The organism is Streptomyces cavernicola (assembly GCF_029968035.1).
In the GTDB taxonomy this organism is placed as follows: domain Bacteria; phylum Actinomycetota; class Actinomycetes; order Streptomycetales; family Streptomycetaceae; genus Streptomyces; species Streptomyces cavernicola.
Genome location: NZ_JASCIQ010000003.1, coordinates 57553 through 172142 on the forward strand (window position 1 = coordinate 57553; position 114590 = coordinate 172142).

Annotated in this window: 104 protein-coding genes and 1 riboswitch (2 of these 105 only partly in view); of the genes, 39 read left to right on the forward strand and 65 right to left on the reverse strand. The window is 71.6% G+C overall.

From position 1 onward, the window contains the following. Together gltB and QIS96_RS03840 are read right to left on the reverse strand one after the other, a co-directional pair. Positions 1 to 4474: the 5' portion of a glutamate synthase large subunit gene (gene gltB, locus QIS96_RS03835; RefSeq protein WP_282540908.1), read on the reverse strand. The gene continues 113 nt to the left of window position 1, outside the view; 4474 of the gene's 4587 nt are visible here — the first part of the coding sequence; it begins with the start codon at positions 4472 to 4474; its stop codon lies beyond the left edge, outside the window. A 324-nt stretch (positions 4475 to 4798) separates the two neighbouring features. Then, positions 4799 to 5530, reverse strand: coding sequence for a VIT1/CCC1 transporter family protein (locus tag QIS96_RS03840; protein ID WP_282540909.1), 732 nt, complete (start codon positions 5528 to 5530; stop codon positions 4799 to 4801). Between the two features lie 250 nt (positions 5531 to 5780). Between QIS96_RS03840 and QIS96_RS03845 the strand changes: the two genes are divergently transcribed. From QIS96_RS03845 to QIS96_RS03870, 6 genes are read left to right on the forward strand one after another with little or no spacing between them, the layout of a single operon-like run. After that, on the forward strand, positions 5781 to 6785 hold the full coding sequence (locus tag QIS96_RS03845) for an ADP-ribosylglycohydrolase family protein (protein ID WP_282540910.1): 1005 nt from the start codon (positions 5781 to 5783) through the stop codon (positions 6783 to 6785). Further along, the gene (locus tag QIS96_RS03850; RefSeq protein ID WP_408907122.1) at positions 6713 to 7930 is read left to right on the forward strand and encodes an ADP-ribosylglycohydrolase family protein; all 1218 of its coding nucleotides are present in this window, start codon (positions 6713 to 6715) and stop codon (positions 7928 to 7930) included. Before QIS96_RS03845 ends, QIS96_RS03850 begins: the two co-directional genes overlap by 73 nt. A 25-nt stretch (positions 7931 to 7955) precedes the next feature. After that, complete coding sequence (locus QIS96_RS03855; protein ID WP_282540912.1) at positions 7956 to 9134, forward strand: ADP-ribosylglycohydrolase family protein; 1179 nt, start codon at positions 7956 to 7958, stop codon at positions 9132 to 9134. Continuing rightward, the gene (locus tag QIS96_RS03860; RefSeq protein WP_282540913.1) at positions 9131 to 10642 is read left to right on the forward strand and encodes an ADP-ribosylglycohydrolase family protein; all 1512 of its coding nucleotides are present in this window, start codon (positions 9131 to 9133) and stop codon (positions 10640 to 10642) included. The genes QIS96_RS03855 and QIS96_RS03860 overlap by 4 nt, the downstream gene beginning before the upstream one ends. Next, entirely contained in the window at positions 10618 to 11814 is a 1197-nt protein-coding gene (locus tag QIS96_RS03865) for a CaiB/BaiF CoA transferase family protein (protein WP_282540914.1), read from the forward strand. The genes QIS96_RS03860 and QIS96_RS03865 overlap by 25 nt, the downstream gene beginning before the upstream one ends. Further along, positions 11811 to 12635 carry an HpcH/HpaI aldolase/citrate lyase family protein gene (locus tag QIS96_RS03870; protein WP_282540915.1) on the forward strand — a complete coding sequence of 275 codons (825 nt, stop codon included), beginning with the start codon at positions 11811 to 11813 and terminating at the stop codon, positions 12633 to 12635. The genes QIS96_RS03865 and QIS96_RS03870 overlap by 4 nt, the downstream gene beginning before the upstream one ends. 133 nt (positions 12636 to 12768) lie before the next feature. Here QIS96_RS03870 and lgt read toward each other — a convergent pair whose 3' ends face one another. The 11 genes from lgt to hisI all read right to left on the reverse strand — a co-directional run bounded on the left by lgt (position 12769) and on the right by hisI (position 21879). After that, complete coding sequence (gene lgt / locus QIS96_RS03875; RefSeq protein ID WP_282540916.1) at positions 12769 to 13707, reverse strand: prolipoprotein diacylglyceryl transferase; 939 nt, start codon at positions 13705 to 13707, stop codon at positions 12769 to 12771. 108 nt (positions 13708 to 13815) lie between these two features. Further along, entirely contained in the window at positions 13816 to 14592 is a 777-nt protein-coding gene (locus tag QIS96_RS03880; protein ID WP_282540917.1) for a DsbA family protein, read from the reverse strand. Positions 14593 to 14710: 118 nt separating this feature from the next. Beyond that, entirely contained in the window at positions 14711 to 15535 is an 825-nt protein-coding gene (gene trpA, locus QIS96_RS03885; protein WP_282540918.1) for a tryptophan synthase subunit alpha, read from the reverse strand. Then, the gene (gene trpB, locus QIS96_RS03890) at positions 15532 to 16821 is read right to left on the reverse strand and encodes a tryptophan synthase subunit beta (protein WP_282540919.1); all 1290 of its coding nucleotides are present in this window, start codon (positions 16819 to 16821) and stop codon (positions 15532 to 15534) included. The genes trpA and trpB overlap by 4 nt, the downstream gene beginning before the upstream one ends. A gap of 96 nt (positions 16822 to 16917) precedes the next feature. Further along, positions 16918 to 17094 carry a tryptophan biosynthesis modulator TrpM gene (gene trpM, locus QIS96_RS37795; protein ID WP_408907117.1) on the reverse strand — a complete coding sequence of 59 codons (177 nt, stop codon included), beginning with the start codon at positions 17092 to 17094 and terminating at the stop codon, positions 16918 to 16920. 10 nt (positions 17095 to 17104) lie between these two features. Further along, positions 17105 to 17914, reverse strand: a complete 810-nt coding sequence (trpC, locus tag QIS96_RS03895) for an indole-3-glycerol phosphate synthase TrpC (protein ID WP_282540920.1) — start codon at positions 17912 to 17914, stop codon at positions 17105 to 17107. 214 nt (positions 17915 to 18128) lie between these two features. After that, positions 18129 to 18536 (reverse strand): DUF2752 domain-containing protein, encoded by a 408-nt coding sequence (locus QIS96_RS03900; protein WP_282541099.1) that lies wholly within the window; start codon positions 18534 to 18536, stop codon positions 18129 to 18131. 403 nt (positions 18537 to 18939) lie between these two features. Continuing rightward, positions 18940 to 19209: an HGxxPAAW family protein gene (locus tag QIS96_RS03905; RefSeq protein WP_282540921.1), complete on the reverse strand. Its 270-nt coding sequence runs from the start codon at positions 19207 to 19209 to the stop codon at positions 18940 to 18942. Between the two features lie 125 nt (positions 19210 to 19334). Then, a complete protein-coding gene (locus tag QIS96_RS03910) occupies positions 19335 to 19973 on the reverse strand; it encodes a TIGR02234 family membrane protein (RefSeq protein ID WP_282540922.1) in 639 nt (212 codons plus the stop codon). After that, the gene (locus QIS96_RS03915) at positions 19973 to 21478 is read right to left on the reverse strand and encodes an anthranilate synthase component I (protein WP_282541100.1); all 1506 of its coding nucleotides are present in this window, start codon (positions 21476 to 21478) and stop codon (positions 19973 to 19975) included. The genes QIS96_RS03910 and QIS96_RS03915 overlap by 1 nt, the downstream gene beginning before the upstream one ends. Positions 21479 to 21498: 20 nt before the next feature. Further along, on the reverse strand, positions 21499 to 21879 hold the full coding sequence (hisI, locus tag QIS96_RS03920) for a phosphoribosyl-AMP cyclohydrolase (protein WP_282540923.1): 381 nt from the start codon (positions 21877 to 21879) through the stop codon (positions 21499 to 21501). 131 nt (positions 21880 to 22010) lie between these two features. On the opposite strand from hisI, the gene QIS96_RS03925 reads away from it, so the two are divergent. Next, entirely contained in the window at positions 22011 to 22646 is a 636-nt protein-coding gene (locus QIS96_RS03925; protein ID WP_282540924.1) for a TIGR03085 family metal-binding protein, read from the forward strand. Between the two features lie 13 nt (positions 22647 to 22659). On the opposite strand, the gene QIS96_RS03930 is transcribed toward QIS96_RS03925, so the two are convergent. Further along, positions 22660 to 23877, reverse strand: a complete 1218-nt coding sequence (locus QIS96_RS03930; RefSeq protein WP_282540925.1) for a cytochrome P450 family protein — start codon at positions 23875 to 23877, stop codon at positions 22660 to 22662. A gap of 191 nt (positions 23878 to 24068) precedes the next feature. Between QIS96_RS03930 and QIS96_RS03935 the strand changes: the two genes are divergently transcribed. Further along, positions 24069 to 24977, forward strand: coding sequence for a ketopantoate reductase family protein (locus tag QIS96_RS03935; RefSeq protein WP_282541101.1), 909 nt, complete (start codon positions 24069 to 24071; stop codon positions 24975 to 24977). A gap of 152 nt (positions 24978 to 25129) precedes the next feature. Here the strand turns inward: QIS96_RS03935 and hisF are convergent, their stop codons facing one another. Genes hisF through hisD form a run of 8 tightly spaced genes read right to left on the reverse strand, consistent with a single transcriptional unit; the run spans position 25130 to position 30931 of the window. Further along, the gene (hisF, locus tag QIS96_RS03940; RefSeq protein WP_282540926.1) at positions 25130 to 25885 is read right to left on the reverse strand and encodes an imidazole glycerol phosphate synthase subunit HisF; all 756 of its coding nucleotides are present in this window, start codon (positions 25883 to 25885) and stop codon (positions 25130 to 25132) included. Further along, positions 25882 to 26304 (reverse strand): RidA family protein, encoded by a 423-nt coding sequence (locus QIS96_RS03945; RefSeq protein WP_282540927.1) that lies wholly within the window; start codon positions 26302 to 26304, stop codon positions 25882 to 25884. The genes hisF and QIS96_RS03945 overlap by 4 nt, the downstream gene beginning before the upstream one ends. Further along, a complete protein-coding gene (gene priA, locus QIS96_RS03950) occupies positions 26301 to 27029 on the reverse strand; it encodes a bifunctional 1-(5-phosphoribosyl)-5-((5-phosphoribosylamino)methylideneamino)imidazole-4-carboxamide isomerase/phosphoribosylanthranilate isomerase PriA (RefSeq protein WP_282540928.1) in 729 nt (242 codons plus the stop codon). The genes QIS96_RS03945 and priA overlap by 4 nt, the downstream gene beginning before the upstream one ends. Next, the gene (hisH, locus tag QIS96_RS03955) at positions 27029 to 27709 is read right to left on the reverse strand and encodes an imidazole glycerol phosphate synthase subunit HisH (protein WP_282540929.1); all 681 of its coding nucleotides are present in this window, start codon (positions 27707 to 27709) and stop codon (positions 27029 to 27031) included. Before hisH ends, priA begins: the two co-directional genes overlap by 1 nt. Then, complete coding sequence (locus QIS96_RS03960; protein WP_282540930.1) at positions 27706 to 27870, reverse strand: hypothetical protein; 165 nt, start codon at positions 27868 to 27870, stop codon at positions 27706 to 27708. The genes hisH and QIS96_RS03960 overlap by 4 nt, the downstream gene beginning before the upstream one ends. Positions 27871 to 27873: 3 nt before the next feature. Then, positions 27874 to 28467, reverse strand: a complete 594-nt coding sequence (gene hisB / locus QIS96_RS03965) for an imidazoleglycerol-phosphate dehydratase HisB (RefSeq protein WP_282540931.1) — start codon at positions 28465 to 28467, stop codon at positions 27874 to 27876. Then, positions 28464 to 29585 (reverse strand): histidinol-phosphate transaminase, encoded by a 1122-nt coding sequence (locus tag QIS96_RS03970; RefSeq protein ID WP_282540932.1) that lies wholly within the window; start codon positions 29583 to 29585, stop codon positions 28464 to 28466. Before QIS96_RS03970 ends, hisB begins: the two co-directional genes overlap by 4 nt. Continuing rightward, entirely contained in the window at positions 29582 to 30931 is a 1350-nt protein-coding gene (hisD, locus tag QIS96_RS03975) for a histidinol dehydrogenase (protein ID WP_282540933.1), read from the reverse strand. The genes QIS96_RS03970 and hisD overlap by 4 nt, the downstream gene beginning before the upstream one ends. Positions 30932 to 31222: 291 nt before the next feature. Between hisD and QIS96_RS03980 the strand changes: the two genes are divergently transcribed. The 4 genes from QIS96_RS03980 (at position 31223) to ybaK (ending at position 35216) form a co-directional block, all read left to right on the forward strand. Further along, positions 31223 to 32770 carry an oxidoreductase gene (locus tag QIS96_RS03980; RefSeq protein ID WP_282541102.1) on the forward strand — a complete coding sequence of 516 codons (1548 nt, stop codon included), beginning with the start codon at positions 31223 to 31225 and terminating at the stop codon, positions 32768 to 32770. Positions 32771 to 32898: 128 nt separating this feature from the next. Continuing rightward, the gene (locus QIS96_RS03985) at positions 32899 to 33909 is read left to right on the forward strand and encodes a hypothetical protein (RefSeq protein ID WP_282540934.1); all 1011 of its coding nucleotides are present in this window, start codon (positions 32899 to 32901) and stop codon (positions 33907 to 33909) included. A 22-nt stretch (positions 33910 to 33931) separates the two neighbouring features. Further along, entirely contained in the window at positions 33932 to 34681 is a 750-nt protein-coding gene (locus QIS96_RS03990) for an LON peptidase substrate-binding domain-containing protein (protein ID WP_282540935.1), read from the forward strand. A gap of 25 nt (positions 34682 to 34706) precedes the next feature. Continuing rightward, complete coding sequence (gene ybaK, locus QIS96_RS03995) at positions 34707 to 35216, forward strand: Cys-tRNA(Pro) deacylase (protein ID WP_282540936.1); 510 nt, start codon at positions 34707 to 34709, stop codon at positions 35214 to 35216. Between the two features lie 23 nt (positions 35217 to 35239). Here the strand turns inward: ybaK and QIS96_RS04000 are convergent, their stop codons facing one another. The 4 genes from QIS96_RS04000 to QIS96_RS04015 all read right to left on the reverse strand — a co-directional run bounded on the left by QIS96_RS04000 (position 35240) and on the right by QIS96_RS04015 (position 39287). Continuing rightward, positions 35240 to 35923: a hypothetical protein gene (locus QIS96_RS04000; RefSeq protein ID WP_282540937.1), complete on the reverse strand. Its 684-nt coding sequence runs from the start codon at positions 35921 to 35923 to the stop codon at positions 35240 to 35242. Between the two features lie 81 nt (positions 35924 to 36004). After that, positions 36005 to 36823 carry an ABC transporter permease gene (locus tag QIS96_RS04005; RefSeq protein ID WP_349017362.1) on the reverse strand — a complete coding sequence of 273 codons (819 nt, stop codon included), beginning with the start codon at positions 36821 to 36823 and terminating at the stop codon, positions 36005 to 36007. 2 nt (positions 36824 to 36825) lie between these two features. Then, positions 36826 to 37797: an ABC transporter ATP-binding protein gene (locus QIS96_RS04010; protein WP_282541103.1), complete on the reverse strand. Its 972-nt coding sequence runs from the start codon at positions 37795 to 37797 to the stop codon at positions 36826 to 36828. 218 nt (positions 37798 to 38015) lie between these two features. Next, positions 38016 to 39287 (reverse strand): NYN domain-containing protein, encoded by a 1272-nt coding sequence (locus QIS96_RS04015; protein ID WP_282541104.1) that lies wholly within the window; start codon positions 39285 to 39287, stop codon positions 38016 to 38018. A gap of 274 nt (positions 39288 to 39561) precedes the next feature. Here QIS96_RS04015 and QIS96_RS04020 point away from each other — a divergent pair, with 274 nt between their 5' ends. Continuing rightward, positions 39562 to 39732 carry a hypothetical protein gene (locus QIS96_RS04020; protein ID WP_282540939.1) on the forward strand — a complete coding sequence of 57 codons (171 nt, stop codon included), beginning with the start codon at positions 39562 to 39564 and terminating at the stop codon, positions 39730 to 39732. A gap of 99 nt (positions 39733 to 39831) precedes the next feature. Here the strand turns inward: QIS96_RS04020 and dnaE are convergent, their stop codons facing one another. Further along, positions 39832 to 43383: a DNA polymerase III subunit alpha gene (dnaE, locus tag QIS96_RS04025; protein WP_282540940.1), complete on the reverse strand. Its 3552-nt coding sequence runs from the start codon at positions 43381 to 43383 to the stop codon at positions 39832 to 39834. Between the two features lie 161 nt (positions 43384 to 43544). On the opposite strand from dnaE, the gene QIS96_RS04030 reads away from it, so the two are divergent. The 5 genes from QIS96_RS04030 to QIS96_RS04050 all read left to right on the forward strand — a co-directional run bounded on the left by QIS96_RS04030 (position 43545) and on the right by QIS96_RS04050 (position 49970). Further along, positions 43545 to 44903: a DUF2252 domain-containing protein gene (locus QIS96_RS04030; protein WP_282540941.1), complete on the forward strand. Its 1359-nt coding sequence runs from the start codon at positions 43545 to 43547 to the stop codon at positions 44901 to 44903. 81 nt (positions 44904 to 44984) lie between these two features. Continuing rightward, a complete protein-coding gene (locus tag QIS96_RS04035; RefSeq protein ID WP_282541105.1) occupies positions 44985 to 45674 on the forward strand; it encodes a hypothetical protein in 690 nt (229 codons plus the stop codon). Positions 45675 to 45726: 52 nt separating this feature from the next. Further along, a complete protein-coding gene (locus QIS96_RS04040; protein WP_282540942.1) occupies positions 45727 to 46548 on the forward strand; it encodes a DsbA family protein in 822 nt (273 codons plus the stop codon). Positions 46549 to 46680: 132 nt separating this feature from the next. Next, positions 46681 to 48366 (forward strand): alkaline phosphatase D family protein, encoded by a 1686-nt coding sequence (locus QIS96_RS04045; protein WP_282540943.1) that lies wholly within the window; start codon positions 46681 to 46683, stop codon positions 48364 to 48366. A 5-nt stretch (positions 48367 to 48371) separates the two neighbouring features. Further along, positions 48372 to 49970, forward strand: coding sequence for a serine/threonine-protein kinase (locus QIS96_RS04050; RefSeq protein WP_282540944.1), 1599 nt, complete (start codon positions 48372 to 48374; stop codon positions 49968 to 49970). Between the two features lie 30 nt (positions 49971 to 50000). Here QIS96_RS04050 and QIS96_RS04055 read toward each other — a convergent pair whose 3' ends face one another. Then, complete coding sequence (locus tag QIS96_RS04055) at positions 50001 to 50570, reverse strand: dienelactone hydrolase family protein (RefSeq protein ID WP_282540945.1); 570 nt, start codon at positions 50568 to 50570, stop codon at positions 50001 to 50003. 36 nt (positions 50571 to 50606) lie between these two features. Between QIS96_RS04055 and QIS96_RS04060 the strand changes: the two genes are divergently transcribed. Next, positions 50607 to 51689: a mechanosensitive ion channel family protein gene (locus tag QIS96_RS04060; protein WP_282540946.1), complete on the forward strand. Its 1083-nt coding sequence runs from the start codon at positions 50607 to 50609 to the stop codon at positions 51687 to 51689. A gap of 105 nt (positions 51690 to 51794) precedes the next feature. Here the strand turns inward: QIS96_RS04060 and QIS96_RS04065 are convergent, their stop codons facing one another. The 6 genes from QIS96_RS04065 to QIS96_RS04090 all read right to left on the reverse strand — a co-directional run bounded on the left by QIS96_RS04065 (position 51795) and on the right by QIS96_RS04090 (position 57590). Beyond that, entirely contained in the window at positions 51795 to 53381 is a 1587-nt protein-coding gene (locus QIS96_RS04065; RefSeq protein ID WP_282540947.1) for a Na+/H+ antiporter, read from the reverse strand. Positions 53382 to 53533: 152 nt separating this feature from the next. Further along, positions 53534 to 54358: a heparin lyase I family protein gene (locus QIS96_RS04070; protein ID WP_282540948.1), complete on the reverse strand. Its 825-nt coding sequence runs from the start codon at positions 54356 to 54358 to the stop codon at positions 53534 to 53536. A 123-nt stretch (positions 54359 to 54481) separates the two neighbouring features. After that, positions 54482 to 54946 (reverse strand): GNAT family N-acetyltransferase, encoded by a 465-nt coding sequence (locus QIS96_RS04075; protein WP_282541106.1) that lies wholly within the window; start codon positions 54944 to 54946, stop codon positions 54482 to 54484. A 2-nt stretch (positions 54947 to 54948) separates the two neighbouring features. Further along, positions 54949 to 55890, reverse strand: coding sequence for an RluA family pseudouridine synthase (locus QIS96_RS04080; RefSeq protein ID WP_282540949.1), 942 nt, complete (start codon positions 55888 to 55890; stop codon positions 54949 to 54951). 59 nt (positions 55891 to 55949) lie between these two features. Further along, complete coding sequence (gene lspA, locus QIS96_RS04085; protein WP_282540950.1) at positions 55950 to 56651, reverse strand: signal peptidase II; 702 nt, start codon at positions 56649 to 56651, stop codon at positions 55950 to 55952. 66 nt (positions 56652 to 56717) lie between these two features. Continuing rightward, positions 56718 to 57590 (reverse strand): TraR/DksA family transcriptional regulator, encoded by an 873-nt coding sequence (locus QIS96_RS04090; protein WP_282540951.1) that lies wholly within the window; start codon positions 57588 to 57590, stop codon positions 56718 to 56720. Between the two features lie 328 nt (positions 57591 to 57918). Between QIS96_RS04090 and QIS96_RS04095 the strand changes: the two genes are divergently transcribed. Together QIS96_RS04095 and ileS are read left to right on the forward strand one after the other, a co-directional pair. Next, positions 57919 to 58110 carry a DUF1059 domain-containing protein gene (locus QIS96_RS04095; RefSeq protein ID WP_282540952.1) on the forward strand — a complete coding sequence of 64 codons (192 nt, stop codon included), beginning with the start codon at positions 57919 to 57921 and terminating at the stop codon, positions 58108 to 58110. A gap of 408 nt (positions 58111 to 58518) precedes the next feature. Next, positions 58519 to 61671: an isoleucine--tRNA ligase gene (gene ileS / locus QIS96_RS04100; RefSeq protein WP_282540953.1), complete on the forward strand. Its 3153-nt coding sequence runs from the start codon at positions 58519 to 58521 to the stop codon at positions 61669 to 61671. A gap of 271 nt (positions 61672 to 61942) precedes the next feature. Here ileS and QIS96_RS04105 read toward each other — a convergent pair whose 3' ends face one another. The 16 genes from QIS96_RS04105 to rsmH all read right to left on the reverse strand — a co-directional run bounded on the left by QIS96_RS04105 (position 61943) and on the right by rsmH (position 79717). Further along, entirely contained in the window at positions 61943 to 63043 is a 1101-nt protein-coding gene (locus tag QIS96_RS04105) for a DivIVA domain-containing protein (protein ID WP_282540954.1), read from the reverse strand. Positions 63044 to 63089: 46 nt separating this feature from the next. Continuing rightward, positions 63090 to 63383 carry a YggT family protein gene (locus QIS96_RS04110; protein ID WP_282540955.1) on the reverse strand — a complete coding sequence of 98 codons (294 nt, stop codon included), beginning with the start codon at positions 63381 to 63383 and terminating at the stop codon, positions 63090 to 63092. Between the two features lie 53 nt (positions 63384 to 63436). After that, positions 63437 to 64060: a cell division protein SepF gene (locus tag QIS96_RS04115; protein WP_282540956.1), complete on the reverse strand. Its 624-nt coding sequence runs from the start codon at positions 64058 to 64060 to the stop codon at positions 63437 to 63439. Positions 64061 to 64185: 125 nt separating this feature from the next. Then, complete coding sequence (locus QIS96_RS04120) at positions 64186 to 64905, reverse strand: YggS family pyridoxal phosphate-dependent enzyme (protein ID WP_282540957.1); 720 nt, start codon at positions 64903 to 64905, stop codon at positions 64186 to 64188. 6 nt (positions 64906 to 64911) lie between these two features. Continuing rightward, complete coding sequence (pgeF, locus tag QIS96_RS04125; protein WP_408907123.1) at positions 64912 to 65622, reverse strand: peptidoglycan editing factor PgeF; 711 nt, start codon at positions 65620 to 65622, stop codon at positions 64912 to 64914. A gap of 31 nt (positions 65623 to 65653) precedes the next feature. After that, on the reverse strand, positions 65654 to 66886 hold the full coding sequence (gene ftsZ / locus QIS96_RS04130; RefSeq protein WP_282540959.1) for a cell division protein FtsZ: 1233 nt from the start codon (positions 66884 to 66886) through the stop codon (positions 65654 to 65656). Positions 66887 to 67163: 277 nt separating this feature from the next. Further along, a complete protein-coding gene (locus tag QIS96_RS04135) occupies positions 67164 to 67964 on the reverse strand; it encodes a cell division protein FtsQ/DivIB (protein WP_282540960.1) in 801 nt (266 codons plus the stop codon). Between the two features lie 14 nt (positions 67965 to 67978). Then, positions 67979 to 69073, reverse strand: coding sequence for an undecaprenyldiphospho-muramoylpentapeptide beta-N-acetylglucosaminyltransferase (gene murG, locus QIS96_RS04140; protein WP_282540961.1), 1095 nt, complete (start codon positions 69071 to 69073; stop codon positions 67979 to 67981). Between the two features lie 6 nt (positions 69074 to 69079). Continuing rightward, positions 69080 to 70441, reverse strand: coding sequence for a putative lipid II flippase FtsW (gene ftsW / locus QIS96_RS04145; protein WP_282540962.1), 1362 nt, complete (start codon positions 70439 to 70441; stop codon positions 69080 to 69082). A 59-nt stretch (positions 70442 to 70500) separates the two neighbouring features. Beyond that, positions 70501 to 71928, reverse strand: a complete 1428-nt coding sequence (gene murD / locus QIS96_RS04150; protein WP_282540963.1) for a UDP-N-acetylmuramoyl-L-alanine--D-glutamate ligase — start codon at positions 71926 to 71928, stop codon at positions 70501 to 70503. Continuing rightward, positions 71910 to 72980 carry a phospho-N-acetylmuramoyl-pentapeptide-transferase gene (mraY, locus tag QIS96_RS04155; protein ID WP_282540964.1) on the reverse strand — a complete coding sequence of 357 codons (1071 nt, stop codon included), beginning with the start codon at positions 72978 to 72980 and terminating at the stop codon, positions 71910 to 71912. The genes murD and mraY overlap by 19 nt, the downstream gene beginning before the upstream one ends. Continuing rightward, positions 72977 to 74371, reverse strand: a complete 1395-nt coding sequence (locus tag QIS96_RS04160) for a UDP-N-acetylmuramoyl-tripeptide--D-alanyl-D-alanine ligase (protein ID WP_282540965.1) — start codon at positions 74369 to 74371, stop codon at positions 72977 to 72979. Before QIS96_RS04160 ends, mraY begins: the two co-directional genes overlap by 4 nt. Before the next feature lie 4 nt (positions 74372 to 74375). Continuing rightward, a complete protein-coding gene (locus QIS96_RS04165; RefSeq protein ID WP_282540966.1) occupies positions 74376 to 76067 on the reverse strand; it encodes a UDP-N-acetylmuramoyl-L-alanyl-D-glutamate--2,6-diaminopimelate ligase in 1692 nt (563 codons plus the stop codon). 51 nt (positions 76068 to 76118) lie between these two features. Beyond that, the gene (locus QIS96_RS04170) at positions 76119 to 78125 is read right to left on the reverse strand and encodes a peptidoglycan D,D-transpeptidase FtsI family protein (protein WP_282540967.1); all 2007 of its coding nucleotides are present in this window, start codon (positions 78123 to 78125) and stop codon (positions 76119 to 76121) included. A 4-nt stretch (positions 78126 to 78129) separates the two neighbouring features. Continuing rightward, complete coding sequence (locus QIS96_RS04175) at positions 78130 to 78735, reverse strand: FtsB/FtsL family cell division protein (RefSeq protein WP_282540968.1); 606 nt, start codon at positions 78733 to 78735, stop codon at positions 78130 to 78132. 25 nt (positions 78736 to 78760) lie between these two features. Next, positions 78761 to 79717, reverse strand: a complete 957-nt coding sequence (gene rsmH, locus QIS96_RS04180) for a 16S rRNA (cytosine(1402)-N(4))-methyltransferase RsmH (protein WP_282540969.1) — start codon at positions 79715 to 79717, stop codon at positions 78761 to 78763. A gap of 353 nt (positions 79718 to 80070) precedes the next feature. Between rsmH and QIS96_RS04185 the strand changes: the two genes are divergently transcribed. The 4 genes from QIS96_RS04185 to QIS96_RS04200 all read left to right on the forward strand — a co-directional run bounded on the left by QIS96_RS04185 (position 80071) and on the right by QIS96_RS04200 (position 85817). After that, a complete protein-coding gene (locus tag QIS96_RS04185; RefSeq protein ID WP_282540970.1) occupies positions 80071 to 80688 on the forward strand; it encodes a beta-class carbonic anhydrase in 618 nt (205 codons plus the stop codon). Positions 80689 to 80965: 277 nt separating this feature from the next. Further along, positions 80966 to 82012 (forward strand): AAA family ATPase, encoded by a 1047-nt coding sequence (locus tag QIS96_RS04190; RefSeq protein ID WP_282540971.1) that lies wholly within the window; start codon positions 80966 to 80968, stop codon positions 82010 to 82012. Next, positions 82012 to 83385 (forward strand): DUF58 domain-containing protein, encoded by a 1374-nt coding sequence (locus QIS96_RS04195; RefSeq protein WP_282540972.1) that lies wholly within the window; start codon positions 82012 to 82014, stop codon positions 83383 to 83385. The genes QIS96_RS04190 and QIS96_RS04195 overlap by 1 nt, the downstream gene beginning before the upstream one ends. Beyond that, complete coding sequence (locus tag QIS96_RS04200; RefSeq protein ID WP_282540973.1) at positions 83382 to 85817, forward strand: transglutaminase TgpA family protein; 2436 nt, start codon at positions 83382 to 83384, stop codon at positions 85815 to 85817. Before QIS96_RS04195 ends, QIS96_RS04200 begins: the two co-directional genes overlap by 4 nt. 211 nt (positions 85818 to 86028) lie before the next feature. Here the strand turns inward: QIS96_RS04200 and QIS96_RS04205 are convergent, their stop codons facing one another. The 3 genes from QIS96_RS04205 to QIS96_RS04215 all read right to left on the reverse strand — a co-directional run bounded on the left by QIS96_RS04205 (position 86029) and on the right by QIS96_RS04215 (position 88244). Then, entirely contained in the window at positions 86029 to 86430 is a 402-nt protein-coding gene (locus tag QIS96_RS04205; RefSeq protein WP_282540974.1) for a DUF3040 domain-containing protein, read from the reverse strand. 332 nt (positions 86431 to 86762) lie between these two features. After that, positions 86763 to 87524, reverse strand: a complete 762-nt coding sequence (locus tag QIS96_RS04210) for a methyltransferase (RefSeq protein WP_282540975.1) — start codon at positions 87522 to 87524, stop codon at positions 86763 to 86765. 192 nt (positions 87525 to 87716) lie between these two features. Continuing rightward, positions 87717 to 88244: an SAV_6107 family HEPN domain-containing protein gene (locus QIS96_RS04215; RefSeq protein WP_282540976.1), complete on the reverse strand. Its 528-nt coding sequence runs from the start codon at positions 88242 to 88244 to the stop codon at positions 87717 to 87719. Between the two features lie 200 nt (positions 88245 to 88444). Between QIS96_RS04215 and QIS96_RS04220 the strand changes: the two genes are divergently transcribed. The 5 genes from QIS96_RS04220 to QIS96_RS04240 all read left to right on the forward strand — a co-directional run bounded on the left by QIS96_RS04220 (position 88445) and on the right by QIS96_RS04240 (position 94594). Then, positions 88445 to 89284, forward strand: coding sequence for an ATP-binding cassette domain-containing protein (locus QIS96_RS04220; protein WP_282540977.1), 840 nt, complete (start codon positions 88445 to 88447; stop codon positions 89282 to 89284). Further along, on the forward strand, positions 89256 to 91340 hold the full coding sequence (locus QIS96_RS04225; RefSeq protein WP_282540978.1) for a YhgE/Pip domain-containing protein: 2085 nt from the start codon (positions 89256 to 89258) through the stop codon (positions 91338 to 91340). The genes QIS96_RS04220 and QIS96_RS04225 overlap by 29 nt, the downstream gene beginning before the upstream one ends. Positions 91341 to 91411: 71 nt before the next feature. Then, positions 91412 to 92026, forward strand: a complete 615-nt coding sequence (locus tag QIS96_RS04230; protein ID WP_282540979.1) for a TetR/AcrR family transcriptional regulator — start codon at positions 91412 to 91414, stop codon at positions 92024 to 92026. A 406-nt stretch (positions 92027 to 92432) separates the two neighbouring features. Further along, on the forward strand, positions 92433 to 93047 hold the full coding sequence (locus QIS96_RS04235) for a DUF4126 domain-containing protein (protein ID WP_282540980.1): 615 nt from the start codon (positions 92433 to 92435) through the stop codon (positions 93045 to 93047). Positions 93048 to 93112: 65 nt separating this feature from the next. After that, positions 93113 to 94594, forward strand: coding sequence for a phytoene desaturase family protein (locus QIS96_RS04240; RefSeq protein ID WP_282540981.1), 1482 nt, complete (start codon positions 93113 to 93115; stop codon positions 94592 to 94594). A gap of 83 nt (positions 94595 to 94677) precedes the next feature. Here the strand turns inward: QIS96_RS04240 and QIS96_RS04245 are convergent, their stop codons facing one another. The 5 genes from QIS96_RS04245 to QIS96_RS04265 form a co-directional block, all read right to left on the reverse strand. Next, a complete protein-coding gene (locus tag QIS96_RS04245; protein WP_282540982.1) occupies positions 94678 to 95676 on the reverse strand; it encodes a hypothetical protein in 999 nt (332 codons plus the stop codon). 65 nt (positions 95677 to 95741) lie between these two features. Further along, on the reverse strand, positions 95742 to 96665 hold the full coding sequence (gene metF / locus QIS96_RS04250; protein ID WP_282540983.1) for a methylenetetrahydrofolate reductase [NAD(P)H]: 924 nt from the start codon (positions 96663 to 96665) through the stop codon (positions 95742 to 95744). Positions 96666 to 96828: 163 nt separating this feature from the next. Further along, positions 96829 to 97482 carry a thiamine phosphate synthase gene (gene thiE / locus QIS96_RS04255; protein WP_282540984.1) on the reverse strand — a complete coding sequence of 218 codons (654 nt, stop codon included), beginning with the start codon at positions 97480 to 97482 and terminating at the stop codon, positions 96829 to 96831. Between the two features lie 161 nt (positions 97483 to 97643). Then, a complete protein-coding gene (locus QIS96_RS04260) occupies positions 97644 to 98009 on the reverse strand; it encodes an Rv2175c family DNA-binding protein (protein WP_282540985.1) in 366 nt (121 codons plus the stop codon). A 186-nt stretch (positions 98010 to 98195) separates the two neighbouring features. Continuing rightward, positions 98196 to 99380, reverse strand: a complete 1185-nt coding sequence (locus tag QIS96_RS04265; protein WP_408907124.1) for an NAD(P)/FAD-dependent oxidoreductase — start codon at positions 99378 to 99380, stop codon at positions 98196 to 98198. Positions 99381 to 99606: 226 nt separating this feature from the next. Beyond that, a riboswitch (TPP riboswitch) is annotated at positions 99607 to 99718 on the forward strand. On the opposite strand from QIS96_RS04265, the gene thiO reads away from it, so the two are divergent. From thiO to QIS96_RS04295, 6 genes are all read left to right on the forward strand, one after another. Next, positions 99716 to 100879, forward strand: a complete 1164-nt coding sequence (gene thiO, locus QIS96_RS04270) for a glycine oxidase ThiO (RefSeq protein ID WP_282540986.1) — start codon at positions 99716 to 99718, stop codon at positions 100877 to 100879. Its footprint overlaps the riboswitch before it by 3 nt. After that, a complete protein-coding gene (gene thiS, locus QIS96_RS04275; RefSeq protein ID WP_282540987.1) occupies positions 100876 to 101088 on the forward strand; it encodes a sulfur carrier protein ThiS in 213 nt (70 codons plus the stop codon). The genes thiO and thiS overlap by 4 nt, the downstream gene beginning before the upstream one ends. Before the next feature lie 3 nt (positions 101089 to 101091). Then, complete coding sequence (locus QIS96_RS04280) at positions 101092 to 101886, forward strand: thiazole synthase (protein WP_282540988.1); 795 nt, start codon at positions 101092 to 101094, stop codon at positions 101884 to 101886. 130 nt (positions 101887 to 102016) lie between these two features. After that, a complete protein-coding gene (gene pknB, locus QIS96_RS04285) occupies positions 102017 to 103975 on the forward strand; it encodes a Stk1 family PASTA domain-containing Ser/Thr kinase (protein WP_282540989.1) in 1959 nt (652 codons plus the stop codon). Positions 103976 to 104010: 35 nt separating this feature from the next. Beyond that, a complete protein-coding gene (locus QIS96_RS04290; RefSeq protein ID WP_349017363.1) occupies positions 104011 to 104892 on the forward strand; it encodes a deoxyribonuclease IV in 882 nt (293 codons plus the stop codon). 89 nt (positions 104893 to 104981) lie between these two features. After that, positions 104982 to 105566: a DUF4396 domain-containing protein gene (locus QIS96_RS04295; protein WP_282540990.1), complete on the forward strand. Its 585-nt coding sequence runs from the start codon at positions 104982 to 104984 to the stop codon at positions 105564 to 105566. 49 nt (positions 105567 to 105615) lie between these two features. Here the strand turns inward: QIS96_RS04295 and QIS96_RS04300 are convergent, their stop codons facing one another. Next, the gene (locus tag QIS96_RS04300) at positions 105616 to 106239 is read right to left on the reverse strand and encodes a sulfite oxidase-like oxidoreductase (protein ID WP_282540991.1); all 624 of its coding nucleotides are present in this window, start codon (positions 106237 to 106239) and stop codon (positions 105616 to 105618) included. A 155-nt stretch (positions 106240 to 106394) separates the two neighbouring features. On the opposite strand from QIS96_RS04300, the gene bfr reads away from it, so the two are divergent. Further along, on the forward strand, positions 106395 to 106874 hold the full coding sequence (gene bfr / locus QIS96_RS04305) for a bacterioferritin (RefSeq protein WP_282540992.1): 480 nt from the start codon (positions 106395 to 106397) through the stop codon (positions 106872 to 106874). A 19-nt stretch (positions 106875 to 106893) separates the two neighbouring features. Here the strand turns inward: bfr and QIS96_RS04310 are convergent, their stop codons facing one another. Together QIS96_RS04310 and QIS96_RS04315 are read right to left on the reverse strand one after the other, a co-directional pair. Next, positions 106894 to 107148, reverse strand: coding sequence for a (2Fe-2S)-binding protein (locus QIS96_RS04310; protein ID WP_282540993.1), 255 nt, complete (start codon positions 107146 to 107148; stop codon positions 106894 to 106896). 153 nt (positions 107149 to 107301) lie between these two features. Then, positions 107302 to 108654, reverse strand: coding sequence for a class II 3-deoxy-7-phosphoheptulonate synthase (locus QIS96_RS04315; RefSeq protein WP_282540994.1), 1353 nt, complete (start codon positions 108652 to 108654; stop codon positions 107302 to 107304). A 109-nt stretch (positions 108655 to 108763) separates the two neighbouring features. On the opposite strand from QIS96_RS04315, the gene QIS96_RS37800 reads away from it, so the two are divergent. Both QIS96_RS37800 and QIS96_RS04320 read left to right on the forward strand, forming a co-directional pair. Next, a complete protein-coding gene (locus QIS96_RS37800) occupies positions 108764 to 108820 on the forward strand; it encodes a trp operon leader peptide (RefSeq protein WP_408907125.1) in 57 nt (18 codons plus the stop codon). 94 nt (positions 108821 to 108914) lie between these two features. Then, entirely contained in the window at positions 108915 to 110828 is a 1914-nt protein-coding gene (locus tag QIS96_RS04320) for an anthranilate synthase family protein (RefSeq protein ID WP_282540995.1), read from the forward strand. On the opposite strand, the gene QIS96_RS04325 is transcribed toward QIS96_RS04320, so the two are convergent. The 4 genes from QIS96_RS04325 to macS all read right to left on the reverse strand — a co-directional run. Then, a complete protein-coding gene (locus QIS96_RS04325) occupies positions 110768 to 111775 on the reverse strand; it encodes a 2-hydroxyacid dehydrogenase (RefSeq protein WP_282540996.1) in 1008 nt (335 codons plus the stop codon). The two genes, QIS96_RS04320 and QIS96_RS04325, sit on opposite strands and share 61 nt — an antisense overlap. Positions 111776 to 111855: 80 nt before the next feature. Further along, positions 111856 to 112893, reverse strand: coding sequence for a 6-phosphofructokinase (locus tag QIS96_RS04330; RefSeq protein ID WP_282540997.1), 1038 nt, complete (start codon positions 112891 to 112893; stop codon positions 111856 to 111858). A 149-nt stretch (positions 112894 to 113042) separates the two neighbouring features. After that, entirely contained in the window at positions 113043 to 113687 is a 645-nt protein-coding gene (locus QIS96_RS04335; protein WP_282541109.1) for a response regulator, read from the reverse strand. Between the two features lie 58 nt (positions 113688 to 113745). After that, a protein-coding gene (gene macS / locus QIS96_RS04340; RefSeq protein ID WP_282540998.1) for a MacS family sensor histidine kinase crosses the window boundary here: on the reverse strand, positions 113746 to 114590 show its 3' portion. It continues 355 nt past the right edge of the window; 845 of the gene's 1200 nt are visible here — the last part of the coding sequence; its start codon lies beyond the right edge, outside the window; the stop codon is at positions 113746 to 113748.

Sequence of the window (114590 nt, forward strand, 5' to 3'; positions counted from 1 at the left end):
TCTTGCTGAAGCGTTCCACCGCGACGGACCACTCGGCGAGCAGCTTCTCGGCGACCGTCGAGCCGGTCTCCTCCTGGTGGCGGCGCACGACCTCGTGCAGCCACTGCTTGTCGGTCGCGTCGAGGGCTTCGACGGCCGCGGCGTTGCCGGCGTTGACGTTGTCGGTGTCCAGGTCGATGACGTACGCGACACCGCCGGACATGCCCGCCGCGAAGTTGCGGCCGGTCTCGCCGAGGACGACGGCCTGGCCGCCGGTCATGTACTCGCAGCCGTGGTCACCCACGCCCTCGGAGACCACCGTGGCACCGGAGTTGCGGACGCAGAAGCGCTCGCCGACCCGGCCGCGGAGGTAGATCTCGCCGCCGGTCGCGCCGTAGCCGATGGTGTTGCCGGCGATGGTCGAGTACTCGGCGAGGTGGTCGGCGCCGCGGTCCGGGCGGACCACGAGGCGGCCACCGGAGAGGCCCTTGCCGACGTAGTCGTTGGCGTCGCCCTCCAGGCGCAGCGTCACACCGCGCGGCACGAACGCGCCGAAGGACTGGCCCGCGGAGCCGGTGAAGGTGATGTCGACGGTGTCGTCGGGCAGGCCCGCGCCGCCGAACTTCTTCGTCACCTCGTGGCCGAGCATGGTGCCGACCGTGCGGTTGATGTTGCGGATGGCGACCTGGGCGCGGACCGCCTGGGCCTCCTGCGCGCTGTCCGCGGCGAGGGCGTCGGCGGCGAGCTTGATCAGCTCGTTGTCGAGCGCCTTCTCCAGGCCGTGGTCCTGCTCGACCAGCTGGTGGCGTACGGCGCCCGCGGGCAGCTCGGGCACGTGGAACAGCGGCTCCAGGTCGAGGCCCTGGGCCTTCCAGTGGTTCACGGCCCGCTCGGTGTCGAGGAGTTCGGCGTGGCCGACGGCCTCCTCGATGGTGCGGAAGCCCAGCTCGGCGAGGAGCTCGCGGACCTCCTCGGCGATGAACTCGAAGAAGTTCACGACGTACTCGGCCTTGCCGGAGAACCGGTCGCGGAGCGTCGGGTTCTGCGTGGCGATGCCGACCGGGCAGGTGTCCAGGTGGCAGACGCGCATCATGACGCAGCCGGAGACGACGAGCGGCGCGGTCGCGAAACCGAACTCCTCGGCGCCGAGCAGCGCGGCGATGATCACGTCACGGCCGGTCTTCAGCTGGCCGTCGGTCTGCACGACGATGCGGTCGCGCAGGCCGTTGAGCAGCAGGGTCTGCTGGGTCTCGGCGAGACCGAGCTCCCAGGGGCCGCCCGCGTGCTTCAAAGACGTAAGGGGAGAAGCACCCGTACCGCCGTCGTGGCCGGAGATCAGGACCACGTCCGCGTGGGCCTTGGAGACACCCGCGGCGACCGTGCCGACGCCGACCTCGGAGACCAGCTTCACGTGGATGCGGGCCGCCGGGTTGGCGTTCTTGAGGTCGTGGATCAGCTGAGCCAGGTCCTCGATGGAGTAGATGTCGTGGTGCGGCGGCGGCGAGATCAGGCCGACGCCCGGCGTGGAGTGCCGCGTCTTGGCGACCCACGGGTAGACCTTGTGGCCGGGCAGCTGGCCGCCCTCGCCGGGCTTGGCGCCCTGGGCCATCTTGATCTGGATGTCGTCGGCGTTGACCAGGTACTCCGAGGTCACACCGAAGCGGCCGGAGGCGACCTGCTTGATGGACGAGCGGCGCGCCGGGTCGTACAGGCGCTCCGGGTCCTCGCCGCCCTCACCGGTGTTGGACTTGCCGCCCAGCTGGTTCATGGCGATGGCGAGGGTCTCGTGCGCCTCGCGGGAGATCGAGCCGTACGACATGGCGCCGGTGGAGAAGCGCTTGACGATCTCGGAAGCCGGCTCTACCTCGTCGATGGAGATCGACGGGCGGTCCGACTTGAAGCCGAACAGGCCGCGGAGCGTCATCAGGCGCTCGGACTGCTCGTTGACGCGGTCCGTGTACTGCTTGAACACGTCGTACTTGCGCTGCCGCGTGGAGTGCTGGAGGCGGAACACCGTCTCCGGGTCGAACAGGTGCGGCTCGCCCTCGCGGCGCCACTGGTACTCGCCGCCGATCTCCAGGGCGCGGTGCGCCGAGGGGACGCCGGAGGCCGGGTAGGCCTTGGCGTGGCGGGCGGCGACCTCGTCGGCGATGACGTCGATGCCGACGCCGCCGATCTTGGTGGTGGTGCCGTTGAAGTACTTCTCGACGAAGGCCTGGTCGAGGCCGACGCCCTCGAAGACCTGGGCGCCGCGGTAGGAGGCGACGGTCGAGATGCCCATCTTCGACATGACCTTGAGGACGCCCTTGCCGAGGGCGTAGATCAGGTTCCGGATGGCCTGCTCGGCCTCGATGCCCGGCAGGAACGTGCCGGCGCGGACCAGGTCCTCGACGGACTCCATCGCCAGGTACGGGTTCACGGCGGCGGCGCCGTAGCCGATCAGCAGGGCGACGTGGTGGACCTCGCGGACGTCACCGGCCTCGACGAGCAGGCCCACCTGGGTGCGCTGCTTCGTACGGATGAGGTGGTGGTGGACGGCGGCGGTGAGCAGCAGCGACGGGATCGGGGCGTGCTCGGCGTCCGAGTGGCGGTCGGAGAGGACGATCAGGCGGGCGCCGGACTCGATGGCCGCGTCGGCCTCCGCGCAGATCTCCTCGATGCGGGCGGCGAGGGTCTCGCCGCCGCCGGAGACGCGGTACAGGCCGGACAGCGTCACGGCCGTCATGCCCGGCATGTCGCCGTCGGCGTTGATGTGGATGAGCTTGGCCAGCTCGTCGTTGTCGATCACCGGGAAGGGCAGGGTGACCGAGCGGCACGAGGCGGCGGTCGGCTCGAGCAGGTTGCCCTGCGGGCCGAGCGAGCTGTGCAGCGAGGTGACGAGCTCCTCGCGGATGGCGTCGAGCGGCGGGTTGGTGACCTGCGCGAACAGCTGCGTGAAGTAGTCGAAGATCAGCCGGGGGCGCTCGGACAGGGCCGCGATCGGGGTGTCCGTGCCCATCGAACCGATCGGCTCCGCACCGGACTTGGCCATCGGCGTGAGCAGGACGCGCAGCTCCTCCTCGGTGTAGCCGAAGGTCTGCTGGCGGCGGGTGACCGAGGCGTGCGTGTGCACGATGTGCTCGCGCTCGGGCAGGTCGGAGAGCTCGATCTCGCCGGCCTCCAGCCACTCCTCGTACGGCTGCTCGGCGGCGAGGGCGGCCTTGATCTCGTCGTCCTCGATGATGCGGTGCTCGGCGGTGTCCACGAGGAACATGCGGCCGGGCTGCAGACGGCCCTTCTTGACGACCTTCGCCGGGTCGATGTCGAGGACGCCGACCTCGGAGCCGAGGACGACGAGGCCGTCGTCGGTGACCCAGTAGCGGCCGGGGCGCAGGCCGTTGCGGTCGAGGACCGCGCCGACCTGGGTGCCGTCGGTGAAGGTGACACAGGCCGGGCCGTCCCAGGGCTCCATCATCGTGGAGTGGAACTGGTAGAAGGCGCGGCGGGCCGGGTCCATCGAGGCGTGGTTCTCCCAGGCCTCGGGGATCATCATGAGCACGGAGTGCGGCAGCGAACGGCCGCCCAGGTGCAGGAGCTCGAGCACCTCGTCGAAGGACGCGGAGTCGGAGGCGTCCGGGGTGCAGACGGGGAAGATCCGGTCCAGCTTCTCGTTACCGAAGAGGTCCGAGACGAGCTGGGACTCGCGGGCCCGCATCCAGTTCCGGTTGCCCTTGACGGTGTTGATCTCACCGTTGTGCGCGACGAAGCGGTACGGGTGCGCGAGCGGCCACGACGGGAACGTGTTCGTGGAGAAGCGGGAGTGGACGAGCGCGACGGCCGAGGCGAGCCGGCGGTCGGACAGGTCCGGGAAGAAGGGCTCCAGCTGGCCGGTGGTCAGCATGCCCTTGTAGACGATCGTGCGGGCGGACAGCGACGGGAAGTACGTCGCGGCCTCGCGCTCGGCGCGCTTACGCAGGACGAAGGCCTTGCGGTCCAGCGCGATGTCCTTCGAGGCGCCTCCCCCAGACTCCGTCCGGGAGGTGCCCCCACCGACGAAGAGCTGGCGGAAGACCGGCATCGTGGAGCGGGCGGAGGCGCCGAGCAGCTCGGGCGCGACCGGCACGTCACGCCAGCCGAGGACGTTCAGGCCCTCTTCGGCGGCGATGGCCTCGATGCGCGCGGCGGTCTCGTCCGCGCTGTCCACGGGCAGGAAGGCGATGCCGACGGCGTACGCGCCCGCCTCGGGCAGCTCGAAGCCGGCGGCCTCGCGCAGGAAGGCGTCGGGAACCTGGAAGAGGATGCCGGCGCCGTCACCCGAGTCGGGCTCGGAGCCGGTGGCGCCTCGGTGTTCCAGATTGCGCAGTACGGTGAGCGCCTGCTCGACCAGCTCGTGGCTGGCAACACCAGTGAGGGTGGCCACGAACCCGACACCGCAGGCGTCGTGTTCGTTACGGGGGTCGTACATGCCCTGCGGGGCGGGGCGACCGTCCATGGGCGACCAGGCGTCGGAACGCATCGGCACTCCCGTCGTCGTATTGGCAAATGTGCAATGTGTGCATGTGCCGAGGGACGACGTTGGCCCTCGCGGTGCGCAAAATTTCGTGCAGATTACATGATGGCGGCCTTCTCGAAAACCGGATACTTCGTTCCATCATGCGGACACCGGCGAGCTTCGCTCGCGCGATGAAAAGGGCTCCGTTGCGGACAGATCAACGACCGTGGGCCCGATGCGACGGGGCCTCGTTGCCCGCAGCGCTTACGGCTCATGCCCCGCGGTCAAGCAGCTGAAACCGCCGAGTAACGATTGGTTATGCGGTTCGTTGCATATACCTTCGCGCGCTCATCCTAGAGCCGCACCGAAGAACGTGCCCAGGGCGTACGTCACACCGGCCGCCGCTCCACCCAGTGCGAGCTGCCTGAGACCGCTGAACCACCAGGACCGAGCGGTCACCCGGGCCACCACCGCACCGCAGGCGAAGAGCCCGAGCAGCGCGAGGACGACGGCCGGCCAGAGCGCGCTCGCGCCCAGCAGATACGGCAGTACGGGAAGCAGCGCGCCGAGCGCGAACGCGCCGAACGAGGACGCCGCGGCCGTCACCGGCGAGGGCAGGTCGCCGGGGTCGATGCCGAGCTCCTCGCGGGCGTGGATCTCCAGGGCCTGTTCCGGATCGTGAGACAGCTGCCGGGCCACCTCGCGCGCGAGGGCGGGCTCGACACCGCGCGCCTCGTACAGCTCGGCGAGCTCCTGCTCCTCGTCCTTCGGGTGCTTGCGCAGCTGATGCCGCTCCACGGCCAACTCGGCCTGGACCAGCTCGCGTTGGGAGGCGACGGAGGTGTACTCGCCGGCGGCCATGGAGAACGCGCCGGCCGCGAGACCGGCGAGTCCTGTGATGACGATGGTCTGCTGCGAGACGGAGCCGCCCGCGACGCCGGTCATCAGCGCCAGGTTGGACACGAGCCCGTCCATCGCGCCGAACACCGCGGGCCGCAGCCAGCCGCCGTTGACGTCGCGGTGGGTGTGGTTGTCGCGGTGCGCCACGTGCAACGTGGCCTCGTTGTCGATGATCGCCATCGCCGGTGGTGCCCCTTCCTCCGGAGCCGGGTCCTCAAGCGTGCCCCGCTCCCCCTCCAGGGCCCTCCCGGACCCCCTTCTCGCACTCGAAAATACGCCCGAAAAAAATCCCTCGCCAGCAAGGAAGGCCGTACTTACCAGGGCTTTCGTCCCTTCTCAGAGGTGCCGTACGGCCCCTTCCCGAAGCGTCGATGGGGTGACGTAAGCCGTCGTGCGGGCCCGGCGCGCGCTCGCGTGGAACGCATCTGCCATGGCGTCGATTGCATGCGATTTCCCGGTACCCGCACCCGGCGGCGCGGCGGAGCTCCGGGCCCGCGCACGGGGTGCGCTGCTCGGCCTCGCGGTCGGCGACGCGCTCGGTGCCCCCGTCGAGAACATGAAGCCCTCGGAGATCCGGGCCCGTTGGGGCCGCGTCGAGGGTTTCCTCACGGACGACCCGGCGGGCACGGACGACACCGAGTACGCGATCTTCTCCGGCCTGCTGCTCGCGCGGCACGGCTCGGCCCTGACCGTGGCGCACGCCGAGAAGGCCTGGCACCGGTGGATCGCGGACGTCGACGAAGGCCCCTTCCGCGGCGCGGGGTTCAGCGAACGCGGCACCCTGGAGAACCTCCGCCGCGGCCTCGCCGCCCCCGTCACCGCCCAGCACCGGCACGCCTGGAGCGACGGCCTCGCGATGCGCGCGGCCCCCTTCGGCGTCTTCGCCGCGGGCGACCCGGCCGAGGCGGCCCGCCTGGTCGCCATCGACGGCACGGTCAGCCACGACGGCGAGGGCATCTACGGCGGGCAGGCGGTCGCGGCGGGCGTCGCGGCGGCGATGGTCGGCGAGGGCCCGGCGGCCGTCATCGGCGCGGCGCTCTCGGTGATCCCCATGGACTCCTGGACCTCCCGCTCGCTGCGCCGCGCGGTGGTGGCCGCGCCGGACGGGGAACGCGCGGTCCGCAAGGCGGTGGTGATCGGCGGCTACCCGTGGACGGACCTCGCCCCGGAGGCGGTCGGCCTCGCGTTCGGCGCGTTCGCCGCGGCCCGCGGGGACTTCCGCGAGGCGGTCCTGAGCGCGGTCAACATGGGCCGTGACGCGGACACGACGGCGGCCCTCGCGGGCGCGCTCGCGGGCGCGGTCCGCACGGTCACCGCGATCCCCCCGGACTGGGCGGCGACCATCGGCCAGGTCCGCGGCACCTGCCTCCCGTCGATGGCGGGCTACCACGTCCTGGACATCGCGGACTTGCTCACGCCGGAGGAGACCTCATGACCACGGACCCCGCCATCACCCCTGTGGGCAGTAACTCCGCCCCCACCCGCACCCAACTCCAAGGCCTGCTCCTCGGCCTCGCCGCAGGCGACGCAGCCGGCTGGCCCGCGGCCAGACACCGCGCCGCCCGCATGCCGGAGTGGACGAGAAGACTCACCCGAGAGCTGGACACCTTCGCCGAGCAGAACGCCACCACCACCCTCCCCGTCCCCATCGCCCTCAACCAGCCCCCCGAACCCCTCCGCCTCGGCCCCTCCGACGACGCCGAGTGGGCCGCGTACACCGCAACCGCCGTACTGGCAGCGGCAGCTGACGTACCGACCGACGTGCGCGCCGCCATCGACCACCACTGGCAGATCCTCGCCGCGCAGATCGCCGCCGCCGCGGACCGCGCCCCCGAGGTCGAGTCGGCGCGGATCCCGCTGCGCGCCCGGATCTCCGTACGGGCCGGGCTCGGCAATCTCGCCACCGGGCTTCGCCCGCCCGCGACCGGGCACGACAATCCGCACTTCTTCGACGACGCGGCCTGCGTACGGGCCGCCGTGCTCGCGGCCGTACACCCCGGCGATCCCCAAACGGCCGCCGAACTGGCCGAGTTCGACGCCCGCTACACCCAGGACGGCGACGGCGTGCACGGCGCCCGCGCGATCGCCGCCGCCGTCTCCGTGGCCCTCGCGCAGCCGAACGTGGACGCCGCCGTGGACGCCGCGCTCGACCAGCTGCCGCACGAGACGGAGATCGGCCGCAACGCCCGTCTCGCCGTGCACCTCGCCCGGCACACCGACGAGAACGGCACCTTCGCGCTCGTACCGCTCCTGGAGCACCAGATCGTCGACCACGTCTACAGCTATGGGATCGCCGCCGCCGAGACCGTGCCCGTCGCCCTCGCCCTGGTCACCGCTGCGCGCGGCAGTCTCGCCGAGGCCGTGCCCGCCGCCGCCTGCCTCTCGCGGGTCGCGGACTCGGCGCCGGCGCTCGCGGGCGCGCTGACCGGCGCGCTCGGCGGCGCGGAGAGCGTGCCGAAGAGCTGGCGGGACGCCTGCCGCAGCCTGTCGGGGTGCGCGCTGCCGCGGCTCGCGGGGACCGATCTGGTGGAGCTGGGCACCGAACTGGCCGACCTCCTGTCGCGCCCTCGCCACAACTGACCGCCGCGGGTGGACACTCCGCCCCATGACGGACACGACAGACACCGCACCCCAGGCCCGCAGGCCCACCCTCGACGAGCGCATCACCGCGAGCCTCGTCGGCGCGGCCGTCGGCGACGCGCTCGGCGGCCCCGTCGAGGGCTGGACGCCCGAGCAGATCAGCGAGCGGCACGGCGGCCGGATCAACGGCATCGTCGGCCCCTGGCACGGCGACGACTGGCGTACGGCCAGGCCGATCGCCCCCTACCACAAGGGCGACGGGCACGTCACCGACGACACCTTGATGACGCACGCACTGGTCCGCGTGTACGCCACGGTCCGCGACCACCTGGACGCGTACGCGGTCGCCGACCACCTGGTCCCCGACCTGATGGGCACGCCCCGCTGGATCCCCGAGCTGGAGGCCGAGGCGCTTCCGCTGCAGCGGATCTTCCTCGCCGAGAAGTGGCTCGTGGCCCGGCTGCACTACGGCCACGTCGACCCACGCGAGGCCGGCGCGGGGAACATCGTCAACTGCGGCGCCGCGATGTACATGGCGCCCGTCGGCCTGGTCAACGCGGCCGACCCGCGCGCCGCCTACGCCGAGGCCCTCGACGTCGCGGGCGCCCACCAGTCCTCGTACGGCAGGGAGGCGGCCGGGGTGTTCGCGGCGGCGGTCGCTGCGGCCTGCGCGCCGGACGCGAGCCCCGCGTCGGTGGTGGACGCCTGCCTGCGTCTGGCCAGGGACGGTACGCGCTCGGCGATCGAGGCGGTCTGCGAAGTCGCCGTGCGCCACCAGGACTTCGAGTCCGCGCTCCGCCCGCTGCGCGAGGCCGTCGCGCCCTTCGACACGGTCGGCCCCGACTACCGCGCCCCCTCGCTCGGCGCCCGCCGCCCGTCCCGGCTGCACTCCATCGAGGAACTCCCCATCGCCCTCGGCATGCTGCTGGTCGGCGCGGGCGACTACCGCCGTACGGTCCTCGGCTCCGTCAACTACGGCCGGGACTGCGACTCGATCGCCACGATGGGCGGCGCGATCGCGGGCGCACTGGGCTCCGGTCCGCCCGAGGACTGGGCGAAGCAGGTCGCCGAGGCCAGCCGGCTCGACCTGCACGCACCGGCGCAGCTGCTCGCGGCGGTGGCGCGCGAGGTGTTCGCCCGCGACCAGGAGCGCAGGGCGGCGCACGCGGACGCCTTCGAGCTGCTCGCGGGCGACCCGGCATGAGCCCCGCCCCTGCCGTCCCCCCTGTCGGCTCTCCCGCGCTGCGGCTGACCTGGGTGCAGCCCGAGGACCTGCTCGGTCACGAACTGCGCCAGGCCGCCGAGGACCGCCGGGACGCCGGGGCCGTCGCCCGCGTCGCCGACCGCTGGCGTACGGCGGGCGGCGCCCCGGCCCCCGTACGCGCGGGCGCGGCCACCACCCCGGCCACCCCCGAGCTGCGCGCCCTAGCGACCGAACTCATCGACGAACTGGCCGAGTTGACGCCGTCGGAGGCGGACGAGGAACCCACCGAGCTGCCCGCGATCAAAGCCCTGTGCGGCGCCTCCTGGCCCTCCCCCGGCCCCACTGCCGAGGCCGGCCTCGACCGGCTGCACGCCGCCTGGCTGGGCCGCGCCGTCGGCTGCCTGCTCGGCAAGCCCGTCGAGAAGCTGCCTCTGACCGGCATCCGCGCCCTCGCCCGCGCCACCGGCAACTGGCCGCTCACCGGCTACTTCACCGCCCGCGGCCTGTCCCCGGTGCTCTCCGCCGCGTACCCGTGGAACCGGCGCAGCGCCGCCACCTCGCTCGCCGAGAACATCGACGGCATGCCGGAGGACGACGACCTCAACTACCCGCTCCTCAACCTGGAGTTGCTGCGCCGCTACGGTCCGGACTTCACCACCCGCGACGTGGCGGCGCTCTGGCTGGACGAACTCCCGGCCGGCCGTACGTTCACCGCCGAGCGGGTCGCGTACCGCAACCTCCTCGACGGGGTCGAGCCGCCGCGCACCGCCCGGCGCCGCAACCCGTTCCGGGAGTGGATCGGCGCCCTCATCCGCGCCGACGTGCACGGCCTGACCCACCCCGGCGACCCCGGCGCCGCCGCCGAACAGGCCCACCGGGACGCGGTCCTCACCCACACCGCCAACGGCGTGTACGGGGCGATGTTCGCGGCCGCCACGATCGCCTCGGCCGCGTCCGGCACCGCCGACGTGCACCGTGCGCTGCGCGCCGGGCTCGCCGTCGTCCCGCCCGGCTCCCGGCTCGCACGGGCCGTGCGGCACGGCATCCGGCTCGCCCGCACGCACACCGCGTTCGACACGGTCGTCGACACCCTGCACGCCGCTTACGGCGAGCACCACTGGGTGCACGTCGTGCCCAACGCCGCGCTGCTCGCCGCCGCGCTCACCCACGCCGACGGCGACTTCGACGGCTCGGTGACACGGGCGGTGTCCGGCGGCTGGGACACCGACTCGGTCGGCGCGACAGCGGGCGCGGTCGCGGGCCTCCTCGCGGGCTCCGCCGACGCGATCGACGAACGCTGGACGGCCCCGCTGAAGAACCAACTCACCACATCCGTATGCGACTTCAACGGCATCGGCTTCGACGAGCTGGCCCGCCTCACCGCGTTGTGGGCAGGCGTTCCGCAGGGCGGAACGGGTGGGCACAACGCCAACGCGCCGAGTGCGCTGAACGACAAGCCCGGCCCGCACCCCCAAGGACCCGCATGCACAACGCACCCGCACCCCTGAACAACCTCCGCGTACTGGACCTGGCCACCCTCTTCGCCGGCCCCCTCGCCGCCACCATGCTCGGCGACTTCGGCGCAGAAGTGATCAAGGTCGAGCACCCCCGCCGCCCCGACCCCTCCCGCGGCCACGGCCCCGCCAAGGACGGCGTCGGCCTGTGGTGGAAGCTCCTCGGCCGCAACAAGCGCACCGTCACCCTCGACCTCTCCACCGAAGGCGGCCGCGCCACGCTCCTGCGCCTCGCCGCCACCGCAGACGTCGTGATCGAGAACTTCCGCCCCGGCACCCTGGAGCGCTGGGGCCTCGGCTGGGACGAACTGAGCGCCGCCAACGAGCGGTTGGTGCTCGCCCGCGTCACCGGCTTCGGCCAGTTCGGCCCGTACTCGCACCGCCCCGGCTTCGGCACGCTCGCCGAGGCGATGAGCGGCTTCGCGGCGATCACGGGCGAACCGGAAGGCCCGCCGACGCTGCCGCCGTTCGGCCTCGCCGACTCCATCGCCGGTCTCGCCACCGCGTACGCGATCATGACCGCGCTCGCCGCCCGTACCGCCACCGGCCGTGGCCAGGTCGTCGACATGGCGATCATCGAGCCGATCCTCACCGTGCTCGGCCCGCAGCCGCTCTGGTACGACCAGCTCGGCTTCGTGCAGCCGCGCACGGGCAACCGCTCCACCAACAACGCGCCCCGCAACACCTACCGCACCGCCGACGACCGCTGGGTGGCCGTCTCCACCTCCGCGCAGTCCATCGCGGAACGCGTCCTGCATCTCGTCGGCCGGCCCGATCTGATCGACGAGCCCTGGTTCGCGACCGGCGTGGACCGGGCCGCGCACGCCGACGTCCTGGACGCGGCCGTCGGCGACTGGATCGCCGAGCGCACCCGCGACGAGGTCATCGCCGCCTTCGAGAAGGCCGAGGCGGCGATCGCCCCCATCCACGACGTACGGGACGTCCTCGCCGATCCGCAGTACGCGGCCCTCGACACGGTCACCACCGTCGACGACCCCGAACTCGGCGCGATCCGGATGCAGAACGTGCTGTTCCGCCTCTCGTCCACACCGGGCGCGATCCGCTGGGCCGGCCGCGCGCACGGCGCGGACACGGACACCGTCCTGACCGAACTCGGCCTCGGCGACGAGGAGATCGCCGACCTGCGCAAGGCCGGCGCCGTATGACCCCCGCGCCGATCCTCACCTGGCTGTACGTCCCGGGCGACCGCCCGGCCACGGTCGCCAAGGCCCTCGCCTCGCGCGCGGACGCGGTCGTCGTCGACCTGGAGGACGCGGTGGCGCCCGACCGCAAGGAGTACGCGCGCACCGCCACCGCCGAGCTGCTCACCGGCCGCCACCAGGTCCCGGTGCACGTCCGCGTCAACGCCCTGGACAGCCCGTACGCCGGGGCCGACCTGCTCGCCCTCACCGGCCTGCCGGGCCTCGCGGGCCTGCGTCTGCCCAAGGTCACGGACCCCGGCCAGGTGGTCCGGGTCGCCGAACTCACCGACTCCCTGCCGCTGTTCGCGCTGCTCGAATCGGCCCTCGGCATCGAGCGCGCGTACGCCGTGGCCACCGCCCACGCCGCGCTGCGCGGCCTCGGCGTCGGTGAGGCGGACCTCCGGGCGGACCTGGGCGCGAGCGACTCGGGCCTCGACTGGGCCCGCTCCCGGGTGGTCTGCGCGAGCCGCGCGGCGGGGCTCGCTCCCCCGGCCCAGTCGGTCCACCCGGACATCCTGGACCTGGACGGCCTGGCCGCGTCCTGCGCCCGCGGCCGCGCCCTCGGCTTCCTCGGCCGCGCCGCGATCCACCCGCGCCAACTGCCGGTGATCGAGCGGGCCTACCTGCCGGATCCGGCGGAGGTGGCCGCGGCGGAGGAGATCGTCAAGGCGGCGGATTCGGAGTCCGGCGCCCTGGCCCTCCCGGACGGCCGCTTCGTCGACGCGGCGGTGGTGACGGGGGCGCGGCGCGTATTGGCCCTGCGGGACCGGGAACTGCGTACGTAGTCCTGCCGCACGCATCAATCGCCGGAGGGGCTCAAAATTGAGCCCCTCCGGCGATTGAGGAGCGGGGGTCCGGGGGCTTGGCCCCCGAAGCTCCGCAGGATTTCGGGAAGGGGCGGGGTGGGGAAAGGAAACGTCAGACCTTCTTGGCGATCCCGGGCCCAGCGGCGCCATCGGAGCCCTTGTCCGAAGGATTGTCATCGGAAGCCTCACCGTCGGAAGCCGACGACGACGGCTCGTCGTCATCCGGATCCCCCGGCTCCACGATCTCCTCCCGCCCCGGCCGCAGCTTCGCCGAAACCACCATGTACGCCACCGCAAGCAGGAAGACCAGGATCGACGTCCAGACGTTCAGCCGAAGCCCGAGCACGTCGTCCATCTGCACGTCGTCCACGCGCATGTACTCGATCCAGCCGCGCCCCGCGCAGTACGCCGCGACGTACAGGGCGAACGCCCGGCCGTGGCCCAGCTTGAAGCGACGGTCGGCCCAGATGACGAGGACCGCGACGCCGACGCACCACAGCGACTCGTACAGGAACGTCGGGTGGTACGTGCCCGGCACCCGGCCGCCGTCGACGCGGGTGATCTCCAGGGCCCACGGCAGGTCCGTGGCGCGGCCGTACAGCTCCTGGTTGAACCAGTTGCCCCAGCGGCCGATGGCCTGGGCGAAGGCGATGCCGGGGGCGACGGCGTCCGCGTACGCGGGGAGCGGGATGCCGCGGCGGCGGCAGCCGATCCAGGCGCCGAGCGCACCGAGCGCGATGGCGCCCCAGATGCCGAGGCCGCCCTCCCAGATCTTGAGGGCGTCGACCGGGTTGCGGCCCTCGCTGAAGTACAGCTCGTAGTCGGTGATGACGTGGTAGAGCCGTCCGCCGACGAGGCCGAAGGGCACCGCCCACACGGCGATGTCCGCGACCGTCCCGGCACGGCCGCCGCGGGCGATCCACCGGCGGCCGCCGAGCCAGACGGCCACGAAGACGCCGATGATGATGCAGAACGCGTAGCCGCGCAGGGGGATGCCGAAGGGGTCGATCTCACCCTTGGCCGGGCTGGGGATGAAGGCAAGGAGTTCCATGGCGGGGTCGACGCTACCGTGCCGGGCTTGCCGTACGGCAATCCACCCGGTCTAACGGCTGCATAACAAGCGACGCCGAGGGTCCGGAGCGCCGACCCCGCGCGGCGGCTACTGCGCCTTCGCCTCGACCATCTGCTTGAGCTTGGCGGGCGTCAGCGGGTTCTTCTGGTCGCTGAAGATGTCCTTGCCGTCGAGCTGTACCGTCGGCGTGCCGCGGAAGCCGCCCTTCTGGAAGGCCTCGTTGGAGCGGGCCACCCAGCTGTCGTGCGCCCCGTCGTTCACGCACTTCTCGAACGTGGGGGTGTTGAGGCCTTCGACCTTGCCGGCGAGCTCCAGGAGCTTGTCGTTCTTGGCGAAGGCGTCGTCGGGCTCCGGCGGCTGGTTCTGGAAGAGCACGTCGTGGTACGGCGTGAACTTCCCGGCGTCCTGGGCGCAGGCCGCGGCGTTGGCGGCGCGGACGGAGCCCTCGCCGCCCATGTTCCCGTCGATGATCGTGGCGAGGTGGTACTCGACCTTCAGCTGGCCCTTGTCGACGAGCTGGTGGATCGTCTGCCGGTACATGTTCTCGAACTGGGCGCACGCCGGGCAGCGGAAGTCCTCCCAGATCGTGAGGGTCGACTTGGCGCTCTCCTTGCCGACCGGGATCGCGAGGCCGTCCTTGCCCATCGCCCCCTTCGGGGCCACGACCGGGCCCGCGGCGTCCTTCTCGTCCTTGCCCGCATTGGCGGCGATCACGCCGATGACGGCGGCCAGGCCGAGGACCCCCACCACGGCGGCGGCCACGATCAGTGTGCGGCGGCGCCGCTCCTGCGCCTTCTGCTTCTCGCGCTCGATCGCCAGCCGTTCGCGGGCGGCGCGCTTTCCCTCACGGTTCTTCTCGCTCACAACCCGCAAACGAACCGGGGAGGCATGAGCATGCCTCCCCGGTCCCAGGTCCACCCGTACGAGCGATGAGCCCGCCGGGCCGTTCTATGCGGGCCCTGTCGCTGCCCGCTGCGCCTCGCTACGCCTCCAGGCCGGCGCTGCGCACGCCCTGCGCCAGGTCGGCGGCGAGGATGCGGACCGCGTCGAGGCCCTCGGCCTCGTCCGGGGCGTCGAGCATGGCCTTGACGAAGGCCGAGCCGACGATGACGCCGTCCGCGAAGCCCGCGACCTCGGCGGCCTGCCGGGCGTTGGAGACGCCGAGGCCGACGCAGACCGGCAGGTCGGTGGTGGCGCGGGTGCGCCGCACCAGGTCGGCGGCCTGGCTGCCGACCGACTCGCGGGTGCCGGTGACGCCCATCAGGGACGCCGCGTACACGAAGCCCGAGCCGGCCGCCGTGATGGTGGCGAGGCGGGCGTCCTTGCTGCTGGGCGCGACGACGAACACGGTGCCGAGACCGTGCTTGTCCGCGTGCTCCCGCCACAGGCCGGACTCCTCGACGGGTAGGTCGGGCAGGATGCACCCGGCGCCGCCCGCCTCGGCGAGCTCGGCGGCGAACCGCTCGACGCCGTAGCGGTCGACGGGGTTCCAGTACGTCATGACGAGGATCGGCTTGCCGGTCGCGGCGTGCGCCTCGCGGACCGTGCGGAGCACGTCCTTGATCTTGACGCCGCCGCGCAGCGCGATGTCGTCGGCGGTCTGGATGACCGGGCCGTCGAGCACCGGGTCGCTGTGCGGCAGGCCGATCTCCACGACGTCGGCCCCGGACTCCAGGACCGCCTTGGCCGCCGCGATGCCACCGTCGACGGTCGGGAAGCCGGCCGGCAGGTACGCGACGAGCGCGGCCCGGCCCTCGGCCTTGGCGCCGGCGAGGGTCTCGCTCAACAGCCGTACGTTCCCGCTCACTTGGCGTCCCCCTCGATCTCAGCGGTGTCGGCGGCGTCGGCGGCCACCTCGGCGTCGGCGCCCTCTTCGTAAAGGCCGAAGTAGCGCGCGGCGGTGTCCATGTCCTTGTCGCCGCGGCCCGACAGGTTGACGACGATCAGGCCGTCCTTGCCCAGCTCCTTGCCGACCTCGATCGCGCCGGCCAGGGCGTGCGCGCTCTCGATCGCCGGAATGATGCCCTCCGTACGGGAGAGCAGGCGCAGCGCCTGCATCGCGGCGTCGTCGGTCACGGCCCGGTACTCGCCGCGCCCGCTGTCCTTGAGGTACGCGTGCTCAGGGCCGATGCCCGGGTAGTCGAGCCCGGCCGAGATCGAGTACGGCTCGGTGATCTGGCCCTCCTCGTCCTGCAGGACGTACGAGCGCGAACCGTGCAGGATGCCCGGCTCGCCCGCGGTCAGGGTGGCGGCGTGCTCACCGGTCTCGACGCCGTGCCCGGCGGGCTCGCAGCCGATCAGGCGTACGTCCGCGTCCGGGATGAAGGCGTGGAACAGGCCGATGGCGTTGGAGCCGCCGCCGACACAGGCCACGGCGGCGTCGGGCAGCCGTCCCGCCTGCTCCAGGATCTGCCGGCGGGCCTCGACGCCGATGACGCGGTGGAAGTCGCGGACCATGGCGGGGAAGGGGTGCGGACCGGCCACGGTTCCGAACAGGTAGTGGGTCCTGTCCACGTTGGCGACCCAGTCGCGGAACGCCTCGTTGATGGCGTCCTTGAGGGTGCGGCTGCCGGACTTCACGGCGACGACCTCGGCGCCCAGCATGCGCATCCGGGCCACGTTGAGGGCCTGGCGCTGGGTGTCGATCTCGCCCATGTAGATGGTGCAGTCGAGGCCGAAGAGCGCGCAGGCGGTGGCCGTGGCGACGCCGTGCTGGCCGGCGCCGGTCTCGGCGATGACGCGGGTCTTGCCCATCCGCTTGGTGAGCAGGGCCTGCCCGAGCACGTTGTTGATCTTGTGCGAGCCGGTGTGGTTGAGGTCCTCGCGCTTGAGGAACACCCGGGCGCCACCGGCGTGTTCGGCGAACCGCGGCACCTCGGTGAGCGAGCTGGGCCGCCCGGTGTAGTTGACCAGGAGGTCGTCGAGCTCACGCGCGAACTCGGGGTCGTTCTTGGCCTTCTCGTACTCGACGGCGACCTCGTCGACGGCGGCGACGAGCGCCTCCGGGATGAACTTCCCGCCGAATGCGCCGAAGTAGCCCTGCGCGGTGGGGACTTGACCGTCCGGATCGGGGATGAAGAACTGACTGGACATGTGCGACATGCTCCTAGTGGGTACGCAAATCAGCCTGTCCGGCGCTTGAGGACGAGCCGTTCAGGCGATCAAGGGGGTCCGGGGGCTTGCCCCCGGTTACGGGAAGGGGCGGGGCTGGGGAAGAGACCCCGTCGCCCCGCGCCATCGCATCCCGTTGACCTGGCCCGGCTCATCGCCGATCACGTACCGCACCCGGCGCCCGTGCACACGCCGCGCCGGCGCCCGGCAGCCGCGAGGGCGGCAACCGGGTCCGAGGCGGGCGGCGATGGGCATGGCGGTGGGTTCAGCTCCGCCCGTGCCGCAGCGCGGGGTGCTCGCCCGCGGCCACCAGGTCGACGACGGCGGCCTTCGGGTCCTTGCCCGTCACGAGGGACTCGCCCACGAGCACCGCGTCCGCGCCGTCGTTGGCGTACGCGATCAGGTCGTGCGGGCCGCGCACTCCGGACTCGGCGATCCGCACGATGTGCGGCGGGATCTCCGGGGCCACGCGGGTGAAGGTCGAGCGGTGGACCTTCAGCGTCTTGAGGTCACGGGCGTTCACACCGATGATCTTCGCGCCCGCGGCCACCGCCCGCTCGACCTCCTCCTCGTCGTGCACCTCGACGAGCGGCGTGAGCCCGATGGACTCGGCGCGCTCGATGAGGGAGACGAGCGCCTCCTGGTCGAGGGCGGCGACGATCAGCAGGACGAGGTCGGCGCCGTACGCCCGCGCCTCCCACAGCTGGTACGCCGTGACGATGAAGTCCTTGCGCAGGACGGGGATGTCGACCTTGGCGCGGACGGCCTCCAGGTCGGCGAGCGAGCCGCCGAAGCGGCGCTGCTCGGTGAGGACGGAGATGACGGCGGCGCCGCCCGCCTCGTAGTCGGCGGCGAGGCCGGCCGGGTCGGCGATCGCGGCGAGCGCGCCCTTGGACGGGCTGGAGCGCTTGACCTCGCAGATCACCTTGACGCCGTCGCCGCGCAGGGCGGCCACTCCGTCCTTGGCCTGCGGTGCCTTCGCCGCTCGCTCCTTGAGCTCGTCGAGGCTGACGCGCGCCTGCCGCTCGGCGAGGTCCTCTCGCACGCCTTCGATGATCTCGTCGAGCACACTCACGCGAGCGGCCCCCTTCCCTGACGGCTAAGCGAGCTGACTGCACCGGGTCCTGCGGATCCGGTGGGGCACTGCCCTGCCGGAGTGGTCGCGCCGGGGGCGCAATCCGGTAGGCACTGCGATGGTATCCGGACAGTGGCCGCGGCTCCGCATCGGCGGGACCGCGGTCCCACTACCTGGACGTGCGCCGCGGAGCGCGGCCTGTTCCGGAGGGTGTTCACGGCGCGAGCCAGGCGCCGAAGGGCAGGTTGCGGACCACGCTGAACACGGCGAGTACCGCGCCGATCGTCCACAGCTGCGCGCCGCTCGGATTCAGCCGCCAGGCGCGGCCGCGGGCCGAGGCGACGGTCCACGCGACCCAGCCGATGCCGAAGACCACGTACCCGACGACGGCCGCCGCGTTGGCGCCGATCGCGGTGAGCAGGTCGCCGTGGATGAACGCATGCGCACTGCGGAGCCCGCCGCAGCCGGGACAGAGGATCCCGGTGAGCGCGAGCAGCGGGCAGGTCGGGTAGTGACCGGGCTCGTTGGGATCGACCGAGCCGACGTACGCGAAGGCCGCGGCGACCGAGCCGAGCACGCCGACCGGCACGAGCAGCCGCTTGGCCACGGCCCGCGGACGCATGTCGGGCGCCGACTGCCCGGGGGCGTGCGGCTGCGACTGCCGGGAGGCGTGCGACTCCTGGGGTCCGTGCGACTGCCGGGGGGTGTGCGGGTCCGACTCCTGGGGGGCGTGCGGGGCTGCGGTGGGTTCTGCGGTCACCCCCGCATTCTGCCTTGCCGCCGAGGACCGCGCCCGAGGACGTCCTTACCTGGCACGGGACTTGTGGCGGGACTTGTGGCCGGCCGGCTCGGGGCCTTCGGCCCGGCCGCGGTCGGCGGTACGGGGCAATGGTGGAGGTGCGTCCGTACGGGCGCACTGCGCGGATGCCCGGGGACGGACGGGTTCGCGGGCGGAAGGCGAGAAGGGGCGGAACCGGTTTTCCCGGTTCCGCCCCTTCTCGTGGGGTCCTGCGCTTCGAGGAGGCTCAGCCCTCGGCGCTCGCCACCGCCTCGGCGCGCGGCGTCACGTCGGCGCGCGGCGACACCACCACGTGGTGTGCCGTCTTCGGCTGGCCCAGGCCCGCGGCGCGCATGGCCATGCCGACCACACCGCCCAGGGCGACGACGACCATGCCGCCCCAGAAGCCGAGCGGCTGGTTCATCACCATGAAGGCACCGCTGATGCAGAAGCCGATGAACGCGATGATGACGCCGGTCCAGGCGGCCGGGGTGTGTCCGTGGCTGCTGCCCGCCATGACTTGCTCCTCGTTTGCTGAAAGTCGAACGCTCTGACCCATTGTATGGACCGCCGCGCGGCTGCTTCTCCCAGGCTCCTGAACCGTGGGCAACCTCACCCGCCGCTGGCCCGGCCGAGGCCCTGCTAGTTCGTGGGGTCCTCGCCCCGGTCGAGCGCCTTCCACAGGTCCTCGGGCCGGTCCGGGTCGGTCTTGGCGGCCTTGCCGTGGCCCGCGCCCCGCTCGTACCTGCCGGACATCGCGGGCCAGCTCCCGCCGAAGCGCAGCGCGAGCGCGCCCGCGAGCAGCAGCAGGAGGCCGCCGGCCGCGGCCACGAACGGCCAGGGCGTGAACGTGACGGCGTCGATCGTGGCGCCGGCCTGGCCGCTGGCCGTGGCCGCCTTCTCGTCGAGGGCGGCGGAGTCCTGCGCGCCGAGCAGTGCCGCGGCGATGGTGCCCGCGCCGCTGAGGGCGAGCAGCGCCGAGACCAGGACCCGGCCGGTGCGGCGGACCGCGAAGACGGCGACGAGCGCGGCGAGGCCGACGATGGCGAGCGCGGCGGGCACGCCCGTCACATCGCTGCCCTTGGCGACCTGGTGCAGGGCGCCGCCCGCCGTGGCGGCGTCACCCTCGGCCCAGGTCTGCCGGGAGGCGAGCAGGGCGACCGCTGCGCCGAGCGCGCCGAGCAGCAGGGCTGCGGCGAGGCTGCGCCGGGCGGCGGGAGCCTTGGTCCGCCGGGATTCTGCGCGGGGCTGGGGTACGGCTGCGGAAGTCACGTCTTCCACTATCCCTCACGGCCTCCGCGATCACTCAGGCGGTTGGCGCTGTGCACCGCGCGCAGTACGGCAGCCGCCTTGTTCCGGCATTCGGTGTCCTCGGCGACCGGGTCGGAGTCAGCGACGACGCCCGCTCCCGCCTGCACGTACGCCGTGCCGTCGCGGAGCAGTGCCGTACGGATCGCGATGGCGGTGTCGGAGTCGCCCGCGAAGTCGAGGTATCCCACGCAGCCGCCGTAGAGGCCGCGGCGGGAGGGCTCCAGCTCATCGATGATCTGCATGGCGCGCGGCTTGGGGGCGCCGGAGAGCGTGCCCGCGGGGAAGCAGGCGGTGAGGACGTCGAACGCGGTGCGGCCGTCGGCGACCTGGCCGGTGACCGTGGAGACGATGTGCATCACGTGGGAGTACTTCTCGATCGACATGAAGTCGACGACCTCCACGGAGCCGGGGGCGCAGACCCGCCCCAGGTCGTTGCGCCCGAGGTCGACCAGCATCAGGTGCTCGGCGCGCTCCTTGGGGTCGGCGAGGAGCTCGTCGGCGAGGGCCTGGTCCTGCTGCGGGGTGGCGCCGCGCGGCCGGGTGCCGGCGATGGGGTGCAGCATGGCCCGGCCGTCCTCGACCTTGACGAGGGCCTCGGGCGAGGAGCCCACGACGTCGAAGCCGTCGAACCGGAAGAGGTACATGTACGGCGAGGGGTTGGTGGCGCGCAGGACGCGGTAGACGTCCAACGCGCTTGCCGTGCAAGGGGTTTCGAAGCGCTGCGAGGGCACGACCTGGAAGGCCTCGCCGGCCCGGATGCGCTCCTTGATGTCCTCGACGGCGTCCTGGTAGTCGGCGCCGCCCCACAGGGCCGTGAACTCGGGCAGCGCGGCGTCGGGCAGCGCGGAGGGGTGCTGCGCGACGGGCCGGGCGAGGTCGGCCTCCATGGCGTCGAGGCGGGCGACCGCGTCGGCGTAGGCCTCGTCGACGCCGGTGTCCAGGTCGTTGTGGTTGACGGCGTTGGCGATGAGCAGGACCGAGCCGTCCCAGTGGTCGAGCACGGCGAGGTCGCTGGTGAGCAGCATCGTCAGCTCGGGCAGCTTCAGGTCGTCCCGCTCGCCGGGGCCGATCTTCTCCAGGCGGCGCACGATGTCGTACCCGAGATAGCCGACCATGCCGCCGGTGAACGGGGGCATCCCGTCGTCGGGCAGGTCGCGCGGGGTGTGCAGGGCCTCGACGGTGGCGCGCAGCGCCTTCAGCGGGTCGCCCTCGGTGGGGACGCCGACGGGGGCGCCGCCCAGCCAGTGCGCCTGGCCGTCCCGCTCGGTGAGGGTGGCGGAGCTGCGGACGCCGACGAAGGAGTACCGGGACCAGGATCTGCCGTTCTCCGCGGACTCCAGGAGGAACGTGCCGGGGCGCTCGGCGGCCAGTTTGCGGTACAGGCCGACCGGGGTGTCGCCGTCGGCCAGGAGTTTGCGGCTGACGGGGATGACGCGGCGGTCGGCCGCGAGCTTGCGGAAGGTGTCGAGATCCATGCGATCCATGTCGGCCGACCCTACTGACCGGCGGTGCCGGGCTGTTCCACCGGCGTGCTGACCAGCAGCACATCGGCGTCGAAGCAGGTGCGCGCGCCGGTGTGGCAGGCGGCGCCGACCTGGTCGACCTGGACGAGGACGGTGTCGGCGTCGCAGTCGAGGGCGACGGACTTGACGTGCTGGAAGTGGCCGGAGGTGTCGCCCTTCACCCAGTACTCCTGACGGCTGCGGGACCAGTACGTGCAGCGGCCGGTGGTGAGGGTGCGATGCAGCGCCTCGTCGTCCATCCAGCCGAGCATCAGCACTTCGCCGGTGTCGTACTGCTGGGCGATGGCGGGGACGAGTCCGTCGGCGCTGCGCTTGAGGCGGGCGGCGATGGCGGGGTCGAGGTTGCTGCTCATGGGCCCATTGTGCCGGGTTGCACGGAGGGTGCGGCACGTTGTCCACAGGGTGAGCGCTGCGGTCGTACTAATGCCGGGTCGCTGTGGAGAACCGGTGGGCAGGGTCCCGGACGCGGGCTTAGCCTTGCCGTATGTCGACCCATGCCAAGCGTGAACGGCTGCTCCTGGCGGACCTGTTGGAGGCGGCGGGCCCCGAGGCGCCCACTCTGTGCGAGGGCTGGACGGCCCGGGATCTGGCCGCCCATGTGGTGGTGCGCGAGCGGCGTCCGGACGCCGCGGGCGGCATCCTCGTCAAGGCTCTGGCCGACCGCCTGGAGCGGGTGATGGCGGAGTTCACGGAGAAGCCGTACGAGGAGCTGATCCAGCTGCTCCGCACGGGCCCGCCGCGGTTCTCGCCATATGCGTTGAAGCAGTTGGACGAGGCGGCGAACGCGGTGGAGTTCTATGTGCACGCCGAGGACGTGCGCCGGGCGCAGGAGGACTGGAGTCCGCGGGAGCTCGACCCGGTGTTCGCGGACGGGCTGTGGACGCGTCTGGAGCGGATGGCCCGGGTGCTCGGCCGCAACGCGCCGACGGGTCTGGTGCTGCGCCGCCCCGACGGCCGGACGGTGGTGGCGCACCGCGGCACCCCGGTGGTGACGGTCACCGGGGAGCCTGGCGAGCTGACGATGTTCCTGTTCGGCCGGCAGGACCACGCGCGCGTGGAGCTGGAGGGCGACAAGGAGGCCATCGAACTCCTCCACGGCGCCAAGCAGTTGGGCCTCTGAGAGGCAGGGGGTCTTACCGCGCCCAGCGCACGGGCAGGGTGCGGACGCCGCGGATCAGGAGGCCCGGCACCCAGGGCAGCTGGGCCTCGTCCGCGTCGAGGGCGAGGCCGGGGCAGCGTTCGAGGAGGGTACGGACGGCGATGCGGCCTTCGAGGCGGGCGAGCGGGGCGCCGAGGCAGTAGTGCAGGCCGTGGCCGAAGGCGATGTGGCCGCGGGCGTCGCGGCGGATCGTGAACCGGTCGGGTTCGGTGAAGCGCGCGGGGTCGCGGTCGGCGTCGGCGAGGGCGACGAGGACGACGGCTCCGGCGGGGATCCGGGTGTCGCCGATGGTGACGGGTTCGGTGGTCCAGCGGGGCAGGGCGGTCTCGACGGGGCCGTCGTAGCGGAGCATCTCCTCGACGGCGCCGTCGATCAGCCCTTCGGGGTCGGTGCGCAGCAGTTCCAGCTGGTCGGGGTGGGCGAAGAGGGCGCGCAGGCCGTTGCCGATGAGGTTGACGGTGGTCTCGTGGCCGGCGATGAGCAGGAGCAGGGCCATGCCGATCAGTTCGTCGCCGGAGAGCCGGTCGCCCTCTTCGTCGACGGTGTGGACGAGCCCGCTGAGCAGGTCTTCCTCGGGGTGTTCGCGTTTGGCGGCGATGAGTCGGCGCAGGTAGTCGACCACGTTGCGGTAGGCACCGGCGAGGAGGTTCTCGTCGGTGGGTGCGACGATCTCGTTGGTCCAGGCGTGGAAGGCGTCCCGGTCGGCGGCGGGGACGCCGAGGAGTTCGCAGATGACGGTCATGGGCAGCGGGAAGCAGAGGGCTGCGACGAGGTCGGCCCGCTCGGCGCCGTCGGCGAGCATCGCGTCGAGGAGTTCGTCGGTGATGCGTTGGATGCGCGGGGCGAGGGCCGCGATCCGGCGGGGGCTGAACTCGCGGGCGACGAGCCGCCGTAGCCGGGTGTGGTCGGGGGCGTCGCGCAGCAGCATGTGGGTGAGGGCGGGGCTTTCGGCATCCTCGGCGCCGAGGGGGTGCAGGGCCGGGTCGACCTTGCGGAGGTCCCGGGTGAGTCTCGGGTCGACGAGCGCGGACCGACAGGCTTCGTGTCCGACGATCAGCCACAGCTCCTCGCCCTTCGGGGTGCGCACGTGGTGCACGGGGCCTTCGGCGCGCAGCGCGGCGTACACGGGGTAGGGGTCGCGGACGAAGTCGGGGCCGAGGTCCTTCAGGTCGAGGGTCGGGGCGGGTGACATGACGCTCCTCACGCTGCATACGGCTCGTCTCACCGGGACGCTACTCGCGGGACCGCCCGTATGCCGCTGTCTTTCGGCCGGGTCCGAAGTTTTCCGGCGGGCACAACTGGCTGGTTCTGCCGGGGAGTTGGTGCGTGTCGTACGGGACGGGGCGCGGCGTTCACGTCCTCGGCTCTGCCAAGCTGCACGGCATGACGACTACTTCAACACCGTGGACCGTGGCCGTACTGGGACCGGGCGGGGTCGGTGGGCTCTGTGCCGGGCTGCTCGCGCGGGCCGGGCACCGGGTGATCTGTCTGGCCCGCAAGGAGACCGCCGATGTGCTGGCCGAGCAGGGCGTGACCGTGCGCAGCGGGGCGTTCGGGGACTTCACCGCGCGCGTGGCGGCGGACACCGAACTGCGGGAGCCCGTGGACGCGTTGATCGTCACGCCGAAGGAGACGGGCCTGCTCTCCGCCCTGGAGCGGGTGCCGCGCGAGGCGCTGGGCGCGGGCCTCGTCGTGCCGCTGCTCAACGGCGTCGAGCATGTGGACGTGTTGCGGGAGCGCTACCCCGCCGAGCAGGTCGTGCCGGGCACGATCCGGGTCGAGTCGACGCGGGTGGCGCCCGGCGTCATCGAGCACGGCGGGCTCAACGCGCGGATCGAGCTGGCCAGTTCGACCGCTCCGCACGCGCGCGTGGAGGCGTTCGCGGAGGTCCTGCGCGGGGCCGGGCAGCAGGTGGACGTGGCCGCGGACGAGACGGCGATGCTCTGGGGCAAGCTGTCGTTCCTGCTGCCGATGGCACTGCTCTCGACGCGGTACGGGGTGCCGGTCGGGGATGTGCGTACGGCGCACCGGGAACGGATGCTGGCCGTCATCGGGGAGTTCGCCGAGGTGGCGGGGGCGCAGGGCGCGCCGCTCGACGTACCGGCGCTGCTCTCGTTCGTGGATGCGGTGCCGGGGGCGACGCGGTCGTCGATGCAGCGGGATGCGGAGGCGGGACGGCCGATCGAACTCGACGCGATCGGTGGGGCGTTGCTGCGGGCTGCGGGGCGGCATGGGGTGCCGGTTCCGGAGACGGCGGCGTTGGTCGCGGAGGTGGAGCGGTTGGGGGCTTGAGCGGCCGGGGCGGGAACTGGGGCTCCGCCCCAGACCCCGCTCCTCAAGCGCCGGAGGGGCTGGTTTTTAGGGGCGCGGGGAACTGCGCGACCAGCCCCCACGGCGCGGCAGCCGAAAAACAAGCGGGGCACGGGGCGAAGCCCCGAAGCCCCCTACCGCACCGGGTGGCCCGCCCCCCGCAAGGTCTCCTTGACCTCGCCGATCCGCAGATCCCCGAAGTGGAAGACCGACGCCGCGAGGACCGCGTCCGCGCCCGCGGCGACGGCCGGCGGGAAGTGGTCGAGGCGGCCCGCGCCGCCGGAGGCGATGACGGGGACGGTGACGTGCTTGCGTACGGCCTCGATCATCTCGATGTCGTAGCCGTCCTTCGTGCCGTCCGCGTCCATCGAGTTGAGCAGGATCTCGCCCGCGCCCAACTCGGCCGCCCGGTGCGCCCATTCGACGGCGTCGATGCCGGCTGACTTGCGGCCGCCGTGGGTGGTCACCTCGAAGGAGCCGGACTCCGTGCGGCGGGCGTCGACCGACAGGACGAGGACCTGGCGGCCGAAGCGCTCGGCGATCTCCCGGATCAGGTCCGGGCGGGCGATCGCGGCCGTGTTCACGCCGACCTTGTCCGCGCCCGCGCGCAGCAGCTTGTCGACGTCCTCGGCCGTGCGGACGCCGCCGCCGACGGTGAGCGGGATGAAGACCTGCTCGGCGGTGCGGCGGACCACGTCGTACGTCGTCTCGCGGTTGCCGGAGGACGCGGTGATGTCCAGGAACGTCAACTCGTCGGCGCCCTCGGCGTCGTACACCTTGGCCATCTCGACGGGGTCGCCCGCGTCGCGCAGGTTCTGGAAGTTGACGCCCTTGACGACCCGGCCGTTGTCCACGTCCAGGCAGGGGATGACTCGGACCGCCAGGGTCATGACTGATCGGGCTCCTCGTACGGGTCCCGGGCGCCGCCCAGGAAAGCTTCTAGTTCCACTTCGACCAGGATGCGCGGGTCGACGAAGCCGGTGACGACCGCCATGGTCGTCACCGGGCGCACGGAGCCGAAGAACTCCTGGTGCGCCCGGCCCACTTCGTCGACGTCCCGCGCATGGGTCAGGAAGAGACGGGTGCGGATGACGGACTCGGCGCCGATGCCGAACTCCCCGATCGCGTCGAGGGCGTTGGCGATGGCGACGCGGGTCTGCTCGTACGGATCGCCCTCGCCGTACAGCACCATCCCCTTGAAGGAGGTGGTGCCGCCGACCACGACCCGGTCGCCCGCCGCTACGGCGCGCGCGAAACCGAAGGCCTCTTCCCAGGGGCTGCCGCTCTGCACGCGTCGTACGTCGCTCATGACGACACGGCCTCCAGGGCCTCTTCCAGGGTGAAGGCCTTGGCGTACAGGGCCTTGCCGACGATCGAGCCCTCGACGCCGAACGGGACCAGCTCGGCGATGGCGCGCAGGTCGTCGAGGCTGCTCACGCCGCCGGAAGCGACGACGGGGCGGTCCGTGGCCGCGCAGACGTTGCGCAGGAGCTCCAGGTTGGGGCCCTGCAGCGTGCCGTCCTTGGCGATGTCGGTCACCACATAGCGCGCGCAGCCCTCGGAGTTGAGGCGCTCCAGGGTCTCGTAGAGGTCGCCGCCGTCGCGGGTCCAGCCGCGGCCGCGCAGCGTCGTGCCGCGTACGTCGAGACCGACGGCGATCTTGTCGCCGTGCTCGGCGATGACCTTGGCGACCCAGTCGGGGGTCTCCAGGGCGGCGGTGCCGAGGTTGACGCGGGTGCAGCCGGTGGCGAGGGCGGCGGCGAGCGTGTCGTCGTCGCGGATGCCGCCGGACAGCTCCACCTTGATGTCCATGGCCTCGGTGACCTCGCGGACCAGCGCGCGGTTGTCGCCGGTGCCGAACGCGGCGTCCAGGTCGACCAGGTGCAGCCACTCGGCGCCGGAGTTCTGCCAGGCCAGGGCCGCTTCGAGCGGGGAGCCGTAGGAGGTCTCGGTGCCGGACTCGCCGTGCACGAGGCGGACGGCCTGGCCGTCGCGGACGTCGACGGCGGGCAGGAGTTCAAGCTTCGGGGCCATCAAAGGGTTCCGATCCAGTTCTTAAGCAGCTGCGCTCCGGCGTCGCCGGACTTCTCGGGGTGGAACTGCGTCGCCCACAGCGCGCCGTTCTCGACGGCGGCCACGAACTTCTCGCCGTGCGTGGACCAGGTGACGAGCGGGGCGCGCATCGCCGGGTTGGTGATCTCCAGGGTCCAGTCGTGCACGGCGTACGAGTGCACGAAGTAGTAACGGTCGTCCGCAGAGAGGCCGTTGAAGAGCTCGGAGCCCTCGGGGGCCTCGACGGTGTTCCAGCCCATGTGCGGCACGACGTCCGCCTTGAGGGGGCCGACCGTGCCGGGCCACTCGTCCAGGCCCTCGGCCTCGACGCCGTGCTCGATGCCCCGCTCGAAGAGGATCTGCATGCCGACGCAGATACCCATCACGGGACGCCCGCCGGACAGGCGCCGGTCGACGACCCAGTCGCCGCGCGCCTCCTTGAGGCCCTGCATGCAGGCCGAGAAGGCGCCGACGCCGGGGACGAGGAGTCCGTCGGCGTTCATGGCCTTGTCGAAGTCGCGGGTGATCTCGACGTCGGCCCCGGCGCGGGCGAGGGCGCGCTCGGCGGAGCGGACGTTCCCGAAGCCGTAGTCGAAGACGACGACGCTCTTACGTGCGGTGCTCGGCGTGCTTGCCGTGCTCGCCGTGCTTGCCGAGGTCAATTCCACACCTCCAGGCGCAGGACGCCCGCGACGATGCACATCGCGGCGCCGATGGACAGGAGCGTGATCAGGCTCTTGGACTGCTTCTGCTTCGCGAAGGAGTAGACCCCGCCGAGCAGGAACAGTCCGACGAAGAGCAGCAGGGTGGAGAGGCCGTTCATGGCTTACAGGGCGCCCTTCGTGGAAGGGAGGATGCCAGCGGCGCGCGGGTCCCGCTCGGAGGCGTAACGCAGCGCGCGGGCCAGGGCCTTGAACTGGCACTCCACGATGTGGTGGGCGTTGCGCCCGTACGGCACGTGGATGTGCATGGCGATCTGGGCCTGGGCGACGAAGGACTCGAAGATGTGCCGGGTCATCGTCGTGTCGTACTCGCCGATCATCGGCGCCATGTTCTCCGGCTCGGTGTGCACCAGGTACGGACGCCCCGAGAGGTCGACCGTGACCTGGGCGAGCGACTCGTCCAGCGGGACGGTGCAGTTGCCGAAGCGGTAGATGCCGACCTTGTCGCCGAGGGCCTGCTTGAAGGCGGCGCCGAGGGCGAGGGCGGTGTCCTCGATGGTGTGGTGGCTGTCGATGTGCAGGTCGCCCTCGGTCTTGACCGTGAGGTCGAAGAGGCCGTGGCGGCCGAGCTGGTCGAGCATGTGGTCGTAGAAGCCGACCCCGGTCGACACATCGACCTTTCCGGTGCCGTCGAGGTTGATCTCGACGAGGACGGAGGTCTCCTTGGTGGTGCGCTCCACGCGCCCGACGCGACTCATGCGCTCTGCTCCTGCTCCTTCTTGAGTTCGCGTACCGCATCGAGGAACGCGTCGTTCTCTGCCGGGGTTCCGGCGGTGACCCGCAGCCAGCCGGGGACGCCGTTGTCCCGCACCAGGACGCCGCGGTCGAGGATCTGCTGCCATACGTCGTGGGCGGCGCCCTCGCCCTCGAAGCGGCCGAACTGCACGAAGTTCGCGTCGGACGCGGTGACTTCGTACCCCATCTCCCACAACTCGCGGACGATCCGGTCGCGCTCCTGCTTGAGCTGGTCCACGTACGCGAGCAGCGTGTCCGTGTGCTCCAGGGCGGCGAGCGCGGTGGCCTGGGTGACGGCGGAGAGGTGGTACGGAAGCCGCACCAGCTGCACCGCGTCCACCACCGCCGGGTCGGCGGCGAGATAGCCGAGGCGGAGCCCGGCCGCGCCGAAGGCCTTGGACATGGTGCGGGAGACGACGAGATTCGGCCGTCCTTCGAGCAGCGGGAGCAGCGAGGCCCCGTGGCTGAACTCGACGTACGCCTCGTCCACGACGACGAGGGACGGCTTGGCCGCCTGCGCCGCGTCGTACAGGCGCAGGACCGTCTCGGCCGGGACGGCGGTGCCCGTGGGGTTGTTGGGCGAGGTGATGAAGACGACGTCGGGCCGGTTCTCGGCGATGGCCTGCTCGGCGAGGTCGGCGTTGATCGTGAAGTCGTCGTTGCGCGGCCCGGAGATCCAGCCGGTGCCGGTGCCGCGGGAGATCAGCGAGTGCATCGAGTACGAGGGCTCGAAGCCGATCGCCGTACGGCCAGGACCGCCGAAGGTCTGCAGCAGCTGCTGGAGCACTTCGTTGGAGCCGTTGGCCGCCCAGACGTGGGCGGCCGTGACCTCGTACCCGCCGGTGCGGGTGAGGTAGCGGGCCAGTTCCGTGCGCAGCTCGACCGCGTCCCGGTCGGGGTAGCGGTTGAGGTTGCGGGCGGCTTCCCTGACCCGCTCGGCGATCCGCTCGACGAGCGGCTCGGGCAGCGGGTACGGGTTCTCGTTGGTGTTCAGGCGTACGGGCACGTCCAACTGGGGTGCGCCGTAAGGGGACTTGCCGCGCAGCTCGTCGCGGATGGGGAGGTCGTCGATCCTGGTCACTTGGAGTCCGACACCTCCTCGCCCGGCACCTTCCAGTCGAACCTTGCCTTGATCGCGGCGCCGTGCGCCGGCAGGTCCTCGGCCTCGGCGAGGGTCACCACGTGGTGGGCGACGTCGGCCAGGGCGTCCCGCGAGTAGTCCACGATGTGGATGCCGCGCAGGAAGGACTGGACGGACAGGCCCGAGGAGTGGCAGGCGCAGCCGCCGGTGGGCAGCACGTGGTTGGAGCCCGCGCAGTAGTCGCCGAGCGAGACGGGCGCGTACGGGCCGACGAAGATCGCGCCGGCGTTCTTGACGCGCTCGGCCACGGCGGTGGCGTCGGCGGTCTGGATCTCCAGGTGCTCCGCGCCGTACGCGTCGACCACGCGCAGGCCTTCCTCCAGGCCGTCGACGAGGACGATCGCGGACTGCCGGCCGGCCAGGGCGGGCTTGATCCGGTCCTCGACGTGCTTGGTGGCGGCGACCTGCGGCTCCAGCTCCTTCTCGACGGCCTCGGCGAGCGCCACCGAGTCGGTGACCAGGACGGCGGCCGCGAGCGGGTCGTGCTCGGCCTGGCTGATCAGGTCGGACGCGACGTGCGCCGGGTCGGCGGTGTCGTCGGCGAGGACCGCGATCTCGGTCGGGCCGGCCTCGGTGTCGATGCCGATCCTGCCGGTGAAGTAGCGCTTGGCGGCGGCCACCCAGATGTTGCCGGGGCCCGTGACCATGTTGGCCGGGGCGCAGCCGTCGGGGCCCGAGGTGCCGTACGCGAACATCGCCACGGCCTGGGCGCCGCCCACCGCGTACACCTCGTAGACGCCGAGGAGGGCGCAGGCGGCGAGGATCGTCGGGTGCGGCAGACCGCCGAACTCCTTCTGCGGCGGGGACGCGAGGGCGACGGACTCGACGCCCGCCTCCTGCGCCGGGACCGCGTTCATGATCACGGAGGACGGGTAGACGGAGCGGCCGCCCGGTGCGTACAGGCCGACGCGCTCGACCGGCACCCACTTCTCGGTGACCGTGCCGCCGGGCACGACCTGGGTGGTGTGCGGGGCGCGGCGCTGCTCGCGGTGGACGATGCGGGCGCGCCTGATGGACTCCTCCAGGGCCGCGCGCACCTCGGGGTCGAGCTCGGCGAGCGCCTGGGCGAGTGCCTCGGCGGGGACGCGGACCCGGTCGAGCCTGACGCCGTCGAACTTCTCCGCGTACTCGATCAGCGCCGCGGTGCCACGATGATGCACGTCCTCGCAGATGGGCCGCACCTTGTCCAGGGCGGCCGCGACGTCGAACTCGGCACGGGGCAGCAGGTCGCGCAGGGCTCCGCCCTCGGGGAGGGAGTCACCGCGCAGATCGATTCGGGAGATCACGGAACCAATTCTCGCAGACGCCCCGCGGGGGCGATCGCGCGTATCAATGGCTGATACAAGCCCATGGTCAACGGTGGGACGGAATTCGGGGCTCCCCGGAAGATCGGCTTCACGACTAGCGTTCGCCTCGTCACACAGCGGGCATGAGCTGCTGTGCGGCGCGCCGCGGACGGAAGGCGGCCGACGCCGCCGGGACGTACGGGGATGCACGGGGACGTACGGGGACACGCAGAGCGAATCCGGGAGTCACGGGGAGGGACCGCAGCAGTGGTCGACGGGCAGCACACGGACATGCCGGACGGTCTGACCGCGGCCGAGATCGGCATGTGGCAGGCCTTCCAGAACGGCAGCAGGTACGACCTGTCCAGCGGCGACGCGGACGTGGACGACCCGCACGGCGGCCACCCCTGGGGCCCGGAGCGCAGCGTGCGGGCGCGGGTGATCTGCCTGCTGATGCTGGACGGGCCGCCCGCGCTGCCCGGCCGGGTCTCGTCGATCAAGCTGACCGGCGTGCAGATCACCGGCAAGCTCGACGTCGCGGGCGGCACGGTGGAGCCCTACGTGGAGATGAAGGGCTGCCGGTTCGAGAAGGAGATCGTGCTGCCGGAGAGCCGGTTCTCCACGCTGCGCCTGGTGGACTGCTCGATCCCCCGCTTCGAGGCGGCCCGCCTGCACACCGAGGGCGATCTGCACCTGCCGCGCTGCCATGTGCACCGCGGCATCCGCCTGACCGACGCCCAGATCGGCACCGACCTGCTGCTCAACCAGGCCGTGGTGCACCGCGACCGGCGCGGCCGCACGCTGACCGGGGACGGGCTCACGGTCGGCCAGGACTTCCAGGCCGAACTGATGGAATCGCACGGCGAGATGAGTCTGCGCGGCGCCCAGATCGGGGTCTCCCTGAGCCTGCGCGGCAGCCGGCTCCTCAACCCGTACGGCAGCAAGGCCCTGAACGCGCCGCAGCTGACCGTGGAGCGCACGCTGTACATGACGCCCGCCGCGGCCTCCAACCCGCCGCTGACCGGGGGTTCGACGCCGGCGCGCGGGGTGCGGGTGCAGAAGTTCGAGAGCCAGGGCGGGATGCGCCTGGACGACGGGCGGTTCGGCGACGCCATCGACTTCGAGCAGGCCCGCTTCGACATGCAGAACGAGCAGGAGCTGTCGCTGCGCCGCATCCAGGTGCCCGAGCTGCGCTTCCTCGGCGAGAAGCCGGCGCGCGGCAGCGTCGTGCTCTCCGGCGCGAAGATCGTCAACCTGGTCGACAAGTCGACGAGTTGGCCGGGCCCGGGGCAGCTGCGGGTCGGCGGCTTCACGTACGAGAACCTGGTCCCGCGCGGCAGCTTCCCGCTCGCCCGACGCCTGGAGTGGGTGCTCTCGGCGACGCCGGAGTACAGCCCGGAGCCGTACGAGAAGCTGGCCACGGTGCTGCGCAACAGCGGCGAGGACGCCGACGCCCGCGAGGTGCTCCTCGCCAAACAGCGCCGCCGCCGCGAAACCCTGCCGCTCGCGGGCAAGTTCTGGGGGTACGCGCAGGACTGGACGGTCGCGTACGGCTACCGGCCCGGCCGTGCGGCGGTGTGGATGGCGGTGCTGTGGGCGCTGGGCGCGCTGGCGTTCACGCAGTACAGCCCGCCACGGCTGAAGGACGGCGAGGGCCCGGAGTGGAACGCCCCCCTCTACGCCCTCGACCTGCTCGTGCCGGTGATCAACCTGGGCCAGGACGGCTACTGGCGGGTGGAGGGACACTGGCAGTGGGCGGCCGCCGCACTCGTCCTGCTCGGCTGGATCCTGGCGACGACGGTGGCGGCGGGGGCGACGCGGCTGCTGCGGCGGGGGTGAGGCTCCCCGGGGACTGCGGGCAGGGAAAATCCCGCGCCCGAACCGTTACCCGCCCCCGCACAACCCCGTACCCCCTCCGACCGTCATCCCTCCACGCAAGCACAAGGCGCAAGGGAGGGCCTCAGGCCATGGCTCTGTTCCGTGCCGTGATCCGCACGGCCCGGATGGTCCGGCACGCGCCGCGGCTCGGGGAGGGACTTCCACCCGACGACGCGGTGCTCCTCGACGCGCCCGACGAACGCCTCGCCCCGGCCCTGCTCGCCGCGGGGCGCGGGGAGCACGAGCCCGCCGCGAAGCTGCTCGCGGGCACGCGCGAGGCCGCCGAGTGGGAGAACCGGGACCGCTACCTGCTGCGGCTCGCGACCTTCGCGGAGGCCCGCGGCGACTGGTTCGAGTCCTGGCTGCACACCGCGCCGCACGACCCGGACGCCCTGCTCGTCAAGGCCGAGCTCGCGGTCCGGCACGCCTGGCGCTCCCCGGCCCGCGCCGAGCTGCTCCACGAGTCCGCGCCCCTGATCACCGCCGCCGCGGAGGCCGACCCGCGTGACCCGGTGCCCTGGCGGATCGCCCTCGACCACGCGCGCGGCTGCGGGGCGTCGCGCACGGCGTTCAACGCGCTGTGGTCCGAGGCGGTGCGCCGCTCGCCGCACCACTACGGCTGCCACGCGGCGGCACTGCAGTACCTCTCCGCGTCCTGGTACGGCTCGCACCGCGAGTGCCTCGACTTCGCCGAGCGGGCGGCCGCCGAAGCGCTGCCGGGCTCCCTGGTGCGGGCCCTTCCGGTGCGGGGCGCGTTCGCGTATCTGCTCGGCCCCGGCCGCTCCTCCGTCCCGGCGGGCCGACTGCACGCCGCGGCGGACTGCGCGATCGAACTCTCGGCGACGTACGAGGCGGGCGACCCGTACCCGGCGGAGGTCCGCAACCTGCTCGCGTACGTCCTGGTCCGGCAGGAGCGGTGGGGCGACGCCCTCGACCAGCTGCGGCTCATCGGGCCGTGCGCGACGTCCTTCCCGTGGGACCGGATCTCGGACGATCCGCTCGGCCAGTTCCTCGAACTCCGCGACGGCGTACGCCTGGAGGTGGCCGCCGCGACCCCGTTGCGCGCACGAGCTCGGCGGACCCGCTCCGAGCGGGCTTGAGCGGCCATTAGGCTAGTCCGTCGTGACCACCGTCCGGCTTCCGCTCTTTCCGCTGAACACCGTGTTGTTCCCGGGACTCGTGCTGCCTCTGAACGTCTTCGAGGAGCGCTACCGCGCGATGATGCGCGACCTCGTCAAGGCCTCGCCCGACGACTCCGACGAGCCGCGCAGGTTCGCCGTGGTCGCCATCCGCGACGGCCACGAGGTGGCGCCCGCCGAGCCGGGCATGCCCGATGCCACCGCCGTGCCGGAGCGCGGCGCCGCCGCGGGCTTCGGCCCGGACCCGCTGAAGTCGTTCCACCGGATCGGCTGCATCGCGGACGCGGCGACCGTACGGGAACGCGCCGACGGCAGCTTCGAGGTCCTCGCCACCGGCACGACCCGCGTCCGGCTGCACTCCGTGGACGCCTCCGGCCCTTATCTGACCGCCGAGTTGGAGGAGCTGGAGGAGGACCCGGGGGACGAGGCCGGGGCGCTCGCCGAGGGTGTCCTGCGCGCCTTCCGCAACTACCAGAAGCGGCTCGCGGGCGCCCGTGAGCGCTCCCTGTCCACCGGCGCCGAACTGCCCGACGAGCCCTCGGTGGTGTCGTACCTGGTGGCCGCGGCCGCCGTCCTGGACACCCCGACCAAGCAGCGGCTGCTGCAGGCCCCGGACACCGCGTCGCGGCTGCGGGACGAGCTGAAACTCCTTCGCTCGGAGACCGCGGTGATCCGTAACCTGCCGTCGTTGCCCGCCGTCGACCTGACGCGCGGGCCGACGAGCATGAACTGACCGCGTACGCGCAGGCGAGGGCCCGATGGCGAAGAAGTCCAAGAGCAAGAAGCAGCAGCAGTCCGGCGGCACTCCGGCGACGGTGGCCCTCACGGACGCGGGCGTCCCGTTCACGGTGCACGCCTACGAGCACGACCCGGCCCACCCGTCGTACGGCGAGGAGGCGGCCGAGGCGATGGGCGTGTCCCCCGACCGCGTCTTCAAGACCCTGGTCGCGGACGTGGACGGCGCGCTCACCGTGGCCGTGGTCCCGGTCGCGGGCTCGCTCGACCTGAAGGCGCTGGCCGCGGCGGTCGGCGGCAAGCGCGCCGCGATGGCGGACCCGGCGGCGGCGGAGCGCACCACGGGGTACGTGCGCGGCGGCATCTCCCCGCTCGGCCAGCGCAAGCGGCTGCGCACGGTCCTGGACGACTCGGCCTCGGGGCACGCCACGATCTGCGTCTCGGCGGGCCGCCGCGGCCTGGAGGTGGAGCTCGCCCCGGACGACCTGGCGAAGCTCACGGACGCGGTCCTGGCCCCGGTCGGCCGGACCTGAGGATTCCCGTCAGTCCGTACGACTCACTCCGTACGGGTGCCGGGCTCCGGCGGGTACGGGTGGTTCCGGCCCGGCTCCTCGTTCAAGGCGTGGTACGGGCCGACGGCGAACTCCGGGTCGCGCGGGCCGAACAGCGCGGTGAGCCCGAGGTGCACGGCGAGCCCGGCGATCGGCCAGGCGAGCAGCGCGCCGATGGCGTTCAGCTTCAGGGGCGCGTCGAAGGCGACGCCAGGTCCCGCCTCCTTGGCGCGGGCCACCACGTCGTCCCCCGGCCCGAGGAGCAGGCCGAGGCGCCAGGCCACGACGGACGCGAGCAGACCGCCGAGCGCGAGCCCGACCACGAGCGGGATGCCGCCGCGCCTGCGCCACAGGAACACCGCGGCCCCGCTGACCAGGCCGAAACCGAGCGCGAGCAGGATGAACGTGCCGTCGGCGCCGATCGCCTGCTCCCCCTCGATCTCCTTGAGGAACACGGCCTTGTCGTCGGCGACCAGCGGCACCCGCGGCGCGAGCTTCCCCCAGAGCAGCCCGAACAGCGCACCCGAGACCGTGAGGACCACCGCGACGAGCGCCGCCTGGATCAACTCGGTCTGCAACCCGGGCCCGTCCTCCTCCTCGGGGACCGAGGGCGCGCCGCCGTACGACGGCGGCGCCGTGCGGGAGTGGTCGGCGGAGTGCTTGTGGGAGGGCGTGTGCGGTGCAGTCACTCTGCCATCGTGCCAGGCCTTCCGCCCGAGCCGGGTGCCGGGACCGCCATCAGCGGTCACACCCGGTGAGATCCGCCGACCTCAGCGGACCGCGGCCCTGCGGTACGCCCACGTCGCGACGGCCAGCGACAGGACGCCGACCCCCGCGCACACGGCGAGGTCGAGGCCGACGGCCGTCCAGTCGGGGTGCGCGTCGAAGGTCCGCGCGAAGGCCTCCACGCCGTACGTCGACGGCAGCAGGTCGCGCGCGTACTGCAGCAGGAGCGGCATCCGCTCGGCCGGGAGCACGCCCAGGAGCAGCGCCGCGGACATGCCCAACTGGCCGAGCAGCGTGGCCAGTTCGGGCCGGGGCGCGAGCAGCCCGAGGGCCGCGCCGAGCCCGGCGAGCGCGGCGCCCGCGAGCGGGATCACCGCGACGAGCACCCACACATGGGTGAGCGGCAGCCCGAAGAGCAGGCTGCCCACGACCGCGGTGACGAGCGTGCCGGGCACGGTGAACGAGGCGTACGCACCGGCCGCGCCGAGGACGACGGCGGCGGGCGGCACGGGCAGCGTCGCGTAGTGGTCGAGCCCGCCCTGGGCGCGCAGCTGGCCGAAGTACTGGGCGAGCAGGTTGAGGGCGACGAAGGCGACGACGAGTACCGAGGAACCGGCGACCACGGCCCGCGCCTCCTGGCCGCCGTCGACGACGCCGCGCATCAGGACCATGATTCCCACGGACTGGAACGTCGCGACGAAGAGCAGCGGGATCCGGGCGACCCGCGCCCGGGACAGCTGGGCCCGGTACACGGCGCCCAGCGCGGGCAGCAGGCGTGCGGTCGGCGCGAGCGGCGCCTCGGCCCCGGCTGCCGCCGGCTCGGGCGCCCGCCCGGCGCCGGCGACCGCGCCCGTCTCGTACACCGTCACACCTTCACCAGACCCTTCGTACGCCCGCCGAGCGCGAGGTACACGTCCTCCAGGCTCGGCGTGGCCAGCGTGAAATCGTCGAGCGCCGCGAAGGCCTCCCCGCCGGTGACCGCGGCGACGGCGGCGCGGGCCTCGTCGGGGGCGAGCCGCAGGGTCCAGCGCCGGCCGGTCTCCTCGGCGGCGGCGTGCAGGGCGGCGACCTCGGGGACGTCGAGCGGGGCGCTGTCGCGCCAGACCAGGTCGAGCCGGACCTCGCCGGCGACGGCGCTCTTCAGGCCGGAGGGGGTGTCGCAGGCGATGACGCGGCCCTGTTCGAGCACGGCGACCCGGTCGAGCACAGTCTCCGCCTCGATGACGTTGTGGGTGACGAGCAGCACGGTGGTGCCGCGTTCGGCCCGGCGCCGGTCGACGGCGGCCCACACGGCGCGGCGCGCGACCGGGTCCATGCCGGTCGTCGGCTCGTCGAGGACGAGCAGTGGCCGCTCGCCGACGAGGGCGGCGGCGAAGCAGGCGAGCCGCCGCTGGCCGCCGGAGAGCTTCTTCAGGGGACGCCCGGCGATGGGGGCGAGGCCGAGCTCGTCGAGGACGTCGTCGCGTTCGGCGCGGGCGGCGCGCAGATCGAGGCCGCGCAGCCGCCCGGTGGTCTCGGCGGCGAGGGCGACGGTCAGCTCGTCGAGCGCGGTGGACTCCTGCCCGAGGTACGCGAGCAGCCGCGAGGCCCGCTCGGGGTGCCGCACGATGTCGTGCCCGAGGATCCGCACACTCCCGGAGTCGGGCCGCATCAGCCCGGTGAGCTGCCGTACGAGGGTGGACTTGCCGGCGCCGTTGGGGCCGAGGAGGCCGAAGATCTCACCGCGGCGCACGGTGAGCGTGATGTCGTCGGTGGCGCGCACGGCGGGGGTCGCGGGCGCACCGCGGCGCCCGCGCGCGGCGGGATAGGTCTTCACCAGCTCCCGCGTCTCGCACACGGCCTCGTCGTCGTGTGCCCCATCGTTCGGGTGGCCGGTGCGCGTACTCACGAGGCACGAGACTACGGGACCGCCCCCACACCGGTCGCCATGGGGAGCCCCGACAGGGGGCGCCCGTCAGGGGCGCGGGGAACTGCGCGATCAACCACGACGGCGGGAGAGCCGACCAACTCAGCGGCCAGGCCCGCAGGGGGCCGAGGGGGACGCGCAGCGACCCCCTAGTCGCCCGAGGGCGCCGGCTCCGCCACATCCACATCGACCTCACGCCAGAACCCGGCCCGAATCGCATACCGATCGTGCTCGTCGATCTGGTCGTCCTTGTGCGCAAGAAGCCCGAACCGCGCGGCGTACCGCAGAAGTTCACCGTCGATACGGTGCGGAATCCGCGGATACATCCCCGACAGCTTGCCCACCTCGGCCGACTCGGGCAGCCGCGCCATCCAGCGACGGGCGAAGACCTGCCCGACCTCGAAGGGGTCGCCGCCGACGGTGGTGATGTCCTCCTCGCGGTCCGCCCAGCGCTGCTCGGCGGTGGTGAGCTGGGCGAGCGTGGGCAGCGCCGCGATGTCGGCGTGCTCGACGGGGGCGCCGGGCCCGCCGGACCGGTCGATCCAGCCCTTGTCGGAGGACCAGCGCAGGGTCGCGTTGGTGTGCTCCTTGCCGCCCGGGGCGCCGGCCGAGGCACCGCCGGGGGCGCCGAGCGGTGCGCCGGGCCCGTGCAGTGCGGCGAGGTCCTTGGGCGTGGGCACGCCGGGCTTGGCCGGGGCGCGCTCGGCTCCGCCGTGCTCGGCGTGACCGGCGGCGGCGCCGTTCTGCGGGGCGGCGGGCTCCTCGGCGGCGCGTTCGGCGGCCGCGGCGAGGGCGGACTCGGGCAGCGGCGCGGAGAGGATCGCGGCGATCTCGGGTCGCGGCGCGGGCTGCGGCGCGCACACCCCGGCGATCTCCTTGGCGCGTACGGCCTGGGTGATCCAGGCGCGGTCGAGGACGCGGCGCTCGTCGGCCTCGGCGACCAGGTCCTCGGACTGGTTGTAGTCCCCGTCGGCCGCCTGCACGGCCCAGAGGTGGACGGCGACGCCGTGTTCCTTGGCCGACATCAGGCCGGGCAGCAGATCGCCGTCGCCGGTGACCAGGACGATGTCCGAGCAGGCGCGGTTGCGGGCGAGTTCGGTGAGCTCGGCGTGCATCGCGGCGTCCACGCCCTTCTGCGCCCAGCGACCGTCGCTGCGGGTCAGCGCGCCGAGCCGGACGGTGACACGGGGCATCACGCGGAGCCTGCGGTGCTCGGGCTGCGGTACGCGGTCGGGGGCGCCGTCGAACCAGTAGATCCGCAGCAGGGGCTGCTCGGTCTCGGACTCGGCGCGTTCACGCAGGGCCTGGATGAGGGCGGGATGGTCGACGGTGATCCGCGACCGTGAGGGCTCCTTGGCGAGAAGACTCGCGGCGGCACCGAGCAGATATCCGGCGTCCACCAGGACGACGCAGCGGTCCACGCTCTCCACCCTCTTTCCCTGAGGCGCCCCGACTGCGGAAATCGGGTGCGGGTTCGGTTCGGGTTGTCTTCGAGTCTGCCCGAACGCGCGGGGGTTGACGTCCCGAACTCGATCTTCGGCGTGGCGTTTCGGCAAGTTCGGCGCGCGGTTTCGCCGCTTCCGTTAAGAGGCACGGAAGTTACGCACTGTAATGCTCTGAAATGCGCTCTATGTCGGCGTGTGTGAATCTGGTCGCGGCCCTGGCCCCTAGATCCCCCTCAGGAGGCAGATCACCATGGCCAAGAACAAGAATCGCCCCCAGCCGACTCAGCCGAACCGTGGCAAGGAAACGACTACGGAGCGTGGCGCCGAGCAGCAGGGGCAGTCCGCTGTGCAGAGCGATGCGCCCAGCCCTTCCAACCTGGCCGAGCGCGGCAAGCGACAGAAGAGGTTCGGCCACAACTGACGTAGGCCGCAGAGCACCGCACAGTGCCGAAGGGCGCGCCCCGAGACGGGGCGCGCCCTTCGCGCGTCAGCGGCCATACGAAAACCCGAGGGAAACGGCCTAGCCGGCCAGGCACTGCGCGCCGAGCAGCACCTTCAGGTCGCCGAAGAGCGCCGGGTCGGGCTGCACGCGGTGCCGGTCGAGTCGGAGGACCGTGGTCTTGCGGGCGCCGACCAGCTTGATGCGGACCTCGGAGTTGCCCTTGTGGTGGCTGAGCACCTCGCCGAGGCGGCTGACCATGGGCGGCGTGACCTTGACCGTCGGGATGGTGATCAGGACCGGGGCGTTGGTGCCGGCGTTGGAGAGGTCGGGGACCTGCATCTCCATGGCGACCAGACGCGGCACGTCCTCCCGCTTGTCGAGGCGGCCCTTGACGAACACCACGGCGTCCTCGACGAGTTGGGTCGACACCAGCTGGTACGTCGCCGGGAAGAACATGCACTCGATGGAGCCCGCGAGGTCCTCGACGGTGGCGATCGCCCAGGCGTTGCCCTGCTTGGTCATCTTGCGCTGGAGGCCGGAGATGATGCCGCCGATGGTGACGACCGAGCCGTCCGAGAAGTCGCCGCCGGTGAGCTGGCCGATGCCCGCGTCCGCCTTGTCGGAGAGCACGTGCTCCAGGCCGAACAGCGGGTGGTCCGAGACATAGAGCCCGAGCATCTCCCGCTCCTGGGCGAGGAGATACGTCTTGTCCCACTCGTCCTCGGAGAACTCGACGTCGAGCCCGAAGCCCGGCTCGTCGCCGCCGGACTCGTCGCCCATGCCGCCGAAGAGGTCGAACTGGCCCTCGGCCTCCTTGCGCTTGACCGCGACGACGTTGTCGATCATCGGCTCGTACTGCGCGGTGAGGCCCTTGCGGGTGTGCTTCATGGTGTCGAACGCGCCCGCCTTGATGAGCGATTCGGTGGTGCGCTTGTTGCAGGCGGTGGCCTCGACCTTGTCCAGGTAGTCGGGGAAGGAGGTGAACTTCCCCTTGGCCTTGCGGGAGCGGACGATCGACTCGACGACGTTCGTGCCGACGTTACGGACCGCCTCCAGGCCGAAGAGGATCACGTCGTCGCCCTGGGCCGCGAAGTTGTGCACCGACTCGTTGACGTTCGGCGGGAGCACCTTGATGCCCATGCGGCGGCACTCGTTGAGGTAGACCGCCGACTTGTCCTTGTCGTCCTTCACCGAGGTGAGCAGCGCCGCCATGTACTCGGCGGGGTGGTTCGCCTTGAGGTACGCCGTCCAGTAGGTGACCAGGCCGTACGCGGAGGAGTGGGCCTTGTTGAACGCGTATCCGGCGAAGGGGACCAGGACGTCCCAGAGGGCCTGGATGGCCTCGTCGGAGAAGCCCTTCTTGCGGGCGCCCGCCTGGAAGAGGACGAAGTTCTTCTCCAGCTCCTCGGGCTTCTTCTTACCCATCACGCGGCGGAGCACATCGGCCTCGCCGAGCGAGTAGCCCGCGATGATCTGGGCGGCCTTCTGCACCTGCTCCTGGTACACGATCAGGCCGTAGGTGAGACCCAGGGTCTCCTTCAGCGGCTCTTCGAGCTCCGGGTGGATCGGGGTGATCTCCTGGCGGCCGTTCTTCCGCTCCGCGTAGTTGATGTGCGAGTTCATGCCCATCGGGCCCGGCCGGTACAGGGCCGAGACGGCGGAAATGTCCTCGAAGTTGTCGGGCTGCATCTGGCGGAGCAGCGAGCGCATCGGGCCGCCGTCGAACTGGAAGACGCCGAGGGTGTCACCGCGGCAGAGGAGTTCGAAGGTCTTCGGGTCGTCGAGCGGGAGGTTGAGCATCTCCAGGTCGATGCCCTTGTCGGCCCGCACCATCTTGACGGCGTCGTCCATGATGGTGAGGTTGCGCAGGCCCAGGAAGTCCATCTTGAGCAGGCCGAGCGACTCGCACTGCGGGTAGTCCCACTGCGTGATCGTCACGCCGTCGGTGTGCCGGGTCCACAGCGGGGCGTGGTCGACGATGGGCTCGCTGGACATGATCACGCCGGCCGCGTGCACACCCATCTGCCGGACCAGGCCCTCGACGCCCTTCGCGGTGTCGATGACCTTCTTCACGTCCGGCTCGTTCTCGTACATCCCCCGGATCTCGCCCGCCTCGCTGTAGCGCGGGTGCTTGGGGTCGGTGATGCCGGAGAGGTCGATGCCCTTGCCGAGGACGTCGGCGGGCATGGCCTTGGTGAGGCGGTCGCCCATCGCGTACGGATAGCCGAGCACGCGCGCGGAGTCCTTGATGGCGTTCTTCGCCTTGATCTTGCCGTACGTGCCGATCATGGCGACCTTGTCGGAGCCGTACTTCTCCGTCACGTACCTGATCACCTCGACGCGCCTGCGCTCGTCGAAGTCGATGTCGACATCGGGCATGGAGATGCGCTCGGGGTTCAGGAACCGCTCGAAGATCAGGCCGTGCGTGATCGGGTCGAGGTCGGTGATGCCCATCGCGTACGCCACGATCGAGCCGGCCGCGGAGCCTCGGCCGGGGCCGACCGCGATGCCCTGGCTCTTGGCCCACATGATGAAGTCGGCGACGACGAGGAAGTACCCGGGGAAGCCCATCGAGATGATGGTGTCCATCTCGTACTCGGCCTGCTTCTGGCGGTCGTCCGGGACGCCGTCCGGGTACCGGCGGGCCATGCCGCGGCGGACTTCCTCCTGGAACCAGGTGACCTCGGTGAAGCCGTCCGGGATCTCGAACTTCGGCATGAGGTCGCGCTTCTCGAACATGCCGGTGGTGTCGATCTGCTCGGCCACCAGGAGCGTGTTGCGGCAGCCCTCCTGCCAGGCGTCCGACGAGTCGATCGCGTACATCTCGTCGGTCGTCTTCAGGTAGTAGCCCGTGCCGTCGAAGCGGAAGCGGTCCGGGTCGGAGAGGTTCTTGCCGGTCTGGATGCAGAGCAGGGCGTCGTGGGCCGTCGACTCGTGCGCGTACGTGTAGTGCGAGTCGTTGGTGACCAGGGGCGGGATGCCGAGCTTCTTGCCGATCTCCAGGAGGCCGTCGCGGACCCGGCGCTCGATCTCGATGCCGTGGTCCATCAGCTCCAGGAAGTACCGGTCCTTGCCGAAGATGTCCTGGTACTCGGAGGCGGCCTTCAGGGCCTCGTCGAACTGGCCGAGGCGCAGCCGGGTCTGGAGCTCGCCGGAGGGGCAGCCGGTGGAGGCGATCAGGCCCTCCGACCACTGGGCGATCGTCTCCTTGTCCATGCGCGGCCACTTCTGCAGCCAGCCCTCCGCGTACGCGTCCGAGGAGAGCTTGAAGAGGTTGTGCAGTCCCGTGCTGCTGGCCGCCCAGATCGTCTTGTGCGTGTAACCACCCGAACCGGATACGTCGTCCCGCTTCTGGTGCGGCTGGCCCCACTGGATCTTCCGCTTGTTGCGCCGGGACTCGGGGGCGACGTACGCCTCGATGCCGATGATCGGCGTCACACCGGCCTTCTTCGCGCTGTGGAAGAAGTCATACGCACCGTGGAGGTTGCCGTGGTCCGTCATCGCGACATGGGTCATGCCCATCTCGTTGCAGGCGTTGAACATGTCCTTCAGCCGCGCCGCGCCGTCGAGCAGCGAGTACTGGGTGTGGACGTGCAGGTGCGTGAAGGGCGGCCTGGACGAGGCGGTCACGGTGGAAGACCTCCGGAAGAACTCACGGCGACGAAAGTGGGGGACAGCGTCGAAGTCTACGTCCGGGGACTGACAGCCCGCGGGCACTCGCGGGTAGCTTCGTGCGTTGGAAGAGGACGGAACACCTGTCCCAAATGTCATGCACCAGGAGGCACCCAGCGATGTCGGTCCCCGAGCTCAGCGCCGAGCAGCGCGGCGAGCAGATTCTCGCCGTCTTCGACACCGCGTTCGGCGAGCTCCTCGCCGCCGACCCGGCCGCCTTCCGCGTGAAGTTCCGGAAGATGGCGGCCAGTGCCTTCGCCTTCTACCGCGGCACGGCCTGCCTCTTCTACCACGACCTGGAGCGCGAGCAGTCCGACGCCGCGGAGGGGGACATAGCGGGCCCGTACCTCGACGAGCGCACGAGCAGGGTGTGGATCCACGGCGACCTGCACGCCGAGAACTTCGGCACGTACATGGACGCGCAGGGCCGCCTGATCTTCAACGTCAACGACTTCGACGAGGCGTACGTCGGCCCCTTCACCTGGGACCTGAAGCGGTTCGCCGCCTCCGTCGCCCTGATCGGGTACTCCAAGGCGCTGAGCGACGAGCAGATCTCCGACCTGGTGCGTACGTACGCGGACGCGTACCGCGAGCGGATCCACGCTCTGGCGGCCGGCGCCAAGGAGGGTGAGGTGCCGCCCTTCACCCTGGACACGGCGGACGGCCCGCTCCTGGGCGCACTGCGCTCGGCCCGCTCCCTGACCCGGTTCGGGCTCCTGGAGTCGATGACGGAGATCCGGGAGTTCGAGCGCCGATTCGCCGCGGGCGACGGCGCGATAGAGCTGGACGCCGCGACGCGGTACAAGGTCCTGGCCGCCTTCGACGGGTACCTGGAGACGCTGCCCGAGTCGTCCCTGTCCCGCCCGGACTCGTACCGCGTGAAGGACGTGGTGGGGCGGCGCGGGATCGGGATCGGCTCGGCGGGGCTGCCCTCGTACAACATCCTTCTGGAGGGCAACTCCGACGCCCTGGAGAACGATGTCGTGATCTACATGAAGCAGGCGCAGACCCCGGCGGTCTCGCGGCACGTCACGGACCCGGCGGTGCGCGGGTACTTCCAGCACGAGGGCCATCGCACGGTGATCTCGCAGCGCGCGCTGCAGGCGCACGCCGACCCGTGGCTGGGCTGGACGGAGCTGGACGGCTCGGGCCAGCTGGTCGCCGAGGTGTCGCCGTACGCGGTGGACCTGGACTGGTCGGACATCGACGACCTGGACGAGATCGCCGCCGTCGTCGCCGACCTGGGCCGGGCCACGGCCACGATGCACGCGGCGGCGGACGACGAGAGCGGGCACTCGGAGCTCGTGCCGTTCTCCACGGAGCGGGCGATCGACGCGGCGCTGGCCGCGGACGCCGACGACGGGGAGGGCTTCGCCGGTCTCCTCGTGGAGTTCGCGCACGCGTACGGGGCGCGGGCCCGGAGGGACCACCAGATCTTCGTGGACCTGTTCCGCAACGGCCGGATCCCGGGTCTGTAGCCCTGCAGGGACCGGGCCGGGGCGTTCACAGGAAACCTTGAAGGGGGGGGCTTACACCGAGGCATGGCAGACTTTCGCGCCATGGACATATCCGGGTCGCAGCTTCGCGCGGCGCGGGCAGCGCTCTTCACGGCGGTCGTCGTGACGCTGTCCGTCGCCTCGCACGTGCTGCTGTCCCGGGTCCCGCTGCCGCTGACCACGGTCGCGGCGGTGGGCTCGGTCGTGTTCGCCCTGGCCTATCTGCTCGCCGGCCGCGAGCGCGGCTTCTGGCGGATCGCCGCGCTCCTGGTGCCCCTGGAGCTGGCCGCGGACACGGTGTTCACGGCCGGCCAGCATGTCTGTTACGGCGAGGCGGGCGGCCCGGTGGCCGGCCCGCTGCGTTCCTTCGGCCTCGACGTCCTCTGTGCCGGTGACGGGGTCGGCGCCGCTCTCGTGCGGGCCGCGGGCGGCGGGCACCGCCCGGCCGCCGATCTGCTCTCCTCCGCCGATCCGGCCGCGGCCTGGCTGCTGCTCGCCGCGCACGTCGGCGTGGGCCTCGTCGCCGCGGCCTGGCTGCGGCGCGGCGAGAGCGCCCTGGCGCAACTGCTGCGCGCGGCCGCCCAGTTGGCGTTCCGGCCGCTGCTCGTCGCGGTCGCCACCGTCTCCGTACGGATCGAACGGGTGCGGCGTGCTCCGCTGCCCGGTCGGAAAACCCGCACCACGCGCGCGTGGCTCGTCGCGCACTCCGTGAGCCGGCGTGGACCGCCGTGCCAGGCCCCGCACTTCGCCTGAGCACGACCACCCCACACCACGTCGCGTACGACGTCACACACGGAGATGAATCATGAGCAAGCGCAACACCCAGGCGGCGAAGACGGCGGCCCGCGAGCGGCTGCGGGCCGAGCGGGAGCGGCAGGCCAAGAAGGAGAAGGCCCGCCGGCAGATCATCGTCGCCGCGAGCATCGTCGGCGTCCTGGCCGTCGCGGGCGGCATCGGCTACGCGGTCATGCAGGCGAGCAAGCCGTCCGGCTGGGAGGCCGCCGCGAAGGCGAAGGTGGTCGCGCCCGCCAACACCTCGGGCAAGAACGGCACGACGGTCGTCATCGGCGAGGACAGCGCCAAGAAGACCCTGGAGATGTACGAGGACCCGCGCTGCCCGATCTGCGCCACGTTCGAGCAGGGCGTCGGCGAGACCATCGCGAAGGACGTCGAGGACGGCAAGTACAAGGTGCAGTTCTTCGGCGCCTCGTTCATCGACAACGCCACGGCGGGCGAGGGCTCCAAGAACGCCCTGAGCGCCCTCGGCGCCGCCCTGAACGTGAGCGGTGAGGCCTTCCTCGACTACAAGTCCGCGCTCTACTCGGCGAAGAACCACCCCGAGGAGAACGACGACAAGTTCAAGGACGACTCCGCCCTGATCGAGATCGCGAACGAGGTCCCGGAGCTCAAGGACAACAAGAAGTTCCAGAAGGCGGTCGAGGACGGCACCTACGACAAGTGGGCGCTCGAGATGTCGGCCGCGTTCGACAAGAGCGGTGTCCAGGGCACGCCGACCCTGAAGATGGACGGCAAGAAGCTGGAGGCGGAGTTCCCCGACGGTCAGAAGGGCACGCCGATGACGGCCGAGCAGTTCACGAAGACCATCGACGCGGCCCTCAAGGGCTGATCGCGCACCTTCAAGGCCTGATCGGGCACTTCAAAGTCTGATCGCGCGCCTTCGGGTACGGCGCACAAAGAGCGGGCGAACTTTCGGAGTTCGCCCGCTCTTTGCTCATACCGGTCAGTAATCTGACCGCTCGTGACCAGTAGACTCCCCCGCCAGACCCCCGCCCCCGCCGCCTCGACTCCGGGCCGCCGCACGGTCGTCAAGGCCGCCGCCCTCGGCGCCGTCGTCGTCCCGCTCGCCGCCGCCCCGCTCGCCCACGCCGCCGAGAACGGCCCCGCCTTCCTGCACGGCGTCGCGTCCGGCGACCCGCTGCCCGACGGCGTACTGCTGTGGACGCGCGTGACCCCGACCGCCGAGGCCGTGCCCGGCTCGGGCAAGGGGCCCGACACGGCCGTGCGTTGGGAGATATCCGAGGACCGGGACTTCAGCCGGATCACGGCCGGTGGAATCACCACCGCGCGTGCGGCCTCCGACCACACCGTGAAGGCCGATGTAAGGGGCCTGCGCCCTGCGACCGACTATTACTTCCGGTTCACTGCGGGCAGTTCGGACTCCCCCGGCGGCACCGTCGTCTCCCCCGTCGGCCGCACCCGCACCACGCCGGCCCACGAGGCGACCGCCCCCAACGTCCGCTTCGGCGTGGTCTCCTGCGCGAACTGGGAGGCCGGCTGGTTCTCCGCGTACCGCCATCTCGCCGACCGGCCCGACCTGGACGCGATCCTGCACCTCGGGGACTACCTCTACGAGTACGAGTCCGGCGGCTACCCCGTCAGCGAGGAGGTGCTCCGCGAGCACGCGCCGCTGCACGAGATCGTCTCGCTCGCCGACTACCGCACCCGGCACGGCAAGTACAAGACGGACGCCTACCTCCAGGCCCTGCACGCCCGCCACCCCGTCATCGCGATCTGGGACGACCACGAGTTCGCCAACGACACCTGGTCGGGCGGCGCCGAGAACCACACCCCGGACACCGAGGGCGACTGGTCCGCACGCCAAGCCGCCGCCAAGCAGGCCTACTTCGAGTGGATGCCGGTCCGCCCCGCCACCGAGGGCACCGTCTACCGCCGCATCCGCTACGGCAACCTCGCCGACCTGCACCTGCTCGACCTGCGCTCGTTCCGCTCCCAGCAGACGACGGTCGGCAGCGGCGACGTGGACGACCCGGAGCGCACCCTCACCGGCCGTGCCCAGCTCGACTGGCTCAAGCAGGGCCTGGCCGGCTCGCAGGCGCAGTGGAAGCTGGTCGGCACCTCGGTGATGATCTCGCCGGTGGCCTTCGGCTCCGTACCGGCCCATCTCCTCGGCCCGCTCGCGGAGTTGCTCGGGCTGCCGAAGGAGGGGCTCGCGATCAACGTCGACCAGTGGGACGGCTACACCGACGACCGCAGGGAACTCCTCGCCCACCTCACCGACCTGGGCATCCGCGACACCGTGTTCCTCACCGGCGACATCCACATGGCCTGGGCCAACGACGTGCCCGTGAAGGCCGCCACGTACCCGCTGTCGCAGAGCGCCGCCACCGAGTTCGTCGTCACCTCGGTGACCTCGGACAACCTGGACGACATCCTGAAGGTCGCCCCGCAGACCCTGTCCCTCGTCGCGGCCGGCGCGATCAAGGCCGCCAACCGGCATGTGAAGTGGGTCGACATGGACTCGCACGGCTACGGCGTCCTGGACGTCACCGCCGAGCGCTCGCAGATGGATTACTACGCGCTGTCCGACAAGGCCGACCCGAACGCCACCTCGGCCTGGATCCGCTCGTACCGGACGCTTTCGGGCACGCAGCGAGTGGAGCGCGCGGACCAGCCCGTACGCTGACCCGCATGAACGGGGACGGGGACGCGGGCCGCCACAGGGTCATCGACGGGCGCTTCGAGCTGATCGAACGGCTGGGCAGCGGAGGCATGGGCACCGTGTGGCGGGCGCGCGACACGGTGCTGCACCGCGAGGTGGCGTTGAAGGAGGTCCGCTCCTCCGGCCCGGACCGGTCCCCGGACGCGGACCGGGTGCTGCGCGAGCGGGTGCTGCGCGAGGCCCGCGCGCTCGCCCGGCTCAGCCATCCGCATGTGGTGACGATCCACCACATCGTGGACGCCGAGGCGGACGGCCACCCGTGGCTGGTGATGGAGCTGCTGCCCGGCCGCACCCTCCAGGACCGGCTCGCCCAGGGCCCGTTGGACCCGCGGGAGGCCGCGCGCCTCGGCCGCCAGGTCCTCTCCGCGCTGCGCGCCGCGCACGCCGCGGGCATCCAGCACCGGGACGTGAAGCCCGCCAACGTGCTGCTGCGCGAGGACGGCAGCGCCGTCCTCACCGACTTCGGCATCGCCGCGCTGCAGGGCACGTCCTCGCTCACGGCCACCGGCGACCTGATCGGCTCCCCCGAGTACATCGCCCCTGAGCGCATCCGCGGCGCCGACGACGACCCGGCCTCCGACCTCTGGTCCCTGGGCCTCGTCCTGTACGTCGCGGTGGAGGGCATCAGTCCGCTGCGCCGCGCCACCACCCTCGCCACGCTCGCCGCGGTCCTCGACGAGCCCGTGCCGCCGCCGGCCCGCTCGGGCCCGCTCGCCCCGGTCCTGTCCGCCCTGCTCGTACGGGACCCGGCCGCGCGCCCCTCCGCCGAGCAACTGGACGCGATGCTGGCGCGGGCCGAGTCGGGCGAGCCGCCGCTGCGGTCCGACGGCCCCGCCCAAGCTCCGTACGCGGCTACGCAGACCCCGTACGCGGTGACGCAGACCTCCTACGAGGCGACACCGACGCCGACCCACGTCCCGGGCCCGGCCCACGTACAGGCCCCGACCCACGTACAGGCCCCCGTTCCGGCGGCGACGAGGCAGCAGCAGCCGGCGTCCCCCCGCCACCGAACCCTGGTCGCCGTGGTGATCGCGCTCGCCGTGGCCCTGGTCGTGGGCACCGCCCTGCTGTTCGTGCAGCGCGGCCTCGGCGGCGAGCGGACCGAGGCCGGCGTGGACCCGAAGCCGACGGGCGGCGCGACGCAAGGCCCGACCAGGTCCCCCGGCGGCGGCCCCGGCCCCGGCCGCACCGACTCTCCCACGGGCAAGCCGAGTCGTACGCCGACACCGCCCCCGGTGGCCGACCGTTGGATCGCGCAGTTCCTCTCGGAGCCGGTCTCCTCGGGCACGGCGGCCCGCGACGCACGCCTCGCGAAGATCCGCGAGACCGTGCCCGGCGCCCGCTTCCTGCGCAGCGACAACTTCGCGTCGCTCAAGCCGGGTTACTGGGTGATCTACGCGCCGGGCCCGTTCGCCGACGGCCGGGCCGCCCTTCGGTACTGCGCGAATCTCGGCCGGAACTCCCCGAAGGTCTGCGTCGGCCGGTACCTGAGCCACGACAAGGCCGACCTGCCGCTGCAGTGCCGCCCGCCGCTCGCACAGCCGACGGGCCGCTGCACCCGGCCGTGAGCCGTGCGCGGCGAGCGGTGCCGTCGAGCCCTACAGGGACTCGATGAACGCGAGCGCCACCCGCCACGTCTGCTCGGCGGCCTCGGAGTCGAAGTCCGCCAGGTCCGGGTCCGTGTAGAGGTGCCCGGCGCCCGCGTACCGGAACACCTCGACGTCCGCCCCGGCCCTGCGCATCCGCAGGTACCAGGCGTTCAGCCAGTCGTGCGGCTCGAACGGGTCCGGGTCGGCGACGTGCAGCTGGACCGGCAGGTCGTCCACCGACGCCCCGTCCGCGATGTCCGAAGTGCCGTGCAGGAGAAGCAGTCCGCGGGCCTTCTCGTCGGCGAGCGCGAGGTTCTGCGCGAGGGAGCCGCCGAGCGAGAACCCGGCGTACACGAGGCCGCGCTCCGAGTGCGGCGCGGCGGCGGCGACGGCGCGGCGGAGCAGCTCGTCCGAGCCGATCTCCTCCTTGATCTTCATTCCCTCCTCGACGGTCTCCGTGGTCCGCCCGTCGTAGAGGTCCGGCACGTGCACCTCGTGCCCGGCGGCGCGCAGCCGGTCCGCCGCGGCGTGCACGGCCGGGCGCAGGCCCTGCGCCGAGTGGAAAAGCATGATGTCCATGAAGCCATCGTGCCAGGCCCCGTTACCCTCGGGCGCATGGAGAACGTACTGCGTCCGCTGATCGTCCTCGGTGGCACGGTCGTCCTCACGCTGGTCGTGGGCTGGCTGGTGGACCGGCTGCTGCAGCGGGCCGACGCCCGCCACCCGGAGTCCCCGCTCTGGGGCCACCTCCGCCGCTGCCGCCTGCCCCTCCAACTCGTCCTCGCCACCGCCCTGTTGGCGGCCTCGCACGACAAGTCCGGGCTCCTGGAGGACCATCGGGACGGGGTCGGGCACACGCTCGCCCTGATACTCATCGCGTCGTCCGCCTGGCTGGTGGTGCGGATCGCGACGGCGATCGTCGACTCCTCGTACGCGCGCTACGCGGCCACGCACCGCGATCCGGCCCGGGTGCGCCGGGTGCGTACGCAGGTCACGTTGATCCAGCGCGTGGTCACGGCCGTGGTCGGCGTGGTGGCGGCCGCCGCGATGCTGCTCACGTTCCCGGCGATGCGGACGGCGGGGGCGTCGCTGCTCGCCTCGGCCGGCGTGCTCGGGATCGTCGCGGGCATCGCCGCCCAGTCCACGCTCGGGAACCTCTTCGCCGGGCTGCAGATCGCGTTCGGCGACATGGTGCGGATCGGCGACACGGTGGTCGTGGACGGCGACTGGGGCACCATCGACGAGATCACGCTGACCTTCCTGACCGTCCGCACCTGGGACGACCGGCGCATCACCATGCCCGTCTCGTACTTCACGTCGAAGCCCTTCGAGAACTGGTCGCGCGGCGGCGCGCAGATGACTGGCACGGTCTTCTTCCATCTGGACCACCGGGCGCCGCTGCCGGAGATGCGGGAGAAGTTGCACGACATCGTCCGCGAGTGCCCGGCCTGGGACGGCCGCGACTGGGGCCTCGCGGTCACGGACACGACCCCGTCCACGATGCAGGTCCGCGCCCTGGTCACGGCGAAGGACGCGGACGACATCTGGACGGTCCGCGTCACGGTCCGCGAACAGCTGATCCGCTGGCTCACGGAGCACCACCCGTACGCCCTCCCCCACATCGCCACGACCTCGGCCCCGCTGCCGCCGCCGGTGACGCACATGGCGGAGCCGGAGCTGAAGACGGGCCGGGGCTGACTCCCGAGCCGCGCGCCTGATCCAGCCCGTCCGGCGTTTGAGGACGAGGCCGCAGGCCGACAGGGGGCTGGGGCGCAGCCCCCAGGGACCGAGCCCCGTCCGACCTCACCGCAAACTGCGAACGTCCAGGTGCCGCAATACCCGATCAACGATCTCCGGGTCGGACCCGGGCTCATTGCGAGCCGCCAACACCTCATGCCGCGCAGCGCTCATCATCTCGCCCTGGATCCGCCGCACCCGCTTCCCCCACGCGCTCCGCTTCACGTACGCCGCCCTGCGGTCCTCGTCGACCATGTCGGGGCTGATCCGGGCCCCGATGTCGTAGGCGCGGCGGGCCAGTTGCTCGGCGAACTCGTCCGGCAGCTCCTCGACCTCCTGGATCTCCTTGAGCCGCCGCTTCGCCGCCTTCGCCGCCCGGATCGCGAGCTCCTTCTCGAACGCCTCCTCGGCCTCGGCGTCCGCCTCCACCCCGAGCTTCCGTACGAGCCAGGGCAGGGTGAGCCCCTGCAGTACGAGGGTCGCCATGATGACCCCGAACGCGATGAAGATGATCTCCTCGCGCACCGGGAAGGCCGCCCCGTCGTCCGTCTTGAGCGGGATGGCGAGGGCGAGCGCGACCGACGCCACGCCCCGCATCCCGGACCACCACATGACGACGGTCTCGCGCCAACTGACCGGAATCTCCTCGTCGTAGTCGCGCTTGTGGTGCAGCCGCTTGGCGATCCAGGTCGCGGGAAGCAGCCACAGGAGGCGTACGAAGACGACGACCGCGGTGACGGCGACGGCCCAGCCGAGGAGTTCGCCCCAGCGGCCGGCCGCGGTCCGGATGGCGTTGTGCAGTTCGAGGCCGATCAGGCCGAAGGCGATCCCGGTGACGAGGGTGTCGACGACCTCCCAGAACGTACGCCCCGCGAGCCGCCCCATCACGTCGTCCGCGTCCACCGCGTACTCCGCCAGGAACAGCGCGGTGATCAGGACCGCGAGCACCCCGGACCCCTTCAACTCCTCGGCGAGCACGTACGCGACGAACGGGACGAGCAGGGTGAGGCCGACCTGGAGCGTGGCGTCGCCGAGGAAGTCCATCAGCTTGTTGGCGGCCCAGCCGATGGCGAGGCCGACGGCGAGCGCGACGACCGCGGAGAGCAGGAAGTCGAGGGCGGCCTCCGGCAGCGAGAAGGAGCCGCTGACGGCCGCGGCGATCGCCACGTGGTAGAGCACGATCGCGGTGACGTCGTTGAAGAGGCCCTCGCCCTCCAGGATCGACACCAGGCGTCTGGGCAGGCCGAGTTGACCGGCGACGGCGGTGGCCGCGACCGGGTCGGGCGGCGCGACGAGCGCCCCGAGCGCGACAGCCGCGGCGAGTGGAAGCCCCGGCACGACGGCGTTGGCCACCACCGCCACGGCCGCCGTGGTGACGAAGACGAGCGCCACCGCGAGCAGCAGGATCGGCCTCAGGTTGGCGGTGAACTGCCGCCAGGAGGTGCGCTGCACGGAGGCGTAGAGCAGCGGCGGCAGCACGAGCGGAAGGATGTACTCCGGCGGGATGTCGACATTGGGCACGAACTCCAGGAGTGCGAGCACGATCCCGACGAGCGTCATGAGCACCGGCGCGGGCAGCCCGAGCCGCTCACCGACCGGAACGCTCAGCACGGCCCCGAGGAGCAGGACGAACAGCAGGGCCAACTGGTCCACTTCGGGGGCCTCCGGAGAGCAGCGCGACGGACCCCGGCACCGCGTCGGCGGCGCACGGGCGCGCCCCCGAAGATCGGAAGCACGCCCTCAAGCCTGCCACGCATATCCGACAAACCGCTCACGCCCCCTCGCGACCCCTCATACGGGATCCCTCAGGGCGCCACCTCGTCGTAACTACGCCCCACCTTGGCCCCGTTGAGATAGGCCGTGGCCTCGCCCTTCACCCCGTCGGAGCGGTAGACGCCCCACTTGTCGGTGACCCAGTCGGCGCGCAGGGTGGCGCCTTTGAACGTGCCGGCGCCCTTCAGTTCCTGCTGCTCGCCGTCGTACCAGAACTTCACCGAACCCTTGTCCGGATCCTCGGAGACGGTGATCCCGACGACGAAGTGGTGCCACTCGCCGGTGCGCAGCGGGGTGTCCCAGAGCCGCGTCGTCTTCATGTCCGGGTCGCAGTACTCCAGGTCGATCGTGCCGTCGCCGCGCGCCCGCAGCGAGAGCGGCGGGGTCGCGGCGCCGCTGCCGTAGTCCTTGAGCTGCCAGAGGGCCACCCAGTCGCCGGACTTCGTGGGCAGCGGGTCCCACATCGAGCGCCAGCCGACGTAGACGGTGTCACCCTCGTCGAAGCGCAGCGCCGACCCGTCGGGCCGCTTGTGCCCGCGCGTCTCGACCCGCACCCGGTCCTGCGGGGAGACCTTCTCGCCCGAGGTGTGGAGCCGGTACGTCTTCCCGTACGCGCCCTTCGGATCGTCCACGACGGACACCTCGCCGGGCTTCTTCTCGACGCCCTCGAAGACGGCGGTGCCCTTGGCGGGGTCGGCCTGCCAGAGCGGCGCCGCGGCCTCCGTGGCGACCTGCGTGGCGTTCGCGTTCCAGACCCCGGCGAGGGCGAGAACCCCCACGGCGGTCAGCGAGGCGGCTGCGGCGCGACGGTGGCGGCGCGAGTTCCTGCGGTGCTTGCGCGCGACGACCTGAGGCATGGGAGCTCCTGTGGGGGCAGGGGTCAACTCCCGGGAAAACTAGGGAGGTTGAGCACCCCCGTCAAGAAGAACAGGAAACTTTCCTAACCAGCGCCTGGCAACAGCCCGCCGAGCAGAGGGACGCTAGAGCTTGCGCCGCATAGCCCGGTGCACGATCCCCGCATCCAGGAACTCCGCGCCGTACGCCTCGTATCCGAGCCGTTCGTAGAACGCCAGGGCGTGCGTCTGCGCGTGCAGGTCGACCGCCGCCAGGCCGAGGCCCGCCGCCGCCTCCTCGATGCCCCGCACCAGCGCGGCCCCCACACCGAGCCCGCGCGCGGCCCGCGCCACCGCGAGCCGGCCGAGCGAACCGACGGCCGGGTCACCGCCGGCCTTCGCCGCGGCCGCCTCCCCGTGCAGCAACCGCCCGGCGCCGAGCGGCGCCCCGTCCCGCCCGAGGGCGAGCACATGCACCGCGACCTCGTCGTACGCGTCGTACTCCAGGTTCACCGGCACGCCCTGCTCGCGCACGAACACCTCGTGGCGCACCGTCATACAGGCCGCACGGTCGGCCGCGGACCCGGCGACCCGGATCTCGTACGGCCCCATGGTCACGCGCTCTCCGCCCGGACCCGGTCGAGGGCGGTCTGCAGGTCGTCCGGGTACCCGCTCTCGAACTCGACCCAGCGCCCGTCGGCCGGGTGCTCGAAGCCGAGCCGCACCGCGTGCAGCCACTGCCGGGTGATCCCGAGCCGCTTGGCGAGCGTCGGGTCCGCGCCGTACGTCAAGTCACCGACGCAGGGGTGGCGGTGGGCCGACATGTGGACGCGGATCTGGTGCGTGCGCCCGGTCTCCAGCTTGATGTCGAGCAGCGAGGCCGCGCGGAACGCCTCCACCAGGTCGTAGTGCGTCACCGACGGCTTGCCCTCGGCGGTGACCGCCCACTTGCAGTCGTGGTTCGGGTGCCGGCCGATGGGGGCGTCGATGGTGCCGCTCAGCGGATCGGGGTGGCCCTGCACGAGCGCGTGGTAGCGCTTGTCCGGCACACGCTCCTTGAACTGCCGCTTCAGCGAGGTGTACGCACGCTCCGACTTGGCGACGACCATCAGACCCGAGGTGCCCACGTCGAGGCGGTGCACGATGCCCTGGCGCTCGGCGGCGCCGGACGTCGAGATCCGGTACCCGGCGGCGGCCAGGCCGCCGATCACGGTCGTCCCGGTCCAGCCCGGACTCGGGTGCGCGGCGACGCCGACCGGCTTCATGATCACGACGATGTCCTCGTCGTCGTGCATGATCTCCATGCCCTCGACGGGCTCCGCGACGATCTGCACGGGCGCGGCCGCCTGCGGCATCTCCACCTCGAGCCAGGCCCCGCCGTGCACGCGCTCGGACTTGCCGACGACGCTGCCGTCGACCTGCACCTTTCCGGCTGCGGCCAGCTCGGCGGCCTTCGTACGGGAAAAGCCGAACATGCGGGAGATGGCGGCGTCGACGCGCTCGCCCTCCAGGCCGTCGGGCACGGGCAGGGTGCGGATCTCGGGAATCGTGCTCACCCGTCGAGTATGCCGGACGGCTACGACACCCCCGTACGAGAGCCCGTGCGCGAGGCTGCTCAGTCCTTGTGGACCGTGCCGTCCGGGTCGAGGCCGCGGAAGGAGAGGAGCACGATGAGCACGCCGCCGCAGACGATCGCCGAGTCCGCGAGGTTGAACACCGCGAACCCCTTCGGCGCGATGAAGTCGACCACCGCGCCCTCGAAGACCCCCGGCGCCCGGAAGATCCGGTCGGTGAGGTTGCCGAGCGCACCGCCGAGCAGCAGGCCGAGCGCGATCGCCCAGGGCAGGCTGTAGAGCTTGCGGGCGAGCCGGGCGATCACGACGATCACCACGGCCGCGATGACCGTGAAGATCACGGTGAAGGCCTCGCCGATCCCGAAGGCCGCGCCCGCGTTCCGGATCGCCTGCAGCTTCAGCCAGTCCCCGATCAGCTCGATCGGCTCGTGGTGCTCCAGCTCGGCCACCACGATCAGCTTGCTGATCAGGTCGAGCGCGTACGCGACGGCGGCGACGGCGAACAGCACCGCGATCTTCCGGCGCCCCTTGGGCTGCTCGGACTCCGCGGCCTCCTCGGCCTCAGCCGCCGGCGTCCCGGCCTCCGCGTCGGCGGACTCGGCCGAACCGCCGGATCCCGTGGCCTCGTTGGCGGCCTCGTTCGCGGCTTCCGGGCCCTGCGTGCCGTCCGCGCGCTCCGGCTCCGCACCCGCCCCGGCGTCCTCGCTGTCCGGCGTACCGATGATGCGCTCCGCCTCTGCCACGTGAGTCCCTCAACCCTAGATTCCGACTGAGGACGAGGGTACGACACACACATACAGCGACCGTGCTCAGTAGCGCCGTTCCTGCTTCTGCTTGCACTCCACGCACAGGGTCGCGCGCGGGAAGGCCTGCATCCGCGCCTTCCCGATGGGCTTCCCGCAGTTCTCGCAGAGGCCGTACGTCCCCGCGTCGAGGCGTTCCAGGGCCCGCTCGGTCTGCTCCAGCATCTCCCGCGCGTTCGCCGCCAGGGCCATCTCGTGCTCGCGCGTGATGTTCTTCGTGCCCGTGTCCGCCTGGTCGTCGCCGGCCCCGTCCCCCGAGTCCCGCATCAGCCCCTGCAGGGACTCCTCCGACGCCACGATCTCGGTGCGCAGCCGGCCGGCCTCCTCCGCCAGCATGGTGCGCGCCTCGGCCACCTCCTGCTCGGTCCACGGGTCCTCGCCCGGCCGTACGGCGAGCTCGCCCGGCTCGGCCGCGACCGCTCGCGCCTTCGGTACGGAGGAGGTCGACGGCTCCGCCGCCGTCGCCCCGGTCTTCTTCGCAGCCACCGACTCGGCTCCTGTCTTCTTCGCGGCGTGCGCCGCCTCCTCGGCCGCCGACTCCTCGACGGGCTCCTTGGTCGCGCCCTTCTTCGCCGCGGCCTTCTTGGCGGCCGCCTTCTTCGCGGTCTTCTTCGCGGGCGCCTTCTTCGCCGGCTCCGGCTCGGCGTCCGTGCTCTTCGCGGTCTTCTTCGCGGTCTTCGCTGCCGCGCTCTTCTTTTCCGTCGCCTTCTCGGTCGCCTTCTCGGTCGCCTTCGCCGTCTTCGACTTCGCCGCCGTCGTCGGCTTCTTCGGCGCGCTCTTCCCGGCCGCCTTCTCCGTCTGCTCCGTCTGCTCCGTCTGCTCCGACCCGGCCGACGACCCCGGTGCCGACTCCGATACGGCGGTCTTCTTCGCCACCATGGCCGCGGCCCCTTCACATTTTGTGATCTTGCTCGCGAATCGTGCTGGGACGATAAATCGACTCCAGGCCCGCGGCAACGGGGCACGCCGCCCGATCCGCCCGCCCCGCAGCCGCACCGGGACCGGCATGCATCCGTTGTGCCCAGCTCCCCGCCGGGTAATCCGCCGAGGGCGCCGGGCCGGGAACCGGGCACCGCGCGTGTCCCCATTCGGGTCAGCCCCTGCTCGACTCCCAGGCCCGCACAGGCGCCGCCCGCAGACCGAAGTTGAGCACTTTATTACACCTATTCACGGACATAAACTTGAAAAAGAGCAAAGAAGGTGCACCATGCGCAAGACAGCCGACTGCCGTCGATTCCCCAGCGAGAGCAACTGCACGCTCACCATCTCCGGCGAGGAGGAAGAGGTCGTCCGCGCCGCCACCGAGCACGCCGTCTCCGTCCACGGCCACACCGACGGCCCCGAACTCCGGGCGCAGGTCCGCGAGTTCCTCACCGACGTGATCCCCGAGCACGCCTGACCCGAGCCCCGGCCTGACGCCCCGCCGCGGGCTCCCTCCGCGGCCCCGCCCCCGAAGGAATTCCGGTCGGCCCATCCAGCGCGGGCCCCGTACACTGGGCACAGCGAAAAGGCATGGATGGGGACGAGTAGCGTCCGTGAGCAGCCAGGAGCGACCCGGGGACGGTGTGAGCCCGGGGGCCCGCGCGAGCGTGAAGATCACCCCGGAGCCGCCGGAAGAAAGCCGCAGCGGCCGAGCGAATCGGCAGCGAGGCGAGTAGACCCGGCCGCGACCCCAATGAGGGGGCCCGTCGGCGCACACCCGAGCCCGGCAGGCCAAGGAGGGTGGTACCGCGGGAGCCCGCGCCGCACACGGCGCAGGCCGGCTCTCGTCCCTCCGACGGAAACAGTGTCCGCCGGAGGAAGCTCGTTGAATACGCAGCCGCAGTACCGCCAGGTGCCCGCCCAGGTCGACCTGCCCGCCCTCGAGCACGCCGTGCTCGACTTCTGGGACGAGCAGAAGATCTTCGCCAAGACCCTGGAGCAGTCCGAGGGTCGCCCCGAGTGGGTCTTCTACGAGGGCCCGCCCACCGCCAACGGAATGCCCGGCGCCCACCACATCGAGGCCCGCGTATTCAAGGACGTCTTCCCGCGCTTCCGCACCATGCGCGGGTACCACGTCGCGCGCAAGGCCGGCTGGGACTGCCACGGCCTGCCCGTCGAGCTCGCCGTCGAGAAGGAGCTCGGCTTCAACGGCAAGAAGGACATCGAGGCGTACGGCATCGCCGAGTTCAACGCCAAGTGCCGCGAGTCCGTGACCCGGCACACCGACGCCTTCGCCGAGCTCACCCAGCGCATGGGCTACTGGGTCGACCTCGACGACGCGTACCGCACGATGAACCCCGAGTACATCGAGTCGGTCTGGTGGTCCCTGAAGCAGATCTTCGACAAGGGCCTGCTCGTCCAGGACCACCGCGTCGCCCCCTGGTGCCCCCGCTGCGGCACCGGCCTGTCCGACCACGAGCTGGCGCAGGGCTACGAGACGGTCGTCGACCCGTCGGTCTACGTCCGCTTCCCGCTCACCGGCGGCCCCCTCGCCGGCCAGGCCGCGCTCCTGGTCTGGACGACGACCCCGTGGACCCTCGTCTCCAACACCGCGGTCGCCGCGCACCCGGACGTCACCTACGTCGTCGCGACCGACGGGAACGAGAAGCTGGTCGTCGCCGAGCCGCTCGTCGAGAAGGCGCTCGGCGAGGGCTGGGAGACCACCGGCGAGACCTTCACCGGCGCCGAGATGGAGCGCTGGACCTACCAACGCCCGTTCGAGCTCGTGGAGTTCCCGGCTCCGGCGCACTACGTCGTCAACGCCGAGTACGTCACGACCGAGGACGGCACGGGTCTGGTCCACCAGTCCCCCGCGTTCGGTGAGGACGACCTCAAGGTCTGCCGCGCGTACGGCCTGCCGGTCGTGAACCCGGTGCTGCCCGACGGCACCTTCGAGCCCGAAGTCCCGCTCGTCGGCGGCGAGTTCTTCAAGAAGGCCGACGAGAAGCTCACCGCCGACCTGGACGAGCGCGGCCTGCTCTTCCGGCACATCCCGTACGAGCACAGCTACCCGCACTGCTGGCGCTGCCACACGGCGCTGCTCTACTACGCGCAGCCGTCGTGGTACATCCGCACGACCGCGGTCAAGGAGCGCCTGCTCGAGGAGAACGAGAAGACCAACTGGTTCCCCGACTCGGTCAAGCACGGCCGCTTCGGCGACTGGCTGAACAACAACATCGACTGGGCCCTGTCCCGCAACCGCTACTGGGGCACCCCGCTGCCCATCTGGCGCTGCGAGGAGGGCCACCTCACCTGCGTCGGCTCCCGCGCGGAGCTGTCCGAGCTGACGGGCACCGACCAGGCGTCCCTCGACCCGCACCGCCCGTTCATCGACGACGTCACGTTCACCTGCACCCACGAGGGCTGCTCCCTCGAAGCGGTGCGCGTGCCCGAGGTCATCGACGCCTGGTACGACTCGGGCTCGATGCCGTTCGCGCAGTGGGGCTACCCGTACAAGAACAAGGAGCTCTTCGAGAGCCGCTACCCGGCGCAGTTCATCTCGGAGGCCATCGACCAGACCCGCGGCTGGTTCTACACGCTGATGGCCGTCGGCACGCTGGTCTTCGACAAGTCCTCGTACGAGAACGTGGTCTGCCTCGGCCACATCCTCGCCGAGGACGGCCGCAAGATGTCCAAGCACCTGGGCAACATCCTGCAGCCGATCCCGCTCATGGACCAGCACGGCGCCGACGCCGTCCGCTGGTTCATGGCCGCGGGCGGCTCCCCGTGGGCCGCGCGCCGCGTCGGCCACGGCACGATCCAGGAGGTCGTCCGCAAGACCCTCCTCACGTACTGGAACACGGTCGCCTTCCAGGCCCTGTACGCCCGTACGTCGAACTGGGCCCCGTCGGCCGCCGACCCGGCCCCGGCCGAGCGCCCGCTCCTGGACCGCTGGCTGCTCAGCGAGCTCAACACCCTGGTCGAGCAGTCCACCGAGGCCCTGGAGTCCTACGACACCCAGCGCGCCGGCAAGCTCCTCTCGACCTTCGTCGACAACCTCTCCAACTGGTACGTGCGCCGCTCCCGCCGCCGCTTCTGGCAGGGCGACAAGGCCGCGCTCCGCACCCTGCACGAGGTCGTCGAGACGGTCACGCGCCTGATGGCCCCGCTGACCCCGTTCATCACCGAGCGGGTCTGGCAGGACCTGATCGTCCCGGTGACGCCGGACGCCCCGGAGTCGGTGCACCTGTCGACGTGGCCCGAGGCCGACAACTCCCTTGTGGACCCGGTGCTTTCGCAGCAGATGGCGCTGGTGCGCAGACTCGTCGAGCTCGGCCGGGCCACCCGCGCCGAGTCCGGTGTGAAGACCCGCCAGCCGCTGTCCCGCGCCCTGGTCGCGGCCAACGGCTTCGACGCGCTCGGCGAGGAACTGCGTACGCAGATCACCGAGGAGCTGAACGTCACCTCCCTCGCCTCGCTCTCCGAGGTCGGAGGCTCCCTGGTCGACACCACGGCCAAGGCCAACTTCCGCGCCCTGGGCAAGCGTTTCGGCAAGGGCGTCCAGGCGGTGGCCAAGGCGGTGGCGAACGCCGACGCGGCCGCGCTCTCCCTGGCGCTGCGCGACGGCTCGGCGACGATCGAGGTCGAGGGCGAGACGGTCACCCTGACCCACGACGAGGTCTTCATCACGGAGACCCCGCGCGAGGGCTGGTCCGTCGCCTCCGAGGCCGGTGCCACGGTCGCGCTCGACCTGGAGATCACCGAGGACCTGCGCCGCGCGGGCCTCGCCCGTGACGCGATCCGGCTGATCCAAGAGGCCCGTAAGAACAGCGGGTTGGACGTCGCGGACCGGATCGCGGTGCGCTGGTCGGCCACGGCCGGCGACACCACGGACGCCCTCGGCGAGCACGCCGCCCTCATCGCGGACGAGGTCCTCGCCCTGGACTTCGCCGAGGGCGAGGCCGACGGGACGTACGGCGCGCCCTTCACCGACGAGGGCCTCGGCCTGACGTTCCGCCTCCGCAAGACCGAGGCGTAACCAGACCGGCCCCGGACCTCTGAGGCCCGGAGCCCCCGGAGCCCCCGGAGCCCCCGGAGTCAACAGAAGGCCCGGCGTCGCCCGATCCGACGGATCGCGCGGCGCCGGGCCTTCGGCGTTGTGTGCCGTGGCACACCCGCTCCCCCGACCCCTGTCCGATTCCCCAACTCCCCCCGCACGCACGGCAAAAGGGCCTGGCCCCGGGAGAATTCCCGGGGCCAGGCCCTTGAAGCGCTGCCGACGCTCTACGCGCGCTGCGCGCGTGCGACGGTCAGTTGTCGTCCTCGTCGATGAGGAAGCCGCGCATCGGGGACGGAGCCTGCTGCATCGGCTGCGGACCCTGCGGCCGCACCGGCGCCATCGGCTGCGTCATGGCCGGCGACATCTGCTGCTGGCCACCGTACGAGTTGCCGCCGGAGGTGCCTCCGTGGCCGCCCATCGTCTGGTTGCCGCCCATGGTGTGGTTACCGCCACCCATGGAGGGCGCACCGGCGGAAGCCATCGACGGGGACGGCGGCAGCGAAGCCGCAGCCGGCGTACGCGGCGGGGCCAGCGAGTCGTCGGACTGGGTCTCCAGCTGGCGCAGCTGCGACTCCAGGTAGGACTTCAGACGCGTGCGGTACTCGCGCTCGAAGCCGCGCAGGTCCTCGACCTTGCGCTCCAGCGTGGCGCGGGCGGACTCCAGGGAGCCCATCGCGACGCGGTGCTTCTCCTGCGCGTCCCGCTCCAGGGCGTCGGCCTTGGCACGGGCGTCACGCTCGAGGCCCTCGGCACGCGAACGAGCCTCGCCGACAATCTTGTTGGCCTCGGAACGGGCCTCCGCGATCGCCTGGTCAGCGGTCTGCTGGGCAAGCGACAGGACGCGGGCGGCACTGTCGCCACCGGGACCGCCCTGACCGCCACCGCCGCCGCCACCCTGCGGGAGCTGCGGACCGTGACCGCCCATGGGGCCGCCCATCGGGCCGCCCTGCATGGGGCCGGGGCCCTGCGGGCCACCGTGTCCACCGTTGGGACCTGCGGGCAGCTGGGGTGCTCCACCGGGCAACTGGGGCGGGCCCAGGTGCTGTTGCTGCTGCGGCGGCACCGGCTGCGGACCTGATATTGCGGCGGGCACGGGGGCGCCGGGACCACGCTGCTGCGGCGGCTGGTCCTGCGGCTCGGCCTTGCGCATGCTGTTCTGCTGCTGGTTCTGCGCGGCGGCACGGGTCGCCGCGGCGAGCTTCGCGCGCAGGTCCTCGTTCTCACGCAGTAGTCGCGTCAGTTCGGCTTCGACCTCATCGAGGAAGGCATCGACCTCGTCCTCGTCATAGCCTTCTCGGAGGCGGACGGTCGTGAACTGCTTGTTCCGCACGTCCTCGGGGGTCAACGGCATCTCTTCACCTCAACGTAGTCGTCGGCATTCGGCAAGACCGTATGGTTCACATCGCCGCCAGCTTGGCCGCAAAGAGCCGCAACACGAAGACGATGATCATCAGTACGAAGAAGGACAAGTCGAGCGCCACGCCCCCGAGACGCAGCGGCGGAATGAACCGCCGCAGAAGCTTGAGCGGTGGATCAGTGACAGTGTAAGTGGCCTCAAGAACGACCACCATCGCCTTGCCGGGTTGCCATGAGCGGGCGAACTGGAAGACATAGTCCATGACCAACCGGAAGATCAGCACGATCAGGTAAACCGACAGCGCGATGTAGAGCACATTCCCGAAAACGCTCATGACTCGCGCTCCCCTCTCCCCTGTGTCGTGCGTCTCATAACCGGTGTTGCTTCTCAGCTCTGGTTGAAGAACCCGCCCTCTGCGATGCGAGCCTTGTCCTCCGCCGTGACATCGACGTTAGCAGGAGACAACAGGAACACTTTCTGTGTCACCCGCTCAATGCTGCCGTGCAGTCCGAAGACCAGACCGGCGGCAAAGTCGACAAGTCGCTTCGCGTCGGTGTCGTCCATCTCCGTCAGATTCATGATCACCGGAGTGCCCTCACGGAAGTGTTCCCCGATGGTACGGGCCTCGTTGTAGGTCCGGGGGTGCAAAGTCGTGATGCGGTAGGGCTCCCGTTCGGAGACAACCTTGGGCATGATCACCGGTGCGTTCTTCTCCAGGCTCTGACGTTCAGGTGTGATGGATGCCACGGGGGCGATTCGCGCCGGACGCCCGGTTTCGGCCGGTACCGAAGCGGCGGCGGGCATAGGCTCGCGCGGTGCAGGAGTCTGTACCTTTCGCGCCGGTTCGTCCTGCTGCAGTTCATGTGCAGGCTCGTGCCGTCGGCGGTCCCGCTCGGGCTCCGGATCCAGTTCGGGCTCGAACTCGTCATCGGGGTCGAATCCCCGGCCGTCGTATCCGTCGTCCTCCACGAGGCCGAGGTAGACCGCCATCTTGCGCATCGCGCCGGCCATGCTCTGAGTCCTCCGCTCTGTGGTGGATCCGCTGTGCCACCAAGTGCTTCGCGATCCACTCGGCACCCCCGCTGATCTGCGGGGATGACCATATTTTCTGCTGTGGTCCGACTTGCTTGGCGACGTTACCGGAGCCGGGGTCGCACTCCGAGTACCGCACTGCCGACGCGCACATGTGTCGCTCCGGCCGCAACGGCCTCCTCGAGGTCCGCACTCATCCCTGCCGACACCATGTTCGCAGCCGGATGGGCCGCGCGCAGGAGGGTTGAGAATTCCACCAGCCGCTGAAACGCCGCCTGTTGCCGCCCCGCGTACGGTCCCGAGAGCGGTGCGACGGTCATCAGACCGTCGAGCCGCAGCCCGGGAGCTTCCGCCACAAGTCCGGCCAACTCCTCGATTCCGTCGGGCGCTACGCCTCCCCGGTCACCCCGGCCGCCCTCCTCGGCGTCGAGGGCGACCTGGATCAGACAACCCAGCTCGCGCTCCGCCTTCACCGCCGCCGCGGACAGAGCCGTGACGAGCTTGGGGCGGTCCACGGACTGCACCAGACCGGCATAACTGACAACGGAACGAACCTTATTGGTCTGCAGCTGGCCGACAAAGTGCCAAGTCAGCGGCAGGTCCGCGCACTCGGCGGCCTTCGGCCCCGCGTCCTGGTCGCGGTTCTCGGCGACATGGCGCACACCGAGGTCGGCGAGGATCCGAACATCGCTCGCGGGGTAGGTCTTCGTGACCACGATCAGGGTCACTTCCTCCCGCGGACGCCCGGCGGCCGCGCACGCCGCAGCGATGCGCTCCTCCACCTTCACCAGATTCGCGGCGAGTTCCGCCTTGCGGTCCGTCATGCCCTATCAGTCCAGCCAGACATAGGCCGCGAGCCGACCCGTGGTGCGCTCGCGGCGGTACGAGAAGTGGTCTTCGGATTCCAGTGTGCAGACCGGCGATTGCTCCCGGTTCGTCACACCGAGCCGCTCGAGTTGAGCGTGCACCCCCGCGGTCACGTCGACCGCCGGCGTCCCCCAGCTCGTCTCCGAGTGGGCGGCGCTCTCGACCGCGGCGACGTCGGCCCGCATCCGCACCGGCACTTCGTAGCAACGGCCGCAGACCGCGGGCCCGGTGCGGGCGACGATCCGGGAGGCCTCGGCGCCGAGTTCGGTCATCGCCTCGATCACCGCGGGCACGACTCCGGCGACGAGTCCGGGCCGGCCTGCGTGTGCGGCGCCGACGACTCCGGCGACCGGGTCGGCGAGCAGCACCGGGGTGCAGTCGGCGGTGAGGACCGCGAGGGCGATGCCCCGCTGCGCGGTCACCACGGCGTCCACGCAAGGAATGTCTGATTCGTCACGCCATGGGCCGTCCACGACTGCCACGTCACGGCCGTGCACCTGGTTCATCCACACCACGGCGCCGGGCTCGATGCCCAGCGCCTTGGCTGCGAGTTCACGGTTGGCCCGGACCGCCTCGGGTGCGTCGCCGACCGCCCCGCCGAGGTTGAGCTCCTCGTACGGAACGGCGCTCACCCCGCCCCACCTGTCGGTGAAGGCGAAGTGCGCGCCGTCCACGGTGTTGTGCGCAGTTATCACTTGACGTCGGTCACTTCAGGAAGTCCGGCACGTCGAGCTCCTCGGCCTGGCTGTCCTGGTAGGGACGGGCCGGGGGAACCTGCGGCGGGCTGACCGGCGCGGTGGGGATCTCGTTCACCGGGGCCGGCTCGGGGGCGGGCTCGGCGACCGGGGCGGTGTCCTCGCGCGGGGTCACGCTGCCGAGCGAACCGAAGGCCGGGCGGGACTCGGTGCTGGTGCTGCGCACCGGGGCCGGCTCGGAGGCGGGCTTGCTCGCCGAGGCCGAACCGATCACGTTCTCCCGCTTGTTCGGCGGCTGTCCGCCGTCGAAGCCGGCGGCGATCACGGTGACGCGGACCTCGTCGCCGAGCGCGTCGTCGATGACCGCGCCGAAGATGATGTTGGCCTCGGGGTGGGCGGCCTCACTGACCAGCTGCGCCGCCTCGTTGATCTCGAAGAGACCGAGGTCGGAGCCGCCGGAGATGGAGAGCAGCACACCGCGGGCGCCGTCGATGGACGCCTCGAGGAGCGGCGAGGAGATCGCCATCTCCGCGGCGGCCACCGCGCGGTCGTCCCCGCGCGCCGAGCCGATGCCCATGAGCGCCGAACCCGCCTCGGACATCACGGACTTGACGTCGGCGAAGTCGAGGTTGATCAGGCCGGGCGTGGTGATGAGGTCCGTGATGCCCTGCACACCGGAGAGCAGCACCTGGTCCGCCGACTTGAACGCGTCGAGCACGCTCACCTGGCGGTCCGAGATGGAAAGGAGACGGTCGTTGGGAATGACGATGAGGGTGTCGACCTCTTCGCGGAGTTCCGCGATGCCGTCCTCCGCCTGGTTGGCGCGACGGCGGCCCTCGAAGGTGAACGGGCGCGTCACCACACCGATGGTGAGGGCGCCGAGGGAGCGTGCGATGTTGGCCACGACGGGTGCGCCGCCGGTGCCGGTGCCGCCGCCTTCACCGGCGGTGACGAAGACCATGTCGGCCCCCTTGAGGACCTCCTCGATCTCCTCGCGGTGGTCCTCGGCCGCCTTGCGTCCGACTGCCGGATTGGCTCCGGCGCCGAGTCCGCGGGTGAGTTCACGGCCGACGTCGAGCTTGACGTCCGCGTCGCTCATCAACAGGGCTTGCGCGTCGGTGTTGATGGCGATGAACTCGACGCCCTTGAGACCGACCTCGATCATCCGGTTGATGGCATTGACACCACCGCCGCCGACACCGATGACTTTGATGACTGCGAGGTAGTTCTGCGGTGCTGCCACGTCGAAGGCCTCTCGCCTCGAGTTACGTGTCGCCGCTTCGCCGTGCGTGCGGTGCGACGACTGATGCCGAATTGGGACGGTCCGAACGCCGACCCGAACCCTAACGCTGAAGTTTAGGGTTACCAGTGTGTCTGTTCCCTGGAGTCTTCGAAACAGGACACTAAGTCGACAAGTGGCGCACGTTCAACGAACACGCCGAACCTCCCGTTTTTCTTTTCACCCTATGTGATCAGCCGTTGCGCTGACCAACCAGGGTGCTGGCCAGCGCACTTAGGCGTCAACTCCCTGACACGGCAGGGGCGGTGGGGGCGCTCACATCGAAGCGTTCGGCCTTCGGTTCGGCTTTCATCAGCGCGGTGAGGGAGGCCGCCTTCACGTCGCCCTTCTCCACGCTGCCCCAGTCGACGGTGCGTTGGCCCTTCAGCTCGACTGAAATGGAGTCATATGAACGCACTTGAACGGTTCGTGCGTCCTTGGCGACCGTTGCCGGCAGGTCTCCGGCCACGCGTACCGCGGCCCGCAACAGACGGTTCGTACCAAAGCGGTTGAGACTCGGGGAGGCCGCGGCGTTCAATTCGAGAAGCGGAACACCCTTGGGTGCGCGGGCAACTGTTGCGAACTGCACGCCCTTTGCGTCCACTTCGACGAACTTTCCGCCCTTTTCGATGAGGAGCACCGGCTTGCGTTCGGTCACTTTCAGACCGATTTCGTGCGGCCAGGAACGTTCGACGACGACGGTGTCGATACGGCGCAGCCTTTTCCGGAGCCGATCCTCAATCCCGTCCGTGTCGACGGAAATCAGCGGTGCGCCGACCGGAACCTCCGCTGCCGCGCGCACCTGTTGAGTGGTCAACACCTCGGTGCCGGAGGTCTGTACGCGTTCCACGCGCAGCCACTGCGATCCGTAGAGCAGCCAGACGACTCCGGCGGAGAGGAGCACGACGGCGATCCCCGTGATCACGAGGACCCGGGTCGGCGGTCGCCGAAGTCGGCGGCCGCCGCCCGTCGGTCGGGGTGGGCGGGCCGGTGCTTCCCCCTGCTTGCGTTCGCCTCGTTCGGCGGTGGTGGGTCCGGCCACGCTCCCCTGCCTTCTCACGCCCGGTGGCGTGCCGCAATCGCCTCGTAGACCATGCCGACGAGGAGTTCGTCGGCGTCCCGGCGGCCGAACTCGGCGGCGGCGCGGGACATCTCGTACAGCCGGTGGGGGTCGGCGAGCACCGGGAGGACGTTCTCCTTGACCCAGTCCGGGGTCAGTTCGGCGTCGTCGACCAGGACACCGCCGCCGGCCTTGACCACCGGCTGGGCGTTCAGCCGCTGTTCGCCGTTGCCGATGGGCAGCGGGACGTAGGCGGCCGGGAGTCCGACGGCGGAGAGTTCGGCGACGGTCATCGCGCCCGCGCGGCAGAGCATCATGTCGGCCGCGGCGTACGCGAGATCCATCCGGTCCACGTACGGTACCGGGACGTACGGCGGCATCCCCGGCATGTTGTCGACCTGCGGCAGTTCGTTCTTCGGGCCGACCGCGTGCAGGACCTGGATGCCGGCGCGCTGCAGATGCGGAACGACCTGCTGGACCACCTCGTTGAGGCGGCGGGCGCCCTGCGAGCCGCCGGACACGAGCAGCGTCGGCAGGTTGGGGTCGAGCCCGAACGCGGCGCGGGCCTCGGGCCGCACCTGGGCGCGGTCGAGGGTGGCGATGGTGCGGCGCAACGGGATGCCGATGTACTTGGCGTCGCGCAGCTTGCTGTCCGGGGACGAGACCGCGACCTGGGACGCGTACCGCGAACCGATCTTGTTGGCGAGGCCGGGCCGGGCGTTGGCCTCGTGCACCACGATCGGCACGCCGAGGCGCTTCGCCGCGAGGTAGCCGGGCAGCGCCACGTAACCGCCGAAGCCGACGACGGCGTCCGCCTTGGTGCGCTCCAGGATCTGCTCGGCGGCCTTGATGGTGCCGCGCAGCCGGCCCGGGACCGTGATCAGTTCGGGCGTGGGCTTACGGGGCAGCGGTACGGCGGGGATCAGCGCGAGGTCGTAGCCACGCTCCGGGACGAGCCGGGTCTCCAGGCCCTTCTCTGTGCCCAGGGCCGTGATGCCCACGGTGGGGTCCTGCCTGCGCAGGGCGTCCGCGAGGGCGAGCGCGGGCTCGATGTGGCCGGCGGTCCCCCCACCGGCGAGTACGACATGCACCGAAATTCACCGCTCTCCGGACGGTCGCGCCTTGACGCGCCGTCTCATCGTGTTCCATCTCACCGCAGCCCGCTTCCTACCAGAGGCGGACGAACGCATGGCAAGCGCTGCTTTCGCCGCGGGCTCCTCGCGCGCGAAGGCGATGAGGAGTCCGACGGCGAACATCGTCGGCAACAGGGCGGAACCTCCGTAGGAGAACAGCGGGAGGGGGACGCCGGCGATCGGCAACAGGCCGAGCACCGCACCGATGTTGACCACGGCCTGGGCCGTGATCCAGGTGGTCACACCTCCCGCGGCATACCTCACGAAGGGGTCCTCCGTGCGTCCGGCCACGCGGATACCCGCATAGCCTAGAGCCGCGAACAGAGCGAGCACCGACAGCGTCCCCGCCAGCCCCAGTTCCTCCCCGGTGATGGCGAAGATGAAGTCGGTGTGCGGTTCAGGGAGTTGACCCCATTTTTCCACACTCGCTCCCAGACCGGAACCGAAGAATCCGCCGGAGGCCAGGGCGTAGATTCCGTGCACGGCCTGCCAGCACCGGTCGCCCTCGCCGGGGTCGGTGGCGCCCAGGCATTCCAGGCGGGCCATCCGGTTGGGGCTCGTCCGGATCAGGATGAAGCCGATCAGGGCTGCGACGGAGAGCACACCGGCGAAGAGCCGCGTGGGGGCGCCCGCGAGCCAGAGCAGGCCGAAGAGGATCGCCGTGAGAATGATCGCGGTGCCCATGTCGCCGCCGAGCATGATCAGACCGAGCAGCATGAACGCGACCGGCACCAGCGGCACCAGCATGTGCTTCCACTGCGTGAGGAGCCGCTTGTCCTGCTTGCGCGCGAGCAGGTCCGCGCCCCACAGGACGAGCGCCAACTTCCCGAACTCGCTCGGCTGGAGCTGGAACGGGCCGCCCAGATAGATCCAGTTCTGGTTGCCGTTCACCGAATGCCCTATCCCGGGCACCTGCACCAGGACCATCAGGAAGACCGAGCCGGCCAGGATCGGGTACGCGAACGCCCGGTGCAGCTTGACCGGCATCCGCATCGCGACGAGCAGCAGGATCGACCCGAGCACCGCCGCGACGAACTGCTTGCCGAAGAAGTACGAGGCGGGCAGGTTGAGTTGCAGCGCCTGGATCATGGACGCGCTGTAGACCATCACCAGGCCGAGCACGGTGATCAGCAGGCTGCTGCCGAGGATCACGTAGTACGCGGTGAGCGGCCGGTCCCAGGCCTTGCGGGCGCGGTCGACGAGGCGCCGCCACGGTCGGTCCCGGGGCGGTCGTGGCGGTGTCTTCCCGCGCAGCGGCTTCCGGTTCCTGCCCAGCGGAATGGCCGCGCTGCGAACGTCGCGCGCGGCCCTTGCGTCGGCGGGCATCGTCGCTGTCCCCTCCAGTCGTGCCCGCGCCGCCGGGGGCGGCGGGCGGGCCGGTCCGACTAGGCGCGGTCGGCGGCGAGTGCGTGCACGGCGTCCGCGAACGCCTCGCCGCGCTTGTTGTAGTTGACGAACATGTCCATCGAGGCACAGGCCGGGGCGAGCAGGACGGTGTCACCGGGAGCGGCGAGCCGTGCCGCCTCCTCGACGGCCGCGGACATCGCCCCAGTGTCGGTCCGGTCGAGGTCGACCACCGGGACTTCGGGGGCGTGTCGGGCCAGGGCTTCGCGGACCAGGTGGCGCTCCTTGCCGATGAGCACGGCGCCCTTGAGCCGGGGTGCGGAGGCGGCGACCAGCTCGTCGAACGAGGCGCCCTTGGCGAGCCCGCCGGCGATCCACACGATCGACTCGTACGCGGCCAACGAGGCTTGTGCCGCATGGGGGTTGGTGGCCTTGGAGTCGTCCACGTACGACACATCCGCGACGTCCGCGACGTGCTCGATGCGGTGCGCGTCGGGGCGGAAGTTGCGCAGTCCGTCGCGCACGGCGGCCGGTTCGACGCCGAAGGCGCGGGCCAGTGCCGCGGCCGCGAGGGCGTTGGCGACGTTGTGCGGGGCGGGCGGGTTGACGTCCGCGACCTCGGCGAGTTCCTGGGCCTGCTTCTGCCGGTCCTCGACGAAGGCGCGGTCGACCAGGATGCCTTCCACGACGCCGAGTTCGGACGGGCGCGGGGTGCCGAGGGTGAAGCCGATCGCGCGGCAGCCCTCCTCGACGTCGGCCTCGCGGACCAGGTCCTCGGTCGCCTTGTCCGCGACGTTGTAGACGCAGGCGACCTGGTTGCCCTCGTAGATCCGGCCCTTGTCCTTGGCGTACGCCTCCATGGAGCCGTGCCAGTCGAGGTGGTCCGGGGCCAGGTTGAGGACCGCGGCGGAGTGGGCGCGCAGCGAGGGCGACCAGTGCAGCTGGTAGCTGGAGAGCTCCACGGCGAGTACGTCGTACGTCTCGTCGCCGAGGACCGCGTCCAGGAGGGAGACGCCGATGTTCCCGACGGCGGCGGTCCTCAGGCCCGCCGCCTCCAGGATCGACGCGAGCATCCGTACGGTCGTGGTCTTGCCGTTGGTGCCGGTGACCGCGAGCCAGGGGGCGGCGTCGGGGCCGCGCAGGCGCCAGGCCAGTTCGACGTCGCCCCACACCTCGACGCCCGCCTCCGCGGCGGCCGCGAAGAGCGGCTTGTCGGGCTTCCAGCCGGGCGTCGTGACGACCAGTTCGGTGCCGGGCGGCAGGGTGTCGCCGTCGCCGAGCCGGACCGTGATGCCGAGCGCTTCAAGGTCCGCGGCCTGTGTACGGGAGCGCTCGTCGTCGCCGTCGTTGACGACCGTGACGTGTGCGCCGAGGCCGTGCAGGACCTTGGCCGCCGGGATTCCGGAGACGCCGAGCCCGGCGACGGTGACGTGCTTGCCCTGCCAGTCGGTCACTTGTCCGCTGCCCATCCCGCGTAGAAGATGCCGAGTCCGACGATGACGCACATGCCCTGGATGATCCAGAAGCGGACCACCACAAGGACCTCGGACCACCCCTTGAGTTCGAAGTGGTGCTGCAGCGGCGCCATCCGGAAGACGCGCTTGCCGGTGAGGCGGAAGGAGCCGACCTGGATCACCACGGACATGGTGATGAGGACGAACAGGCCGCCGAGGAGCGCGAGAAGGAGTTCCGTGCGCGAGCAGATCGCGAGGCCGGCGAGCGCGCCGCCGAGCGCGAGCGAACCGGTGTCGCCCATGAAGATCTTGGCCGGCGAGGTGTTCCACCACAGGAAGCCGAAGCACGCGCCCATCAACGCCGAGGCCACGATGGCCAGGTCGAGCGGGTCGCGGACCTCGAAACAGGCCGCCGGGTTGGTCAGGGTCACCGCGTTGGCGCAGGACTCCTGGAACTGCCAGACGCCGATGAACGTGTACGCGCCGAAGACCATCACGGAGGCGCCGGTGGCGAGGCCGTCCAGGCCGTCCGTGAGGTTCACGCCGTTCGACATGGCCAGGATCATGAAGAGCGCCCAGACCACGAAGAGCACCGGGCCGATCGACCAGCCGAAGTCCTGCACGAACGAAAGCTTCGTGGAGGCCGGGGTGTTGCCGCGGTTGTCCGCGAACTGCAGCGCGAGCACCGCGAAGGTGACGCCGACGATCAGCTGGCCGGCCATCTTGGCCTTGGCCCGCAGACCGAGCGAGCGCCGCTTGATGATCTTGATGTAGTCGTCGAGGAAGCCGACGAGGCCCATGCCCGCCATCAGGAAGAGCACGAGCAGACCGGAGAACGTGGTCGGCGCTCCGGTGATCAGCTTGGCGCCGAAGTACGCGAGGATCGTCGCCAGGATGAAGGCGATGCCACCCATGGTCGGCGTACCGCGCTTGCTGGCGTGCTCGCGCGGGCCGTCGTCCCGGATGTACTGGCCGTAGCCCTTCTTGGCCAGGAGCTTGATCAGCAGCGGGGTGCCGATCAGGGTCAGGAAGAGTCCGATGACACCCGCGAAGAGGATCTGCCTCATCGGCCGGAGACCTCACCCTCGATGAGCGCGAACGCGACCTTCTCCAGGCCCACCGACCTGGAGGCCTTCACGAGCACGACGTCTCCCGGGCGCAGCTCGCTGCGCAGCAGGTCGACCGCCGCCTGTGCGTCGGACACGTGCACCGACTCCTCACCCCACGAACCCTCGTTGTATGCGCCCAGCTGCAGCCAGGACGCTTCCCTGCCCCCGACCGCGACGAGCTTGCTCACATTGAGCCGGACGGCCAGGCGTCCGACCGCGTCGTGCTCGACGAGTGCCTCGTCCCCGAGCTCGGCCATCTGTCCGAGCACCGCCCACGTCCGGCGTCCCTTGCCCATGGCCGCGAGCGCGCGCAGTGCGGCTCGCATGGACTCGGGGTTCGCGTTGTAGGCGTCGTTGACGACCGTCACGCCGTCCGGGCGCTCGGTGACCTCCATCCGCCAGCGGGACAGGTTGCCCGCTTCGGAGAGCGCGACCGCGATCTCGTCGGTGGACATCCCGAGTCGGTGGGCGACGGCGGCCGCGGCAAGCGCGTTCGACACGTGGTGCTCACCGTACAGGCGCAAGGTCACGTCACTGCACCCGGAGGGTGTGTGCAGCGTGAAGGAGGGCTGTCCCTGCTCGGTGAGCCGGACATTCTCGGCGCGTACGTCGGCCTCTTCGGACTCGCCGAAGAGCAGCACGTCGGCCTGCGTACGCGAGGACATCGCGCGTACGAGGGGGTCGTCGGCGTTGAGGATCGCGGTGCCGTCGGCCGGGAGAGCTTCCACCAACTCGCCCTTGGCCTGGGCGATCTGCTCGCGGCCGCCGAACTCGCCGATGTGGGCGGAGCCGACGTTCAGCACGACGCCGATCTTCGGCGGGGTGAGGCCGGTGAGGTACCGGATGTGGCCGATGCCGCGGGCGCCCATCTCGAGGACCAGGTGCCTGGTCTCCTCGGTGGCGGTGAGCGCGGTGATCGGCAGGCCGATCTCGTTGTTGAGGGAGCCGGGCGTCCACACCGTGGGGGCCTTGCGCTGCAGGAGCTGCGCGATCAGGTCCTTGGTGGAGGTCTTGCCCGCGGAGCCGGTGAGGGCGATGAGGGTGGTGCCGAGCCGGGAGACGACGGCGCGTGCGAGGGCGCCGAGCGCCTTCTCGACGTCGTCGACCACGATCGCGGGCACGCCGACGGGCCGGGTGGCGAGCACGGCGGCCGCTCCCGACTCGATGGCGCGCTCGGCGTAGTCGTGGCCGTCGACCTTCTCGCCGACGAAGGCGGCGAAGAGGCTGCCGGGCTCGACCTTGCGGGAGTCGATGACCACGGGGCCGGTGACCTGGCGGTCGCCGTCCGGTATGTCGTACGGCTGCCCGCCGACGACGGAGGCGATCTCGGCGAGGGAGAGGGCGATCACTGCTTCATCCCTGGGTGTTCTGAGTGGCGTTGCGGCGGCTGTGCTCGATGGCGGCGCGCAGCACGTCACGGTCGTCGAAGGGGCGTACCACTCCGTTGATGTCCTGGCCCTGCTCGTGGCCCTTGCCGGCGACGAGGACGGTGTCCCCGGGGCGGGCGCGGTGCACGGCCGAGGCGATGGCGGCGGCCCGGTCCTCGAAGACCTGGACGTCGCCGCGCTCGTGGACCGGCACCTCGGCGGCGCCGGCGAGCATGGTGGCGAGGATCGAGAGGGGGTCCTCGGAGCGGGGGTTGTCCGAGGTGAGGACGGCGGTGTCGGCGAGCCGGGCGGCCGCCGCACCCATCGGCATGCGCTTGGTCTGGTCGCGGTCGCCGCCGCAGCCGAGGACGATGTGCAGCTTGCCCTCGGTGACCTTGCGCAGGGCGCGGAGCACGGACTCGACGGCGTCGGTCTTGTGCGCGTAGTCCACGACGGCGAGGTAGTCCTGGCCCGCGTCGACCCGCTCCAGGCGGCCCGGCACTCCGGGGACGGCCGCGATGCCGTCGGCCGCGGTCTGCGGGTCGATGCCGGCGGCGGCGAGGGCGACGATCGCGGCGAGCGTGTTGGCCACGTTGAACGGCCCGGCGAGCGGCGACTTCGCGGCGATCCGCTCGCCCTTGGGGCCGACGACGGTGAACGTGGAGTCCATCGGGCCGACTTCGACGTCCTCGGCGCGCCACTCGGCGTCCGGGTGGCCCTCGGCGGAGAACGTGACGACCGGGACCGTGGCCTCGGTGACGAGCCTGCGGCCGTACTCGTCGTCGAAGTTGACGACGCCGAGGCGGGAGCGTTTGGGCGTGAACAGCTGCGCCTTGGCCCGGAAGTAGTCCTCCATGTCGGAGTGGAACTCCATGTGCTCCGGGCTCAGGTTGTTGAAGACGGCGACGTCGAAGACGCAGCCGTCGACCCGGCCGAGCACGAGGGCGTGGCTGGAGACCTCCATGGCGACCGAGTCGACGCCGCGCTCGCGCATCACCGCGAACAGCGCCTGCAGATCGGTGGCTTCGGGGGTGGTGCGCTCCGACTTGATGCGGTCGTCGCCGACGCGCATCTCGACGGTGCCGATCAGGCCGGACTTGTGTCCCGCGGCCTGGAGTCCGCCCTCGACGAGGTACGCGGTGGTGGTCTTGCCGGAGGTGCCGGTGATGCCGATCTGCAGCAGGTCGCTGCCCGGCTTCCCGTAGATGGTGGCGGCCAGTTCGCCCATGCGGCCGCGCGGGTCGCCCACGATGAGCAGCGGCAGGCCGGTCGCCGCGGCGCGGTCCATCCCGGCCAGGTCGGTGAGGATCGCGGCGGCGCCGAGGTCGGCGGCCTGCGCGGCGAAGTCCGCGCCGTGGACGCGGGCTCCGGGGAGGGCGGCGTAGACGTCACCGGGGCGCACGGCACGGGAGTCGTGCGTGATGCCGGTGATCTCCGCGGCCCCAGGGGCGTCGACACCCAGCTGCTCGGCGAGGATCGCGAGGGTGCTCGCGGAGACCTGCTCCGGCCGCGGCGGCCCCGGATATGTCACGGGAACGCCCTTCTGGGTGGTTTGGGACTGATCAGCGTGTGGCACGGCGGTGAGCGTACCCGGCGCACCCTGCGGGGCGCGAAATGGGAGGTCCTCGTGCGCGGGGCGGACGTTCTGGTTCCCCGGGTCCGGGGTGATCGTTGTCACGGGAGTTACCTGTTCCGTATTCCGAGTTCTGTAATTCCGGATCGTCCGGTCTCAGTCTTTCGGATCGAATTCGACCGGCAGTCCGGGGGCCTTGGCGCCGGACGGCGGGACCTGCAGGGTCTTGAGCGCGAACTCCATGACCTGCTGGTAGATCGGCGCACAGATCTGGCCACCGAAGTAGTTGCCCTTGGTGGGGTTCTGGATCGCGCAGTAGACCGCGATCCGCGGCTTGTCGGCGGGCGCGAAGCCGGCGAAGGACGACGTGTATCCCTTGTAGCGGCCGGTCTTCGGGTCCACGCGGTTGGCCGTGCCCGTCTTGCCCGCCACGCGGTAACCGTCGATCTTCGCCTTGGTTCCGGTGCCCTCGTCGTCGTCCACCACGGACTGCAGCATCCGGGACAGCGTGGCGGCCGTCTTCTCGCTCACCACCCGGCTCTTCTTCGGCTCGGGCGACGGCGTGAATCGGCCATCGGGCCCCTTCGATCCGCGGATGAGGGTGGGCTCCACGCGTACGCCCCCGTTGGCCACCGTCGAGTAGACCGAGGTGGCCTGCACGGCGTTGAGCGAGAAGCCCTGGCCGAAGGGGACGGTGTACTGCTGCGAGGTCGACCAGTCCTCCGGCTTGGCGAGGATGCCCGCGGTCTCGCCGGGGAAGCCGAGCCCGGTCGGCCGTCCGATGCCGAACTTGCGGAGGTACGAGTAGAGGACCTCGTTGGCCTGCGGCTGGGTCTTGCCGAGCTGCTGGGTGGCGAGGATCGTGCCGATGTTGCTGGACTTGGCGAGCACTCCGCTGAGCGTCAGGTACCAGGTGGGGTGGTCGACGTCGTCCTTGAAGAGCCGGTCGCCGCGGTGCAGCCGGTTGGGCACCGTGACATGGGTGCCGGGCGCGGCCGCCTTCTCCTCCAGCACGGCCGCCATCGAGATCAGCTTGGTGGTGGAGCCGGGCTCGTACGCGTCGTGCAGGGCCGCGTTGCCGAGGGCGTTCGGGTCGGCGTGCGCGAGGTCGGCCGGGTCGAAGCCGGGGGCGTTGGCCAGGGCGAGCAGCTCGCCGGTCTCGGTGTCCTGGACGACCACGTAGCCGCGGTCGGCCTTGGACTTGGTGACCTGTGCGGCGATGGCCTTCTGCGCCACGTACTGGATGTCGCGGTCGATGGTCAGCTCGAAGTCGGAGCCGGGCGTCGCGGGGTTCTCGTCGCCGCCCGCCGTCGGCACCCGCCGGCCGCCGGACTGCGCGTACGTGATCTTGCCGTCCTTGCCCGCGAGTTCCTCGTCCAGCTGCGCCTCGATGCCGCCGCCGCCCTTGCCCTCGGCGTTGACCCAGCCGAGCATGCCGGCGGCCAGGTCGCCGTTCGGGTAGAGGCGCTTGCTGCTCGGCTCCTGGAAGACGCCGGAGAGGACGCTGCTCTTGCCGGCCTTGTCCGCCTCCTCCTGGAAGGCGTTCTTCAGGTCCTTGATCTGCTTCCAGATCTCGGGCGTCTGGCGGCGCGCGAGCAGGGCGTAACGGCTCTTGGGCTTACGGAGTTTGCGGGCGATGTCGGCGGCGTCCTCATCGACGATCGGCGCGAGCAGCGCGGCGGCCTGCTCGGGCGCGTCCTGCACGCCGGTCGCCTTGGCGGTGAACATCGACGGGTCGGCCGTGATGTCGTACGCGTCCACGCTGATCGCCAGCTCGGCGCCGTTGCGGTCGGTGATGGCGCCCCGCTCCGCGGTCAGGGTGTGGCTGAAATAGCGGTTCTTCTCGGCCTTGGCCGCGTACGCACTGGCGTCCACGGCCTGCACCTGCAGGAGCCGTACGACGAAGGCGATCATCACCAGGGCCAGGCCCACGCTGATCAGCCGGAGTCGGGGCCGCGGGCTGCCGAGGCGGATGGTGCGCGGCCTGGGCGCGGCGGCGGGCCTCGGCGCCGCGGGCCGGGGCTTGCGCGCGGCGGGGCGGGCGCTCTGCCGGGCGCCCTGGGCGGGGCGGCTGCCCTGCGCGGGGCGGCGCGGGGTGCTGCCGGGGCGGCCCGGTTTGGCCGGTCCGGGCACCCGACGTCGTGGGGGCTGCCTGTCGGTCACGGCATCACCTTGCGGTGGTCGAGGGAGTGGGCGCCGCACCGGTCCGTGCGGACGGCGCCGGGCTCGTGGGCGTGGAACCGGACGGGCCCGCGGCGGGCGCGCCGGAGGGGCTGCCGGACGGCAGCGCGGACGGGCTGCCGCCCGGCGAACCGGAAGGCACGGCGGACGGCGTGACGGAAGCCCCGGCGGACGGCGAACCGGCGGGCGGCGGCGTCGAGTTGGCGGGGCTCGGCGGCGGGGGCGCGGCGGCGGCCGGGTCCGTCGTACCGCGGATCTTGCCGTCCGGGTCGATGAAGGCGGGGTTGCCGCCGGGGACCATGCCGAGCTCGCGGGCGCGCCGCTCCAGGTTGCCGGGCGCCGAGTAGCCGTCGACCTCGCGCTGCAATTCCTGCTGCTGGTCGGTGAGCTCGGTCACCTCCCGCTTCAGCTTGCTGAGCCGGAACGACCCTTGGTTGAGCGAGGAGTTGAGCAGCAGCAGCGCGATCAGGCCACCGCCGAGCAGCACCACGACAAGCAGGACGAACGGGGTGCGGGCCGCGGAGGCGGGACCGGTGGGAAGCAGTCGCGCGAGCCGCGCGGCCCTCCCCCGCATCGGCGGTTTTCCGCTCATGCGAAGCCCTCCCCACTGCTCCGGGTCACGCGATGTCCTCCCGGATGCGCTGCGCCCCGCGCAACCGCGCGGGCGCGGCCCTGCGGTTCTCGGCCACCTCTTCCTCGGTGGGGAGTTCGGCGCCGCGCGTGAGCAGCTTCAGCCGCGGCTGGTACTGCTCGGGCACGACCGGGAGACCGGGCGGCGCGGTGTTGGCCGCACCGGCCGCCAACACCTGCTTGACGAGCCGGTCTTCGAGCGAGTGGTACGACAGGACGGCGATCCGGCCGCCGACCGCGAGCGCCTTCACGGCCGCCGGGATCGCCCTTTCCAGGACGGAGAGTTCACCGTTGACCTCGATCCGCAGCGCCTGGAACGTGCGCTTCGCGGGGTTGCCTCCGGTGCGCTTGGCGGCCTGCGGCAGTGCGTCCCTGATGAGTTCGACGAGCCGCGCGCTGTTGCTGAACGGCTCCTTCTCGCGCTCGCGCACGATCGCCGAGACGATCCGCTTGGCCTGCTTCTCCTCGCCGTACGCCCTGAGGATGCGCACGAGTTCGCCCGCCGGGTACGTGTTGAGGACCTCGGCGGCGCTCATCCCGGTCGTCTGGTCCATGCGCATGTCGAGCGGGGCGTCCTGCGCGTACGCGAAACCCCGGTCCGCCTCGTCGAGTTGCATGGAGGAGACGCCGAGGTCGAAGAGGACGCCCTGGACGCCGGGGATGCCCAGGCGGTCGAGTACGTCGGGGAGTTCGTCGTAGACCGCGTGCACCAGGGTGGCCCGGTCTCCGTACGGGGCGAGCCGCTCGCCGGAGAGGCGCAGCGCCTCCTTGTCCCGGTCTAGGGCGACGAGCCGGGCCTCGGGGAAGGTGCGCAGCAGCGCCTCGCTGTGCCCGCCGAGGCCGAGCGTGCAGTCGACGACCACGGCTCCGGGCTGTGTCAGGGCCGGGGCCAACAGGTCCAGGCACCGCTGGAGCATCACCGGGACGTGTCGGCTCTCGCTCAAAACACCCTCTCAAGTAGAGCGGCGGCCGCACACGCACTGCCGGGTCCCCGCCCGCTCCAAGGGGAACGGCACGCCTGGCGCCGGGGAAGGGGCGTCAGCCGACCGGGAGCGGGAGGAGGCCGAGCCGTACGTGCGCACCGCGCGCGGGGGAAATTCGGAAGGAATCTCCGGGAAACCAGTCAAGGAGGGAGGGTTTTCCCCTCCCGCTTCGCGTCACTTTAGTCCACGCTGTACCGCGGTCAATCTCCGGCCACGCGCGCGCTGTGCGCGTCGAACAGCGGCCTTTCGTGTCCCCTTTCACCCGTACGGACGCGGCCCGCGCAGCCCTGTGGGTTACCTCACAACAAGCGCTGATGGCGTTCTTTGTCCCCTCTCACAGCAGGCCTGCGCGGCCTGTGCGCACTAACGTCGTACGCATGTCGACTGCCTCAGTTCCCGCGAACCCCGCCCGCCGCATATCGGACACGTCCGCCGGGGGTACGGTCACCGACCGCCTGGTCGAGGCGAACCACCGGTACGCCGCCGACTTCACCGACCCGGGCATGGACGCCCGGCCCGTCCTCAAGGTCGCCGTCGTGGCGTGCATGGACGCCCGGCTCGACCTGCACGACGCCCTCGGGCTCGACCTCGGCGACTGCCACACGATCCGCAACGCGGGCGGCGTGGTCACCGACGACGTGATCCGTTCGCTCACCATCAGCCAGCGTGCGCTCGAGACCCGCAGCGTGGTCCTGATCCACCACACCGGCTGCGGTCTGCTCAGCCTCACCGAGGACTTCCGGCACGAGCTGGAGGACGAGGTGGGCCAGCGTCCGGCGTGGGCGGTGGAGGCCTTCCGCGACGTGGACCAGGACGTGCGCCAGTCGATGCAGCGGGTGCGCACCTCGCCCTTCCTGCTGCACACCGACGACGTGCGGGGCTTCGTCTTCGACGTGAAGACCGGGCTGCTGCGCGAGATCGACCCGGCGTAACTCCTGCGCCCGCCACCTCCGCTCGGCAGCGGCTTCGCCGGGCGGAGGCTCACCTTCCGGGCGAATTCCGGAGGGAAATCAGCCGTACTCATCTCCCAAAAGATCCCAAGCCCCGACATATCGCCGCCAGTTATCCACAGCCGAGTGACACGACCCGGTAACGGCAACAAGAATGCGTGTGTGGCATCCCGCGGACGCTTTCGCGACGGGTGCCGTAATTCGGGGAGGGCCGGTCGCACAGAGACTTCGGCCTGGAGAACGGGCCGAGGAGGGCCGGGTGACGACCTATGAAGATCGAGCGAGCCTCACTGATCTGACCACCACCGCAGAGCGTGTCCGCAGGTCGGTGGAGGGTGTGATCGAGGGCAAGCCGGAGGTCGTGAGGCTCGCGCTGACCGTGCTCCTCGCCGAGGGGCACCTGCTGATCGAGGACGTGCCGGGCGTGGGCAAGACCATGCTCGCCAAGACCCTCGCGCGGTCCATCGACTGCTCGGTGCGCCGCATCCAGTTCACGCCCGACCTGCTGCCCTCGGACATCACCGGGGTGTCGATCTTCGACCAGCAGGAGCGGGACTTCGAGTTCAAGCCGGGCGCGATCTTCGCGCAGATCGTCATCGGCGACGAGATCAACCGCGCCTCGCCCAAGACCCAGTCCGCGCTCCTTGAGTCCATGGAGGAGCGCCAGGTCACCATCGACGGGAAGAGTTACGAGCTGCCCGACCCGTTCATGGTCGTGGCCACGCAGAACCCGGTCGAGATGGAGGGCACCTACCCGCTCCCCGAGGCCCAGCGGGACCGCTTCATGGCCCGCGTCTCCATCGGGTACCCGAGCCCCGAGGCCGAGCTGCAGATGCTCGACGTGCACGGCGCGGTCTCGCCCCTGGACGACCTGCAGCCGGTGGCGCACGCCCACGACATCGTGAAGCTGATCGAGGCGGTGCGCACGGTCCACGTCGCGGAGCCGGTCCGGCGCTATGCCGTCGACCTGGTCGCCGCGACGCGCACGCACGCCGACCTCCGCCTCGGCGCCTCGCCGCGCGCCACCCTGCACCTGCTGCGCGCCGCGAAGGCCGCCGCCGCCCTGAGCGGCCGGGAGTACGCGCTGCCCGACGACGTCCAGTCCCTCGCCGTCCCCGTCCTCGCGCACCGCCTGCTGCCCACGGCCCAGGCCCAGTTGAACCGCCGTACGGCCGAGCAGGTCGTCCTGGAGATCCTGCAGCGCACCCCGGTGCCCGCCGCCCCGGCCTCGTCCTCCGGGTACCCGGGCCGGCAGCCGGGCGCCTCCGCCTACGACCGGCAGCCGCCCGGCGCCCGGGGGCTGTGATGGCGGCAGGGGGGCCGCCGCCGCAGAGCGGACAGGCGGACGCCGACGAGGACCGGGGCAGCCTGCGCACCGCGTTCTCGGGCCTGACCACCCGCGGCCGTTCCTTCCTCGCCGCCGGTGTCGCGGCGGCCGCCTGCGCGTACGCCCTCGGGCAGAGCGACCTGCTGCGCGTCGGGCTGCTGCTCGCCGTGCTGCCGCTGATCTGCACGCTCGTGCTCTACCGCACGCGCTACCGCGTCGTGGGCGCGCGGCGCCTCTCCCCCGCGCGCGTGCCCGCGGGCTCCGAGTCCCGGGTGCACCTGCACATGGACAACGTGTCGCGGCTGCCCACCGGTCTGCTGATGCTGCAGGACCGGGTGCCCTATGTGCTCGGCCCGCGGCCCCGGTTCGTGCTCGACCGCGTGGAGGCGGGCGGCCGCTGCGAGGTCTCCTACCGCGTCCGCTCCGACCTGCGCGGTCGCTATCCCCTAGGGCCGCTGCAGCTGCGCCTGTCCGACCCGTTCGGCATGTGCGAACTGACCCGCTCCTTCAGTGCGTACGACACCCTGACGGTCATCCCGCGCGTGACGCCGCTGCCCCCGGTCCGGCTCTCCGGCGAGGCCGCCGGGTACGGCGACGGGCGACAGCGCGCCCTCGCGCTCGCCGGTGAGGACGACGTGATCCCGCGCGGGTACCGCCACGGCGACGACCTGCGCCGCGTCCACTGGCGCTCCACCGCGCGGTACGGCGAGCTGATGGTGCGCCGCGAGGAGCAGCCGCAGCGCGCCCGCTGCACGGTGCTGCTCGACACCCGCCGCGCGGCCCACGAGGGCGCGGGCCCCGACTCGGCCTTCGAGTGGGCGGTCTCCGGCGCGGCCTCCGTCGTGGTCCACATGCTCGAACGCGGTTACGGCGTCCGCCTGTTGACCGACACCGGCGCCTCCGTGCCGGGCGAGGGCCCCGACGGCTTCGCGGGCGGCGGCCAGGAGTCGGCCGAGACCGCCGGCCTGATGATGGACACCCTCGCGGTGGTCGACCACTCCGACAGCACAGACCTCTCGCGCGCGTACGAGGTGCTGCGCAGCGGCAACGAGGGCCTCCTGGTCGCCTTCCTCGGCGACCTGGACGAGGCCCAGGCGGCCGTGATCGCCCGGATGCGGCAGCGCAGCGGAGCGGCCGTCGCGTTCGTCCTGGACAGCCGGGCCTGGACCCGCACGCCGGGCTCCGGCCCGTCCGGACCGTTCGACGATCGGCTGCGGCAGCTGCGCGAGGCGGGCTGGACGGCCGTCGCCGTGCCGCCCGGCGCGGACCTCGCCGAGCTGTGGCGGGCCGCGGACCGGCACCGCGCGGGCGCGGCCCCGGTCGCCGGGACGACCACGGGAGGCTGGTCATGAGCGGGCGCACGCGCGTCACTCTGTGCTCCGCGGCGGCCACGCTGCTCGCGTCCTGCGCGCTGCTGCCGCTGGTCGGCTCGATCACCTGGATCCTGCAGGCCGCGCTCCTGCTCGCCCTGCAGTCGGGCACGGGCGCGCTCGCCCGCCGGGTGCCGCTTGCCCGGCCGCTGACCGTCCTGGCCCAGGCCGTGGTGACGCTGCTGCTGCTCACGCTCGTCTTCGCGCGCGGCCAGGCGATCGCCGGGTTCCTGCCGGGCCCGGACGCCTTCGAACGCTTCGCCGCGCTGCTTGAGGCGGGCGCCCAGGACGTGGGGCAGTACGCGATCCCGGCGCCGCTGTCCGACGGCATCCGGCTGATGCTGGTGGGCGGCGTCCTTGTGATCGGCCTCGCGGTGGACGCGCTCGCGGTGACGTTCCGTGCCGCGGCGCCCGCCGGGTTGCCGCTGCTCGCGCTGTACTCGGTCGCGGCGGGGCTCTCGGACGGCGGCGCGGGCTGGGTCTGGTTCGTGCTCGCCGCGGCGGGCTATCTGCTGCTGCTCCTGGCGGAGGGGCGCGACCGGCTCTCCCGGTGGGGGCGGGTGTTCGGCGGCGCCCGCAGGCCGGGCGGGCTCTCCTCGGGCCTGGAGCGGGGCGGCACGGGCGCGGTGGCGCCGGTCCGTACGGGGCGGCGCATCGGCGTGGTCGCGCTCGGCATCGCCCTCTCGGTGCCCGCGGCCCTGCCGACCCTGGACGGCGGCCTGCTCGACCCGACGGGCGGCAGCGGCGGCAGGGGCCCCGGCGGCGGCACGATCTCCGCGGTGAACCCGCTGGTCTCGCTGCAGAACAGCCTGAACCAGCCGGAGGACCGCGAGGTCATCTCGTACCGCACCAATGCGGAGCAGACGCAGGACATGTATCTCCGGATCGTGGCCCTCGACCAGTTCGACGGCACGTCTTGGAAGCCCGCCGAGCGCGCCATCACGGACGTGCCGAACCGCCTCCCGGTGCCCGGCGGCCTGAGCTCCGAGGTGCGCACGACAGAGGTGCAGACGAACATCTCGGCGGCGGACTGGTACAAGCAGAACTGGCTGCCGATGCCCTTCCCCGCGACGCAGGTCGGCATCGACGGCCGCTGGCGATACGAGCCGGTGGGCCGCACCCTCGTCGGCGACCGCGGCCAGCACACCGGCGGCCGGCAGTACGAGGTGAAGAGCCTCATCGTGCAGCCCACGGCCGAGCAGCTGGCCGAGGCCCCGCCGCCGGACGCGACGCTGGCGCGCGAGTTCACCTCCGTACCGGACTCGCTGCCCGCGGACGTCCGGCGGACGGCCCGCAGGGTGACGCGGGGCGCGGCGAACGACTACGAGCGCGCGGTGAAGCTGCAGGACTGGTTCACGACCGAAGGCGGCTTCACGTACGACACGGAGGTGCAGGCCGGCAGTGGGGCCGCGGCGATCAGCCGGTTCCTGAAGCAGAAGGAGGGCTTCTGCGTCCACTTCTCCTTCTCGATGGCGGCCATGGCCCGCACGCTGGGCATACCTGCGCGGGTGGCGGTGGGCTTCACGCCGGGCGCTCCGCAGTCGGACGGCACGATGTCGGTCGGCCTGCGCGATGCGCACGCCTGGCCCGAGCTGTACTTCGAGGGGGTCGGCTGGACGCGCTTCGAGCCGACGCCGACGCGCGGTACGACGCCCGAGTACACCCGGCAGGACGTGCCGGCCCCGGAAGCCACCGGCAGCGCGGCGCCGGTGCCCTCGGCGTCGGACACCCCGTCGGACGCTCCGTCGGCCGCGCCGTCCCAGAGCTGCTCCCGCGACCAGCAAAAGCTCGGCGAGTGCGGGGCCGCGCAGGAGCAGGGCGGTGCGGGCGGCGGCGGTGACGGCCCACCGGTCGGGACGGTCGTGGCGGTGGTCGCCGGGGCGCTTCTGCTGGCGGCGCTGCCGCTACTGCCGTGGCTGTGGCGAACGCGAACGCGTGCGGTCCGGCTCGGCGCCCGGGGCCGTACGGAGGCGGATGCGGCGGCGTGGACGCTGGCGGTCTGGCGCGAGGTCACCGACCTGGCCTGGGACTACGGCATCCTGCCGGACGATTCGCTGACACCCCGCAAGGCCGCGGACCGCGTCGTCCGCGTCGGGCACCTGGAGACGGAGCCCGCCGAAGCTGTGCATCGGGTGGCGGCGGCCGTGGAGCAGGTCCTTTACGCGCCGCATCCGGGTCCGGCGACGGGCCTGGCCGAGGATGTGCACCGCTTGCGGGCCGGTCTCCGTACCGGCCTGAGCCGCGCGAGCAGAGCCAGGGCGCTGCTCGCGCCGCGCTCGGCCGCCCGTGTGGCCTGGGCGTTCTCGGCCCGCCGGCGTGCGCTCGCCCGGCGACTGCTGCTGAACGGCAGGGGCGAGAGCCGCCTGGACCGCTGGTCCGCGGCAGTGCGCCGACCGGGTCGCCAACAAGGTTGATCAGGCGCAGCGGGACCCCTGCTGCCGCTGGGGCGGGGGTCCCGCTGCCCTGTGAGGTGAGGGCCCGCTGCCGAGTGCTGAGGCCCCGCCCCGCCCGGCCGCCGGGCAGAACATTCCAAGCGCGAACCGGCATGCAAAAAGGGTGCACGCTCAAAGGCGTGCACCCTTTCCCGGAACCGGGATGTCTCAGTGAGTCAAAGGCATGAAAGGCTCAGCGACCTTCTTCGTCTCGACGGCGCTGCCACCGCTGCTCGATCCGTTCCATCATCGAGCGGCGCTGTTTGCCCTGACGGCGGCCGGCCTTGCCGGGCGCCGCACCAGGAGCCGCCTGCTCACCTGGCTTGGGCGCCTTACGCCAACCGGTCACAGCGAGAACGGCACAGCCGAGCATCACGAGGAAGCCCACGACGCTGATCCAGATCTGCTGGGCGACCATGCCGGCCATGAGGAGCGCGATACCCACCAGGAATCCGGCAACTGCCTGGTAGACCCGTCGACGGGTATGTGTACGCAGCCCGCTTCCCTCAAGCGCTGTCGCGAACTTGGGATCTTCGGCGTACAGCGCTCGCTCCATTTGCTCGAGCATTCGCTGCTCGTGCTCCGAGAGCGGCACGGAGTCCTCCTCATCGTGCAGTCGCCGGGGCGACCGGGGGTCCCCTTCAGGATAGGCAGGGAATCGCCCCCGTGAAACCCGCCCCTCTACGCCAATTCGCCTTCCGGGCCCGTCATGGAGGTCCGGCCATGCTGAAGCTTGCATTCCCCAGCGGCCGATCCGTCATGCCGGACGGTGTCCCTCGATCATACGGGGCGAAGCGCCCGATCGGGGGTCCTGTGGCGTACTCCATCTGCGGCTGCGGCGCTGATCAGCGCCGCAGTTCGCGTTCCGAGGGCTTCGCGGGCCGGGGGCGGTGACGCTCGGCGACCGCACCGCTCGGTCCGCGGAGGCTATTCGGCGACCTTCTCGGCCAGTACGTGCAGCTGCGTGGCGACCGAGTGGAACGCGGGCTGCTCGGCGGCGGCGGCCTCCAGCTTCAGCAGCGCGTCGAGGGCGCCCGGCTCGGTGTCGACAAGGACTCCGGGGACGAGGTCGGCGAAGACCCGCACGCCGTGCACCGCGCCGATGCGCAGGCCGCAGTCGGTGACGAGCCCGGTGAGCTGCTCGGCGGTGAAGCGGCGCGGGACGGGGTCGCCCTCGCCCCAGCGGCCGTCCGGGTCGGTGAGCGCTTCCCGGGCCTCGGTGAAGTGGCCGGCGAGGGCCCGAGCGAGCACGGCGCCGCCGAGGCCCGCGGCGAGCAGGCTGAGCGCGCCGGTCTCGCGCAGGGCGCCGACGACGTTGCGCACGCCCTCGGCCGCGTCGTCCACGTACTCCAGGACTCCGTGGCAGAGCACCACGTCGTAGTCGCCGCGACCGACGACGTCGAACAGGCCGTGCGCGTCGCCCTGGACGCCGCGGACCTGGTCGGCGACCCCGGCCTCGGCCGCCCTGCGCTCCAGTGCGAACAGGGCGTTGGGGCTGGGGTCGACGACCGTGACGCGGTGTCCGAGGCGGGCCACGGGCACGGCGAAGTTACCGCTGCCGCCGCCGGTGTCCAGGACGTCGAGCGACTCCCGTCCCGTCGCCTTGGCCTGACGGTCCAGGGCGTCCTTCAGGACCTCCCAGACCACGGCGGTACGGAGAGAAGCGCGGGGGCGCATCGGGTCCGACACGGCAGTTGACTCCTCGGCGCGGCACCGCCTCTTGTCGGCGGAGCGATGGATGGCTCACCCGGCCTCACGTGGGGTGCAAGGCGCAGGTGGTACCACCCTATTGCCTCCTGACCACTCTCCCGTCATCTGCTCCGGGGCGGCTCGGCCGCCCAGGTCGTAGGCCCGGTGTTTGCGTCTCTTACGCCTGGCTCCTCACCCCGCGTCCGGGCGGTCCTGGCGGGGCTGGGGCAGGGCGGGCTGGAGGACGAGCATGCGCTCGACGAGGCGCAGGAACATCGCCACGTCGCGCAGCAGGTCGTCCGCGTCGCGGGTGGTCGCGGCGCCCTGGATGCCCGCCTCGGCGCGGGCTCGGCGGCGGGCGCCGGAGGCGAACAGGGCGCTCCACTCGGTGAGTTCGGGCGCTATCTCGGGGAGCACTTCCCAAGCGCTCCTGATCCGCTGGCGTTTGCGCGGGTTGGTCTCCGGGCGCCCGCGGGCCGCGAGGACGGCGGCGGCGGTGCGCAGGGCGGCGAGGTGGGCGGCTGCGTAGCGCTCGTTGGGGGTTTCCAGGGTGACCGCGTCGTCGAGTCCTGTGCGGGCCTGGCCCAGCAGGTCGAGTGCGGCCGGTGGGGCCGTCGTCCGGCGCAGCACGGGGTGGATGTCGCTCGCCGGACCGTTCAGTGAGGGGGCAGGGCCGGTGGTGCGGCGCCGGCGTGCGGCGGCTGCGGAAGAGCTGGCCATGACGAACCTCCTGTCGTCGTATGACGGCGCATAAGTAGCCGTATGACCCCATCGTGAAGTACGCCACTGACAATCGGCCCTGACCTGGGGTTTTGGCTCGATCAGGGGTTCGGGTACGGGAGTTGGCCGCCCTGGGAGTGCGACTGCTACTGTTTCTGCACTGACCAGTCAGTTCAAAAGAGTTGCGAGGGGGAAGGTCTGTGGAGAGCCCACACGGGGCGCCCCGCGGCATAGCCGTCACAGCCGAGGACTTCGGCCTCGAGGGCCCGCGCGGCTGGGCGTTCCGCGGTGTCCGTATCGACGCGGAGCCCGGCGCCCTGATCGCCGTCGAGGGCCCGTCCGGCTCCGGCCGCACCTGCCTGCTGCTCGCCCTCACCGGGCGGATGCGGCCCACGGCGGGGCACGCGGCGGTCGGCCGGATGCGACTGCCCAAGCAGATGTCGGCCGTACGGAGAGTCAGCGCGCTCGGCCCGGTGCCGGGGGTGACCGACCTCGACCCGGCGCTGACCGTGCGCGAGCAGATCCATGAACGCGCCCTGCTCCAGCGGCGGTTCGGCGGCTCGCTGCGCTCGCTCATGCGGCCGCGGTCCGAGCGCAGGCAGTCCACGGAGCGACGTGTCGAGGACGCGCTGGCCGCCGCCGGGCTCGATCTGGACGCGCTGTCCAAGGGCCCCCGCACCTCCGTACGGGACCTGGAGCGGCTCGAGGCGCTGCGGCTTTCCGTGGCGCTCGCGCTGATCGGTGAGCCGCGGCTGCTCGGCGTCGACGACGTCGACCTGAAGCTGTCGGACGCCGAGCGGGCCGAGGCGTGGGACCTGCTGCGGTCGGTTGCCGAATCCGGCACCACCGTCGTCGCGGTGTGCAGCGAGGCGCCCGAAGGGGCGGTCGTGGTGTCCACCGTGCCCGCGGCGGACGGCCCCGACGAGGAAGAGACCGCCGAGACCGCAGGTGCCGAGCACTGCGGCGAGACGGAAGAGACGGAAGAGACCAAAGAGACGAAGGGGGCGGCTGATGCGTTCGCCGAGACTGGCCGCGCTTGAGCTGAGGCGGTTCGGCAGGGGCAAGCTGCCCCGCGCGGCGCTCGTCGCGCTGCTGCTGCTTCCGCTGCTGTACGGGGCGCTGTACCTGTGGTCGTTCTGGGACCCGTACAGCAGGCTCGACAAGATCCCCGTGGCGCTCGTCAACGACGACAAGGGCGCGACGGCCGACGGCAAGAAGATCTCCGCGGGCGACTCGATCACCGAGGGCCTGCGGGACAGCGACACCTTCCAGTGGCACGAGGTGAGCGCCGACGAGGCGCGCAAGGGCGTCGAGGACGGCACGTACTACCTGTCCCTGACCATGCCGAAGGACTTCAGCGAGCGGATCGCGTCCAGTTCGGGTGACGCGCCGGAGACGAGCGCGCTGCGGGTGCGCACGAACGACGCCAACAACTACATCGTCGGGCAGATCTCGCGGACGGTGTTCTCCGAGGTGCGCACCGCGGCCTCGACCGACGCGTCGCGCAGTTTCCTCGACAAGATCTTCATCTCGTTCTCAGACATCCACGGCAAGACCAAGGAGGCCGCTGAGGGCGCGGACAAGCTCAAGGAGGGCGCAGGGAAGGCCAAGAAGGGCGCGAAGCAGCTCGCGGACGGCCTCAAGGACGCCAAGAACGGCAGCACTGAACTCTCAGGCGGAATCAAGCGCTTGGACAAGGGCGCCGGTGAACTGGAGCGCGGCGCGGGCCAGGTGGCCGACGGCACGCAGCTCCTCGCCGACAAGGTGAACGCGGGCGCCGACAAGGTACGGCCGTTCCTGAAGGACAACGGGCAGACCATCGGCGACACCGCGCGGCTCGTGTCCGACTCGACCACGGTCGTGCGCCGGCACCTGGACGACCTCGCGGCGGCGGCCCCGGGCGCGGCCGCGGAGTCCCGCAAGGCCTCCGAGCGGCTCGACTCGGTGTACGCCTCGCTCTGCGAGAACGCCACCCTGCCGAGCCCGCACTGCCCCGCCCTCAAGGACGCCAAGGAGGCGGCGGCCACCACGGCCCGTATCGCCGGCGACCTCGACCAGGTCGTCAAGGACTACGACGGCGACATCGCCCGCCTCGACGGGCATCTCGCCAAGCTGCAGAAGCAGGCCGACGACCTGGCCGAGCGGGCCCCGCACCTCGACGAGGACCTTGACGACGCGGTCGCCAAGATCAACAAGCTGAACAGCGGCGCCCAGGAGGTCGCCAAGGGCGCGGGCAAGCTGCACACCGGCCTCGGCACCGCCAAGACCGGCGCCGCCGACCTGGCCAGCGGCGTGGGCCGCCTAAAGACGGGCGCGAACGACCTCAACGGCGGCATGTTCAAGCTGGTCGACGGCTCGGGCGAGCTCGCGGGCGGCCTGCACGACGGTGTCGCCAAGATCCCGGACTACGGCAAGCAGGACCGGGACGAGCGCACCGAGGTGATGGCCGACCCGGTCCAGCTCGCCTCGCAGTCGCTGCACAAGGCGCCCAACTACGGCACCGGTTTCGCCCCGTACTTCATCCCGCTGTCGCTGTGGGTGGGCGCGATGGTCGCGTACATGCTGATCCAGCCGATGAACCGGCGGGCCCTCGCGGCCGGCGCCTCGGCCTGGCGGATCGCGCTCGCGGGCTGGCTGCCGGTGGCGGCGCTCGGGGCGCTGCAGGTGGCCGCGCTGATGTCGGTGCTGCACTGGGGGCTCGGCCTGGAGATGGCGAGGGCGGCCGGCACGGTCGGCTTCCTGTTCCTCGTCACCGGCTGCTTCGCGGCGATCATCCAGTGGCTGAACGCCCGCTTCGGGGCGGCGGGCCGGATCCTGGTCCTCGCGGTGCTGATGCTGCAGCTGACGTCGGCGGGCGGCACCTACCCGGTGCAGACCAGCCCGGCCTTCTTCAACGCCATCCACCCGTTCCTGCCGATGAGTTACGTCGTGGAGTCGCTGCGCATCCTCATCAGCGGCGGCGGCCTCGGCCCGGTGTGGCAGGCGTGCGCGGTGCTGCTCGCCTTCACGCTCGGGGCGCTCGCGCTCACTGCGCTGTCCGCCCGGCGCAAGCAGGTGTGGACCCTGGACCGCCTGCACCCGGAACTGAGCCTGTGAGCGCGGTGAGCGGTGCGCGAAGCGCTGCACGACCTGTGAGAAGCAGTGCACGACCTGTGAGAATCAGAACCATGGAAAGCAGCAGCACACGGCGTCAAGCCACCCGGGCCAAGCTCTACGAAGCGGCCGTCACGCTCATCGCCGAAAAGGGCTTCTCCGCGACCACGGTCGACGAGATCGCGGAGCGGGCCGGAGTCGCGAAGGGCACGGTCTACTACAACTTCGCGAGCAAGGCCGAGCTCTTCGAGGAGCTGCTGCGACACGGCGTGGGCCTGCTCACCGCCTCGCTCAAGGAGGCTGCCGAGCGGACCGCCGCCGAGGGCGGCAGCAAGGTGGACGCTCTGGACCGGATGATCCGCGCGGGGCTCGTCTTCATCGACACCTATCCGGCGTTCACCCAGCTCTACGTGGCAGAGCTGTGGCGCACCAACAGGGCCTGGCAGTCCACCTTGATGGTGGTCAGGCAGCAGGCCGTCGCGGTGGTCGAGGACGTGCTGCGCGAGGGGGTCGAGGGCGGCGAGCTGAGCCCGGAGATCGACATTCCGCTCACCGCGGCGGCGCTCGTCGGCATGGTCCTGGTCGCCGCCCTGGACTGGCAGGCGTTCCAGCCGGAGCGGACCATCGACGATGTCCACTCCGCGCTCTCCCGGCTTCTGCAGGGACGGGTCGGGGGCACGCGCGCGTAGCGGGTGTTTTAGGCGGGCGACCGCAGCTCCGGTTTCCGGAAGCTGAAATCCCGTACACGCGCGGGAGCCTCGTCTGAAATCCCGTACACGCGCGGGAGCCAGGAGTTCAAATCCCGTACATGCGCGGGCACATGAAAGCGCCGGTCCGTGAGGCTCGATCCCCCCGAGCCTCACGGAGCCGGCGCGTCCCCCGTGTCGTCCCCCGTTCACGGCCGGGGTGCCGCACCGTTCCGCCGCCCCGTGTCGGCGGTGCCGGCGCTGCGCCCCTTCCGTGCCCCCTACTCTTCCGTCTGCGCAGGTCGGAGCCCATCCGCACAGCTACTCATCTCGCCGTCTGAGTACGGATACTCAGGCCTGAGTGATCGGCCCCAACCCGTCGGCCTCCGCTCTGGTTACGATCGCGTCCGTGTCCGTACTCCCCCTTGTCTTCACGAGCGGCTGGGCCAGCGGCATCAACGCCTACGCGGTGGTGCTCCTGCTCGGCGTCTTCGGTGCGACCGGTCTGACCGACGACGTGCCCGAGGCGCTGCAGCGCGCCGACGTGCTGTGCGTCGCCGGACTGCTGTTCCTCTGCGAGGCGGTGGCCGACAAGATCCCGTACGTCGACTCCGTCTGGGACGCGGTGCACACCGTGATCCGGCCGGTCTCGGGCGCGGTGGTCGGGGCCCTGCTCGCCGGGCAGAGCGGCTCGCTCGGCGATCTGGCGGCCGGGGCGATCGGCGGCTCCACGGCGCTCGCGAGCCATGCCGTGAAGGCCGGGACACGGATGGCGATCAACACCTCGCCCGAGCCCGCGAGCAACATCGTGGTGAGCGTGGCCGAGGACCTGGGCGTCGGCGGCATCGTCACGTTCGCGATGTTCTATCCGGAGGCCGCGGCGGTCGTCGCCGCGGTGCTGCTCCTGATCGGCTTGCTGGTACTGGCGTTCGTCGCGCACCGGATCCGCCGCTTCCTGCGCCGCAGGGCCCAACGACGCGAGGAGAAGCGCCTCGCGGAGCGCACGGCCGCCCCACCGGGCTGACCTCGCCCGCCAGGGCCGGCAGGCGGCCGGAGGCGTTGTCAGTGGCGGCCGATAAAGTCCCTGGCATGGCACGGATTGCGGTGATCGGCGCCGGCATGGGCGCGATGGCGGCCGCTGCCCGGCTGGCCGTTGCAGGCCACCGGGTGGCGGTGTTCGAGCGGACCGAGACGTACGGCGGCGAGGTCCGCAGCTTCGCGCGCGACGGCTTCGCGTTCGACACGGGCCCCGGCCTGCTCCCCCTCCCTGCGGTCTACCGCGACCTGTTCGTGAAGACCGGGAAGCAGCCCCTGGAGGAGTGCGTCCAGCTCGTCCAGGTCGACCCGGCGGTGCGGCACGTCTTCGCGGACGGCACATCCGTGGCGCTGCCGAACGTCTCGCGGGCGGGCGTGGTCGAGGCGCTCGACGCCGCGTTCGGCGCCCCTGCGGGCGAACGCTGGGGCGCGTTCCTCAACCGCGCGCGCGACACCTGGGACCGCTGCCGCCGCCCCCTGCTGGAAGAACCCCTGTGGCCCAACTGGGAGGTGCTGGCCGAGCGCGACCCGTATCCGGCGGTGCGCAAGAGCGGGCTGCTGCGGCGCAGACCGCCCACCTTCGCCGAGGTGACCCGACGCGAGCTGGCGGAGCGCCATCTGGTCGCGCTGGTCGAGAGCGCCCTGCTGGCGCACGGCCTCGATCCGCGTACGACTCCGGCGAGCGCGGCCGTCCTGCCGTACATGGAGCAGGCCTTCGGCACCTGGTATGTCCTGGGCGGCACAAGGGAGTTGGCGCGCGCGGTGTACGAGCGGTGCCTTGCCCGGAAGGTGGAGTTCAGCTTCGGCGCGGAGGTCGTCTCGGTCGTCGAGAAGGACGGCCGCGCGGCGGGCGTGGAGCTGGCCGACGGCACGCGCGCGGAGGCGGACCACGTGGTGGCGGGCATCGATCCGCTGCGGCTGCAGGAGCTCACCGCCCACCGGCTGCAGGCCGAGGGGGACGTGCGCCCGGCCGAGGGCAGGGAGCGCAGCGGCGCCCGGTTCACGGTGCTGCTCGCGCTGCGCGGCGCCCGGGAGGCCGGCGCGGTGCACCGCACGGTGGTGCACCCGGCCGACAGGAAGGCCGAGTTGGACGCCCTCGCCACCGGCCCCGGCGCCGGGGTGCGGCCGACGGTCACGGTGCTCCGCCCCGGCGATCCGGCGCTCGTGCCCGACGCCGAGCACGAGTCGGTGGCGCTCTCCGCGGTGGCCCCGTCGCCGGAGGTCCTCGCCGATCCGGCCGGAGTGCAGGCGTACGCGGACCAGTTGGTGTCGGCCGCCGAGTCGGCGGTGCCGGGCCTGCGGGAGCGGATCGTCTGGCGTGAAGTGCCGGACGGCCCGCCCGCGTTCGCCGCGCACCCGGCCCTCGCGGGCGCGGACGGACGGTTCCTGTACCCGTCCAACTCGACGCGGCTGCCGGGCCTGCATCTCGTCGGCGGCGCGGCCCACCCCGGCGGCGGACTGCCGCACTCCGGAATGTCCGGGGCGCTGGTCGCCGGACTCATCGTCGAAGGGCCGGAGTTCCGCGGCTCGCAGTGAGCCCGATGCGGAACTCCGGCCCTCCGGAGCCGAGTTGACGGCCGCAAGCCGCCCGCCGTGCAGGCGCGGACGGCCGCTGCGCCTCAGTAGCGGTACGGCTGCTGCTCGTTGTAGCCCGCGTCGTACCCGCCCTGGTTCTCGTACGGGTAGGGCTGCTCGGGCGGCAGATCGGCGCCGCCCTGCAGCTCGTCGCCGGTGCGCTGCTGCGGCACCCAGACGCCGCCGGGCGGGGTGTCCGAGGGATAGCCCGCGGCGTAGGGGTCCTGGTAGGCGGCGTCGTAGCCCGGCTGTGCCTGCTGGCCAGCGTACGTGTCGTACTCGCCGTAGCCCGCCTGGCTGCCGATGTACGGGTCCGAGTAGGCCGCGTACTGCTGCTGGTTGTCGTACGCGTAGTTCTGCTGGTCGTGCGGGGCGTTCTGGTCGAAACCGCCCGTGCCGTACGCGTCGTAGCCGAAGTCGCCGGGGCCTGCGGGGGCCGCGGCGGGCGGGGGCGGGAAGGACGAGTCCTGGTAGACGCCGTACTGGCCGGTCTCGTCGGGGAGCGGCTCCGGGGCGTACACCGGTGCCTGCTGCGGGGGTTCAGGGGCGGTGAAGCCCTGCGGCCCGCCGGCCCCGAACTCCGGTGCCGCGCCGGGGAAGTCCGGGCCCTGGGCTGCGGGGAAAGGCTGGGTCTCGTCCGGGAAGGGCTGAGCCGCGGCCGGATTCTGGAAGGGCTGGGCCGCGGCCGGGTCCGGGGCGTACGCCGCGTCGTACTCCAGGTCCGAGACCTGCAGGGTCGGGTCCTGGGCGTCGAGGCCCTCGACCTTGCGGCGGCGGCTCGCGCCGGGGCTGCCGCCGATCGCCCAGCCCGTGGAGAAGCCGCGGCGGAACGAGAGCGTCACATAGGTCTGGCCGACCGCGAACGTCGCGGCGCCGGCGCCGATGACCCAGATCGACGGCATAAGGACACCGACGACCACGCCGAGGAATCCGACGAAGGCGAGCAGCCGCCAGCGCAGCCGCGCCTTGTACTGCAGCAGCACTTCGCCCAACAACCACAGCGCGACGATTCCGAACGCGATGTAGAGGACCGTCCAGCCCATGTACGCCCCTCTCCTGCGGCCGTCCCGCCCCGCCCCGGTTCGGGCAGGGGGGCCACGGCCTGGTCTCAGGCCTGCTGTGGGTCGTGCAGGCCCAGGTTCTCGTAGATCTCCAGCGTCGCAGCGGAGTTGTTCATGGTGATGAAGTGCAGACCGGGCACTCCCTCGGACAGCAGCCGAGCGCTGAACTCCGTCGCGAACTCGATGCCAATGGAGCGTACAGCCGCCGGATCGTCCTGTGCCGCGAGGATGCGGTCTTTCACATCCTTCGGGAAGACGGCGTTGCTCAGTTCGGCGAAGCGCGTCAACTGCTTGACGTTCGTGACCGGCACGATCTCCGGAATGATCGGGGTTTCGCAACCCGCTGCGGCCACCTTGTCGCGCAGCCGCAGATACGCATCCGCGTCGAAGAACATCTGCGTGATGGCGTAGTCCGCGCCCGCACGGCACTTGTCGATGAAGTGCCGGACGTCGGTGTCCCAGTCGTCGGAGCGCGGGTGCATCTCCGGGAACGCCGCGACGCCCACGCAGAAGTCGCCCGAGTTCTTGATCAGCTGCACGAGTTCGGCCGCGTACGTCAGGCCCTGCGGGTGCGGGACCCAGTCGCCCATCGGGTCGCCCGGCGGGTCGCCGCGGACCGCGAGGATGTTCCTGATCCCGGCGTCCGCGTACTGCCCGATGATGTTGCGCAGCTCGGCGATGGAGTGGTTGACCGCGGTGAGGTGGGCGACCGGCGTGAGCGTCGTGTCGGCGACGATCTGCTGCGCGCCCTTCACCGTGCCGGCACGGGTGGAACCGCCCGCTCCGTAGGTCACGGAGATGAAGTCCGGGGCCATCGCCTCGACCCGGCGCAGCGAGTTCCACAGGTTCCGCTCGCCCTTGGGGGACTTCGGCGCGAAGAACTCGAAGGAGTAGGTGGTCTTTCCGGTCGCGAGCATGTCGCGCACGGTGCGCGCGCGGTCCATCCGGGTGGAAGCAGTGCCTAGGGCCATACGGGCAGGTTACTCAGGGGTTCTCGGCACCCCAACCAAAGCAGGGGAATTTGTCCGCAATGTCCGCTTGCCGTCCACCTATCGGACAGTTGTGCAGCTGATCCAGCCATACGGCATCACCGACCGCCACCCCTCGGGGGTACGGAGGCCTCGAAGACCTCGCTCAGCTCGCCGCTTCGCGCAGTCTGCTCGCGAAGTGGGCGGCCGCTGCGCGCGGGTCGTCCGCCTCGGTGATCGCGCGTACGACGACCACGCGGCGGGCGCCGGCCTCGAGCACCTCGTCCAGGTTCCCGGCGTCGATCCCGCCGATCGCGAACCAGGGGCGGTCGGTGCCGAGCCCCGCCGTGTACCGCACCAGATCGAGCCCCGGGGCGTATCGGCCGGGCTTGGTCGGGGTGGGCCAGCAGGGGCCGGTGCAGAAGTAGTCCACGCCGGGCTGGACGGCGGCCGCGGCTGCCTCGGCCTCGCCGTGCGTGGAGCGGCCGATGAGCGGCTCGTCGCCGATGATGGCGCGCGCGGCCGGCACCGGCAGGTCGCCCTGGCCGAGGTGCAGGACGCCGGCCCCGATGGCGTGGGCGACGTCCGCCCGGTCGTTCACGGCGAGCAGCTTGCCGTGCCGCTTGCAGGCGTCGGCGAAGACCTGGAGGTGCTCCAACTCCTCGCCGGCCTCCATGCCCTTGTCCCGCAGCTGCACGATGTCGACGCCGCCGGCGAGCGCCGCGTCCAGGAACTCGGGCAGGTCGCCCTGTGCCTTGCGGGCGTCGGTGCACAGATACAGCCGGGCGTCGGCGAGGGCCTCGCGGGGTGTGCGGGACATGGAAGAACTCCCCCGTCTCGGTGGCGTACGGACCGCGCTTCGGTGGCGTACGGACCAGGTTTGGGCGGCGTACGGGCCACGGCGGTGCCGTGGCCCGTACGCCTTCGGATGCTCGGTTCGCACGGGCTTCTCGTTTCAGGCGAGGCGCCCGGTTTCTCGGATCAGACGGCGAGCGCCTGAGCGCGGCGCTTTACTTCCGTGCCGCGATTCTCGCTCAGGGCCTGCGCCGGGGTGCCCGGCAGGGTCGGGTCGGGGGTGAAGAGCCACTCCAGCATCTCTTCGTCGTTGAAGCCGTCGTCCCGCAGGAGCGTCAGGGTGCCGTGGAGGCCCTTGACGACCTTGTCCTCGTCGATGAAGGCGGCGGGCACGTGCAGTGCCCTGTTCTCGCCGCGGCGCACGGCGATCAGCTGGCCTTCCTTGACGAGCTGCCGGACGCGCGTCACCTCGACGCCGAGGAGCTCGGCGATCTCGGGGAGGTTGAGCCAGGCAGGGACGAGAGCATCGATCTTTGCGTCAATCTCGGTCACAGGGACAAGCGTGCCATCCCGCACTGACAGTCGGTACCCGGCACCTCCGACACGGGGCCCGCGAGCCGCCCGACCAGGTGCGACCGGGCCGGTCCGACCTGTCGGGCCGGGGCCCGGACCTTCGTCGAGGCCGCGCCGGCCCGTCCGCCAGACCCCTGCGTCAGGCCTTCGCCTCAGGACCCAGCCTCAGACCTTCGCCGACTTCAGCGGAACGGCCGGGTCCGCGACCCGTTCGGGGTCGAGCGCCGCCCCGGACTCGATCAGCTTGCGGCCCTGCGCGAGATCCCGCGGCCGGCCGACCGCGAGCAGCCCGACCAGGGCCCCCTCGCGCAGCCAGCACACCGACCAGGCGGGGCTCTGCGGGTCGCCGCGCCACAAGGTCGCGTCGGCGTCGCCGTGGTCGCCCGCGTACTGCACGAAGCGGCCGAACTGCTCGGACCAGAAGTAGGGCACGGGATCGTACGGGGCGGGCTCGGCGCCGAGGATGTGCGCCGCGACCGTGCGCGGGCCCTGCAGGGCGTTGTCCCAGTGGTGCACGAGCAGCCGCCGGCCGTAGCGGGCCGAGGGGAAGGAGGCGCAGTCGCCGACCGCGTAGACGTCGGGGGCCGAGGTGCGCAGCGAGGCGTCCGCGACCACCGCGCCGTCGGGTCCGGTCGCGATGCCGGAGCCGGCGAGCCAGCCGGTGGCGGGCCGGGCGCCGATGCCGACGACGACGGCGTCCGCGGGCAGCCGGGAACCGTCGTCCAGGACGACCGCGCCGGGCTCGACGCGCTGCACGCGCGCGTGCGTACGGAGTTCGGCGCCCGCGTCGGCGTACCACTGCGCCATGGGGGCGGCGACCTCGGCGGGCAGGGCCCCGGCGAGCGGCCCGTCCGCGGCCTCGACGACGGTGACCGCGCACCCGGCGTCCCGCGCGGCGGTGGCGAACTCGGCGCCGATCCAGCCCGCGCCGACGACCACGACGGTGTGCTGCTCGGCGAGCACCGGGCGCAGCCGTTCCGCGTCGTCGAGGGTGCGCAGCAGGTGCACGCCGGGCACGCCCTCGGCGCCGGGGAGGCGGACGGGCTCGGCGCCGGTGGCGACGACCAGGGTGTCGTAGCCGATCGGGCCCCGCGCGGCGTCCAGTTCGTGGTCGGCGGGGCGCAGGCCCGTGATCTCCTCGCCGAGCCTGAGCTCCACGCCGAGCGCCTCGAAGTCGACATCGAAGGCGGAGCCCTCGGCCTTGCCGAGCAGGACCGCCTTGGAGAGCGGCGGGCGGTCGTACGGCTGGTGGGGTTCGGCGCCGATCAGCGTGATCGAACCGGTGAAGCCCTGTTCGCGCAGGGCCACGGCGGTCTGGACGCCGGCCATGCCCGCACCGACGATCACCACGCGGTGCTGCCCCTCGGGGCGCTCGCCCTGCTGTTGATCGCTCTGCCTCTGCTGCTCGCTCACCCGGCCACCATAAACAACTGACGATCAGTCAGGTACCGGTCGGAGCAGGCTCGTGACGTGACCTGTTGCACACCCGGCCCCGCCCCGAACCCGCCTCCGCGCGGCCCTCGGACCCGTATGCGCCCTTCAGTCGGGTACGGGCCGCGAGCTAGGGTGGCGGGCGTACACCACTCGCGGGAGCCCGGACGCACCGGGCTGAGAGGGAGGCTCAGCGCCTCCGACCGTACGAACCTGATCCGGGTCATGCCGGCGAAGGGAGGGGCTGGAAGCCCATGCATCCACGCACACCCACGTCCGATGTGGTCGTCCTCGGCGGCGGCGTCATCGGCCTGGTCACGGCCTGGCGGGCGGCGCAGCGGGGGCTGCGCACCGCGGTCGTCGACCCCGAGCCCGGCGGCGGTGCGGCACAGGTCGCCGCGGGCATGCTCGCCGCCGTCACCGAACTCCACTACGGCGAGCAGACGCTGCTCGCCCTGAACCTCGCCTCCGCCGCCCGCTACCCCGACTTCGCCGCCGAGCTGCAGGAGGCGAGCGGCCGGGAACTCGGCTACCGCGCGTGCGGCACCCTCGCCGTCGCGCTCGACGCCGACGACCGGGCTCACCTGCGCGAACTGCACGCCCTGCAGCGGCAGTCGGGCCTCGACTCCGAGTGGCTCTCGGGGCGCGAGTGCCGTCGCCTGGAGCCGATGCTCGCGCCGGGCGTGCGCGGGGGCCTGCGGGTCGACGGGGACCATCAGATCGACCCGCGCCGTCTGGCCGCCGCCCTGGTCACGGCGTGCGAGCGGGCCGGCGTGACGTTCCACCGGCAGTGGGCGCAGCGGCTGACCGTGACGGGCGGGCGGGCGCGCGGCGCCGTGCTCGCCGACGGCACGGAGCTCGGCGCGGACCAGGTGGTGCTCGCCGCGGGCAGCCTCAGCGGCCGCCTGGACGGCGTGCCCGAGGAGGTCCTGCCGCCGGTGCGCCCCGTCAAGGGCCAGGTGCTCCGCCTGACCGTGCCGAAGGCCTACGCCCCGTTCCTGAGCCGGACGGTGCGCGCGGTGGTCCGCGGCGGCGCTCTGTACCTGGTGCCGCGGGTCGACGGCGAGCTGGTCGTCGGCGCCACCTCGGAGGACCTCGGCTGGGACACCACGGTCACGGCGGGCGGAGTGTACGAGCTGCTGCGGGACGCGCACGAGCTGGTGCCCGGCATCACCGAGCTGCCGCTCACCGAGACCCGCGCGGGCCTGCGCCCCGGCTCCCCCGACAACGCCCCGCTGCTCGGCCCGACCGAGCTGCCGGGCCTGCACCTGGCCACCGGCCACTACCGCAACGGCGTGCTGCTGACCCCGATCACCGGTGACGCCATGGCGCACGTCCTGACCACCGGCGAACTGCCCGAAGCGGTACGCCCGTTCACGCCGCGGCGCTTCGGCGCGCGGGAGAAGCTTGCCGTATGAGCGACGCGACCGTGGTCTCCGTGAACGGCGAGGAGCGTTCCGTCGCCTCCGGCACCACCCTGGACGCCCTGGTGGCGACCGTCAGCGCCGCGCCCTCGGGCGTGGCCGCCGCCCTCAACGAAACCGTCGTCCCGCGCGGTGACTGGCCGCGCACCGCACTGGCCGAAGGGGATCGCGTCGAGATCCTCACCGCCGTCCAAGGAGGCTGAACCATGGCAGACGACCCCCTGGTCATCGGCGGTACGAGCTACTCGTCGCGACTCATCATGGGCACCGGCGGCGCACCCAGCCTGGACGTGCTCGAACGGTCCCTGGTGGCGTCCGGCACGGAGCTGACGACCGTCGCGATGCGCCGCGTCGACCCGAGCGTGAAGGGCTCGGTGCTCTCCGTCCTCGACCGGCTCGGCATCCAGGTGCTGCCCAACACGGCGGGCTGTTTCACCGCCGGCGAGGCCGTCCTGACCGCCCGCCTGGCCCGCGAGGCGCTCGGCACCGACCTGGTGAAGCTGGAGGTCATCGCGGACGAGCGGACCCTCCTGCCCGACCCGATCGAGACCCTGGAGGCGGCCGAGACGCTGGTCGACGACGGCTTCACGGTACTGCCGTACACCAACGACGACCCGGTGCTCGCCCGGAAGCTGCAGGACGTGGGCTGCGCGGCGATCATGCCGCTCGGCTCCCCCATCGGCTCCGGGCTCGGCATCCGCAACCCGCACAACTTCCAGCTGATCGTGGAGCACGCGCGCGTGCCGGTGATTCTGGACGCGGGCGCGGGCACGGCGTCGGACGCGGCGCTCGCCATGGAGCTGGGCTGCTCGGCGGTGATGCTGGCCTCGGCCGTCACACGCGCGCAGGAGCCGGTTCTGATGGCGGAGGGCATGCGGCACGCGGTGGAGGCGGGCCGGCTCGCGCACCGCGCGGGCCGCATTCCGCGCCGGCACTTCGCGGAGGCATCCTCGCCGACCGAGGGAATGGCCCGGCTCGACCCGGAACGTCCGGCCTTCTGACCCTTCGCTCCTGTTCATCCACGGGCAGTCCCGTCGCCGTGGAAACCCGCGAGTCACAGCTGTGCTGCAGTCGCGCCCGGGTTTTCCACAGGCGTTCGGGGCTGTCCGTACCCACTCGTAGACTCTCCGCGTGGACACGACCCTTCAGGACCCGCTCGTCGGGCAGGTGCTCGACGACCGCTACCGCATCGACGCGCGGGTGGCGGTAGGCGGGATGGCCACGGTCTACCGGGCCGTGGACACCCGCCTCGACCGCGTGCTCGCGCTCAAGGTGATGCACCCGACGCTGGCCGCCGACGCCTCGTTCGTGGAGCGCTTCATCCGCGAGGCCAAGTCGGTCGCGCGCCTCTCGCACCCCAATGTGGTCGGGGTCTACGACCAGGGCGCGGACGGGGCGTACGTCTACCTGGCGATGGAGTACGTAGCGGGCTGCACCCTGCGGGACGTGCTGCGCGAGCGGGGCGCCCTGCAGCCGCGGGCCGCGCTCGACATCCTGGAGCCGGCCCTGGCCGCGCTCGGCGCCGCGCACCGCGCGGGCTTCGTGCACCGCGACATGAAGCCGGAGAACGTCCTGATAGGGGACGACGGCCGGGTCAAGGTCGCCGACTTCGGCCTGGTCCGCGCGGTGGACACGGTCACCAACACCACGGGCGCCGTGCTCGGCACGGTCTCGTACCTCGCACCCGAGCAGATCGAGAACGGCACGGCGGACCCCCGGGTCGACGTCTACGCCTGCGGCGTCGTGCTCTACGAGATGCTCACCGGCGCCAAGCCGCACACCGGCGACTCCCCCGCCCAGGTCCTCTACCGCCACCTGAACGAGGACGTCCCGCCACCCTCGGCCACCGTCCCCGGTCTGCCCTTCGAGCTGGACGAGCTGACCGCCGCGGCCACGGCCCGCAACGCCGACGTACGCCCGCACGACGCGGTTGCGCTGCTCTCGCAGACCCGCCAGGCACGCGCGGCACTGACCGACGAGCAGCTGGACGCGCTGCCGCCGGGCGCCCTCACGGAGACGCACGACACCGCCGAGGACCGTACGAGCGTCATCCCGCGCGCCCTCGGCTCGGTCCCGCGCCCGCTCCCCGCCGAGCAGCAGCTGCCCGACGCGGGCGGGAACGCCGAGGACCGCCTCAACCGCACCAGCCGCCTGGAGGTGCCGCCACCGCTCGAGCCGACGCGCGCCTCCGTGGGCGGCCCCGGCAACCGGCGCCGCCCGAGCCGCGCCGTGCTGGCCCTGATCGTCGCCCTGCTGACCCTCGGGGTCGGCGCAGGCGTCTGGTACATCAACGTGGGCCAGTTCACGCGCGTGCCCGCACTGCTCACCAAGACCGAGGCGCAGGCCCGCAAGGCGCTCGCGGACGCCGGTCTCGAAGTGCGCGACGTGGAGCGGAAGTACAGCACCACGAACAAGCGCGGCACCGTGATGGCCACCGACCCGAAGGCCGGCAGCCAGATCAGGAACGACGGGCGGGTGACGCTGACCCTCTCGCTCGGTCCGCGCATCGTCGAGGTGCCCGACCTCAAGAACACCCCTCTTGAGAAGGCCAAGAACGACCTGCGGGACCGCGCGCTCGATCCGGGCATGGTCACCCGGCAGTTCTCCGACGAGGTGGAGCGGGGCGCCGTGATCAGCACGGACCCGCCGGTCGGCACAAAGACCAAGCCCGGTACGGCGGTGGCGCTCACCGTCAGCAAGGGCAGCCCGGTCGACGTCCCGAACGTCGTCGGCGACTCCCTGGAGGACGCCCGCGCCGAGCTCCAGGAGGCGGGCCTCAAGGTCGAGGTCGAGCCGGAGCGTATCTTCTCCGAGGAGGACAAGGGCACGATCGCGGTGCAGCGCCCCGGCGAGGGCGCCCAGCTCGCGCACGGCGACTCGGTGAAGCTGACGGTCTCCAAGGGTCCGGACATGGTCGAGGTCCCGGACGTGAGCGGCCTGAGCAAGGACGAGGCCAAGGCGCAGCTGGAGGCCGCGGGCTTCAAGGTGAACGTCCAGCGCTGGTTCGTCGGCGACACGGTCTGGGACCAGTCGCCCGGCGCCGGCGAGGAGGCCCCGCGGGGCACCGAGATCACCATCCGGACGCGCTGACGGGGCGGGTTCGCGCCCGTGCCACCCTGGTGGGCGTGAGCAGCACCAGCGTCAGCAAGAGAACCCGCAACCCCGTCGGCGGCCATGTCCCGGTGGCCGGCGGCCTGGCCACCGTAGGCCTGTCGTACGCCCGTGAGCTGGGGGCCGAGACCGTCCAGGTCTTCGTCGCCAACCCGCGCGGCTGGGCCACGCCCGTCGGCAACCCGAAGCAGGACGAGGAGTTCCGCGCGGCCTGCGCCGAGCAGAGCCTCCCGGCGTACGTCCACGCGCCCTACCTGATCAACTTCGGCTCGCACACCGCGGCCACCGCCGAGAAGTCGGTCGAGTCGATGCGGCACTCGCTGCGGCGCGGCCGGGAGATCGGCGCGCTCGGCGTGGTCGTGCACACCGGTTCGGCGACCGGCGGCCGGGACCGCTCGGTCGCGCTCAAGCAGGTACGCGAGACGCTGCTGCCGCTCCTGGACGAGCTGACGCACGACGACGACCCGTTCCTGCTCCTGGAGTCCACCGCCGGGCAGGGCGCCTCGCTCTGCTCGCACACCTGGGACTTCGGCCCGTACTTCGAGGCCCTGGACGCGCACCCCAAGCTCGGCGTCTGCCTGGACACCTGCCACATCTTCGCGGCGGGCCACGACCTCGCCGGGCCGAGCGGCATGCACCGGACGCTCGACCTGCTGGTGGACACGGTCGGCGAGGGGCGCCTGAAGCTGATCCACGCCAACGACTCCAAGGACGTGGTCGGCGCGCACAAGGACCGGCACGCCAACATCGGCGCCGGACACATCGGCGAGGACCCGTTCCGCGCGCTCTTCAGCCACCCGGCGACCGCCGGCGTACCGCTGGTCATCGAGACCCCGGGCGGCAAGGAGGGGCACGCGGCGGACGTGGCCCGGCTGAAGGAGCTGAGGGATCGGTAGTCCCGCGCGCACCGCTTGAGGAATACCCCAGGGGGGTATACGGTTCCTGTCAGTGGCAGGAGCCGCTACCTGACTTTGGGGGCTTACTCATGGAGCACGAGACCCACTCCGAGCACCGGGCGCACGAGGCTCACGACCACGGCCACGCGCACCACGAAAGCCACGAGACCCATACACAGCACGGGGACCACGCGCACCACGGAAGCCACGCGAACCACCAGCATCACGGTGGCGGCGGGACCAGCTGGGCGATGGCCGCCAAGGCGACGCTGCACTGCCTCACCGGGTGCGCCATCGGCGAGATCCTCGGCATGATCATCGGTACCGCGCTCGGCTGGGGCACCGCCCCGACGATGGCGCTCGCGATCGCCCTGGCCTTCTTCTTCGGCTACTCGCTGACGCTCTGGGCGGTCGTCCGGGCCGGCGTCGGCCTGCGCGCCGCGATCGGGGTGGCGCTCGCCGCGGACACCCTCTCGATCACGGTGATGGAGATCGTCGACAACGGCGTGCTGCTCGTCGTGCCCGGCGCGATGGAGGCGCATCTGTCGGACGCGCTGTTCTGGGGCGCGCTCGCCTTCGCGTTCGCGATCGCCTTCCTGGTGACCACGCCGGTGAACAAGTGGCTGATCGGCCGCGGCAAGGGCCACGCGGTGGTGCACCAGTACCACCACTGAGCACGGACAGGACCGCTGGACCCACTGGACCTGCGACGGCCCGGGGCTGCTACAGCTCCGGGCCGTCGCCCGGTTCCTCCTGGTACGAATAGCGCTGCTCGCGCCAGGGGTCGCCGATGTTGTGGTAGCCGCGCTCCTCCCAGAAGCCGCGGCGGTCGGCCGTCATGTACTCGATGCCGCGCACCCACTTGGGGCCCTTCCAGGCGTAGAGGTGCGGCACGACGAGGCGGAGCGGAAAGCCGTGTTCGGCGGTGAGGAGCTCGCCGTCGCGATGGGTGGCGAAGATCGTCTTTTCGGACGCGAAGTCGTCGAGGCGAAGGTTCGAACTGAATCCGTATTCGGCCCAGACCATGACGTGACTGACGTCCTTCGCGGGCGGCGCGAGGTCGAGCAGCGCACGCGCGGGCACCCCTCCCCATTCGGCACCCAGCATCGAGAACTTGGTGACGCAGTGCAGGTCGGCCACGACCGTGGCGTACGGCAGAGCCGCGAATTCCTCGTGCGTCCAGCAGTGCTTGTCACCGTCGGCGGTCGCGCCGAAAACCCTGAACTCCCAGCGTTCCGGGCGGAACTTGGGCACCGGGCCGTAGTGGGTGACGGGCCAGCCCCGCTGCAGCCGCTGCCCCGGAGGAAGTTCCGACTGCTCCATTTCGCGGCTTTCCGGATGACCCATGCCTCCATGATGACAGCCTTGGCAGGGTGGCCGTGACCAGGTGCACACTGATTCGGGCAACTCCTACTAAGCATGCACTTACTGGACGGCCAACGGCACCGGTGCAAGGATGCGGCGCACCTGCCCCCGATACGTACTTGGAAGGAGCCTCTGCGATGCAGGGCGACCCCGAGGTCATCGAGTTCCTCAACGAGCAGCTGACCGCCGAGCTCACGGCCATCAACCAGTACTTCCTGCACGCGAAGATGCAGGAGAACTTCGGCTGGCCGAAGCTCGCGAAGTACACCCGGTCCGAGTCGTTCGACGAGATGAAGCACGCGGAGGTGCTGACCGACCGGATTCTGTTCCTCGACGGGCTGCCCAACTACCAGCGGCTGTTCCACGTCCGCGTGGGCCAGACCGTCACCGAGATGTTCAACGCCGACCGGCAGATCGAGGTCGAGGCGATCGACCGCCTGAAGCGCGGCATCGAGGTCATGCGAGCCAAGGGCGACATCACCTCGGCGAACATCTTCGAGTCGATCCTCGAGGACGAGGAGCACCACATCGACTATCTCGACACCCAGCTGGAGCTGGTCGAGAAGCTCGGCGAGCCGCTGTACATCGCGCAGCTGGTCGAGCAGCCGGAGAGCTGATCGCCCGCACGGGGATCGCTCAGGCGGCGTCCAAGGTCGCATCCACCAGTTGCGCGGTGGGCGCGAACGCGGGCTCTCCCTGGTCGACCAGGTCGCGGCGGGGGCATGAGCCCCGGCCGAGCAGCGCCTGGATCCGGCGTACGCAGGAACCGCAGTCGGTGCCGGCCTTGCAGGCGGAAGCTATCTGGCGGGGGGTGCAGGCACCGTCCTCCGCGTGCTTCTTGACCTGTTCCTCGGTGACACCGAAGCAGTTGCAGACGTACACTCGGTTCACCTCCCCGGTGACTCGCTCGCGGGATCGATAGTCGTCGCCTTCCCCATTGATCGGTGAGGCTAACCTAACCTTACCCGTCAGAGGGAATACGCAAAAGCAGTGTGGGGCGCGGATCGTGTGATCCGCGCCCCACATCTGTGTGCAGTGTTGCGACTACTGGTCGCGGTACATCTCCGCCACCAGGAACGCCAGGTCCAGGGACTGGCTGCGGTTCAGGCGCGGGTCGCAGGCCGTCTCGTACCGCTGGTGCAGGTCGTCGACGAAGATCTCGTCGCCGCCGCCCACGCACTCGGTGACGTCGTCACCGGTGAGCTCGACGTGGATGCCGCCCGGGTGCGTGCCGAGCGCCTTGTGCACCTCGAAGAAGCCCTTGACCTCGTCGAGCACGTCGTCGAAGCGGCGGGTCTTGTGGCCGGAGGCCGCCTCGTACGTGTTGCCGTGCATCGGGTCGGTGATCCAGGCGACCTGCGCGCCGGAGGCGGTGACCTTCTCGACCAGGGTGGGCAGCTTCTCGCGGATCTTGTCCGCGCCCATCCGGACGATGAAGGTCAGCCGGCCCGGCTCGCGCTCCGGGTCAAGGCGCTCGATGTACTGCAGCGCCTCCTCCGGGGTGGTCGACGGGCCCAGCTTGATGCCGATCGGGTTGCGGATCTGCGAGGCGAACTCGATGTGCGCGTGGTCCAGCTGACGGGTGCGCTCACCGATCCAGACCATGTGGCCGGAGGTGTCGTACAGGCTGCCGGTGCGCGAGTCGGTCCGGGTGAGGGCCGCCTCGTAGTCGAGCAGGAGCGCCTCGTGAGAGGCGTAGAACTCGACGGTCTTGAACTCCTCCGGGTCCGTGCCGCAGGCCCGCATGAAGTTCAGCGCGTTGTCGATCTCGCGCGCGAGCTTCTCGTACCGCTGGCCGGACGGGGACGACTTCACGAAGTCCTGGTTCCAGGCGTGCACCTGGCGCAGGTCGGCGTAACCGCCGGTGGTGAAGGCGCGCACCAGGTTGAGCGTCGACGCGGAGGCGTTGTACATCCGCTTGAGGCGCTCGGGGTCCGGGATGCGGGCCGCTTCGGTGAAGTCGAAGCCGTTCACGGAGTCGCCGCGGTACGTCGGCAGGGTGACGCCGTCGCGGGTCTCGGTGGGCTTGGAGCGGGGCTTGGAGTACTGGCCGGCGATACGGCCGACCTTGACGACGGGCACGGAGGCCGCGTACGTCAGCACCGCGCCCATCTGGAGCAGGGTCTTGAGCTTGTTCCGGATGTGGTCGGCCGACACGGCGTCGAAGGCCTCGGCGCAGTCGCCGCCCTGGAGCAGGAACGCCTCTCCCTTGGCGACGGACGCAAGGCGGGCGCGCAGCTGGTCACACTCGCCTGCGAAGACGAGCGGCGGATACGACTCGAGGTCCGCGATCACATCGCGCAGAGCCTCGGCATCGGGGTACTCAGGCTGCTGCGCCGCGGGAAGGTCTCGCCAGGTGTTGCCACCGGATGCGGTGGTCTTAGCGTTCACGGTCACCTCGACAACATTACGGGGTCACGGCAGCGGTCCAGCCTTCGGCCCACTACGTGAGACGGCTCGGTGGACAGGCCTGGACGGGCGGCGCGGATGGGTTAGGGTGCGGAGCATGTTCGCGATTACGACCCGTAACTGGTGGTGGACCGCTCATCCGGCGGCCCACTGACTGCGCGTACATCGAATCGCGAAGGCCGCCCGAGGGGCGGCCTTCAGTGTTTCCGGAGCCGGCCGTTCCCTCCTCTCGTCAGGAAGGAACCACCATGCCGATCAGTCGACTCGTCGACCTCGTCGACTCCGCCACCCCCTTCGCCCTGCTGCGTCGCCGCACGCCCGGACACGATCACGACACCGTCGAGCTGCTCACCGGGCCGGTCCAGGAGGTGGAGCGGCTCGCCGACATCCCGGAGCGTGAGCTTCCGGTGCTCGCGCTCGTGCCGTTCCGGCAGATCAGGGAGCGCGGCTTCGACGTACGCGACGACGGCACCCCGCTCACCGTCCTGACCGCCGAGGAGCGCCACGAGATCCCGCTCGCCCAGGCCCTCGCGGAGCTGCCCGCGCACGAGGTGAGCGTGACGGACGGGGCCTTCGACGTGGCGGACGAGGCGTACGCGGGGATCGTCGAGCGTGTGATCTGGGACGAGATCGGGGCCGGCGAGGGCGCGAACTTCGTGATCCGGCGGAACTTCGAGGGCCGGATCGACGGCTTCTCGCGGGCGGACGCGCTCGCCCTGTTCCGGCGGCTCCTTGCCGGGGAGCGGGGCGCGTACTGGACGTACGTCGTGCACACCGGGAGCCGCACGCTGGTCGGGGCGAGTCCCGAGGTGCATGTGCGGATGACCGGCGGGACCGTCGCGATGAACCCGATCAGCGGGACCTACCGGTATCCGGCGGAAGGGCCCACTCCGGAGCATCTGCTCGACTTCCTCGCGGACGGCAAGGAGATCGCCGAGCTGTCGATGGTGGTCGACGAGGAGCTCAAGATGATGTGCACCGTCGGCGACATGGGCGGGGTCGTGGTCGGGCCGCGCCTGAAGGAGATGGCCCATCTCGCGCACACCGAGTACGAGTTGCGCGGCAAGTCGACCCTGGACGTGCGCGAGGTCCTGAAGGAGACGATGTTCGCGGCGACGGTCACCGGTTCGCCGGTGCAGAACGCCTGCCGGGTCATCGAGCGGTACGAGCCGGGGGGCCGCGGCTACTACGCGGGGGCCCTCGCGCTGATCGGCCGGGACGCGGGCGGGGCGCAGACCCTGGACTCGCCGATCCTGATCCGTACCGCCGACATCGACGCGGACGGCGGGCTGCGCGTCGCGGTCGGGGCGACGCTCGTGCGGGACTCGGATCCGGCGAGCGAGGTCGCCGAGACGCATGCGAAGGCGGCCGGGGTCCTCGCGGCACTCGGGGTCGGGCCCGCACGCCCGCGCACGGAGGGCGCGCGCCCGCGGCTCGCGGAGGACGCGCGCGTGCGGGAGGCGCTCGACTCGCGCCGGGCCTCGCTCGCGCCGTTCTGGCTGCGGATGCAGGAGCGGTCCGCGGAGCTTTCCGGGCACGCCCTGGTGATCGACGCCGAGGACACGTTCACGGCGATGCTCGCGCATCTGCTGCGCTCCTCGGGACTTGAGGTGAGCGTGCGGCGGTACGACGAGCCGGGCCTCGGGGAGGCGGCGCTCGCGCACGAGGGCCCGGTGGTCCTCGGCCCCGGCCCCGGGAACCCGGCGGACGCGGCCGACCCGAAGATGCGGATGCTGCGCGCGCTCACCGCGGACCTGGTGCGGGAGCACACCCACGGCCTGCTCGGGGTGTGTTTGGGCCATGAACTGCTCGCCGCCGAGCTGGGGTTGGAGATCGGCCGCAAGCAGGTGCCGTACCAGGGGGCGCAGACCCGGATCGAGCTGTTCGGGCGGCCCGAGGTGGTGGGCTTCTACAACAGCTTCGTGGCGCGCTGCGACGACGAGGAGGCCGAGGAGCTGGGCGCGCACCGCGTGGAGGTCAGCCGCGACCGCGTGAGCGGCGAGGTGCACGCGCTGCGCGGGCCGGGCTTCGCCTCGGTGCAGTTCCACCCGGAGTCGGTGCTGACGCTGCGCGGCACCCGGATCGTGGCGGAGCTGCTCGCTCAGTCGGTCCTGGGCGCGGCGGGCACGAGCACGTTCTCGCTGCGGCGGCCCGCGGTGTAGTCGAGGACGTTGTTCACGGTGGTCTCGATGATCTGGCCGACCGCGTCCACGGTGTAGTACGCCTGGTGCGAGGTGACCAGGACGTTCGGGAAGGTCATCAGGCGGGCCAGGGTGTCGTCCTCGACGCCCTGGATCGACTTGTCGAGAAAGAAGAGCCCCGCCTCGGCCTCGTAGACGTCGAGTCCGACGCCGGTGAAGCGGCCCTGGCGGAGCTCGCCGACCAGGGCCTCGGTGTCGATCAGGGCGCCGCGGCTGGAGTTCACCAGGATCGCCTCGTCCTTCATGGCCCGCAGCGCCCCGGCGTCCACGATGTGCCGGGTCTCGGGGAACAGCGGTACGTGCAGGCTGACCAGGTCGGCCTCGGCGAGCAGCTCGTCCTTCGCGACGTACTTCATGCCGAGCTCCAGGCAGGCCGGGTTCTCGGCCGCGTCCCAGCCGAGCAGGCGCATGCCGAAGCCGTGGGCGATGCGGGTGAAGGCCTCGCCGATCTTGCCGGTGCCGAGGACGCCGACGGTGCGGCCGTGCAGGTCCCGGCCCATCAGCCCGTCGAGCCGGAAGTCGAAGTCACGGGTCCGGTTGGCCGCCCGTACGATCCGGCGGTTGACGGCCATCGCGAGGGTCCAGGCGAACTCGGCCACGGAGTACGGCGAGTAGTACGAGACGCGGGCGACGGTGAAGCCGAGGCGCTCGGCGACCTGCAGGTCGATGTTGTTGAAGCCGGTGGAACGCTGGGCGATCATCTGCGTCCCGCCGGCGGCGAGGGTCTGCAGGACGTGGTTGTCCAGGCTGGCGTTGACGCTGGTGGAGACGATCTCGTACCCGGCGGCGATGGGTGCGGTGTCCTCGTTCAGGAACACGTCCAGGCAGCGGATGTCGTGGTGGCCCGCGAAGGCCTTTTCGAGGAACGGCTTCTCGTCGGCCTGCACGCCGAACGCCAGGATCTCCATGGCGGCGAGTCTAGGGACGGGGGTGGGGGGCGGCACCCGGAGCCGGGCACCGCCCCACCTCGCCCGAGACTGCCGCGCGGTCAGCCGAAGAACACGCCGACCTCCGCGTACAGCGCCGGGTCGACGGTCTTCAGGCGGGCGGTGGCCTCGGCGATCGGGACCCGTACGACGTCCGTGCCGCGCAGGGCGACCATCGTGCCGAAGTCGTTCTCGTGCACCGCGTCGATGGCGTGCAGGCCGAAGCGGGTGGCGAGCCAGCGGTCGAAGGCGCTCGGGGTGCCGCCGCGCTGGACGTGGCCGAGGACGGTGGTGCGGGCCTCCTTGCCGGTGCGCTGCTCGATCTCCTTGGCCAGCCACTCGCCCACGCCGGAGAGCCGCACATGCCCGAACGAGTCGCGTGAGCCGTCCTTGAGGACCTGCTCGCCGTCCTTCGGCATCGCCCCTTCGGCGACGACCACGATCGGTGCGTACGAGGCGCGGAAGCGCGAGGTCACCCAGGAGCAGACCTGCTCGACGTCGAAGCGCTGCTCCGGGATGAGGATGACGTTGGCCCCGCCGGCGAGCCCGGAGTGCAGCGCGATCCAGCCCGCGTGCCGGCCCATGACCTCGACGACGAGGACGCGCATGTGCGACTCGGCGGTGGTGTGCAGCCGGTCGATGGCCTCGGTGGCGATGCCCACGGCGGTGTCGAAGCCGAAGGTGTAGTCGGTGGCGGAGAGGTCGTTGTCGATGGTCTTGGGCACGCCGACGCAAGGGACGCCGTACTCGTCGGAGAGCCGGGCCGCGACGCCGAGGGTGTCCTCGCCGCCGATGGCGATGAGCGCCTCCACCTCCGCCTTGGCGAGGTTCTCCTTGATCCGCCGGACGCCGTTCTCCTCCTTGAACGGGTTGGTCCGCGAGGAGCCGAGGATGGTGCCGCCGCGGGGCAGGATGCCGCGCACGGCCGGGATGTCGAGCCGCACGGTGTCGCCCTCCAGCGGCCCGCGCCAGCCGTCCCTGAAACCGACGAACCGGTACGCGTACTCCTGCACGCCCTTGCGGACGATGCCGCGGATGACGGCGTTGAGCCCGGGGCAGTCGCCGCCTCCGGTCAGCACTCCGATGTTCCTGCCCTCCATGGAACGTGTCCCTTCGCGTCAGTGAGCCTGGAGTGAGCCTGATGCGGGTCACGCTAATGGTGATCCAGGTCACTCCGGGATGCCGTGAAGGGTCAATTCCGGTCGGGCGTACGGGAGTTGATCAACGGCCGTTCACCCTAAGGAGGGGCTCACTCCTCGTCGAGGCCTCGCTCTATCGCGTACCGCACCAGCTCCACGCGGTTGTGCAGCTGGAGCTTGCCGAGGGTGTTCTGGACGTGGTTCTGGACCGTGCGGTGCGAGATCACCAGGCGCTCGGCGATCTGCTTGTAGCTCAGGCCCTTGGCGACGAGGCGCAGCACCTCCGTCTCGCGGTCGGTGAGCTGCGGGGCCTTCGGCTCGTCCGGCTCGGTGGGGACGGGCTCGGAGGCCAGCCTGCGGTACTCCCCCAGGACCAGGCCCGCGAGGCCCGGCGTGAACACCGCGTCCCCGACGGCCGTGCGGCGGACGGCGTCGAGCAGCTCCTCCGTGGACGCCGACTTCAGGAGATAGCCGGTGGCGCCGGACTTGACCGCCTCCAGGACGTCCGCGTGCTCGCCGCTGGCCGAGAGGACCAGGACGCGCAGTTTCGGGTCGGTGCCGACCAGCTCCTTGCAGACCTGCACACCGGGTTTGGCCGGCAGGTTGAGGTCGAGCACCAGGACGTCGGGGGCGGCGGCCTTGGCGCGGCGCACCGCCTGCTCGCCGTCGCCCGCCGTCGCGACCACGTCGAGGCCGGCCTCGGCCAGGTCGCGGGCGACCGCGTCCCGCCACATCGGGTGGTCGTCGACGACCATCACCCGGATCGGAGCCGCACCGCTCCGCTCCGCCTGCTCCGTCTGCTCTTCGCTCACGTCAACTCGCCTTCCCCCGTGGGACCTTCAGCTCTACTTCCGTGCCCTGCCCCGGTACGGAGAGCAGCTCGGCCGTGCCCCCGATGTCCCGGAGGCGGCCGCGGATGGACAGGGCGACCCCGAGCCGCCCCTCGCCCTCGGCCTGGGCCAGCCTGCCCTCCGGGATGCCCGGTCCGTCGTCCCGCACCGTCACGATGATCTCGTCCGGCCAGTCCTCGACCAGGATCCAGGCCTGGGCGTCCGTACCCGCATGGCGTTTCACATTGTCCAGGGCGGCACTGACAGCGGAGGCCAGCTCACGCGCCGCGGCCGGTTCGAGCAGCACCGGAGCGCCGGGTTCCGAGAGCGTGACGCGGGAGCCGGCATACGGCGCGAGCAGCGTGCGCAGGTCGCACGGGCCGGCGTCGCCCCGCTCCTCCGGCTCGTCCACCTCGCGGACCACGGCGCCCTGCGAGACGTCCTCGGAGGTGTGGGACGCGGGCACGAGGCCCCCGGCCACGAGGGTGCGCAGGGCGACCTCCTGTTCTCCCGCGAGCCGGCCGAGCTCCGCGGCCTCGCCGCCGAGGGCCGTGCCGCGGCGCTGCACCATCGCGAGGACCTGCAGGACGCTGTCGTGGATGTCGCGGGCGAGGCGCTCGCGCTCGCGCGTGGCCGCCTCGATCTCCAGGGCGCGGGCGAGGGTGCGCTCGGAGGCGCGGGCGACCTCCACGACGTAGCCGATCGCTATGGAGGCGACCCATACGAGCAGGACGTTGTGGACGGTGTCCCGGCTGGGCGTCTCGCGCTGCACGATGTTCGCGACGGCCACCAAAGAGGAGGCGAACGCGGCCCAGCGCCAGCCGCCCT

Bases quoted from the DNA above. Each gene is read 5' to 3' on its own strand.
- QIS96_RS03840 (WP_282540909.1), bottom strand. From the start codon at position 5,530: ATGGCGATCATCGACAACGAGGCCACGTTGCACGTGGCGCACCGCGAC.
- QIS96_RS03845 (WP_282540910.1), top strand. From the start codon at position 5,781: ATGGCGTCGATTGCATGCGATTTCCCGGTACCCGCACCCGGCGGCGCG.
- QIS96_RS03855 (WP_282540912.1), top strand. From the start codon at position 7,956: ATGACGGACACGACAGACACCGCACCCCAGGCCCGCAGGCCCACCCTC.
- QIS96_RS03860 (WP_282540913.1), top strand. From the start codon at position 9,131: ATGAGCCCCGCCCCTGCCGTCCCCCCTGTCGGCTCTCCCGCGCTGCGG.
- QIS96_RS03865 (WP_282540914.1), top strand. From the start codon at position 10,618: ATGCACAACGCACCCGCACCCCTGAACAACCTCCGCGTACTGGACCTG.
- QIS96_RS03870 (WP_282540915.1), top strand. From the start codon at position 11,811: ATGACCCCCGCGCCGATCCTCACCTGGCTGTACGTCCCGGGCGACCGC.
- lgt (WP_282540916.1), bottom strand. From the start codon at position 13,707: ATGGAACTCCTTGCCTTCATCCCCAGCCCGGCCAAGGGTGAGATCGAC.
- trpB (WP_282540919.1), bottom strand. From the start codon at position 16,821: ATGTCCAGTCAGTTCTTCATCCCCGATCCGGACGGTCAAGTCCCCACC.
- trpM (WP_408907117.1), bottom strand. From the start codon at position 17,094: ATGCCCATCGCCGCCCGCCTCGGACCCGGTTGCCGCCCTCGCGGCTGC.
- QIS96_RS03900 (WP_282541099.1), bottom strand. From the start codon at position 18,536: ATGCGTCCGCGGGCCGTGGCCAAGCGGCTGCTCGTGCCGGTCGGCGTG.
- QIS96_RS03905 (WP_282540921.1), bottom strand. From the start codon at position 19,209: ATGGCGGGCAGCAGCCACGGACACACCCCGGCCGCCTGGACCGGCGTC.
- QIS96_RS03915 (WP_282541100.1), bottom strand. From the start codon at position 21,478: ATGGATCTCGACACCTTCCGCAAGCTCGCGGCCGACCGCCGCGTCATC.
- hisI (WP_282540923.1), bottom strand. From the start codon at position 21,879: ATGAGCAGCAACCTCGACCCCGCCATCGCCGCCCGCCTCAAGCGCAGC.
- QIS96_RS03925 (WP_282540924.1), top strand. From the start codon at position 22,011: ATGTCGACCCATGCCAAGCGTGAACGGCTGCTCCTGGCGGACCTGTTG.
- QIS96_RS03930 (WP_282540925.1), bottom strand. From the start codon at position 23,877: ATGTCACCCGCCCCGACCCTCGACCTGAAGGACCTCGGCCCCGACTTC.
- QIS96_RS03935 (WP_282541101.1), top strand. From the start codon at position 24,069: ATGACGACTACTTCAACACCGTGGACCGTGGCCGTACTGGGACCGGGC.
- hisF (WP_282540926.1), bottom strand. From the start codon at position 25,885: ATGACCCTGGCGGTCCGAGTCATCCCCTGCCTGGACGTGGACAACGGC.
- QIS96_RS03945 (WP_282540927.1), bottom strand. From the start codon at position 26,304: ATGAGCGACGTACGACGCGTGCAGAGCGGCAGCCCCTGGGAAGAGGCC.
- priA (WP_282540928.1), bottom strand. From the start codon at position 27,029: ATGGCCCCGAAGCTTGAACTCCTGCCCGCCGTCGACGTCCGCGACGGC.
- QIS96_RS03960 (WP_282540930.1), bottom strand. From the start codon at position 27,870: ATGAACGGCCTCTCCACCCTGCTGCTCTTCGTCGGACTGTTCCTGCTC.
- hisB (WP_282540931.1), bottom strand. From the start codon at position 28,467: ATGAGTCGCGTCGGGCGCGTGGAGCGCACCACCAAGGAGACCTCCGTC.
- QIS96_RS03980 (WP_282541102.1), top strand. From the start codon at position 31,223: ATGCCGGACGGTCTGACCGCGGCCGAGATCGGCATGTGGCAGGCCTTC.
- QIS96_RS03985 (WP_282540934.1), top strand. From the start codon at position 32,899: ATGGCTCTGTTCCGTGCCGTGATCCGCACGGCCCGGATGGTCCGGCAC.
- ybaK (WP_282540936.1), top strand. From the start codon at position 34,707: ATGGCGAAGAAGTCCAAGAGCAAGAAGCAGCAGCAGTCCGGCGGCACT.
- QIS96_RS04020 (WP_282540939.1), top strand. From the start codon at position 39,562: ATGGCCAAGAACAAGAATCGCCCCCAGCCGACTCAGCCGAACCGTGGC.
- QIS96_RS04030 (WP_282540941.1), top strand. From the start codon at position 43,545: ATGTCGGTCCCCGAGCTCAGCGCCGAGCAGCGCGGCGAGCAGATTCTC.
- QIS96_RS04035 (WP_282541105.1), top strand. From the start codon at position 44,985: ATGGACATATCCGGGTCGCAGCTTCGCGCGGCGCGGGCAGCGCTCTTC.
- QIS96_RS04040 (WP_282540942.1), top strand. From the start codon at position 45,727: ATGAGCAAGCGCAACACCCAGGCGGCGAAGACGGCGGCCCGCGAGCGG.
- QIS96_RS04050 (WP_282540944.1), top strand. From the start codon at position 48,372: ATGAACGGGGACGGGGACGCGGGCCGCCACAGGGTCATCGACGGGCGC.
- QIS96_RS04055 (WP_282540945.1), bottom strand. From the start codon at position 50,570: ATGGACATCATGCTTTTCCACTCGGCGCAGGGCCTGCGCCCGGCCGTG.
- QIS96_RS04060 (WP_282540946.1), top strand. From the start codon at position 50,607: ATGGAGAACGTACTGCGTCCGCTGATCGTCCTCGGTGGCACGGTCGTC.
- QIS96_RS04070 (WP_282540948.1), bottom strand. From the start codon at position 54,358: ATGCCTCAGGTCGTCGCGCGCAAGCACCGCAGGAACTCGCGCCGCCAC.
- QIS96_RS04075 (WP_282541106.1), bottom strand. From the start codon at position 54,946: ATGGGGCCGTACGAGATCCGGGTCGCCGGGTCCGCGGCCGACCGTGCG.
- QIS96_RS04090 (WP_282540951.1), bottom strand. From the start codon at position 57,590: ATGGTGGCGAAGAAGACCGCCGTATCGGAGTCGGCACCGGGGTCGTCG.
- QIS96_RS04095 (WP_282540952.1), top strand. From the start codon at position 57,919: ATGCGCAAGACAGCCGACTGCCGTCGATTCCCCAGCGAGAGCAACTGC.
- QIS96_RS04105 (WP_282540954.1), bottom strand. From the start codon at position 63,043: ATGCCGTTGACCCCCGAGGACGTGCGGAACAAGCAGTTCACGACCGTC.
- QIS96_RS04110 (WP_282540955.1), bottom strand. From the start codon at position 63,383: ATGAGCGTTTTCGGGAATGTGCTCTACATCGCGCTGTCGGTTTACCTG.
- QIS96_RS04115 (WP_282540956.1), bottom strand. From the start codon at position 64,060: ATGGCCGGCGCGATGCGCAAGATGGCGGTCTACCTCGGCCTCGTGGAG.
- QIS96_RS04120 (WP_282540957.1), bottom strand. From the start codon at position 64,905: ATGACGGACCGCAAGGCGGAACTCGCCGCGAATCTGGTGAAGGTGGAG.
- ftsW (WP_282540962.1), bottom strand. From the start codon at position 70,441: ATGCCCGCCGACGCAAGGGCCGCGCGCGACGTTCGCAGCGCGGCCATT.
- murD (WP_282540963.1), bottom strand. From the start codon at position 71,928: ATGGGCAGCGGACAAGTGACCGACTGGCAGGGCAAGCACGTCACCGTC.
- mraY (WP_282540964.1), bottom strand. From the start codon at position 72,980: ATGAGGCAGATCCTCTTCGCGGGTGTCATCGGACTCTTCCTGACCCTG.
- QIS96_RS04175 (WP_282540968.1), bottom strand. From the start codon at position 78,735: ATGAGCGGAAAACCGCCGATGCGGGGGAGGGCCGCGCGGCTCGCGCGA.
- QIS96_RS04185 (WP_282540970.1), top strand. From the start codon at position 80,071: ATGGCGTTCTTTGTCCCCTCTCACAGCAGGCCTGCGCGGCCTGTGCGC.
- QIS96_RS04195 (WP_282540972.1), top strand. From the start codon at position 82,012: ATGGCGGCAGGGGGGCCGCCGCCGCAGAGCGGACAGGCGGACGCCGAC.
- QIS96_RS04200 (WP_282540973.1), top strand. From the start codon at position 83,382: ATGAGCGGGCGCACGCGCGTCACTCTGTGCTCCGCGGCGGCCACGCTG.
- QIS96_RS04215 (WP_282540976.1), bottom strand. From the start codon at position 88,244: ATGGCCAGCTCTTCCGCAGCCGCCGCACGCCGGCGCCGCACCACCGGC.
- QIS96_RS04225 (WP_282540978.1), top strand. From the start codon at position 89,256: ATGCGTTCGCCGAGACTGGCCGCGCTTGAGCTGAGGCGGTTCGGCAGG.
- QIS96_RS04230 (WP_282540979.1), top strand. From the start codon at position 91,412: ATGGAAAGCAGCAGCACACGGCGTCAAGCCACCCGGGCCAAGCTCTAC.
- QIS96_RS04240 (WP_282540981.1), top strand. From the start codon at position 93,113: ATGGCACGGATTGCGGTGATCGGCGCCGGCATGGGCGCGATGGCGGCC.
- QIS96_RS04245 (WP_282540982.1), bottom strand. From the start codon at position 95,676: ATGGGCTGGACGGTCCTCTACATCGCGTTCGGAATCGTCGCGCTGTGG.
- metF (WP_282540983.1), bottom strand. From the start codon at position 96,665: ATGGCCCTAGGCACTGCTTCCACCCGGATGGACCGCGCGCGCACCGTG.
- thiE (WP_282540984.1), bottom strand. From the start codon at position 97,482: ATGTCCCGCACACCCCGCGAGGCCCTCGCCGACGCCCGGCTGTATCTG.
- thiO (WP_282540986.1), top strand. From the start codon at position 99,716: ATGCATCCACGCACACCCACGTCCGATGTGGTCGTCCTCGGCGGCGGC.
- thiS (WP_282540987.1), top strand. From the start codon at position 100,876: ATGAGCGACGCGACCGTGGTCTCCGTGAACGGCGAGGAGCGTTCCGTC.
- QIS96_RS04280 (WP_282540988.1), top strand. From the start codon at position 101,092: ATGGCAGACGACCCCCTGGTCATCGGCGGTACGAGCTACTCGTCGCGA.
- QIS96_RS04295 (WP_282540990.1), top strand. From the start codon at position 104,982: ATGGAGCACGAGACCCACTCCGAGCACCGGGCGCACGAGGCTCACGAC.
- QIS96_RS04300 (WP_282540991.1), bottom strand. From the start codon at position 106,239: ATGGGTCATCCGGAAAGCCGCGAAATGGAGCAGTCGGAACTTCCTCCG.
- bfr (WP_282540992.1), top strand. From the start codon at position 106,395: ATGCAGGGCGACCCCGAGGTCATCGAGTTCCTCAACGAGCAGCTGACC.
- QIS96_RS04320 (WP_282540995.1), top strand. From the start codon at position 108,915: ATGCCGATCAGTCGACTCGTCGACCTCGTCGACTCCGCCACCCCCTTC.
- QIS96_RS04325 (WP_282540996.1), bottom strand. From the start codon at position 111,775: ATGGAGATCCTGGCGTTCGGCGTGCAGGCCGACGAGAAGCCGTTCCTC.
- QIS96_RS04330 (WP_282540997.1), bottom strand. From the start codon at position 112,893: ATGGAGGGCAGGAACATCGGAGTGCTGACCGGAGGCGGCGACTGCCCC.
- QIS96_RS04335 (WP_282541109.1), bottom strand. From the start codon at position 113,687: ATGGTCGTCGACGACCACCCGATGTGGCGGGACGCGGTCGCCCGCGAC.